General features: G+C 74.2%; 92 protein-coding genes (2 of these 92 cut by a window edge). 69 read left to right on the forward strand and 23 right to left on the reverse strand.

Going from position 1 to position 115,343, the window contains the following annotated elements; translation table 11 throughout:
- Window positions 1–765, forward strand: partial view of a xylulokinase gene (locus EDF32_RS07305; protein WP_123307865.1) — the 3' portion only. Its footprint begins 726 nt before the window's first position; 765 of the gene's 1,491 nt are visible here — the last part of the coding sequence; the start codon falls outside the window, past its left edge; the stop codon is at window positions 763–765.
- Window positions 766–941: 176 nt separating this feature from the next.
- Here EDF32_RS07305 and EDF32_RS07310 read toward each other — a convergent pair whose 3' ends face one another.
- From EDF32_RS07310 to EDF32_RS07320, 3 genes are all read right to left on the reverse strand, one after another.
- Window positions 942–1,430, reverse strand: a complete 489-nt coding sequence (locus EDF32_RS07310; protein WP_370449940.1) for a tRNA (cytidine(34)-2'-O)-methyltransferase — start codon at window positions 1,428–1,430, stop codon at window positions 942–944.
- 188 nt (window positions 1,431–1,618) lie between these two features.
- Window positions 1,619–2,986, reverse strand: a complete 1,368-nt coding sequence (locus EDF32_RS07315; RefSeq protein WP_123307867.1) for an 8-oxoguanine deaminase — start codon at window positions 2,984–2,986, stop codon at window positions 1,619–1,621.
- Between the two features lie 169 nt (window positions 2,987–3,155).
- On the reverse strand, window positions 3,156–5,108 hold the full coding sequence (locus tag EDF32_RS07320) for a phosphoenolpyruvate carboxykinase (GTP) (protein WP_123307868.1): 1,953 nt from the start codon (window positions 5,106–5,108) through the stop codon (window positions 3,156–3,158).
- Window positions 5,109–5,224: 116 nt separating this feature from the next.
- Here EDF32_RS07320 and EDF32_RS07325 point away from each other — a divergent pair, with 116 nt between their 5' ends.
- Window positions 5,225–6,724, forward strand: a complete 1,500-nt coding sequence (locus EDF32_RS07325) for a helix-turn-helix transcriptional regulator (protein WP_123307869.1) — start codon at window positions 5,225–5,227, stop codon at window positions 6,722–6,724.
- Window positions 6,721–7,320 carry a 4'-phosphopantetheinyl transferase superfamily protein gene (locus EDF32_RS07330; RefSeq protein ID WP_123307870.1) on the forward strand — a complete coding sequence of 200 codons (600 nt, stop codon included), beginning with the start codon at window positions 6,721–6,723 and terminating at the stop codon, window positions 7,318–7,320. Before EDF32_RS07325 ends, EDF32_RS07330 begins: the two co-directional genes overlap by 4 nt.
- Here the strand turns inward: EDF32_RS07330 and EDF32_RS07335 are convergent.
- The 5 genes from EDF32_RS07335 to EDF32_RS07355 all read right to left on the reverse strand — a co-directional run bounded on the left by EDF32_RS07335 (window position 7,292) and on the right by EDF32_RS07355 (window position 17,009).
- A complete protein-coding gene (locus tag EDF32_RS07335; protein ID WP_123307871.1) occupies window positions 7,292–8,659 on the reverse strand; it encodes a M1 family metallopeptidase in 1,368 nt (455 codons plus the stop codon). The genes EDF32_RS07330 and EDF32_RS07335 overlap by 29 nt on opposite strands.
- Window positions 8,660–8,670: 11 nt before the next feature.
- A complete protein-coding gene (locus EDF32_RS07340; protein ID WP_123307872.1) occupies window positions 8,671–12,741 on the reverse strand; it encodes a Pls/PosA family non-ribosomal peptide synthetase in 4,071 nt (1,356 codons plus the stop codon).
- A gap of 112 nt (window positions 12,742–12,853) precedes the next feature.
- Window positions 12,854–14,371: a glycerol kinase GlpK gene (gene glpK, locus EDF32_RS07345; RefSeq protein ID WP_123307873.1), complete on the reverse strand. Its 1,518-nt coding sequence runs from the start codon at window positions 14,369–14,371 to the stop codon at window positions 12,854–12,856.
- Window positions 14,372–14,422: 51 nt separating this feature from the next.
- Window positions 14,423–15,154, reverse strand: a complete 732-nt coding sequence (locus EDF32_RS07350) for an MIP/aquaporin family protein (protein WP_123307874.1) — start codon at window positions 15,152–15,154, stop codon at window positions 14,423–14,425.
- Window positions 15,155–15,260: 106 nt separating this feature from the next.
- On the reverse strand, window positions 15,261–17,009 hold the full coding sequence (locus tag EDF32_RS07355) for a glycerol-3-phosphate dehydrogenase/oxidase (protein ID WP_123307875.1): 1,749 nt from the start codon (window positions 17,007–17,009) through the stop codon (window positions 15,261–15,263).
- 112 nt (window positions 17,010–17,121) lie between these two features.
- On the opposite strand from EDF32_RS07355, the gene EDF32_RS07360 reads away from it, so the two are divergent.
- Together EDF32_RS07360 and EDF32_RS07365 are read left to right on the forward strand one after the other, a co-directional pair.
- On the forward strand, window positions 17,122–18,069 hold the full coding sequence (locus EDF32_RS07360) for a sugar-binding transcriptional regulator (RefSeq protein ID WP_123307876.1): 948 nt from the start codon (window positions 17,122–17,124) through the stop codon (window positions 18,067–18,069).
- Between the two features lie 68 nt (window positions 18,070–18,137).
- Entirely contained in the window at window positions 18,138–18,671 is a 534-nt protein-coding gene (locus EDF32_RS07365) for an amino-acid N-acetyltransferase (RefSeq protein ID WP_123307877.1), read from the forward strand.
- A 19-nt stretch (window positions 18,672–18,690) separates the two neighbouring features.
- On the opposite strand, the gene EDF32_RS07370 is transcribed toward EDF32_RS07365, so the two are convergent.
- Window positions 18,691–19,581, reverse strand: coding sequence for an A/G-specific adenine glycosylase (locus EDF32_RS07370; RefSeq protein WP_123307878.1), 891 nt, complete (start codon window positions 19,579–19,581; stop codon window positions 18,691–18,693).
- Between the two features lie 132 nt (window positions 19,582–19,713).
- Here EDF32_RS07370 and EDF32_RS07375 point away from each other — a divergent pair, with 132 nt between their 5' ends.
- A complete protein-coding gene (locus tag EDF32_RS07375; RefSeq protein ID WP_148061576.1) occupies window positions 19,714–20,412 on the forward strand; it encodes a hypothetical protein in 699 nt (232 codons plus the stop codon).
- 21 nt (window positions 20,413–20,433) lie between these two features.
- Here the strand turns inward: EDF32_RS07375 and disA are convergent, their stop codons facing one another.
- Window positions 20,434–21,519, reverse strand: coding sequence for a DNA integrity scanning diadenylate cyclase DisA (gene disA / locus EDF32_RS07380; protein ID WP_123307880.1), 1,086 nt, complete (start codon window positions 21,517–21,519; stop codon window positions 20,434–20,436).
- A 76-nt stretch (window positions 21,520–21,595) separates the two neighbouring features.
- Window positions 21,596–23,017 carry a DNA repair protein RadA gene (radA, locus tag EDF32_RS07385; RefSeq protein ID WP_123307881.1) on the reverse strand — a complete coding sequence of 474 codons (1,422 nt, stop codon included), beginning with the start codon at window positions 23,015–23,017 and terminating at the stop codon, window positions 21,596–21,598.
- Between the two features lie 118 nt (window positions 23,018–23,135).
- Between radA and EDF32_RS07390 the strand changes: the two genes are divergently transcribed.
- From EDF32_RS07390 to araA, 6 genes are all read left to right on the forward strand, one after another.
- On the forward strand, window positions 23,136–23,789 hold the full coding sequence (locus tag EDF32_RS07390; RefSeq protein ID WP_148061577.1) for a hypothetical protein: 654 nt from the start codon (window positions 23,136–23,138) through the stop codon (window positions 23,787–23,789).
- 22 nt (window positions 23,790–23,811) lie between these two features.
- Window positions 23,812–24,705, forward strand: coding sequence for a pyrroline-5-carboxylate reductase (gene proC, locus EDF32_RS07395; protein WP_123307883.1), 894 nt, complete (start codon window positions 23,812–23,814; stop codon window positions 24,703–24,705).
- Between the two features lie 5 nt (window positions 24,706–24,710).
- The gene (locus EDF32_RS07400; protein WP_370449941.1) at window positions 24,711–25,739 is read left to right on the forward strand and encodes a LacI family DNA-binding transcriptional regulator; all 1,029 of its coding nucleotides are present in this window, start codon (window positions 24,711–24,713) and stop codon (window positions 25,737–25,739) included.
- 111 nt (window positions 25,740–25,850) lie between these two features.
- Window positions 25,851–27,479, forward strand: coding sequence for a xylulokinase (locus EDF32_RS07405; protein ID WP_123308059.1), 1,629 nt, complete (start codon window positions 25,851–25,853; stop codon window positions 27,477–27,479).
- Entirely contained in the window at window positions 27,476–28,186 is a 711-nt protein-coding gene (locus EDF32_RS07410) for an L-ribulose-5-phosphate 4-epimerase (protein ID WP_123307885.1), read from the forward strand. The genes EDF32_RS07405 and EDF32_RS07410 overlap by 4 nt, the downstream gene beginning before the upstream one ends.
- Complete coding sequence (araA, locus tag EDF32_RS07415; RefSeq protein WP_123307886.1) at window positions 28,183–29,691, forward strand: L-arabinose isomerase; 1,509 nt, start codon at window positions 28,183–28,185, stop codon at window positions 29,689–29,691. The genes EDF32_RS07410 and araA overlap by 4 nt, the downstream gene beginning before the upstream one ends.
- 164 nt (window positions 29,692–29,855) lie before the next feature.
- On the opposite strand, the gene EDF32_RS07420 is transcribed toward araA, so the two are convergent.
- Window positions 29,856–31,604, reverse strand: a complete 1,749-nt coding sequence (locus EDF32_RS07420) for a CocE/NonD family hydrolase (protein WP_123307887.1) — start codon at window positions 31,602–31,604, stop codon at window positions 29,856–29,858.
- Between the two features lie 95 nt (window positions 31,605–31,699).
- On the opposite strand from EDF32_RS07420, the gene EDF32_RS07425 reads away from it, so the two are divergent.
- Window positions 31,700–32,287 (forward strand): TetR/AcrR family transcriptional regulator, encoded by a 588-nt coding sequence (locus EDF32_RS07425; protein ID WP_123307888.1) that lies wholly within the window; start codon window positions 31,700–31,702, stop codon window positions 32,285–32,287.
- 124 nt (window positions 32,288–32,411) lie between these two features.
- Here EDF32_RS07425 and EDF32_RS07430 read toward each other — a convergent pair whose 3' ends face one another.
- The 3 genes from EDF32_RS07430 to EDF32_RS07440 form a co-directional block, all read right to left on the reverse strand.
- Window positions 32,412–33,968: a Na+/H+ antiporter gene (locus EDF32_RS07430; RefSeq protein ID WP_123307889.1), complete on the reverse strand. Its 1,557-nt coding sequence runs from the start codon at window positions 33,966–33,968 to the stop codon at window positions 32,412–32,414.
- 105 nt (window positions 33,969–34,073) lie between these two features.
- Window positions 34,074–34,745 carry a TrkA family potassium uptake protein gene (locus tag EDF32_RS07435; protein WP_123307890.1) on the reverse strand — a complete coding sequence of 224 codons (672 nt, stop codon included), beginning with the start codon at window positions 34,743–34,745 and terminating at the stop codon, window positions 34,074–34,076.
- A 63-nt stretch (window positions 34,746–34,808) separates the two neighbouring features.
- On the reverse strand, window positions 34,809–36,185 hold the full coding sequence (locus EDF32_RS07440) for a TrkH family potassium uptake protein (protein ID WP_123307891.1): 1,377 nt from the start codon (window positions 36,183–36,185) through the stop codon (window positions 34,809–34,811).
- Window positions 36,186–36,280: 95 nt separating this feature from the next.
- Here EDF32_RS07440 and EDF32_RS07445 point away from each other — a divergent pair, with 95 nt between their 5' ends.
- Together EDF32_RS07445 and EDF32_RS07450 are read left to right on the forward strand one after the other, a co-directional pair.
- Entirely contained in the window at window positions 36,281–37,495 is a 1,215-nt protein-coding gene (locus EDF32_RS07445) for an acetoin utilization protein AcuC (RefSeq protein ID WP_123307892.1), read from the forward strand.
- Between the two features lie 132 nt (window positions 37,496–37,627).
- Window positions 37,628–37,726 carry a 30S ribosomal protein bS22 gene (locus tag EDF32_RS07450; protein ID WP_003792170.1) on the forward strand — a complete coding sequence of 33 codons (99 nt, stop codon included), beginning with the start codon at window positions 37,628–37,630 and terminating at the stop codon, window positions 37,724–37,726.
- Window positions 37,727–37,799: 73 nt separating this feature from the next.
- Here EDF32_RS07450 and EDF32_RS07455 read toward each other — a convergent pair whose 3' ends face one another.
- The gene (locus tag EDF32_RS07455; protein WP_123307893.1) at window positions 37,800–38,615 is read right to left on the reverse strand and encodes an HAD family phosphatase; all 816 of its coding nucleotides are present in this window, start codon (window positions 38,613–38,615) and stop codon (window positions 37,800–37,802) included.
- A 39-nt stretch (window positions 38,616–38,654) separates the two neighbouring features.
- Between EDF32_RS07455 and EDF32_RS07460 the strand changes: the two genes are divergently transcribed.
- Both EDF32_RS07460 and EDF32_RS07465 read left to right on the forward strand, forming a co-directional pair.
- Window positions 38,655–38,930: a glutaredoxin family protein gene (locus EDF32_RS07460; protein ID WP_233565783.1), complete on the forward strand. Its 276-nt coding sequence runs from the start codon at window positions 38,655–38,657 to the stop codon at window positions 38,928–38,930.
- A gap of 37 nt (window positions 38,931–38,967) precedes the next feature.
- A complete protein-coding gene (locus EDF32_RS07465) occupies window positions 38,968–39,651 on the forward strand; it encodes a redox-sensing transcriptional repressor Rex (protein WP_123307894.1) in 684 nt (227 codons plus the stop codon).
- An 89-nt stretch (window positions 39,652–39,740) separates the two neighbouring features.
- Here the strand turns inward: EDF32_RS07465 and EDF32_RS07470 are convergent, their stop codons facing one another.
- The gene (locus EDF32_RS07470; RefSeq protein ID WP_123307895.1) at window positions 39,741–40,292 is read right to left on the reverse strand and encodes a YceI family protein; all 552 of its coding nucleotides are present in this window, start codon (window positions 40,290–40,292) and stop codon (window positions 39,741–39,743) included.
- Between the two features lie 135 nt (window positions 40,293–40,427).
- On the opposite strand from EDF32_RS07470, the gene EDF32_RS07475 reads away from it, so the two are divergent.
- The 6 genes from EDF32_RS07475 to ccsB all read left to right on the forward strand — a co-directional run bounded on the left by EDF32_RS07475 (window position 40,428) and on the right by ccsB (window position 45,929).
- Window positions 40,428–40,892 (forward strand): MarR family winged helix-turn-helix transcriptional regulator, encoded by a 465-nt coding sequence (locus EDF32_RS07475; RefSeq protein WP_123307896.1) that lies wholly within the window; start codon window positions 40,428–40,430, stop codon window positions 40,890–40,892.
- 63 nt (window positions 40,893–40,955) lie between these two features.
- Entirely contained in the window at window positions 40,956–41,606 is a 651-nt protein-coding gene (locus EDF32_RS07480; protein WP_123307897.1) for a histidine phosphatase family protein, read from the forward strand.
- A 75-nt stretch (window positions 41,607–41,681) separates the two neighbouring features.
- Window positions 41,682–42,311, forward strand: a complete 630-nt coding sequence (locus EDF32_RS07485) for a TlpA disulfide reductase family protein (RefSeq protein WP_123307898.1) — start codon at window positions 41,682–41,684, stop codon at window positions 42,309–42,311.
- A gap of 2 nt (window positions 42,312–42,313) precedes the next feature.
- Window positions 42,314–43,105, forward strand: coding sequence for a cytochrome c biogenesis CcdA family protein (locus EDF32_RS07490; RefSeq protein WP_123307899.1), 792 nt, complete (start codon window positions 42,314–42,316; stop codon window positions 43,103–43,105).
- Complete coding sequence (locus tag EDF32_RS07495; protein WP_123307900.1) at window positions 43,105–44,853, forward strand: cytochrome c biogenesis protein ResB; 1,749 nt, start codon at window positions 43,105–43,107, stop codon at window positions 44,851–44,853. Before EDF32_RS07490 ends, EDF32_RS07495 begins: the two co-directional genes overlap by 1 nt.
- Window positions 44,850–45,929, forward strand: coding sequence for a c-type cytochrome biogenesis protein CcsB (gene ccsB, locus EDF32_RS07500; protein ID WP_123307901.1), 1,080 nt, complete (start codon window positions 44,850–44,852; stop codon window positions 45,927–45,929). Before EDF32_RS07495 ends, ccsB begins: the two co-directional genes overlap by 4 nt.
- Before the next feature lie 28 nt (window positions 45,930–45,957).
- Here ccsB and EDF32_RS07505 read toward each other — a convergent pair whose 3' ends face one another.
- Entirely contained in the window at window positions 45,958–46,386 is a 429-nt protein-coding gene (locus tag EDF32_RS07505) for a PLD nuclease N-terminal domain-containing protein (protein ID WP_123307902.1), read from the reverse strand.
- Between the two features lie 588 nt (window positions 46,387–46,974).
- On the opposite strand from EDF32_RS07505, the gene EDF32_RS07510 reads away from it, so the two are divergent.
- The 4 genes from EDF32_RS07510 (at window position 46,975) to EDF32_RS07520 (ending at window position 55,325) form a co-directional block, all read left to right on the forward strand.
- Window positions 46,975–53,487, forward strand: a complete 6,513-nt coding sequence (locus EDF32_RS07510) for a DNRLRE domain-containing protein (protein ID WP_148061578.1) — start codon at window positions 46,975–46,977, stop codon at window positions 53,485–53,487.
- 3 nt (window positions 53,488–53,490) lie between these two features.
- The gene (locus tag EDF32_RS14465; protein WP_148061579.1) at window positions 53,491–54,084 is read left to right on the forward strand and encodes a hypothetical protein; all 594 of its coding nucleotides are present in this window, start codon (window positions 53,491–53,493) and stop codon (window positions 54,082–54,084) included.
- A gap of 243 nt (window positions 54,085–54,327) precedes the next feature.
- The gene (locus tag EDF32_RS07515; protein ID WP_148061580.1) at window positions 54,328–54,783 is read left to right on the forward strand and encodes a hypothetical protein; all 456 of its coding nucleotides are present in this window, start codon (window positions 54,328–54,330) and stop codon (window positions 54,781–54,783) included.
- Window positions 54,784–55,028: 245 nt separating this feature from the next.
- Window positions 55,029–55,325, forward strand: coding sequence for a DUF4229 domain-containing protein (locus EDF32_RS07520; protein ID WP_123307905.1), 297 nt, complete (start codon window positions 55,029–55,031; stop codon window positions 55,323–55,325).
- 22 nt (window positions 55,326–55,347) lie between these two features.
- On the opposite strand, the gene EDF32_RS07525 is transcribed toward EDF32_RS07520, so the two are convergent.
- Both EDF32_RS07525 and EDF32_RS07530 read right to left on the reverse strand, forming a co-directional pair.
- Window positions 55,348–56,217, reverse strand: a complete 870-nt coding sequence (locus EDF32_RS07525) for a 1,4-dihydroxy-2-naphthoate polyprenyltransferase (RefSeq protein WP_123307906.1) — start codon at window positions 56,215–56,217, stop codon at window positions 55,348–55,350.
- On the reverse strand, window positions 56,214–57,593 hold the full coding sequence (locus tag EDF32_RS07530; protein WP_233565784.1) for an AMP-binding protein: 1,380 nt from the start codon (window positions 57,591–57,593) through the stop codon (window positions 56,214–56,216). Before EDF32_RS07530 ends, EDF32_RS07525 begins: the two co-directional genes overlap by 4 nt.
- Window positions 57,594–57,664: 71 nt before the next feature.
- Here EDF32_RS07530 and EDF32_RS07535 point away from each other — a divergent pair, with 71 nt between their 5' ends.
- Window positions 57,665–58,765, forward strand: coding sequence for a DUF3048 domain-containing protein (locus tag EDF32_RS07535; protein WP_123307907.1), 1,101 nt, complete (start codon window positions 57,665–57,667; stop codon window positions 58,763–58,765).
- Window positions 58,766–58,781: 16 nt separating this feature from the next.
- On the opposite strand, the gene EDF32_RS07540 is transcribed toward EDF32_RS07535, so the two are convergent.
- Window positions 58,782–59,750 carry a 1,4-dihydroxy-2-naphthoyl-CoA synthase gene (locus tag EDF32_RS07540; RefSeq protein WP_123307908.1) on the reverse strand — a complete coding sequence of 323 codons (969 nt, stop codon included), beginning with the start codon at window positions 59,748–59,750 and terminating at the stop codon, window positions 58,782–58,784.
- Between the two features lie 75 nt (window positions 59,751–59,825).
- Here EDF32_RS07540 and EDF32_RS07545 point away from each other — a divergent pair, with 75 nt between their 5' ends.
- The 6 genes from EDF32_RS07545 to EDF32_RS07570 all read left to right on the forward strand — a co-directional run bounded on the left by EDF32_RS07545 (window position 59,826) and on the right by EDF32_RS07570 (window position 65,941).
- Window positions 59,826–60,149, forward strand: coding sequence for a multidrug efflux SMR transporter (locus EDF32_RS07545; protein ID WP_123307909.1), 324 nt, complete (start codon window positions 59,826–59,828; stop codon window positions 60,147–60,149).
- A complete protein-coding gene (locus tag EDF32_RS07550; RefSeq protein ID WP_123307910.1) occupies window positions 60,149–60,790 on the forward strand; it encodes a TetR/AcrR family transcriptional regulator in 642 nt (213 codons plus the stop codon). The genes EDF32_RS07545 and EDF32_RS07550 overlap by 1 nt, the downstream gene beginning before the upstream one ends.
- Before the next feature lie 9 nt (window positions 60,791–60,799).
- A complete protein-coding gene (locus EDF32_RS07555; RefSeq protein WP_123307911.1) occupies window positions 60,800–61,384 on the forward strand; it encodes a maleylpyruvate isomerase family mycothiol-dependent enzyme in 585 nt (194 codons plus the stop codon).
- Window positions 61,385–61,421: 37 nt separating this feature from the next.
- Complete coding sequence (locus EDF32_RS07560; RefSeq protein WP_123307912.1) at window positions 61,422–62,417, forward strand: o-succinylbenzoate synthase; 996 nt, start codon at window positions 61,422–61,424, stop codon at window positions 62,415–62,417.
- Window positions 62,414–64,162, forward strand: coding sequence for a 2-succinyl-5-enolpyruvyl-6-hydroxy-3-cyclohexene-1-carboxylic-acid synthase (menD, locus tag EDF32_RS07565; protein ID WP_233565785.1), 1,749 nt, complete (start codon window positions 62,414–62,416; stop codon window positions 64,160–64,162). The genes EDF32_RS07560 and menD overlap by 4 nt, the downstream gene beginning before the upstream one ends.
- A 75-nt stretch (window positions 64,163–64,237) precedes the next feature.
- On the forward strand, window positions 64,238–65,941 hold the full coding sequence (locus tag EDF32_RS07570; RefSeq protein WP_123308063.1) for a S1C family serine protease: 1,704 nt from the start codon (window positions 64,238–64,240) through the stop codon (window positions 65,939–65,941).
- A 76-nt stretch (window positions 65,942–66,017) separates the two neighbouring features.
- Here the strand turns inward: EDF32_RS07570 and EDF32_RS07575 are convergent, their stop codons facing one another.
- On the reverse strand, window positions 66,018–66,473 hold the full coding sequence (locus EDF32_RS07575; protein WP_123307913.1) for a GNAT family N-acetyltransferase: 456 nt from the start codon (window positions 66,471–66,473) through the stop codon (window positions 66,018–66,020).
- Window positions 66,474–66,568: 95 nt separating this feature from the next.
- A complete protein-coding gene (locus EDF32_RS07580) occupies window positions 66,569–67,963 on the reverse strand; it encodes an isochorismate synthase MenF (RefSeq protein WP_123307914.1) in 1,395 nt (464 codons plus the stop codon).
- A gap of 70 nt (window positions 67,964–68,033) precedes the next feature.
- Here EDF32_RS07580 and EDF32_RS07585 point away from each other — a divergent pair, with 70 nt between their 5' ends.
- The 35 genes from EDF32_RS07585 to EDF32_RS07755 all read left to right on the forward strand — a co-directional run.
- Window positions 68,034–68,729 carry a demethylmenaquinone methyltransferase gene (locus EDF32_RS07585; RefSeq protein WP_123307915.1) on the forward strand — a complete coding sequence of 232 codons (696 nt, stop codon included), beginning with the start codon at window positions 68,034–68,036 and terminating at the stop codon, window positions 68,727–68,729.
- A 135-nt stretch (window positions 68,730–68,864) separates the two neighbouring features.
- Window positions 68,865–70,169: a geranylgeranyl reductase family protein gene (locus tag EDF32_RS07590; protein WP_123307916.1), complete on the forward strand. Its 1,305-nt coding sequence runs from the start codon at window positions 68,865–68,867 to the stop codon at window positions 70,167–70,169.
- A 34-nt stretch (window positions 70,170–70,203) separates the two neighbouring features.
- Window positions 70,204–70,566 (forward strand): NADH-quinone oxidoreductase subunit A, encoded by a 363-nt coding sequence (locus EDF32_RS07595; RefSeq protein WP_123307917.1) that lies wholly within the window; start codon window positions 70,204–70,206, stop codon window positions 70,564–70,566.
- A gap of 39 nt (window positions 70,567–70,605) precedes the next feature.
- Window positions 70,606–71,157, forward strand: coding sequence for an NADH-quinone oxidoreductase subunit B family protein (locus EDF32_RS07600; RefSeq protein ID WP_123307918.1), 552 nt, complete (start codon window positions 70,606–70,608; stop codon window positions 71,155–71,157).
- A complete protein-coding gene (locus tag EDF32_RS07605) occupies window positions 71,154–71,909 on the forward strand; it encodes an NADH-quinone oxidoreductase subunit C (protein WP_123307919.1) in 756 nt (251 codons plus the stop codon). Before EDF32_RS07600 ends, EDF32_RS07605 begins: the two co-directional genes overlap by 4 nt.
- A gap of 65 nt (window positions 71,910–71,974) precedes the next feature.
- Window positions 71,975–73,261 carry an NADH-quinone oxidoreductase subunit D gene (locus tag EDF32_RS07610; protein WP_123308064.1) on the forward strand — a complete coding sequence of 429 codons (1,287 nt, stop codon included), beginning with the start codon at window positions 71,975–71,977 and terminating at the stop codon, window positions 73,259–73,261.
- Window positions 73,258–74,196 carry an NADH-quinone oxidoreductase subunit NuoE gene (gene nuoE, locus EDF32_RS07615; RefSeq protein WP_123307920.1) on the forward strand — a complete coding sequence of 313 codons (939 nt, stop codon included), beginning with the start codon at window positions 73,258–73,260 and terminating at the stop codon, window positions 74,194–74,196. The genes EDF32_RS07610 and nuoE overlap by 4 nt, the downstream gene beginning before the upstream one ends.
- A complete protein-coding gene (gene nuoF, locus EDF32_RS07620; RefSeq protein WP_123307921.1) occupies window positions 74,193–75,533 on the forward strand; it encodes an NADH-quinone oxidoreductase subunit NuoF in 1,341 nt (446 codons plus the stop codon). The genes nuoE and nuoF overlap by 4 nt, the downstream gene beginning before the upstream one ends.
- Entirely contained in the window at window positions 75,530–78,172 is a 2,643-nt protein-coding gene (locus EDF32_RS07625) for an NADH-quinone oxidoreductase subunit G (RefSeq protein WP_123307922.1), read from the forward strand. The genes nuoF and EDF32_RS07625 overlap by 4 nt, the downstream gene beginning before the upstream one ends.
- Window positions 78,169–79,533: an NADH-quinone oxidoreductase subunit NuoH gene (gene nuoH / locus EDF32_RS07630; protein ID WP_123307923.1), complete on the forward strand. Its 1,365-nt coding sequence runs from the start codon at window positions 78,169–78,171 to the stop codon at window positions 79,531–79,533. The genes EDF32_RS07625 and nuoH overlap by 4 nt, the downstream gene beginning before the upstream one ends.
- Entirely contained in the window at window positions 79,526–80,218 is a 693-nt protein-coding gene (gene nuoI, locus EDF32_RS07635) for an NADH-quinone oxidoreductase subunit NuoI (protein WP_123307924.1), read from the forward strand. The genes nuoH and nuoI overlap by 8 nt, the downstream gene beginning before the upstream one ends.
- Window positions 80,215–81,069 (forward strand): NADH-quinone oxidoreductase subunit J, encoded by an 855-nt coding sequence (locus EDF32_RS07640; protein WP_123307925.1) that lies wholly within the window; start codon window positions 80,215–80,217, stop codon window positions 81,067–81,069. The genes nuoI and EDF32_RS07640 overlap by 4 nt, the downstream gene beginning before the upstream one ends.
- Before the next feature lies 1 nt (window position 81,070).
- Window positions 81,071–81,370 carry an NADH-quinone oxidoreductase subunit NuoK gene (nuoK, locus tag EDF32_RS07645; RefSeq protein WP_123307926.1) on the forward strand — a complete coding sequence of 100 codons (300 nt, stop codon included), beginning with the start codon at window positions 81,071–81,073 and terminating at the stop codon, window positions 81,368–81,370.
- A gap of 10 nt (window positions 81,371–81,380) precedes the next feature.
- The gene (gene nuoL / locus EDF32_RS07650) at window positions 81,381–83,405 is read left to right on the forward strand and encodes an NADH-quinone oxidoreductase subunit L (protein ID WP_233565786.1); all 2,025 of its coding nucleotides are present in this window, start codon (window positions 81,381–81,383) and stop codon (window positions 83,403–83,405) included.
- 13 nt (window positions 83,406–83,418) lie between these two features.
- Window positions 83,419–84,975 carry an NADH-quinone oxidoreductase subunit M gene (locus EDF32_RS07655; protein ID WP_233565787.1) on the forward strand — a complete coding sequence of 519 codons (1,557 nt, stop codon included), beginning with the start codon at window positions 83,419–83,421 and terminating at the stop codon, window positions 84,973–84,975.
- Complete coding sequence (nuoN, locus tag EDF32_RS07660) at window positions 84,972–86,675, forward strand: NADH-quinone oxidoreductase subunit NuoN (RefSeq protein WP_123307927.1); 1,704 nt, start codon at window positions 84,972–84,974, stop codon at window positions 86,673–86,675. The genes EDF32_RS07655 and nuoN overlap by 4 nt, the downstream gene beginning before the upstream one ends.
- A gap of 18 nt (window positions 86,676–86,693) precedes the next feature.
- Window positions 86,694–87,713 carry a polyprenyl synthetase family protein gene (locus EDF32_RS07665; RefSeq protein ID WP_123307928.1) on the forward strand — a complete coding sequence of 340 codons (1,020 nt, stop codon included), beginning with the start codon at window positions 86,694–86,696 and terminating at the stop codon, window positions 87,711–87,713.
- 174 nt (window positions 87,714–87,887) lie between these two features.
- Complete coding sequence (locus EDF32_RS07670) at window positions 87,888–93,938, forward strand: Ig-like domain-containing protein (protein WP_123307929.1); 6,051 nt, start codon at window positions 87,888–87,890, stop codon at window positions 93,936–93,938.
- 73 nt (window positions 93,939–94,011) lie between these two features.
- Entirely contained in the window at window positions 94,012–94,986 is a 975-nt protein-coding gene (locus tag EDF32_RS07675; RefSeq protein WP_123307930.1) for a MoxR family ATPase, read from the forward strand.
- A 1-nt stretch (window position 94,987) separates the two neighbouring features.
- Window positions 94,988–96,256, forward strand: coding sequence for a DUF58 domain-containing protein (locus EDF32_RS07680; RefSeq protein WP_123307931.1), 1,269 nt, complete (start codon window positions 94,988–94,990; stop codon window positions 96,254–96,256).
- A complete protein-coding gene (locus tag EDF32_RS07685) occupies window positions 96,256–98,754 on the forward strand; it encodes a transglutaminase-like domain-containing protein (RefSeq protein WP_123307932.1) in 2,499 nt (832 codons plus the stop codon). Before EDF32_RS07680 ends, EDF32_RS07685 begins: the two co-directional genes overlap by 1 nt.
- The gene (locus EDF32_RS07690; RefSeq protein WP_123307933.1) at window positions 98,751–99,971 is read left to right on the forward strand and encodes an RDD family protein; all 1,221 of its coding nucleotides are present in this window, start codon (window positions 98,751–98,753) and stop codon (window positions 99,969–99,971) included. Before EDF32_RS07685 ends, EDF32_RS07690 begins: the two co-directional genes overlap by 4 nt.
- Window positions 99,968–100,816, forward strand: coding sequence for a PP2C family serine/threonine-protein phosphatase (locus EDF32_RS07695; RefSeq protein WP_123307934.1), 849 nt, complete (start codon window positions 99,968–99,970; stop codon window positions 100,814–100,816). The genes EDF32_RS07690 and EDF32_RS07695 overlap by 4 nt, the downstream gene beginning before the upstream one ends.
- Entirely contained in the window at window positions 100,813–102,378 is a 1,566-nt protein-coding gene (locus EDF32_RS07700) for an FHA domain-containing protein (RefSeq protein WP_123307935.1), read from the forward strand. Before EDF32_RS07695 ends, EDF32_RS07700 begins: the two co-directional genes overlap by 4 nt.
- Window positions 102,375–103,940 (forward strand): serine/threonine-protein kinase, encoded by a 1,566-nt coding sequence (locus EDF32_RS07705; RefSeq protein WP_123307936.1) that lies wholly within the window; start codon window positions 102,375–102,377, stop codon window positions 103,938–103,940. Before EDF32_RS07700 ends, EDF32_RS07705 begins: the two co-directional genes overlap by 4 nt.
- Window positions 103,937–104,659, forward strand: a complete 723-nt coding sequence (locus EDF32_RS07710; protein ID WP_123307937.1) for a hypothetical protein — start codon at window positions 103,937–103,939, stop codon at window positions 104,657–104,659. Before EDF32_RS07705 ends, EDF32_RS07710 begins: the two co-directional genes overlap by 4 nt.
- Window positions 104,656–105,126: a hypothetical protein gene (locus tag EDF32_RS07715; protein ID WP_123307938.1), complete on the forward strand. Its 471-nt coding sequence runs from the start codon at window positions 104,656–104,658 to the stop codon at window positions 105,124–105,126. Before EDF32_RS07710 ends, EDF32_RS07715 begins: the two co-directional genes overlap by 4 nt.
- Entirely contained in the window at window positions 105,123–109,601 is a 4,479-nt protein-coding gene (locus tag EDF32_RS07720) for an FtsK/SpoIIIE domain-containing protein (protein ID WP_123307939.1), read from the forward strand. Before EDF32_RS07715 ends, EDF32_RS07720 begins: the two co-directional genes overlap by 4 nt.
- Before the next feature lie 118 nt (window positions 109,602–109,719).
- A complete protein-coding gene (locus EDF32_RS07725) occupies window positions 109,720–110,019 on the forward strand; it encodes a hypothetical protein (protein WP_233565788.1) in 300 nt (99 codons plus the stop codon).
- The gene (locus EDF32_RS07730) at window positions 110,016–111,467 is read left to right on the forward strand and encodes a hypothetical protein (RefSeq protein WP_123307940.1); all 1,452 of its coding nucleotides are present in this window, start codon (window positions 110,016–110,018) and stop codon (window positions 111,465–111,467) included. The genes EDF32_RS07725 and EDF32_RS07730 overlap by 4 nt, the downstream gene beginning before the upstream one ends.
- Window positions 111,464–112,192 carry a hypothetical protein gene (locus EDF32_RS07735; protein WP_123307941.1) on the forward strand — a complete coding sequence of 243 codons (729 nt, stop codon included), beginning with the start codon at window positions 111,464–111,466 and terminating at the stop codon, window positions 112,190–112,192. The genes EDF32_RS07730 and EDF32_RS07735 overlap by 4 nt, the downstream gene beginning before the upstream one ends.
- Window positions 112,189–112,878 carry a hypothetical protein gene (locus EDF32_RS07740; RefSeq protein ID WP_123307942.1) on the forward strand — a complete coding sequence of 230 codons (690 nt, stop codon included), beginning with the start codon at window positions 112,189–112,191 and terminating at the stop codon, window positions 112,876–112,878. Before EDF32_RS07735 ends, EDF32_RS07740 begins: the two co-directional genes overlap by 4 nt.
- Window positions 112,875–113,774 carry a hypothetical protein gene (locus tag EDF32_RS07745; RefSeq protein WP_123307943.1) on the forward strand — a complete coding sequence of 300 codons (900 nt, stop codon included), beginning with the start codon at window positions 112,875–112,877 and terminating at the stop codon, window positions 113,772–113,774. Before EDF32_RS07740 ends, EDF32_RS07745 begins: the two co-directional genes overlap by 4 nt.
- A 120-nt stretch (window positions 113,775–113,894) precedes the next feature.
- Window positions 113,895–114,191: a WXG100 family type VII secretion target gene (locus tag EDF32_RS07750; protein WP_123308068.1), complete on the forward strand. Its 297-nt coding sequence runs from the start codon at window positions 113,895–113,897 to the stop codon at window positions 114,189–114,191.
- Window positions 114,192–114,329: 138 nt separating this feature from the next.
- Window positions 114,330–115,343, forward strand: the 5' portion of a protein-coding gene (locus EDF32_RS07755; RefSeq protein WP_123307944.1) for an FAD-dependent oxidoreductase. 372 nt of this gene lie beyond the right edge of the window; the window shows 1,014 of its 1,386 coding nt (coding positions 1–1,014); the start codon lies at window positions 114,330–114,332; its stop codon lies beyond the right edge, outside the window.

Here is a 115,343-nt window from a genome sequence, read left to right on the forward strand (position 1 = left end):
TCCGTGGCGGGCGCGGACATCGACGGCGGGGCGCTGCTCGCGCCCGGGGCCGGCGACAACGCGGGCGCCGCGCTCGGTCTGGGGCTCGGGGAGGGCGACGTCGCCGTCTCGATCGGGACGTCCGGCGTCGTCTCCGCGGTCGCCGAGCAGCAGAGCGCCGACGAGTCCGGGATGGTCACGGGCTTCGCCGACGCGACCGGCGCCTACCTGCCGCTCGCGTGCACGCTCAACGCGAGCCGGGTGCTCGACGCGGCCCGTGCCATCCTCGGGGTCGACCACGCCGGCCTGTCCCGGCTCGCGCTGCGCGCGCCCGCCGGCGCGGGCGGGCTCGTGCTCGTGCCGTACCTCGAGGGCGAGCGCACGCCGGACCGGCCCGAGGCGACCGGGACGCTGCACGGGCTGACGCTCGCGACGGCGACGCCCGAGCACGTCGCCCGCGCGCACGTCGAGGGCATGCTCTGCGGGCTCGCCGACGGGCTCGACGCGCTGCGCGATCAGGGGGTCGCGGTCGAGCGGCTCGTCCTGATCGGCGGCGGCGCCCAGTCGGAGGCCGTGCGGCAGATCGCGCCGCAGGTGCTCGGGATGCCCGTGACCGTCCCGGAGCCGGGGGAGTACGTGGCCGACGGCGCGGCCCGCCAGGCCGGGTGGGTGCTGTCGGGCGAGGACCGGGCGCCGGGGTGGTCGACGTCGTCGGCCCGGGTCTACGAGGCGGACCCCGAGCCGGCGGTGCGCGAGCGCTACGCGGCGGTGCGCGACCTGGCCTGATCCTGGGCCGAGCCGCCGCTCCGGCGGGGCTCCACCGGTCGAGCTGCCACCGCCGGGCTGCCACCGGTCGAGCTGCCACCGCCGAGCGCGTCATGTGTGGGTCGGTTGGGCCGTCTCGGCCGACTGAGGACGCGCTCGGCGGTGGGGCAGCGGCCCGCCGCCGTCAGACGCTGCCGTCAGACCCCGCCCGCGAACCCCGACTGGCGCCACGCCTCGTACGCCACGATCGACGCGCTGGACGTGAGGTTGAGCGAGCGGCGGCCGGAGAGCATCGGGATGCGCACCTGGTCGGTGATGCGCGGGTGCGCGAGCACCTCGGCGGGCAGGCCGGTCGGCTCGGGGCCGAACAGCAGCACGTCGTCGGGCCGGTAGACGACGTCCGCGTAGGACGTCGTGGCGTACACCGTGAACGCCAGCACCCGCGAGTCCGGCAGCGCCGCGAGCAGGGCGTCGAGGTCCGGGTGGACGACGACGGAGGCCAGGTCGTGGTAGTCGAGGCCGGCCCGCTTCAGCTTGGGTTCCGAGAGGTCGAAGCCGAGCGGTTCGACCAGGTGCAGCGTGCTGCCCGTGACCGCGGAGAGGCGGATGGCGTTGCCCGTGTTGCCCGCGATGCGCGGCTCGAAGAACGCCAGGTGCGGCACGGGCGTGGAGGGGTCGGGGCTCACGGCCTCATCCTCGCACCTCGCCCGGGGCCGCCTGTGCCCCCGCATGCCGGCCCGTACCCCGCCGAGAAGTCGAATTCGGCCCCTGGATCCTTCGGATCAGGGGCCGAATTCGACTTCTCGGCGGGTGGGTGCCCGGCGGGTGGGTGCGCCGGCGGGTGGGTGCCCCGGCGGGTGGGTGCCCCGGCGGCTCAGTCCGCCAGCCGCTGCAGCCGGCGCGAGACCCGCCGGTGGTCGGTCAGCGCGTCCCCGAGGCCGGCCAGCCGCGGCTCCCCGCCGTCGACGAGCACCTTCCCCGCGACGACCGTGGTCAGCGCGCGGGCGGGGCCGGTGCGCAGCCACGCCTCGACCGGGTCGGTGTGCGCCCCCGCGAGCGAGACCTCGTGCGCGTCCCACACCACGACGTCCGCCGACGCGCCGGGCCGCAGGTGGCCGATGTCGTCGCGGCCCAGGCAGCGGGCGGAGCCGCGGGTCGCCACGTCGAGCACCTCGCGGGCGTTCAGCGCCGTCGGCGTGCCCGGGCCCTGGCGGTAGCGCGAGAGGAGCAGCGCGGTGCGCGCCTCGAGCCACAGGGACGCGGCGTCGTTCGACGACGAGCCGTCGCAGCCGAGCCCCACGGGCAGCCCGGCCGCGCGCATCTCGGCCACCTTCGCGGTCCCGCCGGCCAGCATCATGTTCGAGCTCGGGCAGTGCGCGACGCCGACCCCGGCCGCGCCGAGGCGGACGATCTCGGCGTCGTCCGGGTAGACGCAGTGCGCGACCCACGAGCGGTCCGTCAGCCAGCCGACCTCCTCGAAATAGTCGACCGGACGCATGCCGTAGGTCTCGAGGCAGTACGCGTCCTCGTCGTGGTCCTCGGCGAGGTGCGTGTGCAGGCGCACGTCGAGGCGCTCGGCGAGCTGCGCCGTCTCGATCATCACGTCCTTCTGCACGGAGAACGGCGAGCACGGGGCGAGCGCCACCTGGATCATCGCGCCGGCGCCGCGCTCGTGGTACGTCGTCACGAGCCGCTCGCTGTCGGCGAGCACGGCGTCCTTGTCCTGCACGACGCTCGCCGGCGGCAGCCCGCCGTCCTCGACGCTGCGCGTCATCGACCCGCGCGTGGCGTGGAACCGGAACCCGATCTCCCGGGCGGCGCGGATCTGCGCGTCGATCAGCCGTGGCCGCGGGTGCACGTAGTGGTGGTCCATCGACGTGGTGCAGCCGCCCATGAGCAGCTCGGTCATCGCCAGGTACGACGAGACGTAGGTGGACTCCTCGTCGAGCCCGGCCCACACGGGGTAGAGCGTGGTGAGCCACTCGAACAGCGACCCGTCGGCCGACGGCGCGAACGCGCGCGTGAGGTTCTGGTACATGTGGTGGTGGGTGTTGATCAGGCCCGCCGTGACCAGGCGCCCGGCGGCGTCGATCGTGCGGCCGCCCTCGGCGAGCGGGGGCTCGGAGCCTCCGGGGCCGACGGCGGTGACCGTCCCGTCCGCGATCGCGACCCAGCCGTCGGCGATCTCGTACCCCGTGTCGACGACGAGGTGCGCGTGGGTGATGAGCAGGTGGTCCGTCATTGCCGTTCCTCCGTGGGTGCGGTGGCGACCAGGGGCGGGCGGCGCTCCCCGCGGGTGCGCCGCCCGGTGCCCTGTCCCGGCCACCCTCGGTGGGTGGCCGGATCGTCACCGCCCGGAGGCGGACGGGCCCGGAACCTTCGATCGCCGATCGATGGTGGGTCCGGTGATGCTACCTCGCGCTCAGGTCGGCGCGCAGGTCGGCGCGCAGCCGCTGGAGGCGGTCGCGCAGGGCGTCGGGGACCCGGTCGCCGAACTGGTCGAAGAACTCCTCGGTGAGGTCGGCCTCGGCCAGCCACGGCCCGGGCGCCACGTCGAGCAGGGCGTCGAGGGCGCCGTCGGGCAGGTCGAGCCCGACGACGTCGAGCGCGCCCTCGGCGGGGACGAACCCGACGGGCGTGCGCACGGCCCCGCGGTCGGTGCGCAGGCGGCGCGAGCGGTCGACCTGGTCGGCGATCCACGCGACGACCCGCGCGTTCTCGCCGAACCCGGGCCACAGGAAGGAGCCGTCCTCGCCCTTGCGGAACCAGTTGACCTGGAAGATCTTCGGCCGGCGCGCGGGGTCGAGCGAGGCGCCGACGCGCAGCCAGTGCGCCCAGTGGTCGGCCATGTCGTAGCCGCAGAACGGCAGCATCGCGAAGGGGTCGCGGCGCAGCTCGCCGACGGCGCCCTCGGCCGCGGCCGTCCGCTCGGACGAGATCGTGGCGCCCATGAAGACCCCGTGCGCCCAGTCGAACGCCTGGGCGACGAGCGGGACGTTCGTCGCGCGACGGCCGCCGAAGACGATCGCGTCGATCGGCACGCCCGCCGGGTCCTCCCAGGTGTCGGCCATGGTCGGGCACTGCGCCGCGGCCACGGTGAAGCGGGAGTTCGGGTGGGCGGCGGGGCGCCCGGCGGCGCCGTCCGCCGGCGTCCAGTCCTGCCCGCGCCAGTCGGTCAGGTGCGCGGGCGCGGTGTCGGTCAGGCCCTCCCACCACACGTCGCCGTCGTCCGTCAGCGCGACGTTGGTGAAGATGGTGTCGCGGGCGAACGTCGCGACGGCGTTCGGGTTGGTCGTCTCGCCGGTGCCGGGCGCGACCCCGAAGAAGCCCGCCTCGGGGTTGATGGCGCGCAGGCTGCCGTCGGCGCCGGGGCGCATCCAGGCGATGTCGTCGCCGATGGTCTCCACCGTCCAGCCGGGCAGCGTCGGGCGCAGCATGGCGAGGTTCGTCTTGCCGCACGCGGACGGGAACGCCGCGGCGAGGTGGTAGGCGCGCCCGGCGGGGGACGTCGCCCGGACGATGAGCATGTGCTCGGCGAGCCAGCCCTCGTCGCGACCGATGACGGACGCGATCCGCAGGGCGAAGCACTTCTTGCCGAGCAGCGCGTTGCCGCCGTACCCGGAACCGTAGGACCAGATCTCACGGCTCTCGGGGAAGTGGACGACGTACTTGGTCGCGTTGCAGGGCCAGGCGACATCGTCCGCATCGTCCTCCAGCGGCGCGCCGACGGAGTGCACCGCGGGGACGTAGGGCGCCCCGGCGTCGACCAGGTCCATGACGTCGCTGCCGATGCGGGTCATGGTGCCCATGGAGACGACGACGTACGGCGAGTCCGTGATCTCGATGCCGATCTGCGACAGGGGGCCGCCGACCGGCCCCATCGAGAACGGCACGACGTACATGGTCCGGCCGCGCATCGAGCCGGCGAACACGTCACGGAGCTCGGCGCGCATCTCGCCCGGGTCGGCCCAGTTGTTCGTCGGGCCGGCGTCGGCCTGCTGCTCGGAGCAGATGAAGGTGCGCGACTCGACGCGGGCGACGTCGTCCGGGTCCGAGCGGGCGAGGTAGCTGCCGGGCCGCAGCTCCGGGTCCAGGGGCAGGAGGGTCCCGCTCTCGACCATGAGCTCCAGCAGCCCGCGGCGCTCCTCCTCGGAGCCGTCGCACCAGACGACGCGGTCGGGCTCGGTGAGGTCGGCGACGCTGCGCACCCACTCGGTCGCGCGGACGGCGCCGGACGCCCGGAACGCGCTCTCGGGGTCGAGGACGGGGTCGACGCCGCCGCGGGGCTCGCGGTAGTCCGACGGGGCGGGCTCCGTCGTCCCGTGGGGCAGTCGCGTGCGGCGGGGGTTCGCGCTGACGGTCATCGGGTCCTCCGGGGCTGAGCAGTGGTCGGCTGGTGTCTCGACTCTGCCCCGCAACCACCGCCACTTCACCGCTCTCGGGCTGTGAAGAATCGCTGATCTTCACGTATCGTGAAGCGATGCCCCGTGATCCGCGTCACGATCCTTCTGCCCCTGCGCCGCAGGGCACGGACCTCGTCACCCTCGGGCGCCGCGTGCGCCACTTCCGCACCGCCGCCGGGCTGACCCTCGACGCGCTCGGCGCCGCCGTCGGGGTCGCGCCGAGCCTGCTGTCGATGATCGAGAACGGCCGCCGCGAACCGCGCCTGTCCCTGCTCCAGCAGGTGGCCTCCGCGCTCGGCGTCACGGTCGCCGACCTCCTGGCCGACGCGGCCCCGTCGCGCCGCGCGGGGCTCGAGATCGAGCTCGACCGCGCGCAGCGGGGCCCGCTCTACGCGACCCTCGGGCTCCCGGCCGTGCGGGCGAGCGGCCGGCTCCCGCTGCCCGTGCTGGAGAACCTCGTCGGCCTGCACCGGGAGCTGACCCGCCGCGCGACGGAGGCGGTGGCCACGCCCGAGGAGGCGCGGCGCGCCAACACCGAGCTCCGCCTCGAGCGGCAGGCGCGCGACAACTACCTGCCCGAGATCGAGCGGCTCGCCGAGCGGATGACGCGCGCGGCCGGCTACGGGGTCGGCCCGCTCACCCACCGCACCGTCGCGCGGATGGCCGAGCAGCTCGGCTTCACGATCCTGCACGTCGACGACCTGCCCCACTCGACGCGCACCGTCACCGACCTCCACCACGGCCGCATCTACCTCCCGCCCGCCTCGATCCCGGGCGGTCACGGCCTGCGCTCGCTCGCCCTGCAGGCGATCGCGCACCGGGTGCTCGACCACCGGCGGCCCGCGTCGTACGCCGAGTTCCTGCGCCAGCGCGTCGAGATCACCTACTTCGCCGCCTGCTGCCTGATCCCCGAGCGGGCGGCGGTCGAGTTCCTCGGGCAGCGCAAGAAGGCGAAGGACCTCGCGGTCGAGGACCTGCGCGACGCGTTCGGCGTCACCCACGAGGCCGCGGCGCAGCGCTTCACGAACCTCGCGACGGCGCACCTCGGCATCCCCGTGCACTTCCTGCGCGTGGCCGACGACGGCGCGCTGTTCCGCGCCTACGCCAACGACGGCCTCGTGCTCCCCGCGGACGTGACGGGCGCCATCGAGGGCCAGCTCGTGTGCCGGCGGTGGGCGGCGCGGGAGGCCCTCGAGCGCCGCGACCGCGCGACGGAGTCCTACCAGTACACCGACACCCCCGCGGGCACCTTCTGGTGCTCGACGCAGACGGGGACGACGGCGGGGGGCGAGTTCTCCATCACCGTGGGCGTGCCGTTCTCGTCCGCCACGTGGTTCCGCGGCCGCGAGACCCGCGTGCGCAAGGTCTCCACGTGCCCGGACGAGGCGTGCTGCCGGCGCCCGGAGGAGGTCGCGTCGACGCGCTGGGAGGGCGCGGCGTGGCCGAGCGCCCGCATGCACCAGCAGGTCCTGGCGGCCCTGCCGCGCGGGGCGTTCCCGGGAGTCGACGACGCCGAGGTGTACGCGTTCCTGGAGCGGCACGCGCCGGAGCCCGGGGCGCCGGGTCGCGCCGGGTGAGCGTCCTGCTCGTGCGCACCGCGCCGCTGCCCGCCGGGCCGCGTGCCCCCGGCTACCCGGCTGCGCGGGACGCGCTGCTGCGCGAGGCGCTCGCGGCAGCGGGGCTCCGGCTCGGCGCCGGCGACGTCGCCCTGGCGCGCCGGTGCGCCACCTGCGGTGGCACCGACCACGGCAAGCCCGAGGTCGTCGCGGCCCTCGCCCGGGGCCGGCACGTGAGCGTCGCGCACACCGCCACCCGGCTGGCGGTCGCGGTGGCGGACGGCCCGTGCGGGGTGGACGTCGAGGACGTCGCCGCCGTCGGGCGGGCACCCGTCGCGCCGGTGCTGCTCGCTCCGCGGGAGCGGGTCGGCGGCGGGCCGCCGGACGCCGAGGACCTCGCGCGCACCTGGGTGCGCAAGGAGGCGCTGCTCAAGGCGACCGGTCACGGCCTCGCGGTGGAGCCTGCCGACCTGGTGCTCGGCCCGCCGGGCGCGCCGCCGCGCGTCGTGCGCTGGCGCGGGCCCGGGCGGACGCCGCGCCCGGCGGGGTGGTCCGAGCAGGTCCTGACGGGCCCGGTGCGCGCTGTGCTCACGGCCGTCGTCCTGCGCGCCCCCTGATCGAGCGGCGTGCTGCGTCCCGCGCCGGGAGACCGGGCAGCGCGGTCTCGTCCAGCCACCGGTCCAGCAGGTCGTCCGCCGCGCCCGCCGGGGACCCGGCGGCACCGGCGCTCTCCCGGACCAGGGCGCGCAGGTCGTCCGTGGTGGCGTGCCCGTGGCGGTGGCGCTCCGTCCACGTCCGCAGCAGGGCGAAGAACGCGTCGTCGCCGAGGGTCAGCCGCAGGGTGTGCAGGGTCAGGGCGCCGCGCTTGTAGACCCGGTCGTCGAACATCAGCTCCGGCCCGGGGTCGCTCAGCACGAGGTCCTGCGGCAGCTGGGCCAGGCGGGTGTGGTGCTCGTGCGCGAGGTCGTCGGCGTCGGGACCGCCCGAGGCCTCGGCCCACAGCCACTCGGCGTAGCACGCGAAGCCCTCGTTGAGCCAGATGTCGCGCCACGTGCGCACCGAGACGCTGTTGCCGAACCACTGGTGCGCCAGCTCGTGCGCCACGAGCCGGTCCGAGCCGCGGCTGCCGTCCAGGTGGTTGGCGCCGAAGACGGACGCGCCGTGGGCCTCGAGGGGGATCTCGAGGTCGTCCGGCGTGACGACGACGGTGTAGGAGGCGAAGGGGTACGGGCCGAACAGGTCCTCGAAGAGCCCGAACAGCTCGTCGTGCCGGTCGAGGTCGTGGGCGACGTCGTCGGCGGCGTCGGCGGTCCGCGCGACGTGCGCGTGCCGGCCGAGGCGCCCGGTGTCGTACGGGCCGACCTGCACGGTGGCCAGGTACGTGCACATCGGCTCGGTGCGCTCGAAGGTCCAGGTGCGGGTCGAGGCCCGGCGCGTCACGCGGTGCACCGGCGCGTTGGCGACCACCGTGTACGGGGAGTCGGTCGTGATCGTCAGGTCGTAGGTGGCCTTGTAGCCCGGGTGGTCGTTGCACGGGAACCAGGTCGGTGCGCCGGTGGGCTGCCCCGCGACCAGGACGCCCGCGCTGAGCTCCTCCCACCCGACGTCGCCCCACGGGCCGCCGGCGGGGGACGGGTTGCCCGCGTAGCTGACCTCCACCGTCGCGGTGCCCCCGGCCTCGAGCGGCCGCGGCGTGCGCACGCGCAGGCCGTGCCGCTTCTGGGCGTACCGGACGCGCTCGCCGTCCACCTCCACGCGCGAGACCCGGAGCCCGACGAGGTCCAGGTGCACGTCCTCGAGCCGCTCCAGCGCCCGGACGTCGAGCGTCGCGACGCCCTCGAGCCGGTTCGGCTCGACGCGGTAGCGCAGCCGGAGCCCGTAGTGGTCGACGACGAAGTCCCGCGCCCCGTGGTGCGGGACGTACGGGTCCGGGGCGGTGGCGCGGCTGGGCAGCATGACGCGTGAGCCTAGTCGACCGGTGCGGTGGTCGCCGGGGGCCATGGCGAGACGGGGTTGCCGTGCCAGCGCGAGCCGGCCGGGAGCACCTCGCCCCGCATGACGAGCGACGCGGGCCCGGCGACCGCCCCCGGCGCGAGCCGGGTCGCCGGCAGCACGACCGAGTGCGGGCCGACCGTCGCCCCGGGACCGACCTCCACGGCGTCGAGGCTCATCACCCGGTCGTGGAACAGGTGGGTCTGCAGGACCGTGCCCCGCCCGACGGCGGCGCCGTCCCCGAGCGTGACGAGGTCGCCCTCGGGCAGCCAGTACGTCTCGCACCACACGCCTCGGCCGATGTGCGCCCCCATGGTCCGCAGCCACCCCGTCAGCAGGGGCGTGCCGAGCACGTGGTCGGCGAACCACGGCGCGGCCACGACCTCGGTGAACGTGTCGGCGAGCTCGTTGCGCCACACGAAGCCGCTCCACAGCGGGTGGTCGCCGGCGCGGAAGCGGCCGACCAGCAGCCACTTCACGGCCGACGTCAGCAGCGCGGCGGCCAGCCCGGCCACGAGCAGCACCGGTCCGGCGAGGACGGCGGCCGCCGTCCACCCCCATGCGCGGGCGGCCTGCAGGACCGCGGTCACCACCAGGACGGAGAGCGCGGCGGAGGCGACGACGGCGAGCAGGCGCAGCACCTCGACGCCGCCGCGCGCCCACAGCAGGCGCCTGCTGGGGTCGAAGGTGAGGCCCTCGTCCGCGTCGTCGGCGGCCGGGCGGCGCAGCAGCACCGGCGGGCTGCCGATCCACGAGGACCCCTTGCGCGCCTTGTGCGGGGCGGCGGAGAGCACCGCCACCAGCCCGTTCTTCGGGACGGAGCGGCCGGGCGCCGTGATCCCGGAGTTGCCGAGGAACGCGCGCCGGCCCACCTTGGCGCGGGCGACGCGCATCCACCCGCCGCCGAGCTGGTACGGCGCCACCATCGTGTCGTCGGCGAGGAACGCGCCGTCGGAGGCCTCCATCATCGAGGGGATGCCCACCACCGTGGACGCCTCGACGTGCTTGCCCATGCGCGCCCCCAGCAGGCGGAGCCAGCCGGGCGTGACGACGCTGGAGTAGAGGGGGAACAGGGCGGTGCGGGCGGAGTCCATGACGCGCTCCGTGCACCAGGCCTGCCACCCGACGCGGCTGCGGACGGCGTGCCAGCCCTCCGTCATCCGCACGCTCAGCAGCCGGACGAGGACGAGGGTCCCGAGCGCGTACGCGGCGAACGCGCACAGCGCGGCGAGCGGTAGCCGTACGGCCGCGGCACCGAGCTCGGCGAACGGCGTCGAGGGCCCGGTCGGCCCCGGACCGCCGAGCAGGACCGCGACGCCGACGGCGAGCGCCGCCACGGGCAGCAGCGCCAGCACGACGCCGCCGACGCCGTAGAGCACCAGCCACCTCGTGCCCCGGGGCGGGCGCGCGTCGGGCCACGGGTGCCGGACCTGGCTGCGCCGGCGGGTGGCGGGGGAACCCTCCCAGTACTCGTCCTTCCCGGTGGACCCGACGACTGCGGAGCCGGCGGCCACGTCCGTGCCGCGCCGGACCCGTGCGCCGGGCAGCAGCACGCTGCGCGCCCCGACGGTCGCGCCGGGCCCGACGGTGACCCGGCCGACGTGCAGGACGTCGCCCTCGAGCCAGTGCCCGGACAGGTCCACCTCCGGCTCCACGGCCGCGCCGTCCCCGACGGAGAGCATGCCCGTCACCGGCGGCAGCGTGTGCAGGTCGACGCCGCGCCCCATCCGGGCGCCGAGCGCCCGCGCGTACAGGCCCACCAGCGGCGCCGCGGAGATCGTCAGGCCGCCGAGCGCGGTCACGAGCTGCTCGGCGAGCCAGAGCCGGCGGTGCACGGAGCCGCCGCGCGGGTGGTCGCCCGGGCGCACGCCCCGCAGCAGCAGGCGGGCGCCGAGCACGGCGAGACCGAGGCGCCCGACCGGCGTGACGAGCAGCAGCCAGACGAGCAGCACCGCCACCCACGGGACCGCGGGCACGGCCCCCGCGAGCCTGCCGGCGGCCGAGCCCGCCGCGAGCAGGCCCACGTCCGTCGCCCACCGGGCACCGGCCACGGCGAGCGCCGTCCAGGCCGCCCAGCGCAGACCGGAGACCACGCGGAGCAGCAGGAGCATCACCTGCTGGAACGCCTGCGTCCCGACGGGCGTGGTGGGCACGGGGCCGGCGGGCGCGCCCGACCCGGCCCGGGCGCCGTCGGCCGGCCCGTACGCACGCTCGAGATGGCCGGCGAGCTCGGCGACCGTCGGGTGGGCGTAGAGGTCGGCGACCGTGGCGGACGGGTAGCGCTCGCGGACGGCGGAGACGACCTGCGCCGCGGTGAGGCTTCCGCCGCCCAGGTCGAAGAAGTCCTCGTCGGAGGCGGCGGGGGCGACGCCCAGGACCGCGGCCCACCGCGCGGCGACCCAGGTGGCGGTCGGTCCGCCCAGCTCGGCGGGGTCGGCCGGCGCGCCGTCGCCCGTGCCGCCGGGCGTGCCCGCACCCGCCGGCGTGCCGGCCAGCGGCCACGGCAGCGCGTCGCGGTCCACCTTGCCGCTCGTGCGCGTCGGGATCTCACCGACGACGCCGATCAGCGGCACCAGCGCGGCGGGCAGCACCTCCCGCAGGTGGGCGGTCAGCGCCCGGCCGTCGAAGGTGCCGGGATCGGCCGGCACGACGTAGCCGACGATCATCTGGTTGCCGGCGTCGGTACGTCGGACGGCGGCCGCCGCGGCGGAGACCTGCGGGGCGTCGAGCAGCGCCGAGTCGATCTCGCCGAGCTCGATGCGCCGGCCGCCGACCTTCACCTGGTCGTCGGCGCGCCCCACGAACAGCAGGCCGTCGGGGTCGGCCACCACGAGGTCGCCCGAGCGGTAGGCCCGCGCCCAGCCGAGCGAGGGCAGCGGCGCGTACTTCTCGGCGTCCTTGCCGGCGTCGAGGTAGCGCCCGAGCCCGACGCCGCCGATGACGAGCTCGCCGGTCGCGCCCGCGGGGACGGGCTCCCCGGCCTCGTCGACGACGGCCAGGTCCCAGCCGTCCAGCGGCAGGCCGATCCGGACGGGCCCGACGCCGTCGAGCACCGCGGCGCAGGCGACCACCGTCGCCTCCGTCGGGCCGTAGGTGTTCCAGACCTCGCGCCCGGGCCCGACGAGCCGGGCGGCGAGCTCGGGCGGGACGGCCTCGCCGCCGAAGATCAGCAGGCGCACGCGCGCGAGGTCCGCCGCGGGCAGCAGGCCGGCCAGCGTGGGCACGGTCGAGATCACGGTGATCCCGCGCTCGGCGACCCAGGGGCCGAGGTCGAGCCCGGTGCGGACGAGGGCACGGTCGGCGGGGACGAGGCACGCGCCGTGGCCCCAGGCCAGCCACATCTCCTCGCAGCTCGCGTCGAACGCGACGGAGAGGCCGGCGAGCACGCGGTCGCCCGGACCCAGGGGTGCGTCCTGGAGGAACAGCCGCGCCTCGGCGTCGACGAACGCCGCCGCGCTGCGGTGGGTGACGGTCACGCCCTTGGGCGTCCCGGTGGAGCCGGAGGTGAAGATGATCCAGGCGTCGTCCGTGGCGCGCGGGGCGGCCGGGGCGGCGGGCGCGGCCGGGCCGGAGGCGCCGCCGGGGCGTCGGGGTGCCGCGACGCCGAGGCCGGGGGCGATCTCGCCGTCGTCGCCCACCACGGCGACGACGCCCGCCTCGCCGAAGACGAGCTCGGCGCGCTCCTCGGGGTCGTCCCGGTCGACGGGCACGTACGCGGCGCCCGCCCGCAGGACCGCGAGGATCGACAGGTAGAGGTCGGCCCGGCCGGAGGTCGCGCGGACCCCGACCCGGTCGCCGCGCCGGACGCCGTGCCGGGCCAGCGCCCGCGCCCGGGAGCCCACCTCGGCGGACAGCTCCGCGTAGGACCAGACGCGCGCGCCGTCGTCGACCGCCGGGGCGTCGGGGTGCCGGGAGGCCGTGGCGTCGAGGACGTCGACGAGGGTCCGTGCCGACGGTGCACGATCCCCTCGGAGCAGGGGGCCGGACGGGGACACGCGAGTCCTCTCGGTGGGAGGCGACGCCTCGGGGGACGCCTTCGCGAGCATCGTAGGGTCGCCCGTCCGGCCGCGCCGTCGGTGTCTCACCGAACGGGTCAGACCCCCGCCAGGCGGGAGCCGGGCGAGGGTCTGACAGGTCTGGCGGAGGCGTGCGGCGCGGCTACTTCTCCACGTCGTCGTCGACCCAGTCCATCGTCTTGGTGACGGCCTTCTTCCAGTTGCGGTAGAGGCGCTCGCGCTCGTCGTCGTCCATCGACGGCGTCCAGCGCTTGCCCTCGTTCCAGTTGTCGATGACGTCCTGCTCGCCGTCCCAGAAGCCGACGGCGATGCCGGCCGCGTACGCGGCACCGAGCGCCGTGGTCTCGGCGACCTGGGGCCGCACCACGTCCACGCCCATCTGGTCCGCCTGGAACTGCATGAGCAGCTCGTTCGCGACCATCCCGCCGTCCACGCGCAGCTCCTTCAGGTCCACGCCGGAGTCCGCGTTCATCGCGTCCATGACCTCGCGCGACTGGAACGCCGTGGCCTCCAGCGCCGCGCGGGCGACGTGGTTGCGGTTGACGTACCGCGTGAGACCGACGAGCGCGCCGCGCGCGTCCGAGCGCCAGTACGGCGCGAACAGCCCCGAGAACGCCGGCACGAAGTAGGCGCCGCCGTTGTCCTCGACCTTGCCGGCCAGCCACTCGACGTCGGGGGCGTCCTCGAACAGGCCCAGGTTGTCGCGCAGCCACTGGATCAGCGAGCCGGTCACCGCGATCGACCCCTCGAGCGCGTACACCGGGTCGTTGTCGCCGATCTTGTAGCAGACCGTCGTCAGCAGCCCGTTCTTGCTCATCACCTTCTCGGTGCCGGTGTTGATGAGCATGAAGTTGCCGGTGCCGTAGGTGTTCTTGGCCTGCCCGACCTCGAAGCACGCCTGCCCGAACGTCGCCGCCTGCTGGTCGCCGAGGATGCCGGCGATCGGCACGCCCGGCACGGAACCGCGCGGGCGGCCGTGGCCGTAGACCTCGGAGGACGAGCGGATCTCGGGGAGCATCGACATCGGGATGCCCATGTCCGCCGCGATGTCCTCGCGCCACGAGAGGGTGTCGAGGTCCATGAGCATCGTGCGCGAGGCGTTCGTGACGTCGGTGACGTGCACGCCGCCCTCGACGCCGCCCGTCATGTTCCACAGCACCCAGGTGTCGGTGTTGCCGAACAGCAGGTCGCCGGCCTCGGCCTTCTCGCGCGCACCCTCGACGTTGTCGAGGATCCACTTGACCTTGGGGCCGGAGAAGTAGGTCGCCAGCGGCAGCCCGACGACGGACTTGTACTTCTCGGGGCCGTCGTCGCCGCCGAGCTCGTCGACGATCTTCTGCGTGCGCGTGTCCTGCCAGACGATCGCGTTGTACACGGGCTTGCCCGTGGTCTTGTCCCACACCACCGCGGTCTCGCGCTGGTTGGTGATGCCGACGGCGGCGATGTCGTCGTGCGTGGCGTTCGCCCGGGTCATGGCGAGGGTGGTGACCTCCCGGACGTTGTTCCAGATCTGCTCGGGGTTGTGCTCGACCCACCCGGCCTTCGGGAAGATCTGGTCGTGCTCGAGCTGTCCCGTCGCGACGATCTCGCCGGAGTGGTTGAAGACGATCGCCCGGGAGCTGGTGGTTCCCTGGTCGATCGCGAGGACGTAGTCAGCCATGGTCAGTCAGTCCTTCTCTCGTGGTGGTGCTGGAGTTCGGCGGGGCGTCTGTCAGGCGACGGCGGCGGCCAGGAGGCCACCGAGCGCGCCACCCGCGAACGGGCCGATGACCGGGACCCACGAGTACGCCCAGTCGCTGGTGCCCTTGCCGCGGATCGGGAGCAGGGCGTGCGCGATGCGCGGGCCGAGGTCACGGGCCGGGTTGATGGCGTAGCCGGTCGGCCCGCCGATGCTCGCGCCGATCCCGACCACGAGGAGGGCGACCGCGAGCGGGCCGAGGTCCACGGGCGAGTTGCCGAAGCTGAGGATCACGAAGACGAGGACGAACGTCGCGATGACCTCGGTGACGAGGTTCCAGCCGTAGCTGCGCAGCTCGGGGCCGGTCGAGAACGTGCCCAGCTTGGTCGCCGGGTCGGCGTCCTCGTCGTAGTGCTTCTTGTACGCGAGGAAGACGAGCAGCGCACCGATCGCGGCGCCCGCCATCTCGGCGACGACGTAGTAGAACCCGTTGGCGGCGGTCACGGGGATGCCGGGGGCGAACTCGTCGGCGCCGCTCGCCCACGTGCCGAGGACCACGGCCGGGTTGATGTACGCACCCGACTTGAACGACACGTAGACACCGGCGAACACCGCGATGCCCCAGCCGAAGTTGATCATCAGCCATCCGCCGCCGAACCCCTTGTTCTTCGGCAGGATGTTGTTGGCGACGACGCCGCCACCCAGCAGCGTCAGTATCCCGGTGCCCAGAATCTCGGGGACCATCAGGTCGGACCAGACATCCATCGTCGGACTCACTTTCTCTCTCGGACCTCGTCGTCCCCCCGCCGGCAGCCGTGCCGGCGGGGGTGGGGCATCTCGTGCGGTGGTGCGGGTCGTGCGGTGGTGCGGTCTAGCTGGTGCGCAGCGGCAGCAGCGGTGCGACGTCGTCGGCCGCCAGGCGCGCGACCTCGGCCGCGGCGTCGTCGGTCTCCTGCTCGGCCGCGGCCTCGGCGCGGGCCCGCTCGGTGTACGAGGCGACCTCGGCCTGCTTCGTCGCCTCGTCCCACCCGAGGACCGGCGCGACGATGTCGGCGATCTCCGGGAGGGCCCCGAGGCCGCGGTTCTCGACCTCGTAGTTCAGGCGCGTGCGGTGCAGCATGACGTCCTCGAGGTGCAGCGCGCCCTCGTGGGTGGCGGCATAGGCGATCTCCGCGCGCAGGTACGCCGGGGCCTCGGCGAGCGGGGCGGCCAGCGAGCGGTCCGCGCGGCACGCGTCGACGATCTCGCTGAGGTTCGAGCCGTAGCGGTGCAGCAGGTGGTCGACCATCGCGTGGCTCCAGCCGAGCTCCTGCGCCCAGGTGCGGGCCTGGCGGCGGACGGCGGCGAGGCCCACCGCGCCGGTCAGCGGGATCTCGTCCGTGATCGACGGCAGGGCCGAGGCGCGCTGGCCGATCGCGAAGTCGACGGCGTCCTTGGCCATCACCCGGTACGTGGTCAGCTTGCCGCCCGCGATGACGGTCAGGCCCGGGGTCGGGCTCGCGACGGTGTGCTCGCGCGAGACCTTCGCCGATCCGGTGCCCTCCTTGGTCCCCGGCTGCAGCAGGGGGCGCAGGCCGGCCCAGGTACCGACGATGTCCTCCCGGGTCAGGGGCTGAGCGAGGACGGCGTTGGCGTGCTCGAGGACGTAGTCGATGTCCGCGGAGGTGGCCACGGGATGGGTGAGCTCCTGCTCCCAGGGCGTGTCCGTCGTCCCGATCACCCAGTAGCGCGACCAGGGGATGACGAACAGGACGCTCTTCTCGGTCTGCAGGATCAGCCCGACGCGGCCCTTGATGCGCTCGCGCGGGACCACGATGTGGACGCCCTTGGAGGCCAGCACCTTCAGGCCGCCCTCGTCGCCGGCGAGGGCCTCGGTGTCCTCGGTCCACACGCCCGTGGCGTTGATCACCGAGCGTGCGCGGACGGCGATCTCCTTGCCCGACTCGAGGTCGACGAGGACGGCCCCGTTCACCGTGCCCGTCGAGCCCTTGGTGAGCTCGACGACCTGCGTGCGGGACGCGGCGTGCGCGCCGTAGGACACGGCGGTGCGGACCAGCGTGCTGACGAGGCGGGCGTCGTCCACCGCGGCGTCCCAGTACTGCACGGCGCCGATCGCGGCGTCGTGCGCGAGGTCCGGGAACTTGCGGGACATCTGGGACCGCGTGAGGTGGCGGTGCAGGGGCAGGGCGCGCTTGCCCGGGGCGATGCTCGCGAGCGTGTCGTACAGCGCGATGCCGGCGCCGACGTATCCGCGCTCCCAGACCCGGTGCTCGAGCGGGTAGAGGAACGGCACGGGCTTGACGAGGTGCGGGGCGATCGTCTTCAGGAGCAGGTCGCGCTCCGTGAGGGCCTCGTGCACCAGGTGGAAGTCGAGCATCTGCAGGTAGCGCAGCCCGCCGTGCACGAGCTTGCTGGAGCGGCTCGAGGTTCCCGAGGCCCAGTCCTGGGCCTCGACGACGGCGGTGGACAGGCCGCGTGTCGCCGCGTCCAGCGCGATGCCCGCGCCGGTCACGCCGCCGCCGATGACGAGGACGTCGAGCTCGTGCTGCGGCTCGGAGGTGGCCTCGAGAGCGGCGAGCGACTGCGCTCGGGACTCGGGTGTGAGTCGGACGGAAGCCATGAGGATCCTCTCGGTCAGCGGTGCGTCTGTTCTAAGGTCACACTCGGAGCACGTTGTCGCAAACCCCGTGCACATATGTGCACGCGGTTGCGTGGAGCGGTCGGAGGGTGGCATGGAGAGCGAGGGCGACGTCCTGCAGGCGGCGTCGATGTACTACCTGCAGGACCTGACGATGGCGGCGATCGCCAAGCACCTGCACACGTCCCGCAGCACGGTCTCGCGCCTGCTCAAGCGGGCGCGGGAGACGGGCCTCGTGGAGATCACGGTGCGGCCGCCGCACGGGCCGGCCTCCGCCCTGGGCGAGCGCATCGCGAGCACCTACGGCATCGAGGCGTGGGTGGTCCCGGTCCCGGACCGCGCCTCGCAGCTGCAGCGGCTCGACCAGGTGGCGATCACGGCCGCGCGCCTGCTCGCCACGTGGTTCGACTCCGACACGGTGCTCGGGGTCGCGTGGGGCACCACGCTGTCGGCGATCGCCCACAACCTGACCAGCAAGCCGACCCGCGGCAGCGCCGTCGTCCAGCTCAACGGTGCGGCCAACACGCGCACGACCGGCGTGAGCTACGCGAGCGACCTCATCGCCGCGTTCGCCGGCGCGTTCCAGGCGACCGAGCACTACTTCCCGGTCCCGGCGTTCTTCGACTTCGCCGAGACCAAGCAGGCGATGTGGCGCGAGCGCTCGATCCGCCGGGTGCTCGACGTGCAGCGCCGCGCGGACATCGCCCTCTTCTCCGTCGGGGCGCTGTCCGGCGGGCTGCCCAGCCACGTGTACTCCTCCGGCTACCTCGAGCCCGACGACATCGCGACCCTCGACGCCGAGGGCGTGGTGGGGGACGTGTGCACCGTGTTCCTGCGCGCGGACGGCTCCTACAGCGACATCGCGCTGAACGAGCGCGCGACGGGCCCGACGCCGGTCGAGCTGCGGCGCGTCCCGCGCCGGGTCTGCGTCGTGGCGGGGGACAACAAGGTGGTCCCGCTGCGGGCCGCGCTCAACGCCCGGGCGGTCACCCACCTGGTCGTCGACGAGGTCACGGCGGGCCGGCTGGTCGCGCGCCGATGACCCGCCTGCTGCATCACTGTGTGGAGGACGGTATCTTTATTCAGAACCGACCCTTTCGGAGGTAGAACGTGCCCACCGACCCGCACGACGTGCTGACCGTCCGCCCCGCGCTGCCCGCCGACGTCCGCCGGATCGGGTCGCTCGTCACCCCGTACGCCGCGGACCGCATCCTCCTCGCCCGCGAGAGGGTCGGGTACTACGAGGCGGTGCAGGAGTTCGTCGTGGCGGAGCGGGCGGCGGGCGCGGTGGCGGGGAGCGAGGTCGTCGCCTGCGGCGCCCTGCACGTCATGTGGGAGGACCTCGCCGAGGTGCGCACGCTCGCCGTCGACCCCTCCTGCCGCCGCCGCGGCGTCGGGCACCTGGTGCTCGACGCGCTGCTCGAGCGGGCGCGCGCGCTCGGCATCGCGCACGTGTTCTGCCTGACCTTCGAGGTCGACTTCTTCGCCGCGCACGGGTTCCGCGAGATCGAGGGCACCCCCGTCTCCGCCGACGTGTACGCCGAGCTCCTGCGCTCGCGGGACGACGGCGTGGCCGAGTTCCTCGACCTGGCCCGGGTCAAGCCGAACACCCTGGGGAACACGCGGATGCTCGTCGACCTGTGACCGCTCGGGCCCTGACCGCTCAGCCCGGCAGCCGGTACGCGGCGCCCTCCTGCTCCACGAGCCCGTCCTCGACGAGGCCCGCGACGCACCGCGAGAGCTGGGCCGCGTCGGGCCAGAGGGCCGCGACGCTCGCGCGCGGCACCGGGCCGGGGGACCCGCGCAGCGCCGCCATCACCGTGCCCCGCACCTGACGGTCCGTGCCCGCCCAGGCCTGGGTGCGCCGTCGGCCCCGGTGCTCGTCGGCGGGAGCGCCGGCCGCCTGCCAGGCGCACAGGTGCAGCACCGGGCACGCGTCGCAGCGGGGGGCGCGCGCCGTGCAGACCACGGCCCCCAGCTCCATCGACGCGGCGGCCCAGCGGGCCGAGGCCGCCGGGTCCCGCGGGGCGACGGCGGCGGCGAGCGCGAGCTCGGCCGCGCGAGGCGACGGGGGCGGGAGCGCGGTGCCCGTGACGGCCCGGGCCAGCACGCGCCGCACGTTCGTGTCGACGACGACGCTGCGGTGGCCGAACGCGAACGCCAGGACCGCCGCGGCCGTGTAGGTCCCCACTCCCGGCAGGGCGAGCAGCGCCGCCTCGTCGTCGGGCACCCCGCCGCCGTGCCGCTTGACGACCGCCCGCGCGCACTCCTGCAGCCGCAGCGCGCGGCGGGGGTACCCGAGCCGGTCCCACGCCCGCAGGACGTCGGCCGTGGACGCCGCGGCCAGGTCGGCGGGCTCCGGCCAGCGGTCCATCCACGCCCGCCAGCGCGGCTCGACCCGCACGACCGGCGTCTGCTGCAGCATCACCTCGCTGACCAGCACGCCCCAGGGGGTCCGGTTGGCCGCGCGCCAGGGCAGGTCGCGCGCCGAGGCGGCGAACCAGTCGACGACGGCGGTGCGGAGCCCGGCGTGCGGGTCGGTGGCGTGCAGCATGGCGCGCCCATTCTGCCCCGGTCGGCCGGCTCTCGGCGAGGTTGCCCCGGACGGGCGCGCCCGCGACGTAGCGTGGGCAGCGGCCGCCGCCACCCCCGCAGACCGAGCCGTCACCAGCCCGAGGAGCACACCGTGAGCACGCCCCGACCGCCCCGCCCCGCCGCACGGGTGTTCTGGGTCCGGCGGCTCGTGGCGCTCGCGGTGGTGGTCGCGCTCCTCGTGGTCGTGGTCGCGGCGGTGCGGCTCGCGCTCCCCGCCGCGGGGGCCGACGACGCCGCGGGGGTGCAGCCGGTCAAGACGGCGCCCCCGACCCCGGCGCCGCCGGGCGCCCCCGAGGCCTGCACCGCGGACGACGTCGACCTCTCCGTCACCTCGGGCGCGACGAGCTACACGCCCTCGCAGAACCCGTCCTTCACCGTGCGGGTCACCCACGTCGGGCGCACCCCGTGCCTCGTCGAGGCGTCCGCGACCGGGCGCCCGCTCGTCATCAGCACCGGCGGGAAGGCCGTGTACTCGACCGCCGACTGCGGCAAGGGCGAGCGCACGCTGCTCCTGGGCCGCGGAGACACGGACACGCAGACCTACCGGTGGGACCGGCGGACGACGTCGGGCGGCTGCGCCGACGAGCATCGTGAGGCCGTCGGCGCGGGCCGGTACGACGTCGCCGCCAGCCTGGCCGGCGTCAAGGGTGCCGCGAGCCCGCCGCTCGAGATCGCGCTCGAGCCGAAGCCGAAGGCTGTGCCCACCGCCGACCCGACGGCCGACCCGAGCGCCGATCCGAGCGCCGACCCGACGGCAGACCCGAGCGCCGACCCGACGGCAGACGACTGACGCCAGGCCGGCCGGCGCGCGTCAGACGTAGCGCTCGAGGATGCTCGACTCGGCGAGCCGGGACAGGCCCTCGCGGACCCCTCGGGCGCGCTGCTCGCCCACGCCGTCGACGGCCATGAGGTCGTCGACGCCGGCGGCGAGCATCTTCTGCAGGCTGCCGAAGTGGTCGACGAGCCGGTCGAGGACGACGGTCGGCAGCCGCGGCACCTTCGACAGCAGGCGGTACCCGTGCGGTGCGACCGCGGCGTCGAGCGCCTCGCCCGCGCCCGGGAGATCGAGCACCCGCCCGATCTGGCTGAGGTCGAGGAGCTGGGTGGAGGTGAGCTCGCGCAGGCGGTCCTTGACGTCGTCGATGGTCCACCCGCTGCGCACGAGGTCGACGTAGTCGCGGATGACGAAGTCCCGGTCCGTGCCGATGCCGCCGATGAGCTCGTCGAGCTGGAGCTCGAGGAGCCGGCCGTCGGTGCCGAGCTCGACGACGTACCCGGCGATCTCGTCCGAGATGCGGCTGACCATCTCGAGGCGCTGGACCACCGCGCAGACGTCGCGCACCGTCACCAGGTCCTCGATCTCGAGGGCCGAGAGGGTGCCGCTGACCTCGTCGAGGCGTGCCCGGTAGCGCTCGAGCGTGGCGAGCGCCTGGTTCGCCCGGCCGAGGATGGTGTCGGAGTCCTCGAGGACGTAGCGCTGGTTGTCCAGGTAGACCGCCACGATCTTCATGGACTGGCTCACGGAGATGACCGGCAGGCCCGTCTGCTTGGCGACGCGCTCCGCGGTGCGGTGCCGGGTCCCGGACTCGGTGGTCGCGATGCGTGAGTCGGGCAGCAGCTGCACCGCGGCCCGCAGGATCTTGGTGACCCCGTCGTCGATGACGACGGCGCCGTCCATCTTGGACAGCTCGCGCAGCCGCGTCGCGGAGAACTCGACGTCGAGCACGAACCCGCCGGAGCACAGCGACTCCACGACGTCGTCGAGGCCCAGCACGATGAGCGCGCCGGTACGGCCGCGGAGGATGCGTTCGAGGCCGTCGCGGAGCTCGGTCCCCGGGGCGACGCGGGCGAGCGTCTCGCGGAGGCGGCCGTCGGGCGTGGCGGGAGTCTGGGGCACGGTCCGATACTACGGCCGCGCGGGCCGCGGCGACCGGCCTGCGGCGGCGCCGCGCGGGACCGTGACCCGGTCGAGATCAGCGCCGTGCGGGGGTGCCGGAGCGGGCGAGCTCGACCGCCTCGGCGAGGTGGTGTGCGTGCAGCACCTGGATCGACGCCGGCGCGCGGACCTCCGAGCGCGCCGGCACGACCGCGCGGGTGAACCCGAGGCGCGCCGCCTCGCTCAGCCGGCGCTCGAGGCCCGTGACCGGGCGGATGTCGCCGGCGAGCCCGACCTCGCCGACCGCCAGCGTCCCCGGGGGGAGCGGCTCGTCCTCCCGCGCGGAGATCGTCGCGACCGCCATCGCGAGGTCGGCGGCCGGCTCGGCGACGCGCGCCCCGCCGATCGTGGAGACGTAGACGTCGTGGTCGCCCAGGCGCACCCCGGCGTGGCGGTGCATCACGGCGAGGATCATCGCGAGCCGGCTCGACTCGACGCCGCTCGTGGTGCGGCGCGGGTTGGCGAGGGGGCTCGGCACGACCAGGGACTGGATCTCGAGCGCGAGCGGGCGCCGCCCGTCGAGCGTCACCGTCAGGCAGGTGCCCGGCGTCGGCGCCGCGCTGTGCGAGAGGAACAGCCCGCTCGGGTCGGGCAGGCCGACGATGCCGGACTCGGACAGGTCGAAGCAGCCGACCTCGTCGGTGGGGCCGTAGCGGTTCTTGCTGGCCCGCACGAACCGGAGGCGCGAGTGGCGGTCGCCCTCGAACTGGCACACGACGTCGACGAGGTGCTCGAGGGTGCGGGGGCCGGCGACCGCGCCGTCCTTGGTGACGTGCCCGACGAGGATGACCGGCAGGTCGCGCTCCTTGGCGGCGGCGATCAGGGCGCCCGCGACCTCCCGCACCTGCGAGACGCCGCCGGGCGCGCCGTCCACCTCGCCCGAGGCGATGGTCTGCACGGAGTCGACGACCAGCAGGTCCGGGTCCACGGCCTCGACGTGGCCGAGCAGCGTGGCGAGGTCCGTCTCCGCCGCGAGGAGCAGACCCGGCGCGAGCGCGCCGATCCGCTCGGCGCGCAGGCGCACCTGCCCCGCCGACTCCTCGCCGGTGACGTACAGGACGCGGCGGGCCGGACCGCCGTCGGGCCCCTCGGCGACGTTCTTCGCGGCGGCGAGCAGGAGCGTGGACTTGCCGACGCCCGGCTCGCCGGCGAGCAGCACGACGGCACCGGGCACCAGCCCGCCGCCGAGCACGCGGTCGAGCTCGCCCACCCCGGTGGGCGTGGCCCGCGAGGCCTCGACGTCGATCTCGCCGATGGGGCGGGCCGGGGAGCGCGTGGGCGCCACGGCCGTGGTGCGCGGAGCCGACGGCGCGGCACCCGCCTCGACGACCGAGCCCCACTCCTGGCACTCCCCGCAGCGGCCGACCCACTTGGAGGTGGTCCAGCCGCACTCCGAGCACCGGTACGCGGGGCGGGCCGGGCGGCCCGCGGCGCGGGCGGACGTCGTCGTGGTCTTCACGTCGTGGACGCTACCCCCGGCCCCCGACAGCCTCCCCGCGGCCCCGGTCGCCGCCCACTAGGCTGGCCGCGCCGCCGGCACCAGCACCCGGCACCCGCACCCCCCGCGAGGAGAACGCATGAGCGAGCCCGCACCGCCCCGGCCCGCACCGCCCCGGCCCGGACCGCCCGTGGCGCCGGAGGTCTACCGCCGGCGCCGGCTGGTCGTGCTGGGCGGGCTCGTCGTCGCGGTGCTGGTGGTCCTCGCGCTGCTCGCCCTCGTCTGGCCGGGCTTCGCGACGTCCGACGACGAGGCGGCGCCTGCGCCGGCCGTGACGGTCACGCCGTCGGCCGCCCCGACGCCGGCGATCTCCCCGGCGGCGCGGGCGGAGGACGACACGGCGCTGGCGCTCGCCCTCCCCGACCACGTGCTGCGGTTCGCGCTCGTCTCCGAGGGGGACTCGACCGCGTTCGACGAGCAGGACCCGCACGAGGCGTGGCGGGTCGTCTACGCGGACGGCGAGGGCTCCGGCGCCGCGAAGGTCACGGTCGACGTCGGGCAGTGGACGGACGAGGACGACGCGGCGGACGCCTACGAGGCGGCGACCGCGTCGCTCGGCGACCCGGTCGGAAGCGGCGACGTGCTGGTGGGGCAGGACGTCGCGGGGACGTACGTCCGCGTGGACGACGGCTCGGGTACGTCGACCGTCGTGTGGCGCAACGGTACGGTCGTGCTGCGGGCCTCCGGGCCGTCGGCCGACATGGCGGACGTCTACGCGGCGTACCCGCTGTAGCCGACACGAGCAGAGGACCTTGATGAGCGACGCCGACAGCGCGGAGCGCACGGACACGGAGCGCACGGACCGGAGCGAGCCGACCGTCGCGGTCCTCGGCACCGGGACGATGGGCGAGGCGGTGCTCGCCGGGATGCTCTCCTCGGGCTGGTCGCCCCGGGGCGTCGTCGCCACCGCGCGCCGCCCCGAGCGCGCCGCCGAGCTCGCGGACCGGTACGGCGTGCGGACGAGCGGGGACAACGCCGCGGCCACCGCGGAGGCCGACGTCGTGCTCGTGGCGGTCAAGCCGAAGGACGTCGCGGGGCTCCTGCGCGACGTCGCCGGGTCGCTGCGGCCGGGGGCGCTCGTGGCGAGCGTCGCCGTCGGCCTGCCGTGCTCGGTCTACGAGGCGCTGCTGCCGGACGGCACGCCGGTGGTGCGCGTCATGCCCAACACGCCCGCCTCGATCGGCGCCGGCGTGAGCGCGATCAGCGGCGGCCGCGCGGCGGGCGACGAGCACCTCGAGCTGGTCGAGCGCCTGCTCGCCGCGACGGGGCTCGTGCTCCGGGTCGAGGAGAAGGACCAGGACGCGGTGGCCGCGCTCTCGGGCTCCGGGCCCGCCTACGTCTTCTACGTCCTCGACGCGCTGGCGGAGGCCGGCACGCTGATGGGCCTGACCCGCGCGACGGCGCGCCGGCTCGCGACGGCGACGGTCCTCGGGGCCGCGCGCATGGCGGACGAGACCGGCGAGCACCCGGCGGTGCTGCGGGAGAACGTCTCCTCGCCCGGCGGGACCACGATCGCGGCGCTGCGCGAGCTCGACCGCGGCGGGGTCCGGGCCGCGTTCGTGGACGCGCTCACCGCGGCCCGCGCCCGGTCCGCCGAGATCTCCGCGGAGCTCGCCGCCGGGGTCTCCGGCACGGCCGGGGCAAAGTAGCCCGCGTGGTCGCCGCACGGCGCCGCGCGCCCGCGATGGCGGACGTGGCCCAGGTCGCGGGGGTCTCGCACCAGACCGTCTCCCGCGTGCTCAACGGGCACCCGAGCGTCCGTCCCCAGACGCGGGCCCGCGTGCTGGCGGCGATCGAGTCCCTCGGCTACCGGCGCAACAGCGCGGCGCGCGCGCTCGTGACGAGCCGGTCGGCGACGATCGGGGTCGTCACCACCGGTTCGCCGCTCTACGGCCCGACGAGCACGCTGTTCGCGATCGAGCGCGCGGCGCGGGACGCGGGGTACTTCGTCAGCGTCGCGGCCCTCGCGAGCTACGACGGCGAGGCCATGCGCACGGTCCTCGAGCACCTCATGTCGCAGGGTGTCGAGGGGATCGTCGTCATCGCGCCGCAGGACGACGTCGCCGCGGCCGTCGACTCGTTCAGCTCGCCGGTGCCGGTGGTGCTGGTCGCCGCCCGCGAGGGTGCCGGGACGGGCCTCGAGGTGGCGGTGGACCAGCGTGCCGGGGCGCGGCTCGCGACCGAGCACCTGGTCTCGCTCGGGCACGAGCGGATCATGCACCTGAGCGGTCCGGACGACTGGTTCGACGCCCGCGAGCGGGTGCTCGGGTGGCGCGACGCGATGGCGGACGCCGGCCTGGGGACCGCGGGACTGCTGGCCGCGGGGGACTGGAGCGCGGAGCGCGGCTACCGCTCCGGGCTGGGCCTGGCGGACAGGACGGGCGCCGCGCGCCCGACCGCCGTGTTCGCCGGGAACGACCAGCTCGCCCTCGGTCTGCTCCGGGCGTTCTGGGAGCGTGGCGTCCGCGTGCCCGACGACGTCTCGGTCGTCGGGTTCGACGACGTCGAGGGCGCCGCGTACCTCGTGCCCGCCCTGACGACCGTCCGCCAGCCGTTCGACGAGCTGGGGCGCGAGTGCCTGGACGTGCTGGTCGCGGCGCTGGGCGACGTCGCGGTCGCGCGCGACGTCGCGATCGCGCCCCGGCTCGTGGTCCGGTCCTCGACGGCGCCGCCGACGGGCTGAGCGACTTGCTCTCCAGGGCGGGAGACGGCACGATGTGAGCGTTAACACGAAGAAGTGCGATCCGGGCGGCGCAGCCCGGACGACGGTCGACCCAGGGTGGAGCACGCGGCGATGGGGCAGCAGGACGAGAGCAACGACGGCCGGGAGGCCGTCGCCGCCGGGCGGACCGCGCTCGGGATCGAGCTCGGCTCGACGAGGATCAAGGCGTGCCTCGTCGGCCAGGACGGGACCCCGCTCGCCACGGGGAGCCACGACTGGGAGAACCGGCTCGTCGACGGCACGTGGACGTACTCCCTCGACGCCGTCGAGGAGGGCCTGCGGGAGTGCTACGCGCGCCTCGTCGCGGACGCCGAGGAGCGCTACGGCGTCCGCCCGACGACGTTCGGGGCGCTCGGCGTCTCCGCGATGATGCACGGCTACCTGGCGTTCGACGCGCAGGACGCGCTGCTCGTGCCGTTCCGCACCTGGCGCAACACCACCACCGGCCGTGCGGCCGAGGAGCTCACCGAGGCGTTCGGCCACAACGTGCCGCGGCGCTGGTCGGTCGCCCATGCCTACCAGGCCGTGCTCGACGACGAGCCCCACGTCGCGCAGGTGGCGTCGCTGACGACCCTGGCCGGGTACGTGCACCGCCGGCTCACCGGGCGCTCGGTCCTCGGGGTGGGGGACGCCTCGGGGATGTTCCCGCTCGACCCGCGGACGGGGGGCTACGACCGGCGGATGCTCGACGCCTACGAGGCGCTGGCCGCCCGCCACGGCGTGCCGTGGCGGCTCGCCGACGTGCTGCCGGAGGTCAGGGCCGCCGGCGAGGAGGCGGGGCGGCTGACGCCCGTCGGCGCCGCGTGGCTCGACCCGACGGGGACCCTCCGCGCCGGGGTCCCGCTGTGCCCGCCCGAGGGAGACGCGGGCACCGGGATGGTCGCGACCTGCTCCGTGGCCCCGCGCACGGGCAACGTCAGCGCCGGCACCAGCATCTTCGCGATGGTCGTGCTCGAGAAGCCCCTCGACCGCGTCCACCCGGAGATCGACGTCGTCGCCACGCCCGCCGGGCACCCGGTCGCGATGGTGCACTGCAACAACGGCGCCGACGAGCTCGGCGCGTGGGCGCGGCTGTTCGGCGAGCTCGCCGCCGCGCTCGGCCGCCCCGCGGCGCCCGACGACGTCTTCCGCGCCCTGTTCCGCGCCGCCCTCGAGGGCGAGGCCGACGGCGGTGGCCTGCTCGCGTACAACTACCTGTCCGGCGAGCCGGTCACCGGGCTGGACGAGGGTCGTCCGCTCCTCGTGCGGACGCCGGAGAGCCGGCTGACGCTCGCCAACCTCGCGCGCGTGCAGGTCGACACCGCCTTCGCGACGCTCGCGCTCGGGATGCGGACGCTCGCGCAGGAGCGCGTGGCCGTGGACGCGCTGTACGCCCACGGCGGGATGTTCCGGACCGCGGGCGCCGCGCAACGACTGCTCGCCGCCGCGCTCGACGTCCCCGTGACGGTGGGCAGCGCCGCCGGCGAGGGCGGCGCGTGGGGGATCGCGGTGCTCGCCTCCTACCTGGGCGCGGGCGCCGGCGCCGATCTCGACACCTTCCTGCGCGAGCGGGTCTTCGCGTCCGCGCAGACCGTCACCGCCGAGCCGGACGCGGACGACGTCGCGGGGTTCGCCGTCTACCTGGACCGGTTCGAGGCCGGTCTCGACGCCGAGCGGGCCGCCGTCGCAGCGCTTCCCGCGGGAACCACGGAGGAGCGATGAACGAGGAGCTGCGCGCGGCGGTCGACGCCGCCCGGGTCCGGGTGGCCGCGCTGCACGCCGAGCTGCCGCGGTGGGGGCTCGTGGTGTGGACCGCGGGCAACGTCTCGGAGCGTGTGCGGGCGGGCGGCGACGGCACGGACGACCTGCTGGTGATCAAGCCCTCGGGCGTCACCTACGACGAGCTGACGCCCGAGGCGATGGTGGTGTGCGACCTCGACGGCGAGCTGGTCGAGGGAACCGGCGCACCGTCGTCGGACACCGCGGCCCACGCCTACGTCTACCGCCACCTGCCCGAGGTGGGCGGCGTCGTGCACACGCACTCCACCTACGCGACCGCCTGGGCGGTGCGGGGCGAGCCGGTGCCGTGCGTGCTGACGATGATGGCCGACGAGTTCGGCGGCGACATCCCCGTGGGGCCGTTCGCGCTGATCGGTGACGACTCGATCGGCCGGGGGATCGTCGAGACCCTGCGCGGCTCGCGCAGCCCCGCGGTGCTCATGCGGGGCCACGGGCCGTTCACGATCGGGCCCGACGCGCGGGCCGCGGTCAAGGCGGCGGTGATGTGCGAGGAGGTCGCCCGGACCGTGCACGTCGCCCGCCAGCTCGGCGAGACCGTGCCGATCGCGCAGGGCGACATCGACTCGCTGTACGCGAGGTACCAGGGCGTGTACGGACAGCAGGACCACACAGAGAGGCGCGACGCATGAACGACCCGTTCGAGGGCAAGGAGGTCTGGTTCCTCACCGGGAGCCAGGGGCTCTACGGCGAGGAGACGCTGCGGCAGGTCGCGGAGCAGTCGCAGGCGGTCGCGGCTCAGCTCGGCGCGGCCGGCGACGTCCCGGTGCGGGTCGTGTGGAAGCCGGTGCTCACCGACGCCGACGCCATCCTGCGCGCGATGCTCGACGCCGGGGCCGACGACGGGTGCCTGGGCGTCGTCGCCTGGATGCACACGTTCTCGCCCGCGAAGATGTGGATCCGCGGCCTCGATGCGCTGCGCAAGCCGCTGCTGCACCTGCACACGCAGGCGAACGTCGAGCTGCCGTGGGCCGATATCGACATGGACTTCATGAACCTCAACCAGGCCGCCCACGGCGACCGCGAGTTCGGGTACGTCCAGACGCGGCTCGGCGTGGCGCGCAAGACCGTCGTCGGGCACGTGAGCAGCCCGGACGTGCAGCGGCGCGTCGGGACGTGGGCGCGCGCCGCCGCGGGGTGGGACGCGGCCCAGCACATGCGCCTCGCCCGGTTCGGCGACAACATGCGGGGCGTCGCGGTGACCGAGGGGGACAAGACGGAGGCGGAGATCCGCTTCGGCGTCTCCGTGAACACCTGGGGCGTCAACGACCTGGTGGAGCGCGTCGAGTCCGTCGCGGACGCCGACGTCGACGCGCTCGTCGCGACGTACGAGGAGCTGTACGACGTCGTCCCGGAGCTGCGGGCGGGGGCAGCGCGGCACGAGTCGCTGCGCTACGGGGCTCGGCAGGAGATCGGCCTGCGCTCGTTCCTCGCCGAGGGCGGGCACACGGCGTTCACGACGACGTTCGAGGACCTGGGCGGCCTGCGCCAGCTCCCGGGCCTCGCCGTGCAGCGGCTGATGGCCGAGGGCTACGGGTTCGGCGCCGAGGGCGACTGGAAGACCGCGGTGCTGGTGCGGGTCGCGAAGGTGATGGGCCACGGGCTGCCCGGCGGCGCGAGCCTCATGGAGGACTACACGTACGACCTGGTGCCCGGCGCCGAGCGCATCCTCGGCGCGCACATGCTCGAGATCTGCCCGTCGCTGACGACGTCGCGCCCGCGGCTGGAGATCCACCCGCTGGGGATCGGGGACCGCGAGGACCCGGTGCGCCTCGTGTTCGACACCGACCCCGGGCCCGCGCTCGTGGTGGCGATGAGCGACCTGCGCGACCGGTTCCGGCTCACGGCGAACGTGGTCACGGTGGTCAACGCCGGCCACGACCTGCCCCATCTGCCCGTGGCGCGGGCGGTGTGGGAGCCGGAGCCGAGCCTCGCGACGTCGGCCGAGGCGTGGCTCATGGCGGGCGCGGCGCACCACACGGTGATGACGACGGCGCTCGGCCGGGAGGCGTTCGAGGACTTCGCGGAGATCGCGGGCGTCGAGCTCGCCCTGATCGACGAGACGACGACGCCGCGCGGGTTCCAGCGCGAGCTGCGCTGGAACCAGGTCTACCACCGCATGGCCCAGGGCCTGTAGCCGCCGACCCCCCCGCCCCGCCCGCCGGCCCCCGCCCGCCCGCCCGTCCGCCGAGATGTCGAATTCCGCCCCTGATTCTTCGAATCTAGGGGCGGAATTCGACATCTCGGCGGTGCGGTGGGCGACGGTGCGGTGCCCGGCGGGGCGGTGGGCGACGGTGCGGGTCAGCCCGCCTGGACGGGGAGCTGCAGGTAGGAGGCGTGCTCGCCACCGGTGTGGATGACGTGCTGTCCGTGGTTGACGGCGGACGTGTACTCGCGGATCGCGGGCATCATCGTGCCCAGGATCGGGCTGGCGCTGACGATCAGGCGCAGCTGCTCGCCCGGGTGGAACGCGAGCCCGACGGGGAGCAGGTCGATCTCGACGTCCACGACCTCGCCGGCGGAGAGCTTCTCGGGACGGTCGAACGTGTGCGCGGGGACGTCGTCGGTGGACAGCGCCTCGTCGAGGAGGCGCAGCGAGACGCGCAGGCGCCCGTCGGAGCCCTTGTACCGCAGGATCGAGCCGCCGCGGTCGGTGACGTCGTGGACGCGGGCGTTCTGGTTGGGCACGGTGAACTGCTGCAGCGGCGTGCCGAAGCGGTCGAGCTTCTGGACCAGGACGAACAGGTCCATGTCGTCGGACCCCTTCGCCTCGACCCACAGGCGCGCCTTCGGGTAGCCGACCAGGACGGTCTCCTCCTCGAACCGGGTGACGAACGAGACGTCGTCCGGGGTGGACCCGACGGCGTAGCCCGCGGTCGCCTCGGTCGTGGGAGCCGTGGTGGACAGTCCCCGGGTGTTCCCGTCGAGGTAGAACCGGGTCGGGGCGACGTCGGCCGGCGGGAACTGGCCGGCGGGCACGTCCACCCGGTCGGCTCCCTGGAGGTCGAGGACGGAGTAGCGCACGCGCGGCGTGCTCTCCCAGCCGTTGTCCTCGCCGCGGAGGTAGTGGTCGAAGAACCGGCGCAGGTCCTCGCGGTTGGTCTCGTCGTAGTAGTCGGGCCACTCCTGGCTGTTGTGGATGCGCAGCCACCTGTCCGGCGAGGCCATCCGCCGCCAGGCGCGGAACGTCCCCGCGGTGTGCAGGGTGTTGGAGTAGCTGGCCACCACGTAGGCGGGCACCGTGATCTTGTCGAACGCCGGGACCTTCTCGGCCCACAGCTCGTCCGCCAGGGGGTGCTCGTCGGCCTCCGCGATGATGTCCTCCTTGCGGCCCTTGCCCCAGAAGCTGAAGTCGCGCAGCTGGCGCGCGAAGCCGTGGTCGGGCATCCCACCGCGCAGCACGAGGTCGCGGTAGACGTCGCTGACGCCCTCCCAGGGGTTGATCGCCGCGAGGTGCGGCGGCTGCTCGGCGGCCGTGAACCACTGCGAGACGGCGAGGTAGGAGGTGCCGCTCATGGCGACCTTGCCGTTGCTCCAGTCCTGGACGCCCAGCCACTCGATCAGGTCGTAGGCGTCGCGGCCCTCCTGGCGGTCCCACAGGACGCTGTCGCCCTCGGAGTCGACCACGCCGCGGATGTCGGGGTTGCAGATCGCGTAGCCGCGCGCGCACCAGTAGGCGGGGTCGGGGCCCTCGAACTTCTCCAGCCCGGACACGATCGAGTTGTCCAGCCCGACGAGGCCGAACACGCCCATCACGCTGGGCGAGGTGCCCTGGCCCTTGCCGTAGGGGCTCCAGGCCATGATGACGGGCACCGGCTCGGAGCCGACGGGACGGAAGACGTCGACGTGGATCGTCACGCCGTCGCGCAGGGTCACGGGGACGTCCTTGTCGAGCACGACGTCGGTGGTCAGCGGCGCGAACTGCGGGGCGATCCGGAAGCCCGCCTCGAGCGTCCGGGTCCCGGGGTCGAACCCGGTGAGGATGCCGTACCGGCCGGTCTCCGGCGTCATCGGCGTCGACGGCATGTAGATCTTCTGGTTCGCGCTCATCGTGATCTCCTTCTTCTCTCGTCGATCCGGTGCCTTCACTATACAGAACACACATTCTGTTTGTCGAGAGGTCGGGCGATGGATACGCTCGTGCCATGCCCCGACTGACGGATGCCTCGCGCCAGCGACGACGGGACGACATCGCGGCCGCCGCGATGCGCTGCTTCGCCCGCGAAGGCTTCGGCGGCACATCGATGGCGCACATCATCAGCGAGGCAGGCTCCTCCGCCGGCTCCGTCTACTCGAACTTCGCGAACAAGGCCGAGCTCGTCCGGTTCGCCGCCTCGCGCGCGCTGGACGACCTGGTCGAGGCCGTCGGCGAGGAGCTGCCCGCCGAGCGCACCCCCGCGAGCGTCCTCGCGCACCTGCTCCGGCCGAGCCGCGACGAGGCCCGCGCCCAGCCGCTGCTGCAGATCTGGGCCGAGGTGCCGCGTGACCCGGAGCTCGAGGACATCGCGCGGACCAGCCTCCTCGCCCTGCGCGCGCTGGTGCGGACGGCGGTGCTGCCCTGGTGCGAGGCGCCCGCGCGCGCAGAGGTCACGCCGCCGGACGCCGCCGCGGACGCGATCGCCGACGCGGCGGTGACCGCCGTCCAGGGCTACCTGGTGCGGATCACCATCGACCGCGACGTCGACGTCCGGCTGCTCGCGTGCCGCATCGTCGCGCCGTTCGAGCGCCTCTGAGCGCACCGCCCCGCCGGGGGGGCCGCCCGCCGAGACGTCGAACTCGGCCCCTGATCCGTCGAATCTAGGGGCCGAGTTCGACGTCTCGGCGGTGCGGTGCCCGGCGGTGCGGGGCGGGTGGCGGTCAGTCGAGGTCCCGCACCGCCCGCGCCTCGACGTCCTGCAGCACCTCGTCCGCCACCTCGGGGCTGACCTGCCCGTGGTTGCGCTCGCGGATGACGAGGGTGCGCTCGACCTCGTTCGCGAGGCGCAGCAGCTCGTCGACCTTGACGCCCAGGTCCTCGTCACCGCCGGCGGAGCGTGCGTCGGCGAGCGCCTGCTGCGCCGAGAGGTAGCCCTCGTACTGGTGGGCGACGGCGTCGCGCACCGCCTGCGGGTAGGTGCTGTCCGCACGGACCGAGTCCAGCGCGGCGCGCGACGCCCGCTCGCGCAGCGCGGCGATCTCGTGCGCCTCGTCGACGGTGCTGCCCACGTGCAGCCGCTGCACCAGCGGGGCGAGCGTGAGCCCCTGGAGCACGAGGGTCGCGAGCACCGTCACGAGCGCGACGAACACGACCTTGTCCCGGTCGGCGACCAGGCCGCCGTCGTCGGTCACGAGGGGCAGCGCGAGCGCCGCGGCCACGCTGACGACGCCCCGCATGCCGGCCCAGGAGACGACGGCGGTCTCGCGGTTCGTGAACGTGTCGGGCAGGTCGCGGCGTGCGGTGACGCGCCGCACCACCAGCACCGAGACCCAGACCCACACGAGGCGCAGCACGATCAGCGCGCCGACGACCCCGAGGGCGAGCGGCAGCGCCGACCCGGCGACGGGGCTGTGCTCGATGACGTAGGTGAGCTCGAACCCGATGAGGACGAACACGATGCCGGTGATGACGTAGTCGAGGAACTCCCACACCGACCGGCCGAGCAGCCACCCCCCGGAGGTGACCGACGTGTGGCTGACGGACCGCAGCAGCAGCCCGAGGGTCAGGACCGCGAGCACGCCGGAGCCGTGCAGCTCCTCGGCGATCAGGTAGGCCGCGAACGGCAGGGCCAGGGTCACGAGCGTCTCGGGGAACGGGTCGTGCAGGTGCCCCAGCGCGCGGTGGCCCAGCCATCCCGCCACGAGTCCGACGACGACGCCGCCCACCACGCCCAGCAGGAGGTCCAGGCCGACGCGCCCCGCGGAAATCTCGCCGGTGACGACGGCGGCCACGGCCACGTTGTAGAGCACCAGCGCCGTGGCGTCGTTGAACATGCCCTCGCCCTCGAGGACCGTGACGACCCGGCCGGGCAGGCGCAGGCGCCGGGCGACGGCGGTCGCCGCCACCGGGTCCGGCGGGGCGACGATGGCGCCGAGCACGAACGCCATGCCCCACGGCAGGCCCGCCGCGTGCGCGAGCACGGCGACGAGCCCCGCCGAGGCGAGGGTGAGGAAGACGGCGAGCAGGAGGATCGGGCGCGCGTTCGAGCGGAACTCGTGGGCGGTGGAGCGCTGGGTCGCGGCGAAGAGCAGGGGCGGGAGGACGACCGGCAGGATCAGGTCGGGGTCGATGCGCAGGTTCGGGACGAACGGGAGCAGCGGCAGCGCGAGGCCGAAGATCGTCAGCAGCACCGGCAGCGGCACGCGCAGCCGGTCCGCGAGCGGGGTCAGCACGACGACGCCCGCCAGCAGCGCCGCCCACAGCAGCACGCTCTCCATCGGTCCCGTCCACCTCCGGCCCGTCGACCCGCTCCGTTCGCCGTCCGTGCCCGGGAGGGCGCGGCGACCCCGCGGTCAGTCTGCCGTGCGGCCCGCCGGAGCGCGCTACGGCCGCGCCGCGAACCGTTCCAGGAGGTCGGCGTGGCCGGAGACGACCAGCAGGTCGTTCGCCATGATCCGCGTCTCCGGCACGGCGTAGACGAAGTCCTCGCCCGGCGACTTCACGCCCATGATCGTCACGCCGTAGCGCTCGCGGATCTTGGACTGGGCGAGCGTGAACCCCTCGAGCTCGCGCGGCGGGCGCATCTTGACGATGGTGAACCCGTCCTCGACCTCGATGTAGTCGAGCAGCTTGCCGGAGACGAGGTGCGCCACCCGGTTCCCGGCGTCGGCCTCCGGGAAGACGACGTGGTGGGCGCCGATGCGCTGCAGGATGCGCCCGTGCTCGGCGGAGACGGCCTTGGCCCAGATCTGGGGGGTGCCGAGGTCGACGAGGTTGCCGGTGATCAGGACGGAGGCCTCGAGCGACGTCCCGACGCCGACGACGGCGACGGGGAAGTCGTTCGCGCCGAGCTGCTCGAGCGCCGTCGGGTTGGTCGCGTCCGCCTCGACGAGCGGGAACTGTCCCGAGTGCTGCGCCACCAGGTCGGGGTCGCGCTCGACGGCGAGCACGTCCTGGCCGAGGCGCTCGAGCGTGGAGGTCAGGGCGGTGCCGAACCGGCCGAGGCCGATCACGAGCACGCCGGAGCTCTTGGCCGGAGCCTTCTTGTCGGGCACGGGGAGGGCCTTTCGTGGGCGGGACGTCGGTGGTCTGGGCGGGGGCGGGGCGCGGTGTGGCCGTCAGCCGATGATCGGGCGTTCCTCGGGCATGCGCACGATGCGGCGGCGGTCGCGCAGCGCGAGGGCCGCGGCGAACGTCATCGTGCCGGTGCGTCCGACGAACATGAGCGCGACCAGCACGTACTTGCCCGCGATCGGCAGGGTCCCGGTCACGCCGGTGGACAGCCCGACCGTCCCGAACGCGGAGATCACCTCGAAGAGGACGACGTCGAGCGTCCACCCGGTGATCTCGAGCAGCAGGATCGAGGCGATCAGCACGGCCGACGCCCCGATGAACGTCACCGCGATCGCGAGCCGCAGGGTGTCGCGGGGGATGCGCCGCCCGAAGGCGTCCATGTCGCGGTCGCCGCGGGCCTCGGCGACGATCGCGATCAGCATGACGGCCAGGGTCGTCACCTTGATGCCGCCCGCGGTCGAGGCCGAGCCGCCGCCGACGAACATCAGGGCGTCGGTGATCAGCCAGCTCGACTCGTTCATGTTGCCGACGTCGACGGTGGAGAACCCGCCCGAGCGCGGCATCACCCCGGCGAACAGGGAGGTCAGCAGCTTGGTCGGCCAGTCGAGCGGGCCGAGCGTCCCGGGGTTGGTCCACTCGAAGGCGGCGAACAGGACGGTGGCGACGACGACGAGGGCGGCGCTCGTGGTGAGCGTCAGCCGCGTGTGCAGGCTCCAGCGGTGCCGCCCGCGGCGGGAGCGCAGGACGTTGAGGATCACCGGGAACCCGAGCGAGCCGATGAACACCCCGACCAGGATGGGCACCAGCAGGAGCCAGTCGCTCGTGTGCGGGGCGAGCCCCTCCGCCGTCGGGATGAATCCGGCGTTGTTGAAGGCGGAGACGCCGTAGAACAGGGCGTGCCAGGCCGCCCGCCCGGGGCTGTCCTCGAGGACGAGGAACCGCGGGAAGAGCAGGACGGCGATCGACAGCTCGAGGGCCGTCGAGGTGACGATGACGACCCGCACGAGCGAGCCGACCTCGCCGAGGCGGGTCGTCTTCGTCTCCGCGGCGGTGAGCAGCCGCTGCGTGAGGCCGATGCGGCGGGAGACCGCCATCCCGAGGATCGAGGCGAGCGTCATCACGCCGAGGCCACCGATCTTGATGCCGAGCAGGATGACGACCTGCCCGAACTCCGACCAGTAGGTGCCGGTCGGGACGGTGACGAGCCCGGTCACGCACACCGCGGACGTGGCGGTGAACAGGGCGTCGACGAAGGGCGCGTGCCGCCCCGACGCCGTCGCCCACGGCGTCGCGAGGAGCAGCGTGAACACGACGATGACCCCGGCGAAGACCGTCACGGCGAGCCGCGCCGGCGCCTGCCGCGCGAGGCGGTCGATGAGCTCGCGACCCGCGAAGACGCGGGTCGTGACGCTGTGGGCCATCGGTCCTCCGGGTCGCGGTGCACGGGCGGTCGCTCGCTCGCCGCAACTCTGCCACGATCACCGGTCCCGGGCACGGATCGGCGGTACCGTGAACCATGCCCGACGCCGCCCCGTCCGTGCCGGACGTGCCTCCGCCGCCGGAGACGGTCCGCCTCCTGTGGACCTACGACTTCCTGGACTACGACTTCGGCATCGAGCACCCGATGTCCCCCGTGCGGCTCGACCTGACGATCGCCCTGGTCCGCGAGCTGGGCCTCGCGCCGTCCGAGGGGGTGACGGTGGTCGAGCCCGTCATCGCCTCGGACGAGACGATCGCGCGGATCCACGAGCCCGCCTACATCGCGGCGGTGCGCGCGGTCTCCGCGGGCGCGGTCCCCGACGAGAGCCTCGGCCTCGGGACGCAGGACGACCCGGTGTTCCCCGCGATGCACGAGGCCTCGGCGCGGATCTACGGCGCGTCCTGCGACGCGGCCGCGGCGGTCTGGTCGGGCGCGGCGACCCACGCCATCAACGTCGCCGGGGGGATGCACCACGCGATGCCCGGTGCCGCGGCCGGGTTCTGCGTCTACAACGACGCGGCGGGGGCGGTGCGCCGGCTGCTGGACGACGGCGCGCAGCGGGTCGCCTACGTCGACCTCGACGCGCACCACGGCGACGGCGTCGAGCTCGCGTTCCGCGACGACCCGCGGGTGCTGACCTTCTCGGTGCACCAGAACCCGATGACGCTCTTCCCCGGCACGGGCTTCGCGACGGACACGGGCGGCCCCGGCGCGCCCGGCTCGGCGGTCAACCTCGCCCTGCCGCCGCGGACGGACGCCGCCGGGTGGCTGCGCGCGATCGACGCCGTGCTGCCGCACGCCCTGCGCGCGTTCGCCCCGGAGGTGATCGTCAGCCAGCACGGCTGCGACTCGCACCGCTTCGACCCGTTGTCCGACCTGCGCACGTCGGTCGCGGCGCAGCGCACCGCGGCGGTCTGGGTGCACGAGCTCGCCCACGAGCTCTGCGGCGGGCGGTGGGTCGCGCTCGGCGGCGGGGGCTACGCCGTCGTGCGGGTGGTGCCGTTCGCCTGGACGGGCGTCCTGGCGGAGGCCGCCCACCGGCCGTTCGCCCCGGGCACCCCGGTCCCGCCCGCGTGGCGGGCGCGGGCGCAGGAGATGACCGAGGACGTCCTGCCGACGACGATGGACTGGCCCGACGTCGAGTTCGCGCCGTGGTCGGCCGGGTACGACCCGGGCGTCGAGCTCGACCGGGCCGTCCAGGCGACCCGGAGCGCGGCGTTCCCGCTGCTGGGGCTGGACCCCCACCACTAGCGGTTTCACCGCCCGGCGGTGCAGCGGGTAGGATGTCGACGGACTTCTCACGGTCGGGTCCCCGACCGGGATCCATGACCCGGTCATCACGACTCGAGTCGACCGACTCCCGACGAGTATTGCGAGGAACCCATGGGCTCCGTCATCAAGAAGCGCCGCAAGCGCATGGCGAAGAAGAAGCACCGCAAGCTGCTCCGCAAGACGCGCCACCAGCGCCGCAACAAGAAGTAGCGGCACCTGCGGAACGAGCCCGGCCCCCCTGGGGACCGGGCTCGACGCATGTGCGGGCCACGCGCGTGAGGGCTCAGGCTCGCCGGCCGCGCAGCGAGCGCCGCACGGAGCGCAGCACCATGCCCGCCGCCCACGCGGCGCCGGCCCAGCTCAGGGTCGTCGCGCCCCGGCGGGCGGCCCGGTTGCGGCGCCCGCGGAACTCCCGCACGGGCCAGCCGATCCGCGCGGCGTGCCGGCGCAGGCGGGCGTCGGGGTTGATCACGCAGGGGTTGCCGACCGCCTGCATCATCGTCACGTCGTTGAGCGAGTCGCCGTACGCGTAGGAGCCGGCGAGGTCGATGCCGCGCTCCTGCGCCAGCCGGGCGACGCCCTCGGCCTTCGCCCGGCCGTGCATCATGGGGCCGACGAGGCGCCCGGTGTAGACGCCGTGGTCGTGCTCGGCGACGGTGCCCAGCGCCCCCGTCGCCCCGAGCCGCCGGGCGAGGAGCTCGCCGATCTCCAGCGGCGTGGCCGAGACCAGCCAGACCTCGTGCCCGGCCGCGAGGTGCTCGTCGAGCAGCCGCTTGGTGCCGGGGAAGATGCGCAGCTCGAGGACCTGGTCGTAGACCTCCTCGCCGACCGCCACGACCTCGGCCACGGTGTGCCCGGCGACGATGGACAGGGCGCGCTCGCGCACGCGGGCGATCTGCGTGGCGCGTTCCCCCACGGCGAGGTAGCGGGCCTGGTGCACGGCCATCACGGCGAGCTGGCGCAGCCCGAAGAACTCGCGGCGGTAGAGCGCCTTGGCGAGGTGGAAGGCCGAGGCGCCGCGGATGATCGTGTTGTCGACGTCGAAGAAGGCCGCGGTCACCGGGCCCGGGGCGGCGGCGGGCCCGGGGACGTCGGTCATGGGACCCAGCGTAGGGGGTCGCGGGCTACGCTGGTCCGCGTGCCCGACGCCGTCCCTCGCGTGATCCTCTACACCCGCCCGGGGTGCCACCTGTGCGAGGACGCGCGCACCGTCGTCGGGCGCGTGTGCGCCGACGCGGGGGAGCGGTGGGCCGAGGTGGACGTCGACGCGGCCGCCGACCCGGCGCTGCGCGCCGAGCACGGGGAGCACCTGCCGGTCGCGGTGGTCGACGGCGTGCAGCACGCCTTCTGGACGGTCGACCAGGGGCGGCTCGCCCGCGCGCTGGCGCGGCCGCGAGGAGCAGCGACGCGCTAGCATGTGAACTTCCGCACGAGCGAGGCAGGAGCACGACGTGGACCGCGACGACGCGACGACCGGGCCGGACGTCCCGCCCGCCACGGTGGGCCGCCTGCCGCGGTACCTGCGGGCGCTGCACGGCCTCCTCGAGCGCGGGGTCCCGACGACGTCGTCGGCCGAGCTCGCCGGGCTCGCCGGCGTGGGGTCCGCCCAGCTGCGCAAGGACCTGTCGTTCCTCGGGTCGTTCGGCACGCGCGGGGTCGGGTACGACGTCGAGGCGCTCATCGGGTTCATCACGGCGACGCTGGGGATCGAGAGCGTGCACCGCGTCGTCATCGTCGGGATCGGCGACCTCGGCCACGCGCTCGCGAACTACACCGGGTACACGCGGCGGGGCTTCGAGGTGGTCGGCCTGTTCGACACCTCGCCCACGGTGATCGGGACGACGGTCGCGGGCGACGTCGTGCGCGACGTCGCGGAGCTGGCCGGCGTCGTCGCGGGCGAGTCCGTGTCGATGGCGATCCTGGCCGTGCCGCGGGACGCGGCGCAGGCGGCCGCGGACGCCGTGGTCGCCGCCGGGGTCACGGGGATCCTCAGCTTCGCCCCGCTCACGCTGCAGGTCCCCGAGCACGTGGACGTGCGCGGCATCGACGTCGCGAGCGAGCTGCAGATCCTCGCCTTCCACGCCCAGGCGCGCGCGGGGCTGCCGGCGGCCGGGACGGTCGCGCCGGCGATCTGACGTCGCGCCGCCGCCCCGGGCACGACGGACGCCGGCGACCAGGGGGTGTCGCCGGCGTCCGGTTCGTGGGCCCCTGACGGGGCGGGGCGTCAGGCCTGCTTGATGGCCGACAGGTCGAGCGCGATGGTGATCTTGTCGCCCACCAGGACGCCGCCGGCCTCGAGGGCCGCGTTCCAGGTGAGGTCGAAGTCCTTGCGCGAGATGGTGGTGCTGGCCTCGAACCCGGCGCGGGGGTTGCCGAAGGGGTCCGTCGCGGTGCCGGTGAACTCGGTCGCGAGGGTCACGGGGCGGGTGACGCCGTTGACGGTGAGGTCGCCCGCGATCGCGAAGTCGGCGCCGTCGGCCGTCACGGCGGTGGAGGTGAAGGTCCAGGTCGGCTTGTTGGCCGCGTCCCAGAAGTCGGCGCCGCGCAGGTGCTCGTCGCGGTTGGTGTCGCCGGTGTTCACCGAGGCGGCGTCGAGCTCGGCGGTGACGGTCGAGGTCTCGACGGTCTCGCCGACGGCGATGGTGCCCGAGGTGATCGCCAGCGTGCCGCGGACCTTGGAGATGCCCGCGTGGCGGACGCTGAAGGTCGCGAGGGAGTGGGTGGGGTCGATCGTGTAGGTGCCGGCCGTCAGGTCGCCGGGGAGCGTCGTGGTCATGGTGGTCTCCTCTGAGTCGTTGAAGGTTCAACTATGGACGCCGGGGCAACGCGACGCAACCCCGATCTGTTCCCGGGCGGGGCCCGCGGGCGCCTGGTAGAACGGAGCGCACGGCAGCGACGGGCGGAGGCACCCATGAGCACGGTCTGGCTCGACGCCGACCAGCAGCTCGCGTGGCGGCGCTACCTGGAGGGCCGGGCCCGGCTGCACGACGCGATCGGCCGCGAGCACGACGCGCACCTGAGCGTCTCCCTGGAGGAGTACGAGGTGCTCGTCCGCCTCTCCGAGTCGCCCACGGAGTCGGTGCGCATGTCCTCGCTCGCGGACGGGCTGGCGCACTCGCGCAGCCGCACCACCCACACGGTGCGGCGCATGGAGGACCGCGGGCTCGTGCGGCGCGGGCCGGTCCCCGGCGACCGGCGCGGTGTCCTGTGCACGCTGACGGAGGAGGGCCGGCGCACGCTGGTCGCCGAGGCGCCGGCCCACGTCGCCGCCGTGCGCCGCTACCTCGTCGACGTGCTCACCCCGGACCAGCTGCGGACGCTGGGCGAGGCCATGGACGCGGTCACCGCCCGGTGCCGCGAGGACGGGGTCTGCTGAGCGGTCTGCGCAGGCGTCCGTCGAACGTCCCCGGCCGCCCCGAGTGTTTGGGACACTGGTGGCATGGTCACCACGACGGTCCACCTCATGCGCCACGGCGAGGTGCACAACCCGGACGGCATCCTCTACGGGCGCATCCCCGGCTACCACCTCTCCGAGCGCGGTCGCGCCATGGCGCAGCGCGTCGCCGAGCACGTCGCCGACCCGGCGAACGGGTTCGACGTCGCCGCGGTGGTCGCCTCGCCCCTGCAGCGCGCGCAGGAGACCGCGACGCCGGTCGCGGAGGCGCTCGGGGCCGAGCTCGGCACGGACGAGCGGCTGATCGAGGCGGGCAACCACTTCGAGGGCATGACCTTCGGCGTCGGCGACGGCTCCCTGCGCCACCCCGAGCACTGGCGCTACCTGTGGAACCCGCTGCGCCCGTCGTGGGGTGAGCCGTACACCGCGCAGGTCGCGCGCATGGCCGCCGCCGTCAAGGACGCGCGGCGCGCCCACGAGGGGCGCGAGGTCCTGCTCGTCAGCCACCAGCTCCCGGTGTGGGTCACGCGCCTGAGCATCGAGGGCCGGCGCCTGTGGCACGACCCGCGCAGGCGCCAGTGCTCGCTCGCCTCGCTGACCTCGCTGCGCTTCGAGGACGGCCGGTTCGTCGGCCTCAGCTACACCGAGCCGGCTGCCGACCTGCTGCCCGGCGCGGCCCGGACCGCGGGAGCCTGAGGGGTGCGTCACACGCACCCCCGCGGGGCCCGGGTTTCTCAGCACGCGCCCAGGAACGTCGGAGAGCCTGCACGCATGACCCGAGCCGCCGGCACCCCTGCGCGCCGCGGTGCCTCGCGTGCCCGTGGTGCGGCCGTGCTCGGCCTCCTCGGCGCCGGGCTGCTGCTCGCCGGGTGCACCCAGGACTCGGGCGTGACCGGCGGGGGCGGCAGCGACGTCGTCGGGCAGGGCTACGTCTCCGGTGACGGCTCGGTGCGCACCTGGGAGCCCGACGACCGCTCGGACCCGGTCGAGCTCTCCGGCACGGACTTCGACGGCGACCCGGTCGACGTCGCGGACCACCGCGGGCAGGTCGTGGTCCTCAACACCTGGTACGCGAGCTGCGCACCCTGCCGCGCCGAGGCGCCGACGCTCGTCGCGCTCGCGAAGGACCGCGGCGACGACGTCCAGGTCATCGGCATCAACGGGGTGGACGACGCCGGGGCGGCCCAGGCCTTCGAGCGCACCTTCGCCGTGCCCTACCCCTCGATCGCGGACACCGACGGCAGCGCCGTCGCGACCCTGCAGGGCACCGTCCCGCTGCAGGCCGTGCCGACGAGCGTCGTCCTCGACCAGGACGGTCGCGTCGCCGCGCGCGTGATCGGTGAGGCCGAGGCGTCCACGCTCGACTCGCTGGTCGACGACGTCCTCGCCGAGGACTCCTGATCGTGGGCGGCGACCTCGCGGCGACCGCGTACTCCGGCAGCCTCCTCCTCGCGGTGCCCGTGGCGCTGCTCGCCGGCCTCGTCTCCTTCGCCTCGCCGTGCGTGCTGCCGCTGGTGCCCGGCTACCTCGGGTACGTCGGCGGCATGGCGGGCGCCAGCGCGGTCCCCGCGACCGCCGGCGCCCCCGGCGCGGGCGCACCAGCCCCCTCGCGCGCGTCGCGGCGGCGCGTCGTGGGCGGCGTCGCGCTGTTCGTCGCCGGGTTCGCCGTCGTCTTCGTCGCGCTGACCGTGGTGGCGGGCGCTGCCGGCTCCCGGCTCCTCGCCCACCAGGATGCGATCCTGCGGGTGCTCGGCGTCGTCGTGCTGGTCATGGGACTGGTGTTCATGGGCGCCTTCGGGTTCCTGCAGCGTGAGCGCCGGTTCCACGTCGCGCCGCGCGCGGGCCTGTGGGGCGCGCCCGTGCTGGGCTTCGTCTTCGGCCTCGGCTGGGCGCCGTGCATCGGCCCGACGCTCGCGGCCGTCATGGCCCTCTCGCTCGACGGCGGGTCGGTGGGCCGGGGGGCGGTCCTCGGGCTCGCGTACAGCCTCGGCCTCGGGCTGCCCTTCCTCGCCATCGCGCTCGGGCTCGAGTCCTCGCAGCGGATGGTCGCGTTCATGCGCCGGCACCGGGTCGCGATCATGCGCACCGGCGGCGCCCTCCTCGTGGTGCTCGGCCTGCTGCTCGTCACCGGCGTGTGGCAGTCCTGGAGCGCCCAGATGGCCGGCTGGGTCGGCGGATTCGAGCCGGTGATCTGATGGCCAGGACCGACGACACGACGGAGTCCAGGGGCTATCGCCCCGAGGGCGTCGACGACGTCTTCACCGAGGGTCGCGGCGCGGGCGCGAGCGACACCCCGCCCGCCGCGCCGAAGAGCGGCCCGGCGCTGCCCGCGCTCGGCGTGCGCGGCACCCTGCGCTGGACGTGGCGCCAGCTGACGAGCATGCGCGTCGCGCTCATGCTGCTCATGCTCCTCGCGGCGGCCGCCGTGCCGGGCTCGGTGCTGCCGCAGCGGCGGCTCGACGCGGGCGCCGTGCAGCGCTACCTCGACGACCACGCGACCCTCGGGCCGTGGCTCGACCGGCTCGGGTTCTTTGAGGTGTACTCCTCGGTCTGGTTCTCGGCGATCTACATCCTGCTGTTCGTCTCGCTCGTCGGGTGCATCCTGCCGCGCACCGGCGCGCACCTGAAGCAGCTGCGGGCCCGGCCGCCGCGCACCCCGCGGCGGTTCGACCGCTTCCCCGCGCGGGCCGAGGCCACGACCGACGCGGGCGTCGACGAGGTGGTGGGCGCCGCCGTCGGGCACCTGCGCGGGCGGCTGCGCTGGCTGCCGAGGTTCCGGGTGGTCGCCGAGGCGCCGTCGGGCACGCCCGAAGCGCCAGTGCGCACGGTCGCCGCCGAGCGCGGCTACCTGCGCGAGACGGGCAACCTCGTCTTCCACCTCGCCCTGGTGGGCCTGCTCGTGTCCGTGGCGACCGGGCAGCTCCTGCACTACCGCGGTCAGGCGATCCTCACGGAGGGGCGCGGTTTCGCGAACGCCGTCGTCGACTACGACTCGTTCGAGAACGGCAAGCTCTTCCGCCCCAGCACGCTCGTGCCGTTCACCATGCGCCTGGACTCCTTCGACGCGAAGTTCACCGCGGAGGCCCAGCCGCGCGACTTCACGGCGCACGTGACCGTCACCGAGCCCGGCGAGGACCCGGTGAAGGAGCAGATCAAGGTCAACCACCCCCTCACCGAGGGCGGGGCGAAGGTGTACCTGCAGGGCAACGGCTTCGCGCCGTCGGTCACGGTGCGCGACGCCGACGGCCAGGTCGCGTTCTCCGGACCGGTGCCGTTCGTGCCGCAGGACAACGTCTACACCTCCCGCGGGGTGATCAAGGTCCCGGACGTCTCGCCGGGGCTCGACCAGCTCGGGTTCGTGGGGTTCCTCCTGCCGACGGCGGAGATCAGCGACGCCGGCGCGCTCTCGCTCTACCCGCAGCCGTACAACCCGCGGCTCGTGCTCGACGTGTACTCCGGGGACCTGGGCCTGGACGACGGCGTCCCGCAGAACGTCTACCGGCTCGACACCGACAAGATGACCGCGGCGACGGACAAGGACGGCAAGCGCGTCTCGCTGATCCTCCAGCCGGGCCAGACCGTCAAGCTCCCCGACGGGAAGGGGACGATGACGTTCGACTCCCTCCCGCGGTACGTGGGCCTGGACCTGCGCTACGACCCGTCGCTGGTGTGGGTGCTGACCTTCGCGCTCACGGCACTCGGCGGGCTCATCCTGTCGCTGTTCGTCCCGCGCCGCCGCGTCTGGCTGCGCGTGACGGGCGGGGCCGGACCCGACGGGCGTACCGTGATCACGGTCGCCGGGCTCGCGCGGCACGACGACGCCGGCCTGCAGAACGAGGTCGACTCGCTCGTCGCGGCGCTCCCCGGAGCGTCCGACCCGCCGGGTGCCCCCGAGGAGCCCGCACCACCCGCAGAGCAGGAACGAGGAGAGAGCGACCGATGACGTCTGACCTGAGCACGATGCTCGTCTGGGGTGCCGCGACAGCGCTCGCTATCGCGCTCGTCTCGTTCGCGTGGGATCTCGCGGCCCTCTCGGGTCGCGTGGTCGAGGCGCGCGACGCCGCCCGGGCCGCCACCCTTGATGCCACGCAGAAGGGCGCACCCGTGCCCGCCGGTGCGAAGACCTCCGACGCCGCGCTCGCCGCGGGGGCCGGCGGGGGTTCCGTGGCCGTGCGCGCGAAGGCGCCCGCCGCGCCGGCCAGGTCGGACGGGCCGGGGCTGCCCGCGGCGCCCGACGGCGGGCGCCGGCGCTCACGCGCCGCCGGCATCGCGATGGCCACGACCACGCTCGCGTGGGCCTTCCTGCTGGTGGCGATCGTCGTGCGCGGCATCGAGGCCGGGCGCGCGCCATGGGCGAACATGTACGAGTTCACGCTCGTCGGCTCGTTCGTCGCGCTCAGCGTCTTCCTCGGCGTGAACCTGCGGCGCGACGTCCGGTTCCTCGGCGTCTTCGTCACCGGGCTCGCGACGCTGTTCCTCGTCTTCGCCCAGGTGCGCCTCTACGTCGTGGCCGAGGGCGTGCAGCCGGCGCTGCAGTCGTACTGGCTCGTGATCCACGTCGGTGTCGCCCTCACCGCGACCGGCATCTTCACGGTCGCCTTCGTCACGTCCGTGCTCCAGCTCCTGCGCGACTCGCGGGACAACGGCTCGGCCGTGCTGAACCGGCGCGGGTGGGCGTGGCTCGACACGACGCCGGGGGCGACGCAGCTCGAGGTGCTCAGCTTCCGGCTCAACGCCGTCGCGTTCGTGCTCTGGACGTTCACGGTGATCGGCGGCGCCATCTGGGCCGAGCACGCGTGGGGCCGCTACTGGGGCTGGGACCCCAAGGAGGTCTGGAGCTTCGTCGTCTGGGTCGTCTTCGCCGCCTACCTGCACGCGCGCACGACGCGCGGCTGGTCCGGCCGCCGGGCCGCCTACTTCGTGATCGTCGGGTACGCGTGCGTGCTGTTCAACTTCACGGGCGTCAACCTGATCTTCAACGGTCTGCACTCGTACGCGGGGCTCCCGCAGGACAACTGAGCGGGCCCTTCGCCCGGGCGCCGGCCCGTCAGCGGGGCTCGGCGCCGGGGTCCTGCGGGGCGTCGTCGTCGCCCGGGTCGGCCGGTCCCTCGGGGCCGGGCGTGCCCGACGCCTCGTCGCCGCCCTGCGCGCGGCGCCGGCGCTCCTGGTCCAGCTTCCAGAGGAAGTCCGGGTCGTCGTCCGGCGCGACCGGGCGCCCGCCGCGTCGGGGCCGACGGCCGCCGGGACGCGTGCCCGGGGTGCCCGACGCCGGGTATCCGGGCCCGGCGACGCGGGCCGACCGGCTGCGCCGGGAGACGATCCACGCGAGCGGGCCGAACAGCGGCAGCACGACGATGAGCACGTACCACAACCCCTTGGGGATCCCGCCGCGCTGCTGCTCGTCGCTGTCGGCGCAGTCTGCGAGGGCGTAGACGGCGAGGCCGACCAGGACGAGGACGAACAGCACGCGGAGCATCCTTCCAGGATATGCGCCCGGGGGCTCGGTGGTTCCTCCGCCGGTTGGCGGACGGCTGACGGGGATGTGACGGGACGGGACGCGGGACCGTCGTGGTCCGCTGGTTGTCAATGTCTGCCTGGGGCGCGTACCTTTTGCTCACCATCGCGATCCGAGGCCTCTCGTGTGAGCGCTCTGGGGCCCGCCTTGTGGTGTGGGTTCTGGTTGTGCGTGTCACCCGCCGGGGGTGCCGTAGGGATTGTGAAGGGGTGCGCCCGATGGGTGTGGTCTCTGCTGTGTTTGGTGTGCCCGGCTCCGGATGCGGTGACCGCGTCGGTCAATGCCCGGTTGGCGGGGGAGCGGGTGGAGAACCTCGCTGCGCGGACGACGGATTCATCGACGTTCGCGTTGCCGGACGGGACATGGCAGACGTCGTCGGCGACGGGTCCGGTGTGGGTGCGTGCGGGTGGGGACGGTACGTCGTTGGACGACTGGGCTGCGCAGGACTCGACGCTGGTCCAAGGGACGGACGGGTCGTATGCGCCGGTCGCTCAGGCGGGTGCGATCAGGGTCTCGGGTGCCACGACGGCTGTTGGTGGGGCGTCGGTGGTGGCCTCGTTCACGGACCCGGGCACGGGCGTGATGTCGCAGCTGACGTATCCGGGTGACCTTCCTGCGCCGACGGTCGAGGGTCCTCGGGCGACGTTCGCGGACGTGCAGCCGGGCGTGGACATGGTCGTGGATGTGACCGGGACCGGGGTCGAGCAGTTCTTCGTGATCGCCGACCGGCCGGTAGATCCTGCGGCCGTGGAGCTGTCGACGACCGTCAAGGCGACGGGCAAGGCTGCGGCGTCGTCGAAGGTCGTCGCGAAGGAGTCCGACCCGTCCGACGGTGATGTGGCCCGGCTCGTCACCAGCGATGGTGAGCGGGTTGCGGGCGTCACGCAGCCGATGATGTGGGATGCGAGGTACGACCAGACCTTGGCGAACCCGGTGACGGTGGCGTTCGACTCGGCGGCGCAGCCGGGTCTGTGGACCGGCACGGCGCAGGGCCGGGCCCAGACCCGGGCGGCGGAGTCGGCCGCGGCACCGGTATCCGCCGGAGTGGACGTGGCGGACGCGATGGGTGCGGAGGTGCCGGTCGCGACGGAGGTGAGCGCGAAGGGCGCGGCGGCGCGGATCGATCTGACGTCGGCCGGCGCCGGCGAGCACGGTGGCCAGGGCGCGGCGAGTGTCGCGGACTACTTGGCCGATCCGGGCACTGTGTTCCCGGTGGTGGTCGACCCGTCGGTCTCGCTCGCGGTGTCGTTCGACACCTATGTGCAGTCGAGCGCGTCGACGCCGAAGTATTCAGATGGTGAGCTTCGGTTGGGGACCTATGACGGGGGTACGACGAAGGCACGGTCGTTCATCCATGTGCATGTCGACCCGATCGTGGGTACGAAGGTCTCTTCTGCGACGTTGAAGCTGTGGCAGAACCACTCTTACTCGTGCAGCGCACGGCAGTGGGACGTGTGGTCCTCGGCGATCGCGTCGACCTCGACGGTGTGGTCGAACCAGCCGGCGTTGGTGAACAAGTGGGCGTCGTCGTCGTCGACGATGGGGTACTCGTCCTCGTGTGCTGCTGGGTGGTCGAGCGTGTCGATCACGTCCCTGGCGCAGGCGTGGGCGGACAACGGGGGCAGCTCTCACGCGATGGCGCTGCGGGCCACGGACGAGACCGACTCCTACGGGTGGAAGATCTTCAACTCCGCGGACGCCTCGTCCGGCAAGCCGACGGTGACCGTCACGTACAACTCATACCCGAAGACGCCGAGCACGACGCGTCACGCGTCGGGGCAGTACGTGTGGTACCCGAACTCCTCGGATCCTGACCGGGTGCTGTACGTCAAGACGACCAAGCCATCGTTCTATGCGACGGTCTCGGACGCTGACGGGGGCAACGTGCGTGGGCTGTTCGACGTCCTGGACGGCACGAGCCTGGTCTGGAACAAGGTCGCGGGTGCGTCGGTGGCCTCTGGTGGCGTCTCGACGGTCGGTACGGGCGGCGCGGCGCTGACCAACGGCCGGTCCTACACGGCGCGGGTGTGGGCCAGTGACGGGTCGCTGACGTCGAAGTCGTCGGCGGCGATCAGCCCGTTCACGGTCGATACGTCCAGGCCGTCGGCGCCGGGTGTGGCCTCGAGCGCCTTCGCGAACGGTGCTTGGACGGATCCGGCTCCGGCGTCGAACACGTTCACCCTGACCGGGGGGAACCCAGACGTAGTCGGGTTCCAGGAGCTCGTCGACGACGACACCGACTGGCGTGACCTCGCGGTGTCCTCGGGATTGGGGACCTCGACGCCGAAGGCGACGTGGAAGTGGACCCCGACCGGATCGCACAAGGTGCAGTTCCGCACCGTGGACAGGGCGGGGTGGACCTCGGCGGCGACGGCGTTCACGTTCGGGTCGGGTGGGGCGGGTCTGTCGTCCCCGGTGGACGGGACCAAGACCACCGACAAGCTCACCGTGAAGGCTGCGGGGCCTGCGGACGCGAACGGGACCGCGACCGCGACCGCGTACTACCGGGTGGCGGGCGGCGCGGCAGGTGCCGGCGACGGCTCCGTGAACGGATCGACCGCCGGGTGGAGCGCGATCGACGGTTCGGCGGTGACGTTTGCCAAGGACACGGCGGTCTCCTACTCCAAGGCGGTCTCTGCGGGGCAGATCGCGGCGGCCGCGAGCAACGACCGGCGCACCCTGCAGCTGCAGGTCCAGGTCTGTATCACCTACTCCTCGGGGACGACGAAGTGCACGTGGAACGCGGCGGCGGACGCGAAGAACAAGCCGACCGTCACCCGGATCCCATCGGCGTTCGGCGAGGACTACCCGGTCGCGGACGCGGGGCCGGGACAGGTGGCACTGTGGACCGGTGAGTTCCAGACGAGCGAGACCGACGCGGACGTGCCCGGGTACTCGGGAAACCTGTCGATCTCGCGCACGTACTCCTCCCTGGCCGGGGCCGACGCGGACTCGGTGTTCGGGCCGGGCTGGACGGCGTCGTTCGACGGGGCAGACGTAGGAATGGGCGGCTGGGACGTGGTGGACAACACCACGGTCGACGGCACCGTCGCCCTGATCTCCGATGCGGGGGACCTGCTGATCTACAAGCAGAACAGCACCTCGCGCGGGGCCCAGTGGGTGGGTACCTACCTGCCCGCGGACCAGGACACCAAGACCGCGGGCGGTGTGCTGAAGGTGGCTGCCGGGTCGCCGAAGACGATGACGTTCACCGATTCGGACGGGGTCGTGACGAACTTCGCGTTCACCGGTGGTGACTGGCAGGTGACGTCGGTCAAGGACCCGGCGGATCCGGCCTCGACCCAGTATGTGCGGATCCCTTCCGGGCAGGTCGGCGCCGGCCAGATCGGGCGCATCCTCGCTCCGGCGCCGGCCGGGGTGACGTGCAGCGCCGCGTTCCAGGCGGCCCTGGCCGCGGGCTGCCACGCCTTGGACATCACGTACCAGAACCTCACCGTCGGCTCGGGCACCAAGTCCGTCGTTGCGAAGATCTCCTACGTCGCCTACGACCCGGACAAGAGCGGTGGCGCGGGCATGAGCACCGTCGATGTTGCGACGTATGCGTACAACGCGGCGGGACAGCTGGCCACGGTCACCGACCCGCGCACCCACCTGATCACCGGCTACGCCTACGCGGGCACCTCGGAGACGGGACAGCCCTTGCTGACCCGTCTGACGCCGGCCGGGCAGGCTCCCTCGACAATGACCTACGGGCCGGTGAGCGCCGCGTCCCCGAGCGGATCGGCGTCGACGGCCGCCACGACGAGCACCGGCCTGCTGTCCGTCTCGCGCGCCAAGGCGGACGGCTCGGCCGGGACCGAGCAGATCGCCCGGTTCGTGTACTCGATCGACCCCACCGGGCGAGTCAGCGGCCTGCCAGACATGCGGCCGACCGACACCGACGACCCGAGCGTGGGTGTGGGACGGTGGGGCCAGGTCCAGGCACCGACCTACGGTGCGGCGGTGTTCGGCCCCGACCGCAGCGGTGTGGGCGGCTCGAGCCCGGCAGCGGTGAACGCCGCGGACTGGCCGTACGCGGACCTGCAGTACACGAACGCGGATGGGCGCGTGATCAACACCGCGGGCTCCGGTGCCGGGGGCTGGGCGTACACCGAGACGGTCTACGACGAGCACGAGAACGTGTGGAAGTCGTGGGACCAGCGCGCTATCGCAGGCATCCTGGCCGCAGGGCAGGGCGGCGCCCTGGACAGCGACGACCTGGACTCCTACGCGAGCGTGAGCACATACAACACGACGGACATCACCCTGCAGTCCGTGACGGGCAGCAGCACCACGAAGGCCGACGGACCGGACGGCAAGGGGACCGTGGCGCCGACCGCGGTGCTGGTTCCCGCCGGGACGCAGGCCGTGGACGTGTGGTCGCCGGCAACCGACGACGACCAGCGCACCCATGCCCACACCGACTACGACCAGGGCGCGCCGAACTTCGGCGTCAACCCGACCACCGGTCAGGCCTGGGGCCTGGCGACCACGCTCACCACGACGACCGTCGATGCCACCGACACCGTCCCGGGGTCGGGGGAGGCGGTGATCGCCAAGTCCGTGACGAAGTACGACCCGGTCGACGGCGCGTCGGTCACGGGCGCCACCTCGGGGTGGGTGCTGGGTTCAGCGACCCGCTCGACCACGGTCACCGATTTCGCGACCGGTGCGGGGATCACCGCCACGACACTCTTCGACACCGAGGGGCGCGTGGTCAAGAGCGTCGGGGCGAACGACGTCGCAAGCTCGACCACGACCGCCGGCACCCAGCTGAGCACCTACTACACGGCGGGCGGCAGCGGAACGTGCGGGGCACGCCCGCAGTGGGCCGGTCTGGCGTGCCAGACCACCACCGGCGAACCTGTCGCGAGCGTCCCGGTGGACACGACCGCGAAGTACTCGCTGTGGGGCGCCGCGCAGGTCGAGACCGAGGTCAAGGGCGCGGTGACGCGCACGACGACCACCAGCTTCGACGCGGCCGGTCGCACGACCGGTGTGCACACCGGTGTGGTGGGCCTATCGTCCTCGACGCCGGTCGAGGACACCGTCACCCACTACGACCCGGCGACGGGCCTGGTCGACTACACCGCCACGCAGGACCCGGCCACGCACGCCGAGACCGGTCGTACCTCGACGAGCTATGACGCGTGGGGGCGGACCGTCACCTACACCGACGCTGCCGGCGCACGCACAGCCACGACGTACCGGGCCTCCGGGTCTGATGGTGCCGGGTCGCCGGCGAGCGTCGCGGACAGCCAGTCCTCGACGGTCTTCGCCTATGACGCGGCGGGCAACACCACAGGGCAGGTGACCACGGCCGGGACGCGGACGGTCGCCTACGGGGCGACGTATGACGTGGTCGGGGACGTGGTGAGTCAGTCCTTGCCGGGCGGGGTGAACCAGACCAGCACGTACTCGCGTGACGGGCAGCTGTCGGAGTTGGCGTACGACGGTCGTGCGGTGGACGGCTCGAGCGCGGCGATGCTGACCTGGACGGTCGCCTCGGACGTCCAGGGCCGCACCACGGGGGTGGAGACCAACGCGGGTATCGGTGCTGCGGGTTCGGAGCAGTATCAGAGCGTGGGGCGGGCCCTGGGCTATGGGTATGACAACGCGGGGCGGCTGACGTCGGTGACCGATGACCGTGAGGGCGTGTGCCAGGAACGCACGTACGCCTTCGACGCGGACGGCAACCGTACGGGCCAGGGCGCACGGACCGTGGGTGGTGGGTGCCAGGACGCGGGTGCGCCGGTGCGGTCCACGGTGACCAAGGCCTGGTCCTACGACGGTGCGGACCGGGTCGTGAGGTCCGCTGCGGTGCACACGGTCGTGAGTTCGACCGATGAGGACGGGGCGCAGACGAGCGTGGCGGGCGACACGGCCGCGGTCGGGTACGGCTATGACGAGCTGGGCCGGGTCACGACCCTGCCTGCGGGGGACACCCCGGCCGCGCTGGGCGCCGAGGCGTCCGGGCAGGTGCTCGCGGCCGGTGCGGTGAGCATCGGGTATGACGACAGCGACGCGGCGCGCACCATCACTCAGGACGGGACGCGCACGGCGTACGCCCTGGACCCGGCCGGTCGGCGTTCGACGTCGACGACGACCGCGCCGGGGGCTGAGGCGGTGAGCACGGTGCGTGACTACGGCGATGAGGGGGACAGCCCCTCGTTCGCGACCCAGAGCACCGGGTCGGGGGCCGGCGTGGTCAGCGTGTACGGGTCCTCGATCGGTGGCGACCTCGGCTTCGACATCACCGGTGGAAACGTGAGCCTGGACCTTGCCGACCCGCACGGGGACACGATCACCACGGTCACGGTCCCCACCGGCGGGGACGTGGCGCTGTTGTCCTCCCCGGTCCTGGTCTTCGACGAGTACGGCGCCCAGTGCACCGACCTGACCGGGACCGCGCCGGGCGACGGGACCCTGACCGGCGGTGCAAGTGCTACAGCTGGCGTGACCGGGGCCCTGAACTACGGGTACCTCGGCGCGAAGCAGCGGGCCACCGATGCCAGCGGCCTGCTCCTGATGGGTGCACGCCTGTACAACCCGGCCACGGGACAGTTCACCTCGACCGATCCCGTCGCGGGAGGCAACACCACCGCCTACGCCTACCCCCAAGACCCCATCAACAGCTATGACCTCAACGGAGCTTTCAGACTCTTCGGTCACCGAAGCTATACTTCCAGACATTGGCGCGGAATGTTGCAGGTTGCAGCGTTTGCTGGTTGCTTGGTGTTAAGCGCCGGGGCGTGCCTCGTTGCAAGCGTTGCGACGGCGGGAATCACCGCAATACACCATTCGAGGCGGCGAGGTTGGTCTTGGGATCGGCACGCTGCGATCCGCGACAGCGCCTATGCTTTGGCGGGTGGAGTGGTGGGCCGGTCAATTTCTGGAAGTTGGCGTGGTGGTGCCATCGTTCGAAGGGCGCTCGGGCGGCACTCGCGTGTACGGACGGGATATCGGCATACGGCACGGAACGTGGCTCTTAACGGTGTTGTGGGAGGCTCCTTTACGTACGCGAGCTACCGCTTTGGCAGGCTCTCGCGCGGTAGGTGGTGAATCATGGCTAGGAAGGTGCCGCTAGCGGGTCCACGCGTCTCGCTGTTCGTAGGTTCTGTACTCGCAACGCTAATCTTCGCGTTTATAGCGACGGTGGTGCCGATGTCGGAAGCTGGAGCAAGCCGTTCATTTGATCCCTACATCGGATACGCAATCCTCTTCGGGGCGGTCGCTTGGCTCATGGGCGCGCTAGCAACCTCCCGTATTCAGGCGGACGGAGGAACTCTTGAATTGCTAAGCCTTCTTGTGGTGACACGGATACCAGCTGATTTAATTGACGAGGTGGCCGGTTCCAACGGCGTGATTGTTAGCACGCCCAAGGGGGACTACGGAACTATCGCGTACGGAGCGTCGGTTCTACAGATCTTCGCGTCAAGCAAGTCTTTCATGCGGGCCAGCCGCAGGATCAATGCTTGGAAAATCGGGGCGACGGCTGAAGGAATGGTAATCCCGAAGGAGGATCTCTGCATTCGCCGTGCTGTCCGGATGTCATGGGTGTGCACCCTACCGCTATTTATGGCGGCAGCGGTTGCCTATGCGGCACTTGTTCGTGAAATGGCGCCATTTCTGGGGCCTTATCTCGGCGTGCCGAACTAATGGGTCGTTGGAAGGGAATTGGTAGGGGTGGCGACGGATGCCCCATGAAGTACCATGGAAACGCGGCGCGGTCGGCACCGGCGGTTCGCAACGCACGCGGTGTGACACGTTCGAGCCGGCAAGCCCTCACTTTAGGGTCCAGGAGGTACAGAGGGCGTTCCCGTCCTGGAATCGTCGATCTCACTGGTCGCGCCACTCTGATCGCCTTCAGTATGGAGCGTCTTCTGCCCGCGAAGCAGGTGGGTGGAAGTGTTCACGTCTGGCGTTCTGAATCTCTGTAGAGGGCAAGGGCTCGCAGGGCGGTGGATCGCTTCAAAAGTGTTTCGAATCGACCTACCCGCGACCCCGGACGCGATGGCGCCTGCTGAGTTTATCGAGATGACCACGGAATTCTTCTGGTTCGGATCGCTCTTGGTGGGCATTCCCTCATGTATTGCTGGCGGATTCATAGGTTGGCTGCCTGTCCCGATGGCAATCGTGTACTTTCTCATCTTCGCCCCCTGGATCGTGGGCGCGTGTGGGCACCTGTATTGTGTTCGGCAGCGAAAGCTTCTCAAGGCCTCGCCGAAGGCGGCACTGCACAGAATTGATCTCATCGGGAACTCGAAATCGTTTCAGGCTGCGACCAACGCGGCGATAGCTCTAATTGTCATTGTGGTCGCGATATTCGCGATATGGAACCCAATGGATAGCGTGTGACGTGCTCCGCCAGGGGGCGTCGGGCGGGTTCATGATCGAGGATATTAGGGTGTTTGAGTGCGCGGCGGGTGGCCGCGTGCGTCGAGCATGGCTACCGCCAGCCGGGGGTGAATCCCCACATCTCTCCACGCCGTATGCCTTGCCCGTGACCCGTGACCCGTGACCCGTGACCCGTGACCCGTGACCCGTGACCGGTGACCGGTGACCGGTGACCGGTGACCGGTGACCCGAGCTAGGCTGAACTCGTGCCCCTCATCATCTACTCCGTGCTGCGCATCGCGCTGTTCGTCGTCGCGCTCGTCGGGCTCTGGCTTGCGGGGATGGGCGGCTGGCTCGTCGTCCTCGTAGCCGCCGCGATCGCCCTGATGCTCTCCTATCTGCTCCTCGGGCGCCCGCGCGACGCCGCCTCCCGATACATGGCCGAGCGGGTCGAGCGGCGCAAGGAGCGCCGCTCCCGGTTCAGCGAGAAGCTGGACGAGGACGCCGCGGCCGAGGACGCCGCAGCCGACGCCCTGAGCGAGGACGCGCCGACCGAGCGCTGAACGGCTGACGGCCCGCCTCAGGTCAGAGGGCGAGCCCGAGCCCCAGCAGCACCCCGTAGCCCAGCTCGAAGAACCCCGTCCCCGCCAGCACGGGAACCAGCGCGCGCCCGCGGGCTCCCGCGAGGACGGTGACGGACAGCAGCGCGGCCGGCGCGAGCAGGAGCAGCGTGAGCAGCGACCACGGCGCCTCCGCGGCGCACACGGCGGCCAGCACGATCGGCAGCCCGAGCATCGAGGTGTATGCGCGGCGCGCCTGGGCGTCCCCGAGCCGGACGGCGAGCGTCCGCTTGCCGGCGACGACGTCGGTCGGGATGTCGCGGATGTTGTTGACCATGAGGATCGCGCAGGCGATCAGGCCGATCCCGACGGCGCCGACCCAGGCGGTCCACGGGACCTCGTCCGCCTGCACGTACGTGGTCCCGACGGTCGCGACGAGCCCGAAGAAGACGAAGACCCCGACCTCGCCCAGCCCGCTGTACCCGTACGGCCGGCGCCCGCCGGTGTAGTACCAGGCGGCCAGGATGCACACGACGCCGACGGCGAGCAGCCACCAGTGCCCGGTGATCAGCACGATCCCGAGTCCGAGCAGCGCGGCGACGCCGAACGCCCCGAAGGCCGCGCCCTTGACCTGCCGAGCCGGCGCGGTGCCCGAGGCCGTCAGCCGCAGCGGCCCGACCCGGTCGAGGTCCGTGCCCCGCACGCCGTCGGAGTAGTCGTTGGCGTAGTTCACGCCGATCTGCAGCGCGAGCGCGACGCCCAGCGCGAGCAGCGCCGGGACGAGCGCGAAGCCGTCGACCTGCAGGGCGGCGCCGGTCCCGACGAGCACCGGCGACGCGGCAGCAGGCAGGGTCCGGGGGCGGGCGCCCTGGATCCACTCGGCGGTGGTGGTCATGCGCGGTTCTCGTCTCTCTCGGCTGCCGGTGTGGCGCGGGCAAGGGCTGCACGGGCAAGAGCAGCGCAGGCGGCGCGGTCGACCTTGCCGGGCCCGCGGCTGGGCAGCTCGTCGACGACGACCACGCGCCGCGGTGCTCCGGGCGCCCCCAGGGTATCGGTGACGCGGGCACGGACCCGCTCGAGCAGCGCCGCACCCCCGTCCGCCGAGATGGCGAGCTCCGCCCCAGAGTTCGAAGAATTCGGGGCGGAGCTCGCCATCTCGGCGGTGACGGCGGGCGGTGCGGCGGTCGACGGGGCAGACCGGGTGACGACCGCGACGATGCTCGTGCCCCACTCCGGGTGCGGGACGCCGACGACGCAGACCTCGCCGATCTCGTCCAGCCCCGCGAGCGCGGCCTCGACCGCGGCCGGGGCGACGTTGACGCCGCCGGTGATGAGGACGTCGTCGGCCCGCCCGAGCACCGTGACGCGCGTCGTGGCGCCCGCCGGCTCGACGGTGCCGAGGTCGCTCGTGCGGAACCAGCGCCGGCCCGTCGCGGGGTCGGCGTGGAACGAGCTCGAGCCGGTCGCGTCGGGCTCGAGGTAGCCCGCGGCCAGGACCGGCCCCGCGATCTCCAGGACCCCGCCCGCCCCGGTGCGCACCTCGACGCCGTCGAGCGGGACGCCGTCGTACACGCAGCCGCCGCACGTCTCGGTCATGCCGTAGGTGGTCACGACGCGCACGCCCGCCTCGCGGGCGCGGCGCACGAGCGGCGCGGGCGGCGCGGCGCCGCCGAGCAGGACGGCGTCGACGGTGCGCAGCCCGGCCAGCGCCCGGCGGCCGTCGGTGCCGCCCGGGCCGGCGGACGCCGCGGCCTCGACGACGCGGTGCAGCTGGGTGGGCACGAGCGAGGCGTAGCGACGCCCGCCGCTCCCCGCGCCGTCGGGCGGGGTCCCCGCGCCGAGGTCGTCGAGGAGGTCCGCGAGCAGCCCGGGGGTGAACGCCGCGCCCGCGGGCGCGGCGACCGGCGTCGTCCCGGCGACGACGGAGCGCACCACCACCTGCAGCCCGGCGACGTGCGAGGCGGGCAGGGCGAGCAGCCACCGGCCCGGTCCGCCGAGGCGCGCGTGCGTCGCCGCCGCCCCCGCGCGCAGCGCCCCGGCTCCGAGGGTCACGGTGCGCGGAGCTCCGGTGGACCCGGAGGTGCGGATGAGCAGGGCGGTGTCCCCGGGAAGGCCCCTGCGGGCAGCGGCCGCCTGCCCGGCGCGCACCGCGTCGGGGCCGCCGGCGACGACCGGGCCGCCGTCGAGGGCCGCGGCGACCGCGGCCGTCAGGTCGTGGGGGTCGCCGGGGGCGTCGACGACGGGGCGCGGCGCGCGGGGCGGACGAGGCACGGCCCCAGCGTAGGACGGCCCCTACGATGGTCGCGCACACGCCCCGTCGACCGGCGGGCGGAAGGAGACCCATGCACCGCCGCACCGGATCCCCGTCCCGGGTCGCGCGGGGCCGCGCCGTGCCGCGCGGCGCGGTCCTCGCCGCCCTCGCCGCCCTCGTGCTCCCGCTCGCCGCGTGCTCCGGCGAGGACCCGGCACCCGCGCCGACGGTGACGGCGTCGCCGGACACCTCGGTGGACAAGGTGGCGGCGCCGACCCCGAGCCCGCGGACGGTCTGGCCGCTCACGGGTGTCGCGACCGAGAGGGTCGCGGACCGGCCGGCGCTCGCCGTGAAGGTGGAGAACTCGCCGCAGGCCCGCCCGCAGAGCGGGCTCGACGCCGCGGACGTCGTCTGGGAAGAGGTCGTGGAGGGCGGAATCACCCGGTTCGCGGTCGTCTACCAGTCCCGGGTGCCGGGCAGCGTGGGCCCGATCCGTTCGGTGCGACCGATGGACCCGAACATCGTCGAGCCGCTGCGCGGGCCGCTCGTCTACACCGGCGGCCAGCCCGTCTTCCTGCGCGCGGTCGACCGCGCCGGGATCCAGTCGATCGTCATGGACAAGGGCGACCCGGGCTTCCACCGCGACCGCAGCCGCTCGGCGCCGCACAACGTGTACGCCGACCCGCACGACTTCTACGCCCAGGCGGACTCCCGCCACGACTCCCCGCCGCCGGCCCAGCTCGCCTTCGCGGAGAGCGCCGGACAGTCCGACGTGGTCACCGAGGGCACGCCGGCGACGCGGGTCACCGCGCGCTTCTCGCCGGCGCAGACCTCGGCCTGGGCGTGGGACGCGAAGTCGAAGCGCTACCTGCGCTCGGACGGCTCGGAGCCGGCGATCACGCCGGGCGGTGACCGGCTCGGTGCCACGAACGTCGTCACTCTCGGGGTGAAGGTCGTGGACACGAAGTACAAGGACCCCGCCGGCGCGCCCGTCCCGGACACCGTGGTCGTGGGTAGCGGCAAGGGCGTCGTCGCCGCGGGGGGCCGGTCGCTCAGGATCGCCTGGTCCAAGAAGAGCGCCGCCGCGCCGCTCGTGCTCAAGGACTCCGCGGGCGACCCGGTCGAGCTCGCGCCGGGGACCGTGTGGATCGAGCTGGTCCCGACGGGCAGCGGCGCCTACTCCGTCGGCTGAGGCTCAGAAGGCGGCCTCAGAAGGCGTACGGGAAGCCCGACCAGTCGGGCTCGCGGCGCTGCAGGAACGCGTCGCGCCCCTCGACCGCCTCGTCCGTCATATAGGCCAGCCGCGTGGCCTCGCCGGCGAAGACCTGCTGGCCCATGAGGCCGTCGTCGGGCAGGTTGAACGCGAACTTGAGCATCCGCACCGCCTGGGGCGACTTGCCCGCGATGGTCCGGGCGTAGTCGATCGCGAGGTCCTCGAGGTCGGCGTGCTCGGCGACCTCGTTGAGGGCGCCCCACCGCTCGGCGTCGTCGGCGGAGTACTCGCGGGCGAGGAAGAAGATCTCCCGTGCGCGCTTCTGTCCCACCTGGCGGGCGAGGTAGGCGGAGCCGTAGCCGCCGTCGAACGAGCCGACGTCGGCGTCGGTCTGCTTGAACCGGGCGTGCTCGCGGCAGCCGATGGACAGGTCGGCGACGACGTGCAGCGAGTGGCCCCCGCCCGCAGCCCAGCCGTCCACGACGGCGACCACGACCTTGGGCATGGTGCGGATCAGGCGCTGGACCTCGAGGATGTGCAGGCGCCCGGCACGCGCCGGGTCGACGTGGTCGGCGCTCTCGGCCGCGCCGCCGCCGTCGGGCGCCGTCGTGTACTGGTAGCCGGAGCGTCCGCGGATGCGCTGGTCCCCGCCGGAGCAGAACGCCCAGCCGCCGTCCTTGGGGGAGGGGCCGTTGCCGGTGAGCAGGACGGTCCCGACGTCGGAGGTCATGCGCGCGTGGTCGAGCGCACGGTAGAGCTCGTCGACCGTGTGCGGGCGGAACGCGTTGCGCACCAGCGGTCGGTCGAACGCGATGCGGACGACCGGCAGGTCGCGCTCCCCGTCGGGGCCCGTGCGGTCGACGCCGCGGTGGTAGGTGAGGTCCGTCAGGTCCTCGAAGCCGGTGACCTCGCGCCAGCGGGTCGGGTCGAAGGTCTCGGACACGGTGCGGGGGAGGTCGCTCACCCGGCCAGCGTATCGGCCGGCGTCCGCGACTATAGTGGTACGCTCGTACCACTATTGATTCGGAGGTGGGCCCTCGTGGCGTGGATCGTCCTGGTGGTGTCCGGCGCGCTCGAGGCGGGCTGGGCCCTGAGCCTCAAGGCGTCGGAGGGGTTCTCCCGGCTGTGGCCGAGCGTCGGGTTCGTCGTCCTCCTGGCGGCGAGCATGCTCGGCCTGTCCTACGCCCTGCGCACGCTGCCGGTCGGCACCGCCTACGCCGTGTGGGTCGGGATCGGCGCCACGCTCACGGCGGTCCTCGGGGTCGTGCTCCTGGGCGAGAGCCTCTCGGTCCTCAAGGTCGTCTCCCTCGTGCTGATCGTCGCGGGCGTCGTCGGGCTCAACCTGGCCGGGGGAGGGCACTGATGACCGACGACGGCCCCGCTGCGCCGCACCGGCCGCGGCGCCAGGCGCGCGGGGAGAGGCGGCGCGCGGAGCTCGTGCGGGCGGCGGCCGACATCATCCTGCGCGACGGGCCCGCGGCTCTCAGCCACCGCGCCGTCGCCGCGGAGGCCGGGGTGCCGCTGGCGTCGACCACCTACTACTTCGATGGCCTCGACGAGATCGTCGCCGACGCCGGCGCGCTGCTCTCCGCGGACTGGGCCGCCGGCGCCACGCGCCAGCTCGGCGTCGCCCGGGAGGCGGTGGGGCGCGGCGAGGTCGGCGACACCTCCGCGGGCCGGCGGCGCAGCGCCGAGATCCTCGTGGACGCCACCCTGCCCGTCGGCGACCGGACCGCCGTGCGCGGCTTCTACGAACAGCTCGTCGGCGCGGGCCGCAGCGTCGCGCTCGAGTCCGCCTACGCCCGCGGCCGCGTCGCGCTCGACGCGGCGCTCGTCGAGCTGACCGCCGTGCTGGGCGTCGCCCCGGCCGCGCCGCTCCTGGTCGCGGTGATCGACGGCGCCGCGGTCACCGCGCTCGCCGAGGGTCGCGACGTGCGTGCCTTCGCGATCGAGCTCGTCGAGCAGGTGCTCGCGTCCGGTGGCGGCGCCGCCGCCGCGACCTAGGCTCGGACGATGACGACCGACGACGGTTCCTCTCACGGCCAGGCCCCCGACGACCAGACCCCCGACGGGCAGGCCTCCGACGGGCAGACCCCCGACGAACGGGCCCTGACGCACGGCCTGGACCAGCTCGCCGCCCTGCTCGACGCCGTCGGCCCGGACGTGCGCGACGACCCGACGCCGTGCGAGCGGTGGACCGTCGCCGACCTCGTCGACCACGTCCTGACCTCGAGCGCGGGGATGGCGCGCATGCTGCGGGGCGAGAGCGTCGACTGGTCGGCGCCCGCCCCCGCCGCGGGGGGCGACCCCGCGGGCGCCTTCCGCGCGCAGGCGCACGACGTGCTGGACGCGGCGCGCGGCCAGGAGGGCACGGACTGGGTGTGCGCCGAGCTGGCCGTGCACACCTGGGACCTCGCCACCGCCCTCGGCCGCCCCACCGGCGACCTCGACCCGGAGGTCGCGGACCGCGGGCTGGCGTTCATGCGCGCGAACCTGACGCCCGAGACGCGCGGGGAGGCCTTCGGCCCCGAGCGGCCCGCGCCCGACGGCGCGAACGCCTACCAGCGCGTCGCCGCCTTCGCGGGGCGCGAGGCCTGAGACGCGACGCCCGGACGGCGCGCACTACCCTGGACGGGTGCCCGTCACCGTCTACCGCACCCCCCTGCGCCTGCGCTTCCGCGGGCTCGACGCCCGCGACGGGGTCCTCCTGCAGGGCCCGGCGGGGTGGGGAGAGTTCTCCCCGTTCCACGAGTACGACGACGCCGAGGCGCTCGCCTGGTGGCGCGCCGCCCGGGAGGCCGCGGACGTCGGCTGGCCCGCGCCGGTGCGTGACCGCGTCCCCGTCAACGTCACCGTCCCGGCCGTCGGCCCGGAGCGCGCGCACGCCGTCGTGACGGGGTCCGCCGGCTGCCGCACCGCGAAGGTCAAGGTCGCCCAGCGCCTCGCGGACGGCTCCCTCGAGCCGCTCGCCGCGGAGGTCGCCCGCCTCGAGGCGGTGCGCGACGCGATCGGGCCCGGCGGGCGCGTGCGGATCGACGCGAACGGTGCCTGGGACCGTGACGAGGCGCGCGCCCGCGTCGCGCGGCTCGACCGGGCCGCCGGCGGGCTCGAGTACGTCGAGCAACCCTGCGCGGGCGTCGAGGACCTCGCCGCCGTGCGCCGCGCCGTGGACGTCCCGGTCGCCGCCGACGAGTCGATCCGCCGCGCCGAGGACCCGTTCGCCGTGGTCCGCGCCGAGGCCGCCGACGTCGTCGTGCTCAAGGTCCAGCCGCTCGGCGGGGTCCGGGCGTGCCTCGAGCTCGCGGAGCGGGTCGGGCTGCCCGTGGTCGTCTCCTCGGCGATCGAGACGTCCGTCGGCATCGCCGCCGGCCTCGCCCTCGCGGCGGCGCTGCCCGAGCTGCCGTACGCCTGCGGGCTGGCCACCACGCAGCTCCTCGAGCACGACGCGGTGGCCGAGCGCCTCGAGCCCGTCGACGGGGCGATCGCCGTCCGCCGCGCCGTGCCGGACGCGGCGTCGCTCGCGGCCGTGGCGCTCGACCCGGACGACCCGACGGCGCGGTGGTGGGCGCAGCGGGTCGAGCGCGTCGAGGCGCTCGCCGCACGCGCGGCGCCCAGCGCGGTGCCCCGGTGAGCGGCGTGCCGGAGGCCGGCGCGGTGCGGCAGCCGCCCGCGGTGCTCGCGGGGCGCGTCCTGGTGGCCGAGCTCCTCGCGCACGGGGTCCGCGACGTGGTCCTGTGCCCGGGCTCGCGCAGCGCACCGCTCGCCTACGCCCTCGCCGACGCCGAGGTGCGCGGCGAGGTGCGCCTGCACGTGCGCGTCGACGAGCGCTCGGCCGGGTTCCTCGCGCTCGGGCTCGCCAAGGGCGCGGCGCTGGCCGGCGAGCCGGCCGCCGTCGCGGTCGTGACGACGTCGGGCACCGCGACCGCGAACCTGCACCCGGCCGTGCTCGAGGCCCACCACGGCGGGGTGCCGCTCGTCGTCGTGACCGCGGACCGCCCGCACGAGCTGCGGGGGACCGGCGCGAACCAGACCACCGACCAGGTGGGCCTGTACGGCTCCGCGGTGCGCCACGCCGTCGACGTCCCGGCCCCCGACGGGCGCCCCGGCGAGGAGCGCGACCTGCGCGCCGTGCTCGCGCGGGCGCTCACGGCCGCGCTCGGGACGCGCACGGGCGACCCCGGCCCGGTGCACCTGGACGTGGCCTACCGCGACCCGCTCGTCCCGGTGCCGCAGGACGCCGCGAGCGGCGAGGCGCCGGTGAGTCCCGCCGGGCGCCCCGTCGTCGTCCCCGCCCGTCCGGTCGTCGAGGTGCCCGACGACGTCGCCCACCTCGTGCGCACGGGTGCGGACGAGCCGGCGACCGTCCTCGTCGCGGGCGACGGCGCCGGCCCGTGGGTGCGCGAGCTCTCTGCGGCGCGCGGCTGGCCCCTGCTCGCGGAGCCGTCGTCGGGCGCCGCCGGGGGGCCGGACCACGTCGCCGCGTACCGGTTGCTCCTCGGCACCGCCCTCGGCGGGCGGGTGGCGCGCGCGGTCGTCGTCGGGCGCCCGACGCTCTCGCGGCCGGTCCAGACGCTGCTCGGCCGGCCGGACGTCACGGTCGTCGTCGTCGCGCCGGGCGGCGCCCCGTGGCCGGACGCGGCGCGGGGCGCGGACCTCGTGCTCCCGGGCCCGCCGGACGTCTGGCTCGCCGGCGCGCGCGGCCCGGAGGCGTGGCTGCGGGAGTGGCGCGACGCCGGGGCCCGGGCCGCCGAGGCCGTGCGGCGCGAGGCGGCGCGGGCGCTCGGCGGGCCGGCCGTGGCCGAGGACGTGCTGGCCGCCTGCGGCGCGGACCAGGTGCTGGTGGTGGGCTCGTCCACCCCGGTGCGCGACCTCGACCTCGCCGTCGGCACCGGACCCGTGCCGCCCGTCGTCGCGAACCGCGGCCTCGCCGGGATCGACGGCACGGTCTCGACCGCGAGCGGTGTCGCGCTCGGCGCGGGCCGTCCCGTCCTCGCGCTGATGGGCGACCTGACCTTCCTGCACGACGTCGGCGGGCTGCTGCGCGGACCGGACGAGCCCGTGCCCGACCTGCGGGTCGTGGTGGTCGACGACGACGGCGGGTCGATCTTCGCGACCCTCGAGCAGGGCGGGGTCGCGCAGGGGTCGCAGGGCGCCGCGCGCACCTTCGAGCGGGTGTTCGCCACCCCGCACGGCGCCGACCTCGCCGCGCTGTGCGCGGGCTACGGCGTCGCGCACCTGCGGGTCGGGGACCGCGAGGAGCTGCGCCGCGCGCTGGCGCGGCCGGTGCGCGGGGTCGACGTCGTCTCGGTCCCGGTGCGGCGCGACGACCGCCGCGCGCTGGGGGAGCGGCTGCGCGCCGCCGTCGGCGATTCCTAGACAACTCCCAGGAATGCTCAAGCCGCGCTCCAGGCACGGGGTGTTGAGTGGGTCACGAATCAAGGAGGCCATGTGATGAGCGACGACCGCACGCCGGACCAGCCGGCTCAGGGCAGCACCCCGGACGACCAGCACCGCGACGTGCGTGCCGACGGCGCGGACCAGCACCCCCAGATCGCCGAGACGCAGCCGATCGAGGCCGCGCAGCCGCAGGGCCCCGCGCAGCCGCAGGGCCCGCAGCAGCCGCGCTACGGCGCGTACGCCCAGGACCACCCGCAGCAGCAGCAGACCCAGCAGCAGCCGCAGCACGACCCGTACGCGCACCGGCCGCAGGGCCAGCCGACCCAGCACCAGCAGGGCGGCTACGGCTACGGCCAGCCGGGCCAGTACGGCCAGCAGGGCCAGCAGGGCCAGTACCCCTACGCGCAGCAGGGCCAGCAGCAGGGCCAGCAGCAGGGCTGGCAGGGCCAGGGCGGTGCGGGCACCACCACGACGAAGTCTCCCCGCGAGCGCAGCATCTGGCTGCCGGTGACGGTCGCGGCCGTCGGCGGCGCGCTGCTGGCGAGCATCGGCACCGCGGCCATCGGCAGCGCGTTCGACGACGACGCGTCGTCGGCCTCGCTGCAGGACGTCGGCTCGTCGTCGGCCTCGAAGTCGGACACGAGCCTCAAGGGCTCGACGGCCGACAACCCGGACTGGGAGGCCGTCACCACCACCGTGTCGCCGTCGGTCGTCGCGATCCAGGTGACCACGCAGCAGGGCGGTGCCGAGGGCTCGGGCGTCATCATCGACGACAAGGGCCACGTGCTGACGAACAACCACGTCGTCTCCGGCGCCCAGAGCGTCGGCGTGACCCTGAGCGACGGGCGCCTCTACGAGGCGACGATCGTCGGCACGGACCCGACGACGGACCTCGCGGTCGTGCAGATCAAGGACGCCCCGAAGGACCTCAAGCCGGCCACGGTCGGCGAGTCCGACGACGTGCAGGTCGGCGAGCCCGTCCTCGCGGTGGGCAACCCGCTCGGCCTCGCGAACACGGCGACGACCGGCATCGTCTCGGCGGTGGACCGCCCCGTCTCGGCGTCCGGCGAGGACGGCAGCGACCAGGTGGTCACGAACGCCATCCAGATCGACGCGGCGATCAACCCGGGCAACTCCGGCGGGCCGCTGTTCAACGCGCAGGGCCAGGTCATCGGCATCACCTCGTCCATCGCGTCGCTCTCGAGCGGCTCGACCAGCGGCCAGTCCGGGTCGATCGGGCTCGGCTTCGCCATCCCGGCCGACCTCGCGAAGAACGTCAGCTCGCAGCTCATCGACGACGGGACCGCGGAGCACGCGTTCCTCGGCGTGAGCCTGCAGGACACCTCGGCGACCGCGGACGGCGTCACCCGCCGCGGCGCCCAGGTCGTCAGCGTCACCGACGGCTCGCCGGCGTCGGACGCGAAGATCAAGACCGGGGACGTCATCGTCGCGATCGACGGCGACGCGGTCAGCGGCGCCGAGTCGCTCACGGGGTACGTGCGCGAGCGGTCCGCGGGCGACAAGGCGACGCTCACGCTGGTGCGCGACGGCAAGACCGAGAAGGTCGACGTCACCTTCGCGACCAGCGCCGACCAGCAGGACGCCCAGCAGGGCCAGGAGGGCGAGGACGGCCAGCAGGGCGACCAGGGTCAGGACGGCCAGCAGGGCCAGGACGGCCAGCAGGGCGACCAGGGCACCGACCCGACCAACCCGAACAACGTGCCGGACTGGCTGCAGAAGCTGTTCGAGGGTCAGTGACCCGACCGCTCCCGCGAGAGGCCCGTGGCGCCCGAGGGACGCCGCGGGCCTCTCGGGCTCCGGGGAGCCGGGCGCGTCAGGGCAGGGCGCGGCCGAAGTGCGTCGTGTCCTCGGTGTAGCCGAGCGCCCGGTAGAAGCCGGTGGCGCCGGACGTGGCGAGGCAGACGCGCGCGGCGCCGCCGGTGCGGCCCCACTCCTCCGCCGCGTGCACGAGCGCGCGGCCCAGACCACGGCCGCGCACGGCCGGCAGCACCGCGACCTCCGAGACCCACACGACGGGGCCGCCCGTCGCGAGCGTGTGGCGGTGGTCGGCCAGGAGGTAGCCGGCGAGCCCGTCGTCGGGGGTCTCCGCGACGACGAGGCAGGTGTCCAGCAGGTTCGTCAGGGTCCCGAACGCACGGTCGTAGGCCTCGCGCGGGGGAGCGCCCCCCGGGACGTGACGCACGAGGGGCCACACGGCCTCGCGGTCGCCGGTCGTCGCGCGCCGCACCACGAGACCGTCGGCAGGCGGGAGGCGCGGGGGCGAGGGCACGGGACGAAACTATCAGCGGGCGACGCCCGCGCGGCGGGGTCCTGGCGATCTCACCCGCTCGGGCCCGGACCGCCCGCTCCGCGGGGTCGCGGCGCCTACCGGCCGTCCGCCCCCAGCGCGTAGCGCACCGGCTCCAGCTTGGCCTCGGACTCGGCGAGCTCGGCGGCCGGGTCGGACGCGGCGACGATGCCGCAGCCGGCGAACAGCCGCACCGTCCGGGGGTCGTTCCGCGAGATCTCGCACGAGCGCAGCGCGATGCCCCACTCGCCGTCGCCGTCCGCGCCCAGCCAGCCGACGGGCGCGGCGTACCGTCCGCGGTCCAGGCCCTCGACCTCGTGGATCAGGTCGCGTGCGGCGGTCGTCGGCGTCCCGCACACGGCCGCGGAGGGGTGCAGGGCCGCGGCGAGCGCGAGGCTCGTCGGTGCGGCGCCCTGCGCCCCGTGGGTGTCGAGGACGCCCGTGACGTCGGACGCGAGGTGCAGCACGTTGGGCAGGTGCAGCACGAACGGCGCTTCCGGGACGTTCATGGAGGAGCAGAACGGCGCGAGGGCGTCGGCGACCGAGCGGACGGCGTACTCGTGCTCCTCGAGGTCCTTCGACGAGCGGGCGAGGAACAGCGCGGGGTCCGGACCGTCGCGGTCGACGTCGTCGGAGCGGCGGATCGTGCCCGCGAGCACGCGCGAGGTGACCAGGCCCTTCTCCGAGCGCACCAGCAGCTCGGGCGTCGCGCCGACGAGCCCGTCGACGGAGAAGGTCCAGCAGGCCTCGTACGCCGTCGCGAGCCGCCCGAGCAGGTGGCGCGCGTCGACCGGGCGCTCGGTGCGGGCGACCACGTCGCGCGCGAGCACGACCTTGTCGAGCCGCCCGGCGCGGATGCGGGCGGTCGCCTCCTCGACGGCGGCCTTCCAGTCGTCGGGCGCCTGCGCGCCGGCCGTGGTCCGCACCGCGCCCGGCGTCCCGACGGGCGCCCGCCCGGTGGCGTCGAGCAGGTGCCCGCCCGGCGCGCTGGTGAGGGACCCGTCGGCGTCGATCGTGGTGAGCCACGTCGTGCCTCCGCGGCGCCCGACCACGACGCGGGGCACGACGAGCACCCCGGCCGGGACCGCGTCGTCGGCCACCGGGTCGTCGAGGGCGTCGGGGTCGGTGGGCGAGTCGTCGAAGGCGAAGGAGCCGAACGCGACCGCCCCCGAGCCGGGCAGGCGCACCTCGTCGCGCACGACGGCGTGGGCGAGGACCTCCTGCCAGGCGGCCTCGGCGTCGGCGAACCGTCCGGGACCCCAGGACTCGAGGCGCAGCGCCTCGCCCCACCCGACGATGCCGTCGCCGCGCCGCACCCAGGCGAGCGGCGCGTCGTCGGGCAGGAGGTCGACGAGGGCGCCCGTCCCGTCCGGGAGGTCGTCGACGGCCACGGTGCGGACCACCAGCTGCTGGGGCGTCGGGCGTGCCGCGGGCGCGGTGCCGCGCGCGGGTCCGGGGTGCTCGGCTGTCATCAGGGTTCAGGGTAAGCCGCGCCGCGAGGGCCGGGCGCCCACGGCACCGCCCGCGTGGAACGATGGGCGCATGTCGCGCGCCAGCCTGGACAAGCAGCCCTCCGAGGTCGCCTCGATGTTCGACGGGATCGCCCGTCGCTACGACCTCACCAACGACGTCCTCTCGCTCTGGCAGGACCGCCGCTGGCGGCGCCTGACGGTCGACGCGGTCGCCGCGATGCCGGGGGAGCGGGTGCTCGACCTCGCCGCCGGGACGGGCACCTCGAGCGAGCCGTTCGCGGCCGACGCGGTCGAGGTCGTGCCCTGCGACTTCTCCGTCGGCATGCTCGCCGAGGGCAAGGCGCGCCGCCCCGACCTGCCGTTCGTCGCGGGGGACGCGACGGCGCTGCCGTTCGCCGACGCCAGCTTCGACGCCGTGACGATCTCCTTCGGGCTGCGCAACGTCGTCGACACGGACGCGGCGCTGCGCGAGATGCTGCGCGTCGTGCGCCCCGGCGGCCGCGTCGTGATCTGCGAGTTCTCGGACCCGACGTGGGCGCCGTTCCGGACGGTGTACACCGAGTACCTCGTGCGCGCGCTGCCCGTCGTGGCGGGCCTGATCACCAAGGACGCCGGCTCCTACGAGTACCTCGCCGAGTCGATCCGCGCCTGGCCGGACCAGGACGGCCTGGCCCACGCCATGCTCGACGCGGGCTGGGAGCGGGTCGCCTACCGCAACCTGACGGGCGGCGTGGTGGCGCTGCACCGGGGTGCCCGCCCGGCCTGAGCGGCAGGGAAGGGTGCCCTTGGTACACATCTGGAGACGTCGTGGCTATGGTGTGAACGATCGTTGTGCGCCACTTCACAAAGTCGGCGCCGAGGCCGGGTCCGGGACGCCCTCCCGGGGTAGCGAGGAGCACAGGTGCAGGCGACCAGCAGGGACGACGCCGACGTCATCGTCGTCGGCGCCGGACCGGGAGGCTCCGCGACCGCGCACTACTGCGCCGCCGCCGGGCTGTCGGTGCTGCTGCTCGAGAAGGCCGCCTTTCCGCGCGACAAGATCTGCGGCGACGGGCTGACACCGCGCGCGGTGGCGGAGCTCGTACGGATGGGCGTGCCCACCGGCGTGGACGCCGGCTGGATCCGCAACGAGGGCCTGCGGGTCGTCGCCGGCGGGCGCCGCTGGGAGCTGCCGTGGCCGGACCTGGCGTCCTACCCGTCGTACGGGCTCGCGCGCTCGCGGCAGAACCTGGACCACACGCTCGCCGAGCACGCCGTGCGCACCGGCGCAGAGCTGCGCCAGCGCACCGCGGTGACCGGGCCGCTGCTCGAGGAGCGCACCGGCCGCGTCGTCGGCGTGCGTGCCCGGGCGGTCGACGACGCGGGCCGCCGCACGGGCGAGGAGACCACCTACCGCGCGCCCGTCGTCGTCGCGGCCGACGGCGTCTCGTCCCGCTTCGCGACCGCGCTCGGCCTCGAGAAGCGCGAGGACCGCCCCGTCGGCGTCGCGGTCCGCACCTACTTCACGACTCCTCGCCACGACGACGCGTGGATGGAGAGCCACCTCGAGCTGTGGGACGGGGAGCCCGGCCGGTCGAACCTCCTGCCCGGGTACGGCTGGATCTTCGCGCTCGGCGACGGCACCGCGAACGTGGGCCTGGGCTCGGTCAGCTCGAGCCCCGCGCGCCAGTCCCGGGCGGGCGTCGACTACAAGGACCTCTTCGCCCGGTGGATGGCGAACACCCCGGCGGAGTGGGGCTTCACCCCGGAGAACCAGATCGCGCCGGTGCGGGGCGCCGCGCTGCCGATGGGTTTCAACCGCAGCCCGCTGTACACCCGCGGCATGCTCCTGGTCGGCGACTCCGGCGGCATGGTCAGCCCGTTCAACGGCGAGGGCATCGCCTACGCGCTCCAGGCGGGGCGGGTCGCGGCCGACGTGATCGCCCAGGCCCGGACCCGCTCGACGCCCGCCGCGCGGGAGCGTGCGCTCGCCCGCTACCCGCGGACCATGCGCGAGGACCTGGGCGGGTACTACACGCTCGGGCGGTACTTCGTGCGACTGATCGAGCACCCGGAGATCATGCGGCTGTGCACGCGCTACGGGCTCCCGCGGCCGGTGGTCATGAAGTTCGTGCTCAAGCTGCTGTCCGACTGCTACGAGCCCCGCGGCGGTGACTGGGTCGACCGGGTCATCGCGGGGCTGACGCGGGTGGTCCCCGCCTCATGACCCGCGCCGACGCCACCCCACGAGGAGATCATCGATGACAAATCCCTACGTGCCGCTCCTGTTCATCATCGGGATCGGAGCCGTGCTCGCGCTCGGTGGCGTCACGGCCAGCGCGGTCATCGGGCCCAAGCGCTACAACCGCGCCAAGCTCGAGGCGTACGAGTGCGGCATCCAGCCGACGCCGCACGCCGTCGGCGGCGGGCGCTTCCCGATCAAGTACTACCTGGTGGCGATGACGTTCATCGTCTTCGACATCGAGGTCGTCTTCCTCTACCCGTGGGCCCTGGACTTCGCGGAGCTCGCCACGTTCGGGCTCGTCGCCATGATGTCGTTCCTCGTGCTCATCACGGTCCCGTTCGTCTACGAGTGGCGGCGGGGTGGGCTCGAGTGGGACTGACGGCGGCACGGGCCGGACGGACGAGGCGGAGGTAGCGGCATGGGTATCGAAGAGGCACCGTCGGGGTTCCTGCTCACGACGGTCGAGGACCTCGCGGGGTACTTCCGCAAGGCGTCGCTGTGGCCCGTGACGTTCGGGCTCGCGTGCTGCGCGATCGAGATGATGGCGGCCGGCGCCTCGCGCTTCGACCTGTCGCGCTACGGCATGGAGGTCTTCCGCGCCTCGCCGCGCCAGGCCGACCTGATGATCGTGGCCGGCCGGGTGAGCCAGAAGATGGCGCCCGTCGTGCGCCAGGTCTACGACCAGATGGCCGCCCCCAAGTGGGTGCTGTCCATGGGCGTGTGCGCGAGCAGCGGCGGGATGTTCAACAACTACGCCATCGTCCAGGGCGTCGACCACATCGTCCCCGTGGACGTGTACCTGCCCGGCTGCCCGCCGCGCCCGGAGATGCTCGTCCACGCGATCCTCGCGCTGCACGAGCAGATCGGCTCCACGCCGCTCGGTGCCAACCGCGTCGAGGCGGCCCGGGCCGCGGAGGCCGCCGCGCTCGAGGCCACCCCGACCCACCAGATGAAGGGGCTCCTGCGATGACGGAGAACGCCCCGCACACCGACGACGTCTCCGGCCCTCGCGCCGGGCTGCCGGTCTCCGGCGGCGAGGGCCCGGGCCCGCTCGAGGTCGTCGAGGTGCGCCACGGGCTGTTCGGCGCGCACGGCACGGGGGACACCAGCGGCTACGGCGGCCTGGTGCGCCCCGTCGCGATGCCCGGCCCCGCGGCGCGTCCCTACGGCGGCTGGTTCGACGACGTCGTCGACCTCCTCGGCGAGGTGCTCGCCGAGTCGGGGTCCTCGCTCGGCGCGGCGGTCGAGAAGGTCGTCGTCGACCCGCCCGGGCCTCACGCCGAGCTCACGCTGCACGTGCGCCGCGAGCACCTCGTCGCCGTCTGCCAGGCCCTGCGCGACGAGCAGGACCTGCGCTTCGAGCTCAGCCTCGGCGTCAGCGGGGTGCACTACCCGCACGAGGCGGGCCGCGAGCTGCACGCCGTCTACCACCTGACGTCGGTGACGCACGGGCGCTCGCTGCGGCTCGAGGTCTCGGCCCCGGACGCCGACCCGCACGTCCCCTCGACCGTGGGCGTCTACCCGGCCAACGACTGGCACGAGCGCGAGACCTGGGACTTCTTCGGTCTCGTCTTCGACGGCCACCCCGCGCTCGCGCGGATCGAGATGCCCGACGACTGGCCCGGGCACCCGCAGCGCAAGGACTACCCGCTGGGCGGGATCCCCGTGGAGTACAAGGGCGCGACGGTGCCCCCGGCAGACCAGAGGAGGTCGTACTCGTGAGCACCTCGACCGGGGCGCAGGCCCCGCACGCGACCGGACCGGACGCGGGCTTCGACGACGCCCCGATGTTCGAGGCGTCCGGCGGCGACTGGGCCGACATCGCGGCCGAGGCCGCCGACCTCGGCGAGGAGCGCATCGTCGTCAACATGGGCCCGCAGCACCCCTCCACGCACGGCGTGCTGCGCCTCATGCTGGAGATCGACGGCGAGACGGTCCGCGAGGCGCGGTGCGGCATCGGCTACCTGCACACCGGCATCGAGAAGAACATGGAGTTCCGCACCTGGACGCAGGGCGTGACGTTCTGCACCCGGATGGACTACCTCGCGCCGCTCTTCCAGGAGACCGGGTTCTGCCTCGCCACGGAGAAGCTGCTCGGGATCACCGACGACGTCCCGGAGCGGGCGAGCATCATCCGCGTGCTCGTCATGGAGCTCAACCGCGTCTCCTCCCACCTCGTGTGCCTCGGCACCGGGGGGAACGAGATGGGCGCGACGACCATCATGACCCTCGGCTTCACGGCGCGCGAGGAGATCCTCCGGCTCCTGGAGGCCATCACCGGGCTGCGGATGAACCACGCGTACGTCCGGCCGGGGGGCGTCGTCCAGGACACGCCGGTCGGCCTCGCCGACCAGGTCCGGTCGGTCCTGCCGAAGCTCCGCTCCTACCTCGTCCAGCTCGGCGACCTCATGCTCGCCAACCCGATCTTCAAGGCGCGCCTCGTCGGCACCGGGCACCTGTCGCTGACGGGCTGCATGGCGCTCGGGATGACCGGGCCCGTGCTGCGCTCGGCGGGCCTGCCCTACGACGTGCGCAAGACGGCGCCGTACTGCGGGTACGAGACCTACGACTTCGACGTGCCGACGTCGTCCGACGCGGACTGCTACGGCCGCGCGGTCGTGCGCATCGAGGAGTGCTACCAGTCGCTGCGGATCGTCGAGCAGTGCCTCGAGCGGCTCGACGCCACGGACGGCCAGCCCGTGATGGTCGCGGACAGGAAGATCGCGCTGCCCTCGCAGCTCGCGATCGGCACCGACGGCCAGGGCAACTCGCTCGAGCACATCCGCGAGATCATGGGCTACTCGATGGAGGCCCTGATCCACCACTTCAAGCTGGTGACGGAGGGCTTCCGGGTCCCGGCGGGACAGGCGTGGCAGACCGTCGAGGCGCCGCGCGGCGAGCTGGGCGTGCACGTCGTCTCCGACGGCGGGACGCGCCCGTACCGGGCCCACTTCCGGGACCCGTCCTTCAACAACCTGCAGGCTGTCGCCGCGGTGTGCGAGGGGGGCCAGGTCGCCGACGTCGTCGTCGCCGTCGCCTCGCTCGACCCGGTGCTCGGAGGAGTCGACCGATGACCGCTCAGACCCAGGGCGCCCCCGGCCCCGTCGAGCCCGGGACCGTGCGCGCGGCGGGCTGCACCTACGACGCCGCGACGTACGAGCGGCTCGCCGCCGACGCCGCGGCGATCGTCGCCCGCTACCCGCGGGCGCGCTCCGCGCTGCTGCCGATGCTGCACCTCGTGCAGTCCGAGGAGAGCTACGTCTCGCGCGACGGCATCGCGTTCTGCGCCGAGCAGCTCGGGCTGACGGCGGCGCAGGTCTCGGCCGTGGCGACCTTCTACACCCAGTACAAGCGCCACCCGAACGGGAAGTACACCGTCGGCGTGTGCACCAACACCCTGTGCGCGGTGATGGGGGGAGACGAGATCTTCGACTCCCTCAGCGAGCACCTCGACGTCGGGCACGACGAGACGACCGAGGACGGCAAGATCACGCTCGAGCGGGTCGAGTGCAACGCCGCCTGCGACTACGCGCCGGTCGTGATGGTCAACTGGGAGTTCTTCGACAACCAGACCGCGGACTCCGCGCGGGAGCTCGCGGACCGGCTGACGGCCGACGACGCCCCCGTGGTCCCCACGCGCGGCGCGGCGAGCGTGTGCTCGTTCCGCCAGATGAGCAGGGTCCTGGCCGGGTTCCCGGACGGGCGCGCCGACGAGGGCGTCGGCGCGGGCGACGCGACGCTCGTGGGGCTGCGCCTCGCCCGCGAGAACGGCTGGGCGGCGCCCGGGCCCGAGACGGACGAGGGCGGCGCAGGCTCGGGCGAGGACGGCGCCGCCGCGCCCGAGGCCGTCGAGAGCGAGTCCGCGCCGCACGCGCCCGGGCAGGCGACCCCCGCGGTCGGCGAGCAGGGCTCGAGCGCCGAGCGCGAGCCCGAGACGTCGGACGACGTCTCGCCCGGCGGACCCCCGCCGTCCGACGAGGTGGACGAGTCGAAGGAGACAGACCAGTGACCTCTCCGCTCACCCCCGTCCTGAGCGACGGCTGGGACGCCGACCGCTCGTGGACGCTCGACGCCTACCGCGACGGCGGCGGGTACGCCGGCCTCGAGCAGGCGCTGCGGCGCGAGCCGGCCGACCTGGTCGCGCTCGTCAAGGACTCCGGCCTGCGCGGCCGCGGCGGGGCCGGGTTCCCCACCGGCCTCAAGTGGAGCTTCCTGCCGCCCGACGACGGCGGGCCGCGGTACCTCGTCGTCAACGCCGACGAGTCCGAGCCCGGGACCTGCAAGGACATCCCGTTGATGCTCGCCTCGCCCCACCTGCTGGTCGAGGGTGTCGCGATCACGTCCTTCGCGATCGGGTGCCACCACGCGTTCGTCTATGTCCGCGGGGAGGTGCTGCACGTCTACCGGCGCCTGCTGCGCGCCGTCGAGGAGGCGTACGCCGCCGGGCTGCTCGGCAAGGACGTGCTCGGCAGCGGCTACGACCTCGACGTCACGGTGCACGCCGGTGCCGGCGCGTACATCTGCGGGGAGGAGACGGCGCTGCTCGACTCGCTGGAGGGCCTGCGCGGCCAGCCGCGCCTCAAGCCGCCGTTCCCCGCCGTCGCCGGCCTGTACGCGCGGCCGACCGTGGTCAACAACGTCGAGTCGATCGCCAGCGTGCCCGGGATCGTCACGCGGGGCGCCGACTGGTTCAAGGGGCTCGGCACGGAGCGGTCCACGGGGCACGGGCTCTTCTCCCTGTCGGGCCACGTGCGCCGGCCCGGGCAGTACGAGGCCCCGCTCGGGATCACGCTGCGGGAGCTGCTGGACATGGCCGGCGGGGTGCGCGAGGGGCACGAGCTGAAGTTCTGGACGCCCGGCGGCTCGTCCACGCCGCTGTTCACGGCCGAGCACCTCGACGTGCCCCTGGACTACGAGTCCGTCGGGGCCGCGGGATCGATGCTCGGCACGCGCGCCCTGCAGATCTTCGACGAGACGACGTGCGTCGTGCGGGCCGTGGCGCGCTGGACGGAGTTCTACGCGCACGAGTCGTGCGGCAAGTGCACGCCCTGCCGCGAGGGCACCTACTGGCTGCGGGCCGTGCTGCTGCGGGTCGAGGCCGGGCAGGGGACGCAGGAGGACCTCGACGTGCTGCTCGACGTCTGCGACAACATCCTCGGCCGGGCGTTCTGCGCCCTGGGCGACGGCGCGACCTCGCCCATCACGTCGAGCATCCAGCACTTCCGCGAGGAGTACGAGGCGCACATCACCGGCGGGGCGTGCCCCTTCGACCGGTCGAGGTCCGCGCTCTTCGAGCACGCGCCGCGGGAGCAGCGCGCGCTGACCGGGGCGGGGGCGCACCGATGACCGCCACGACGACCACCGGCCCTGCCGCGGCGGGCGGGGAGAAGCGACCCGCGCCGTCGGACGAGGTCACCTTCACGATCGACGGGATCGAGACGACCGTGGCCAAGGGCACGCTCGTGATCCGCGCCGCGGAGGAGCTCGGGATCCAGATACCGCGGTTCTGCGACCACCCCCTGCTCGAGCCGGCGGGGGCGTGCCGCCAGTGCCTCGTCGAGGTCTCGGCGCCGGACCGCGAGGGCACCCTCCGGCCGATGCCGAAGCCCCAGGCCTCGTGCACGCTGACCGCGTCCCCCGGCATGGTCGTCAGCACGCAGGCGACGTCGCCGGTGGCGGACAAGGCGCAGCACGGGGTCATGGAGCTGCTCCTGATCAACCACCCGCTCGACTGCCCGGTGTGCGACAAGGGCGGCGAGTGCCCGCTGCAGAACCAGGCGATGAGCAACGGGCGGCCGACGTCGCGGCTCGTGGACCCCAAGCGCACGTTCCCCAAGCCGCTCGCCGTCTCCACCCAGATCCTCCTGGACCGCGAGCGCTGCATCCTGTGCCAGCGGTGCACGCGGTTCTCGGCGGAGATCGCCGGCGACCCGTTCATCGACCTGCAGAAGCGGGGTGCCGCCCAGCAGATCGGCCGGTTCGACGAGGACGTCCTCGGGTTCGCGGAGCCCCCGGGGGACGCGCCCGGGGCCGACGTGCCCGTCGGGGCGGCGATCGCGGACGAGTCCGGGGCGACCTTCTCGTCCTACTTCAGCGGGAACACCATCCAGATCTGCCCGGTCGGGGCGCTCACCAGCGCCGCCTACCGGTTCCGCTCGCGCCCGTTCGACCTGGTCTCGACGCCGTCGGTCGCCGAGCACGACTCGAGCGCGTCCGCGGTCCGCGTCGACCACCGGCGCGGCGTCGTGCTGCGCCGCCTGGCGGGCGACGACCCCGCGGTCAACGAGGAGTGGATCACCGACAAGGACCGCTTCGCGTTCCACTGGCAGTCGGCGCCCGACCGCCTCACGACGCCGCTGGTGCGCGACCTCGCCGAGGACGGCACCCGCGGAGCGCTGCGGCCCGCGAGCTGGGTCGAGGCGCTCGAGCTCGCCGGCGAGGGCCTCGCCGCGGCCCGGGAGGCGGGCGGGGTCGCGGTCCTGCCCGGCGGCCGGCTCACGGTGGAGGACGCGTACGCGTACGCGAAGCTCGCCCGCGTCGCGCTCGGCACCAACGACGTCGACCACCGGGCGCGCGTGCACAGCGACGAGGAGGCCGAGTTCCTGGCCGCCACCGTCGCGGGCTCCGGCATCGGCGTGACGTTCGCCGACCTCGAGCACGCGCCCACGGTGCTGCTCGTGGGGCTCGAGGCGGAGGAGGAGGCCGGCGTGCCGTTCCTGCGCCTGCGCAAGGGAGCGCAGCGCCACGGCGTGCGGGTCTTCTCCGTCGCGCCGTTCACGACGCGGGGGCTCGAGCGGATGGACGGCACGCTGCTCCCGGCCGCCCCCGGGACCGAGGCCGAGTGGCTCGACGGGATCGCGGACGGCGCCGCGGACGGCAGCGCGGACGGCACCGAGGCCGTGGCGCAGGCGTCGCAGGCGCTCGCGGCCGAGGGCTCGCTGATCCTCGTGGGGGAGCGGCTCGCCTCCGTGGCCGGCGGGTACAGCGCGGTGCTGCGGCTCGCGGGGCGCACCGGGGCTCGCGTCGCGTGGATCCCGCGCCGCGTCGGGGAGCGCGCGGGTGTCGAGACCGGCACGCTGCCGAACCTCCTGCCGGGCGGGCGGCCCGCCGCGGACGCCGCGGCGCGCGCCGAGGTGGCCGGCGCCTGGGGCGTGGGGGCGCTGCCGGCGGAGCCGGGGCGCTCGACCGCGGAGATCCTCGACGCGCTCGCCGTCGGGCAGCTCGCTGGCGTCGTCGTCGGCGGCGTGGAGGTCTCCGACCTCCCCGACCCGGCGCACGCCCGGCGCGCGCTCGCCCAGGCGTCGTTCGTCGTCTCGCTGGAGGTCCGCGCGTCGGAGGTGACGCAGGCGGCCGACGTCGTCCTGCCGGTCGCCGCGCCGACGGAGCGTGCCGGCACGTACCTGGGCTGGGAGGGTCGCCCGCGACCGTTCCGGCAGGTGCTCGAGTCGACCGCCATGGCCGACCACCGGGTCCTCGACGCCCTCGCGGCGGCGCTCGGCGCGGAGCTCGGCCTGCCGACGCGCGAGGCGGTGCAGGCCGACCTCGCGCGCCTGGGTGCGTGGACGGGCGCGCGCGTCGCGGCCCCGGACCTCGACGCGCTGGAGCCGCCGGCGGTCGAGCCCGGCACCGCGGTGCTGGCGTCCTGGCGCATGCTGCTGGACGCGGGGCGCGGCCAGGACGGCGAGGCGTTCCTCGCAGGCACCGCCAAGCGCCCGGTGGCCCGCCTGTCCGCCGCGACGGCCGCGTCGGCGGGCCTCGCCGACGGCGACCTCGTCACGGTGGCCAGCGACCGCGGAGCCCTCACGCTGCCCGTCGCGGTGACGGAGATGGTCGACCACGTCGTCTGGGTGCCGATGCGCTCGCCGGGCAGCGCGGTGCACGAGTCGCTGGGCGCCGCGCCCGGCGACACGGTCAGGATCGGGTCCGCCGGCGCCGCCGCCCCCCGCGGGGACGGCCGCACCGCGAACGAGGGGGAGCAGCGATGACCGTGCCCACGCAGACGCCCGGCATCGCCGGGGTCGCCGCGGACTTCTCGCAGGACAACGGCTGGACCTACCTGGTCAAGGCGGTGCTGATCGTCGCGTTCCTGCTGACGAGCGTGCTCGTCGCCATCTGGTTCGAGCGCAAGGTCGTGGCGCGCATGCAGCTGCGCCCGGGCCCGAACGTGCACGGGCCGTTCGGCCTCCTGCAGTCCCTGGCGGACGCGATGAAGCTCCTGCTCAAGGAGGACATCACGGTCCGCGCGGCCGACAAGTTCGTCTACCTGCTCGCGCCGATGATCTCGGTGTTCTGCTCGGTGCTGGTCTTCGCCGTGATCCCGTTCGGGCCCGCGGTGCGCATCCCGTGGACGGACTACGTCACCCCGGCGCAGCTGACGGACTTCCCCGTCGCGGTGCTCTACATCCTGGCCTGCGCCTCGCTGGGCGTGTACGGGATCGTGCTCGGCGGCTGGTCGTCCGCGTCGACGTACCCGCTCCTGGGCTCGGTGCGCTCGACCGCCCAGGTGATCAGCTACGAGCTCGCGATGGGCCTGTCGCTGGTGACGGTCTTCGTCATGTCGGGCTCGATGTCGACGTCCGAGATCGTCGACTCGCAGCGCCAGCTGTGGTGGTTCCTGCCGCTGCTGCCGGCCTTCGTCATCTACGTCATCTCGATGATCGGCGAGACGAACCGCCTCCCGTTCGACCTCCCCGAGGCCGAGGGAGAGCTCGTCGGCGGCTACATGACCGAGTACTCGTCGATGAAGTTCGCCTGGTTCTTCCTGGCGGAGTACATCAACATGCTCAACGTCTCCGCCATCGCGACGACCCTCTTCATGGGCGGCTGGCGCGCGCCGTGGCCGCTGTCCGCGGTCAACGACGGCATGTTCAACCAGGACTGGTGGCCGATCCTCTGGTTCCTCGTGAAGATGTGGGCCTTCATGTTCGTCTTCGTCTGGGTGCGCGGCACCCTGCTGCGCCTGCGCTACGACCAGTTCATGAAGTTCGGCTGGAAGATCCTCATCCCGTTCGCGCTCGGCTGGGTCGTGCTGCTCTCCGTCGCCCAGGGCGTGCGCGAGTTCGGCGACGTCGACACCCGGGGGTTCCTCATCGGCGCGGGTGCCGTGGCCGTCGTCCTGCTCGTCGTGCTGTGGTTCTGGCCGGAGAAGGAGAAGACGCCGGACGGGGCGGGCGCCGCGGGTGCGGCGCCGCCGGAGCTCGACGCCTTCGCGGGCGGGTTCCCCGTGCCGCCGCTGCCCGGCCAGAGCCTCCCGCCGTCCCCTCGACGCCGGCCCGCCGACGTCGTCAACGTCCCCGACACGACGACCGTCCCCGACACGACGACCGAGGAGGCACCCCGTGGCTGACGACGCCCCCACCCCGTACGAGTCGCTGATCCCGAAGCCGTCGGGCATCAAGGAGCTGTTCGCGCCCGTCGCCGGCTTCGGCGTGACGTTCTCCTCGATGTTCAGACCGGTGGTCACCGAGCAGTACCCCCGCGAGAAGGTGCCGCCCCAGCCGCGCTACCACGGGCGCCACCAGCTCAACCGGTACGCGGACGGGCTGGAGAAGTGCATCGGCTGCGAGCTGTGCGCCTGGGCGTGCCCGGCCGACGCGATCTACGTCGAGGGAGCGGACAACGCCGACCTGCCCGACGGCGGCCACATGGCGCCGGGAGAGCGGTACGGCCGCGTCTACCAGATCAACTACCTGCGCTGCATCTTCTGCGCGCTGTGCATCGAGGCGTGCCCGACCCGCGCGCTGACCATGACCAACGACTACGAGCTCACGAGCCACACGCGCGAGCAGATGATCTTCGAGAAGCAGGACCTGCTCGCGCCGCTGCAGGAGGGCATGCTCCCCGCGCCGCACCCGATGGTCGAGGGCACCACGGACACCGAGTACTACCGCGGCGAGGTCACCGGGCCGACTCCGGCGCAGGAGGAGTGGGTGCGCGAGCACGCCCCCGCGCCGGACGCCGCGGCCCCCGCCCCGGACGGGACGCCCGCCGGTGGCCCCGCGCCGAGCGCCGCCGAGGGGGTGGCCCGATGAGCACGGGGGAGGACGTCCTGTTCTGGGTCCTCGCGCCGCTGATGGTGCTGGCCTCGCTCGGGCTGCTCTTCGCGCGCAAGGCCGTGCACGCCGCCGTCGCGGTCGTGTTCGTGATGATCTGCCTCGCGGTGCTGTACGTCGCGCAGGAGGCGCCGTTCCTCGGCGCGGTGCAGATCGTGGTCTACACCGGCGCCGTGATGATGCTCTTCCTCTTCGTGCTGATGCTCGTCGGCGTCGACTCGTCCGACTCGCTGGTCGAGACGATCAAGGGCCAGCGGCTGGTGGGCGTCGTCCTGGCCCTCGGGCTCGCCGCGGTGCTCGTGGGCGTCGTCGCGCAGGTCGCGTTCCCGCCGGCGCAGGGGCTGCCCGCCGACGAGGTCACCAACCCGGTCGCGCTCGCCCGGATCCTCTTCGCGGACTACGTGTTCGCGTTCGAGGTCGTCGGGGTCCTGCTCGTGACGGCCGCGCTCGCGGCGCTCGTGCTCACGCACCGGCGCCGGCTGGAGCGCCACCGCGGGCAGCGGGAGGTCGCCGAGGAGAAGTTCGCCCGGCTGCCCCAGGGCGGGCGGGTCACGCCGCTCCCGGCCCCCGGCGTCTACGCCCAGCACAACGCGATGGACGTCCCGGCGCTCGACGCCCAGGGCCGGCCCATCCCGGACTCGGTCTCGCGGATCCTGCGGGTGCGCGGCCAGGAGCGGTCGGCCGGCTCGATCCTCGAGGCCGAGCGCGAGGTCATGGTCGAGCACGCGCCGGACCACACGCTGCTGAGCCTGCGCGACGGGCCGCCGGAGGCGCAGCCGCCCGGCGCGGCACCCGCCGGGCCCGCCGACCGCGAGAGCGAGGACCGCTGACATGGAGCTGACCCACTACGTGGTGCTCTCGTGCATCCTCTTCTCGATCGGTGCGGCCACGGTGCTGCTGCGCCGCAACGCGATCATCGTCTTCATGGGCGTCGAGCTGATGCTCAACGCGACGAACCTCGCGTTCGTGACGTTCGCGCGCATGCACGGCGACGTGCAGGGCCAGGTGATCGCGTTCTTCGTCATGGTCGTGGCCGCCGCGGAGGTGGTCGTGGGGCTCGCGATCATCGTCGCGATCTTCCGTTCCCGCCGGTCTGCCTCGGTGGACGACGTCAACCTCCTGAAGAACTGAAGGGGCACCGATGTTCCTGGCCCAGTCGCCGTCCGTCATGCCCTTCGGGCCCCTCGCCTCGCTGCCCGCGCAGGCCTCGGCGGTCTCCACGGACGTCCCGTCGTCGTTGCAGCTCGCCCCCCTGGTGATCCTCCTGCCGCTCGTGGGCGCGGCGGTGCTCCTGCTCGTCGGGCGCCGCGGCGACCGCTGGGGCCACTGGCTCGGCGTGCTCACGACCGCCGGGGCGTTCGTCGTCGGCCTCGTCCTGCTGGTCGGGCTCACCGGCCTCGACGCCGCCGAGCGCGTCTACGACCAGCACCTGTACCGCTGGATCCCGGCGGGCACGCTCGACGTCAGCGCGGGGCTGCGGATCGACCCGCTGTCGGTGACCTTCGTCCTGCTGGTGACCTTCGTGGGCGCGCTGATCCACGTCTACTCGGTCGCGTACATGGAGCACGACCCGAACCGCCGGCGCTTCTTCGGCTACCTCAACCTGTTCGTCGCGGCGATGCTCGTCCTGGTGCTCGCGGACTCCTACCTGCTGCTCTTCGTCGGCTGGGAGGGCGTGGGCCTCGCGTCCTACCTGCTCATCGGCTTCTGGTACCACGAGCGCCCCAACGCGGTGGCCGCGAAGAAGGCGTTCGTGATGAACCGCGTCGGGGACATCGGGCTGATCGTGGCGATGATGCTCATGCTCTCGACGTTCGGCTCGGTCGACTTCGCCACCGTCTTCGACCAGGCGCCGACGGCGGGCACCGGGATCCTCACCGCCATGGGCCTCGTGCTGCTGCTGGCGGCCTGCGGCAAGTCGGCGCAGGTGCCGCTGCAGGCGTGGCTCGGTGACGCGATGGCCGGCCCGACGCCCGTCTCCGCCCTGATCCACGCGGCGACGATGGTCACCGCCGGCGTCTACCTCGTGGTGCGCTCGGCCCCGGTCTTCGACGGCGCGCCCGACGCGCGGCTCGTCGTCGTCGTCGTCGGGGCGCTCACCCTGCTCTTCGGGGCGGTCGTCGGCTCGGCCAAGGACGACCTGAAGAAGGCCCTCGCGGCGTCGACCATGTCGCAGATCGGGTACATGGTCCTCGCCGCCGGGCTCGGACCGATCGGCTACGCCTTCGCGATCTTCCACCTCGTGACGCACGGCTTCTTCAAGGCCGGCCTCTTCCTCGGCGCCGGGTCCGTCATGCACGGGATGGACGACGGCGTGGACATGCGCCGGTTCGGCGGGCTGTCGCGCTTCATGAAGGTCACGTTCGTGACGTTCGGCCTCGGGTGGCTCGCCATCCTCGGCGTCCCGCCCTTCTCCGGCTTCTGGTCCAAGGACAAGATCATCGAGGCGGCGTTCGTCCCGGTCGACGGCCAGGAGTGGCGGGCCTGGGTCTTCGGCCTCGTCGCCCTGCTCGGAGCGGGGATCACGGCGTTCTACATGTCGCGGCTGTTCTTCATGACGTTCACCGGCCGGCGCCGCTGGAACGACGGCTCGGGCTCGGTCGGCGGCGCGGGCCCGCAGGACGGCCCGGTGCGCCACCCGCACGAGTCGCCGCGGCTGATGACGGTGCCGATGGTCGTCCTCGCGGTCGGCTCGGTGGCCCTCGGCGGCCTGCTCGCCTGGGGCGACACGTTCGTCACCTGGCTCGAGCCGGTGACCGGGCACGCCGAGCACGGCGAGCCCGTCCTGCCGGTCTGGCTCCTCGTCGTCCTGACCCTCCTGCTCGTGCTCGCCGGGATCGCGCTGGCCTGGCGCCAGTACACCGTGGCGGACGTCCCGGTGACCCCGCCGCACGGCTCGGTGCTGACCCGCGCGGCGCGCCGCGACCTGTACCAGGACGCCGTCAACGAGGACGTCGTGATGCGTCCGGGGCAGTACCTGACGCGCACGCTCGTGTACGCGGACCGCGAGCTCGTGGACGGCTCGTTCCTCGGGATCGGCAGCGCGCTGACCTGGGCGAGCGGGGCGTGGCGCAAGGCGCAGAACGGGTACGTCCGCTCGTACGCGGCCATCATGCTCGGTGGCCTCATCGTGATCGTCGTCGTCGCGCTGGCGCTGGCGAGCTGAGGAAGGGACCGCAGTGATCGACTTCCCCTGGCTGACGACGCTCGTCGTCGTGCCGCTCGTGGGTGCCCTCGTGGTGCTCGGTCTGGGTGCCACGGCGGCACGGACCCGCGTGCGAGGGGTGACCCTCGGGTTCTCCCTCGTGGAGGTGGCCGTGCTCGTCGGGGCGTTCACCCAGTTCGACACGTCGAACGCGCAGACGTACCAGCTCGCCGAGACGCACTCGTGGATCCCGCAGCTCGGGGTGAGCTATGCGGTGGGGGTCGACGGCGTCTCGCTCCTGCTAGTGGCCCTCGCCGTCGGCCTGGTGCCCCTGGTGGTCGGCGCGGCGTGGCGGGAGAACCTCGCCCCCGACGGCGGCATCGGGCGCACGGGCGGCTACCTCGCGCTGGTCCTGGTGCTCGAGGCCTTCATGGTCGCGGTGTTCGCGGCGCGGGACGTCTTCTTCTTCTACGTCCTGTTCGAGGCGATGCTGATCCCGGTCTACTTCATGATCGGGGCGTTCGGGCGCGGCGCCCAGCGCCGGTACGCGGCGATCAAGTTCCTGATCTTCTCCCTCGCCGGCGGGCTCGTCATGCTCGTGGCGGTCATCGCCCTGTACCAGCAGGGTCCGGGCGGCGAGCAGGGCTTCCTCACGGACAACCTCGTCGGCCTCGACATGGGGCGCAGCACCGAGCGGCTGCTGTTCCTCGGGTTCTTCCTCGCCTTCGCGATCAAGGCCCCGCTGTTCCCGGTGCACACCTGGCTGGCCGACGCCGCCCAGTCGGCCCCGGCGGGCACGTCCGCCCTGCTCGTGGGCGTGCTCGACAAGGTCGGCACGTTCGGCATGCTCACCCTGTGCCTGCCGCTGTTCCCGGAGGCGAGCCGGTGGGCGGCGCCGGTGGTGATCGTGCTCGCCGTCGTCTCGATCCTCTACGGCGCGATCCTCGCGATCGGCCAGAAGGACCTGATGCGGCTCGTGGCGTACACCTCGGTGTCGCACTTCGGCTTCATCGTCCTGGGGATCTTCGCGTTCACCCGGCTGAGCGTGTCCGGTTCCTCGCTCTACATGCTCAACCACGGCATCTCCACCGGCGCGCTCTTCCTGGTCGCCGGGTTCCTCGTCGCGCGCCACCCGGAACGCTCGCAGCGGATCGCCGACTACGGCGGCCTGCAGAAGGTGGTGCCCGTGCTCGCGGGCACGTTCCTCGTCGCCGGCCTGTCGGCGCTCTCGCTGCCGGGCCTGTCCACGTTCGTCTCCGAGATCATGGTGTTCCTCGGCACGTACGCGTCGAACGGCCCGGCGGCCGTCGTGGCGACGATCGGCGTCGTGCTCGCGGCGCTGTACGTGCTGCTGACCTACCAGCGCGTCTTCACCGGGCCGGTGCGGGACGGGCTGGAGACGATGCCGGACCTCGTCGCCCGCGAACGCTGGGTCGTCGGGCCGCTGCTCGCGGCCCTGCTCGTGCTCGGGCTGTACCCCGCCCCGGCGCTCGACCTGGTGCGCGCGCCGGCCGAGCAGACGATGGCGACGATCGGCGTGACCGAACCTGCGGCGGCCTCGGCCGGCACCACCGACGGGAGTGACTCGTGAGCAGCTTCTTCGCACCCACGGTCGACTGGGCGGCGCTGGCGCCGGTCCTGGTCGTCCTCGGCGCCGGCGTGGTCGGCGTCCTCGTCGAGGCGTTCGTGCCGGCCCGGGCCCGGCGGGCGACCCAGCTGACGCTGGCGCTCGCCGCCCTCGTCGGGGCCTTCGTGGCGATCGCCGTGCTGTGGCACACGGTGCGCACCGAGGGCGGGCGGTCCGTGCTCGGCGGCGCCTACCAGCTCGACGGCTTCGGCGCCTCGGTGCAGGCCGTCGTCGTGGTGCTCGCCGCGGTCGCGGTCCTCGTGATCGCCGACCGCAGCGCGGCCGGCCAGGACGCGTTCGCGCCGTCGGCCGCCGCGGTGCCGGGCACGCCGTACGAGGACCTCGCCCAGCGCCGCGGCCTGGAGCAGACGGAGGTCTTCCCCCTGACGCTGTTCGCGACCGGCGGCATGATGATCTTCCCCGCCGCGGGGGACCTGCTGACGATGTTCGTGGCGCTCGAGGTGCTCTCGCTCCCGCTGTACGTGCTCACCGCGACCGCCCGCCGGCGCCGGCTGCTGAGCCAGGAGGCCTCGTTCAAGTACTTCCTGCTCGGCGCGTTCGCCTCGGCGCTGTTCCTCTTCGGCACCGCGCTGCTCTACGGCGCCGCCGGCTCGGTGAAGATCACGGACCTGGGCCAGGCGCTCGGGCAGGCGGCGAGCGGGCCGGACGGCGTCGGCGCGATGGCCCTCGTCGGGGCGCTCTTCGTGCTCGCCGGTCTGCTGTTCAAGGTCGGTGCCGCCCCGTTCCACCTGTGGACGCCGGACGTCTACCAGGGCGCGCCCACCCCGGTCACGGGCTTCATGGCGGCCTGCACCAAGGCCGCCGCGTTCGGCGCGATGATCCGCGTCCTGGTCGTGGTGGGCGCCGGGATGCGCGCGGGCCTGCCCGACGCGTACGACGGCCTCGTCGTCGCGCTCTGGGCCGCCGCGATCGCCTCGATGGTGGTCGGCACGGTCGTGTCCCTGCTGCAGGTCGACATGAAGCGCATCCTCGGCTACTCGGCGGTCGCCCACACCGGCTTCATCCTCGTCGGCGTGGTGGGGATGCTCGCGGCCGCCGACGGCGACGCGCTGGGCTCGGCCCTCTCGTCGCTCGTCTTCTACCTGCTCGCCTACGGGCTGGCGGTGGTCGGGGCGTTCGCGGTGGTCACGCTGGTGCGCGAGACGTCGTCGTCCACGGCCCGCGCCGAGCAGCTCGTCGGGGCGTCCGGTGCGACCGCGCCCGAGCCGGGCGCCTCGCCCGCGGCGCCGACGGCGGACGAGGCACCCGTGGTGCTGGGCGAGGCGACCCACCTGTCCCAGTGGGTCGGCCTCGGGCGGCGCAGCCCGTGGCTCGCGGCGCTCTTCTCCCTCTTCCTGCTGTCGATGGCGGGCATCCCGCTGACGGCGGGCTTCGTCGCGAAGTTCGGGGTCTTCTCCTCCGCGGTCGCCGGCGGCTCCTGGGTCCTCGCGCTGGTCGGCGTCCTCGCCTCGGCCGTGGCGGTGTTCTTCTACGTGCGGATCATCGTGCTCATGTACTTCACGTCGCCCGAGGAGGGGGAGGGGGCCGACGCCGTCACGGCGCTGCGCCCCCGCGCGCCGGTGCTCGTCGCGCTGGTCCTGTGCGCGGCCGGTGTCCTGGGCCTGGGCGTCTTCCCGTCCTCGGTTCTCGGACTGCTCGGCTAGAGCGGTAGATTCTGATCCGTGACGCCTGCTCCCCGTGCCGCCGCGGCAACCTTCTCGCTCGTCGACCCCGAGCTCTCGGCGCGGGTGGCGGACCGCCTGGAGGAGGTCGAGGCGCGCCTGCGCGAGACCGTGACCCAGGCGGACGAGCTGGCGGACGCGGCGTCGCGCCACCTGGTCGTCGCGGGCGGCAAGCGGCTGCGCCCGTCGCTGACGCTGCTCGCCTCCGAGCTCGGGACCCCCGGCCCCGACGTCGTCGAGGCCGCGGTCGGCGTGGAGCTCACCCACCTCGCGACGCTCTACCACGACGACGTGATGGACTCGGCGCCGGCCCGGCGCGGCGTGCCGAGCGCGCACGAGGTCTGGGGCAACAGCGTCGCGATCCTCGTGGGAGACCTGCTGTTCGCGCGGGCGTCGCGCACCATCGCGACGCTCGGCCCCGAGGCCGTGGTCATCCAGGCGGACACCTTCGAGCGGCTGTGCCTCGGTCAGCTCCACGAGACGGTCGGACCGCCCCCGGGTGCCGACCCGGTCGCCCACTACCTGCAGGTCCTCGCCGACAAGACGGCCTCGCTCCTGGCGACCTCGGCGCGCCTGGGGGCGATGTTCGCCGGCTGCCCGCGGGACGTGGTGGAGACGGTCGCCGCCTACGGCGAGAAGCTCGGCGTCGCGTTCCAGCTCGCGGACGACGTGCTCGACCTGACGTCGTCGGCGCAGGAGTCCGGCAAGACGCCGGGGACGGACCTGCGCGAGCGCGTCCCCACGATGCCCGTGCTGCTGCTGCGCCGGCGCGTCGCGGCGGGCGGGTCCGACGCCGCCGACCGCGCGCTCGTCGGGGCGCTCGACGGCGACCTGTCCGACGACGCCGCGCTGGACGACGTCGTGCAGCGGCTGCGCGCGCACGAGGTCCTGGTCGAGACCCGGTCGCAGGCGGTCGCGTGGTCCGCCGCGGCGGTCGACGAGCTCGCGGCGCTGCCGCCCGGAGCCGTCAAGGACTCGATGGTCACGTTTGCGGAGGCGCTCGCGGACCGCGCGTCCTGATATCTCCCGGTACGTCCGTATACGACCCCGTGTAGGGGCACCAGGGCGCCGACGGGTGATTTTTCTCATGCGGTGCCCTCCGGCTACTGTTGCCCCGCGATCGGCCGGGGCACCGTCCGTACGGAGACCCGCACAGGGGGTCGGTCGCGTCGCGTGACGATCGTCGGAGCACCAGTGGTCAGCCTTCACCGCCTCAGGAACCGGGGCCGCACCGTCGCCTCGGTCACCACCGTCGCCGTCTTCTCCGGGGTCCTGGTGACGCTCGCGGTGACGTCGCAGGGCGAGGCGACCGCCGACGTCGACCTCAACGACTCCGGCGTGTGGGTGACGCGGTCCTCGGACGGTGAGCTGGGCCGGTTCAACACGGCGTCGCAGGCGATGGACGGCACGCTCCTCGCGCCGAGCCCGCAGTTCGACGTGCTCCAGCAGGCGAACGAGGTCGTCATGGCCGCGAGCGGTACGGGCGGCGCCTCGCAGGTGGACGTCGCGCGGCTCTCGCTCGGCCCCGCCGCGAAGCTGCCCGCCGGCGCGCAGGTCGCGATGCGGGACCACACCCTGGCCGTCCTCGACGACGAGTCGCACAGGCTGTGGGTCATGCCGCTGGCCGCGCTCGCGGGCTTCGACCCCACCAAGGGCCACCCCACGACCAGGCTCGAGGGCGACGGCGGCGCGATCACCGTCGACGCGTCGGGCACGGTGCACGCCGTCGACCCGAAGGCCGGCGAGTCGGTGACGATCACCACGAACGACGGGCGGCCGGACGACCCGGAGCGCGACGCGCTGGACGTCTCGGCGGGCGACGAGGTCGCGGCGACGTCGGTGGGCGACGACGTCGTCGTCCTGGACCGGACGTCCTCGACGCTGCTCCTGCCGGGCGGCGACGGCGTCCCGGTCGACGACGCGGCGAGCGCCCGGCTGCAGCAGCCGGGCGCCGGGTCGGACGTCGTCCTCGTCGCGACGCAGAACGCGCTGGTCACCCAGCCCCTGGACGGCGGCGACGCCACGGTGCGGCCCGCGTCCGGGCGTCCCGCGGCCCCCGTGCACCTCGGCGACTGCGTCTACGGGGCGTGGGCGCAGACGGGCCAGGTCGTGCGCGACTGCCCGGGCACCGACGCCGACGTCGAGCGGACGATCGAGGGGCTGGACCCGCAGGGCGACCTCGAGTACCGGGTCAACCGCGACGCGATCGTGCTCAACGACCTCGCCTCCGGAAAGCTCTGGCTGCCGGCGGACAAGTTCAAGATCGTCGACGACTGGGACCAGAAGACGCCCGAGCAGACCGAGGAGGGCGACCAGAAGGACGCCGAGGACTCGACGCCCGAGGTCGTGGACCAGTTCCAGCTGAACCGGGACCAGAAGAACCGCGCGCCGAGGCCGACGAACGACTCGTTCGGCGTCCGGCCAGGGCGCACGACGCTCCTGCCGGTGCTGGCGAACGACGTCGACCCGGACGGTGACGTGATGACGGCGGCGGTCGGCGGCGAGCAGCCGGCGACCGGCAGGGTCGAGCGCGTGCTCGACGGCGCGGCGCTGCAGGTCGTCGTCCCGGACGACGCCCGCGGCAGCTCGTCGTTCGAGTACGTGGTCTCGGACGGCCGCGGCGGCAAGGCGACGGCGTCCGTGAAGCTCAAGGTCTCGCCCGACGGGGAGAACGGCCCGCCCGAGCAGACCGGCAAGCCCGTGCTGACGGTCTCGCGCGGGGGGACGGGGGACATCGACGTCCTGCCGTTCTTCAAGGACCCGGACGGTGACGACCTCTACCTCGCCGGCGCGGCGGCGACGACGGACGGCGACCAGGTCACCGCGACCCCCGACGGCAAGGTCGAGTTCCGGGCCACCGGCGGCTCGACCGGGCGGCACGGGGTGAAGCTGAGCGTCGCGGACGGCGTCGGCCCGGTGGTCGAGGGCACGCTGTGGGTCGACGTGACCGGTGACACCAACAACGCGCCGATCGCGGTCGCCGACCACGTCGTCGTGGCCAAGGGCGAGCCGGTGACGGTCAAGCCCCTGCGCAACGACCGCGACCCCGACGGGGACGCCCTGCGCCTGGCGAACGTCAGCGAGGCGCTCCCGGCGCAGGTCACGCCCGCGCCGGACGCGGGCACCTTCCGGTTCGTCGCCGACGAGGCACGCTCGTACGACGTCACGTACCAGGTCACCGACGGGCCGGCGACGACGACGGGACTGGTCCGGGTCGACGTCGTCGACCCGGACGACCAGGACGCCGAGCCGGTGGTGGTCTCCGACCGGGCGCTGCTGCCCGCCGGCGGCTCGACGCTCGTCGACGTGCTCGCGAACGACTCCGACCCCGCGGGCGGGGTCCTCGTGGTGCAGTCCGTCTCGGTGCCCGACGACGCGGGGGTCACGGTCGCGGTGCTCGCCCACCAGGTGCTGCGCGTGACCGAGACGCGCCGTCTGGACGAGCCCGTGAAGATCGGCTACGTCGCGTCCAACGGCTCGCAGACCGCGAACGGCCAGGTGTCGGTGATCCCGGTGCCGGAGCCGAGCGCGCTGCGCCCGCCGGACGCCGCGGAGGACGAGGTCACGGTGCACACCGGCGACGTCGTGACGATCCCGGTGCTCAAGAACGACACGCACCCGGACGCCCTGAGGCTGGAGCTCGAGCCGGAGCTCGCCGAGGGCGTCGACCCCGTGTACGGGGACGCGTTCGTCTCGGGCGACGTGGTCCGCTTCCGGGCCGGCGCGAAGGCCGGCGACGTGTACCCGGTGTACAAGGTGCGCGACCCGAACGGGCAGGAGGACTCCGCCCAGATCACGATCCACATCCGGGACGAGAAGAAGAACCAGGCCCCGCAGCCGGCGGACGTGCAGGCGCGGGTGCTCGCCGGCGACGTCGTGCCCGTGGACCTGAAGCTGGACGGCGCGGACCCCGACGGCGACTCCGTCGCGCTGACCGGGCTGGGCTCGGCCCCGTCGCAGGGCATCGCCCGCATCAAGGACGGACGCATCGAGTACGAGGCGAGCAAGGACGCCGCGGGCACCGACTCCTTCACGTACACGGTCGCGGACAGCCGCGGCGCGACCGCCACGGCCACGGTGCGGGTGGGCATCGCCCAGCCGCCGCGGACCAACCAGCCGCCGGTCGCGGTCGACGACCTGGTCACGCTCCGGCCGGGCCGCACGGTCTCGATCCCCGCCACGCGCAACGACACGGACCCCGACGGGGACCTGCCGGCGCTGGTGCCCGGCACCCTCGAGGGCGGGGAGGCGCTGCACGCGAAGGTCGTCGGCGGCCGCGTCGTGGTCACGACCCCGGAGGAGGAGGGCACCACCAGCTTCTACTACTCGGTCGAGGACACCTTCGGCGCGCGCGCCTCCGCGGCGATCACCGTGACCACCTCGACGAAGGCACCGCTCGAGCGTCCGGTCGCGAAGGACGACGTCGTCGCGGTCGAGGACACCCTCGGCAAGACGTCCGTGAAGGTCCCGGTCCTGGACAACGACGAGGACCCGGACGGCACGGCCACGGAGCTGAAGGTCACCACCGGCGACGCCGCGGTGAAGGCCTCGGCGAAGGGCGTGCTCGACGTCCCGCTGACGACGCACCGGCAGGTCATCACCTACACCGTCACGGACGTCGACGGGCTCACCGGGCAGGCGTTCGTGACCGTGCCCGCGGTCCTGAGCGCGGACGAGGATGCCGCGGTGAAGGACCGCCAGCCGCCGGTGCTTCGGCCCGGCGTGCCCAAGCCCCAGGTGGCCGCGGGCGAGGACCTGAAGATCGACCTGAGCCGGTACGTCGTGGCGGCCGAGGGCCGCTCCGTGCGCCTGACCTCGGAGAAGAAGGTCAAGGGCCTCGGCGGGTCCGTCACCGTCGACGGCCCGACGACGCTCACCTACCACGCCGCCGAGGGGACGCCCGGGCTCGGCGCGGTGAGCTTCGAGGTCACGGACGGCACGAGCGCCGACGACCCGGACGGGGCCGTCGCCGCCCTGACGCTCCCGGTCACGGTCCTGCCGGCGAAGAACCTGCCGCCGACGCCGGGGAGCCCCACGGTCGAGGCCGCGGCGGGCGACGAGTCCTCCGTGGACCTCGCCCGGTTCGCGGACGACCCCGACGGCGACGGGCTCACCTTCCGCATCACGGGCGCCGCGCCGAAGGGCGTCTCCCTGACCCTCGAGGGCTCCCGGGTGCACGTCCAGGCGACGCCCGAGACCCCGAAGGGGTCCTCCGGCGAGGTCGCGTACACCGTCTCCGACGGGAAGAACCCGCCGGTCGACGGTTCGCTCGGCGTGACGGTGGTCGCGTCGACGCGTCAGCTCGCCGTGGCGAACGACGACGTGGTCGCCGAGGCGCACCAGGGCGAGAAGACGGTCGTGCCGGTCCTGGCGAACGACGCGAACCCGTTCCCGGACAAGGACCTCGAGATCGTCACCGCCTCGACGGAGACCGGCTCCGGGGGAGCGGTCGTCGACGGCGACAAGGTCGCCGTCACGCCCGACGCGGACTTCGTCGGCGTGATGGTCGTGCGGTACCAGGTCAAGGACGCCACCGGCGACCCGGACCGGTTCGTCGACGGGCGCGTCCGCCTCACCGTCCAGGGACGCCCGGCGACGCCCGCCACCCCGCAGGTGCTGGAGGTGCGCAGCCGGACCGTGGTGCTGCAGTGGACGCCGCCGAACAACAACGGCGCCGACATCACCGGGTACACGGTGCGCTCGAGCCTCGGCGACACCTTCGACTGCGAGACCACGACGTGCACCCTCGACGGTCTGACGAACGACAAGGAGTACACGTTCACGGTCGTCGCGACCAACGCCGTGGGCGACTCGGAGGCCTCGCCGGCCTCCGCGGTCGCGCGTCCCGACCAGAAGCCGGACACCCCGTCGGCGCCGACGCTGACGTTCGGCGACAAGCAGGTCACGGTGGAGTGGCAGAACGCCGCCTACGCCGACCGGTCGCCCATCACCTCGGTGAACCTGCAGATCTCCCCCGCACCGCCGAGCGGGGCGGCGCAGAAGACCGGCGTGACCGGGGAGAAGATCGTCTGGTCCGGGCTCGCGAACGGCACCGCCTACACGGTGCGGGTGCAGGCGGTCAACCGCGCGCCCGACCCGTCGGAGTGGAGCGCCGCGTCGGCCTCGCAGACCCCGGCCGGGCCGCCCGGCAAGGCGACCGGCGTGGCGGCGGCGCGGGTGGACTCGGCCGTCGACGGCGGCGTCGTGGACGTGACGTGGGCGGGCGCCCCGGCCAACGGCGACGCCGTGAAGCAGTACACGGTGACCTCCGCCGGCGGCTCCGCGAAGTCGGTCACCGTCGACGGGAGCACCCACACCGCCCGGTTCACCGGACTGGCGGTCGACAAGAAGTACACCTTCACCGTCGTGGCCCAGAACAAGGCGGGCAAGGGTGCGGCATCGGGCGCCTCCAACGCCGTGACGCCGTTCGGCAAGCCCGGGAAGCCCGGCACGCCGACGGCGAGGCTGTCCGACGGCGTCCGGGACGTCGCGGTCTCGTGGGGTGCCGCGAAGGCCAACGGGAACGCCGTGACCTACACGGTCAAGGCCAGCAACGGGACCACGAAGACCACGACCGGCACGTCGGCGACGTTCGGGAACATGCCGCTCGGCAAGAGCCTCACGTTCACCGTGACGGCCGCGAACCAGGCCGGGTCCGCGTCGTCGGGCACGTCGAAGGCGATCGCGACGAAGGACGTGCCGAGCGCACCGACCGGTCTGAAGGCCTCCGGCAGCGGCACGACCCGCACGTTCTCCTGGGGCGCTCCCAGCGACAAGGGCGGGCTGTCGATCGACAAGTACGAGTGGTCCGGCAGCGCCGGGAACGGCTCGGGCGACCGGAAGTCCGTCGAGTCGCCGTCCAAGTACTCCACGACGTTCTCGCTCAAGGTGCGTGCGCACAACGCCGCGGGCTGGAGCGGGTGGACGTCGACGGTGAGCGCGTCGCAGACGCCGGGGGAGCCCAGCGCGCACGTGGTGCACGGCAGCCTGGCGCAGGGGTACTCGGACAGCTACCACTTCCGGGTCGAGTACCGGAACTGGCCGGAGGGCGACTACAGCTTCGTGTGCCAGGACAAGCACGGCAGCTCGTGGACCGACGTCGGCGGCGGCTACCAGAACCCGTTCCACATCGGCGGGGACGGGACGACCGGAGACCTCATGTGCTGGTACGGGTTCAAGGGAAATCCCGTGCGCGTGCTGGTCAACGGCAAGGTCGACTCCCGCGTCCAGGAGGTGCCGTGGTGACCGCCGGCCCGCCTGCAGTCCCGCAGACCCCTGTCCCCGCGCAGCCCGCGCAGACCCCCGAAGGAACCCTTTGATGAGCACCATGACCCCCGAGCAGGCGACCTGGTTCGCGCAGACGTTCGACCGGATCGTCGACAACGTGGGCCAGGCCGTGCTCGGCAAGCGCGCCGTGGTGCGCCTGGCGATGACCTGCATGCTGGCCGAGGGCCACCTGCTCCTCGAGGACGCGCCCGGCACGGGCAAGACGTCGCTCGCGCGGTCGATCGCGGCCAGCGTCCAGGGCACGCACAACCGCATCCAGTTCACGCCGGACCTGCTGCCCTCGGACGTCACGGGCGTGACCATCTACGACCAGAAGTCCGGGCGGTTCGAGTTCCACCAGGGCCCGATCTTCGCGTCGATCGTGCTGGCGGACGAGATCAACCGCGCCTCGCCCAAGACGCAGTCCGCGCTCCTGGAGGTCATGGAGGAGGGGCACATCACCGTCGACGGCGTGCGGCACTCCGCGGGGCGCCCGTTCATGGTGATCGCCACGCAGAACCCCATCGAGCAGGCCGGCACCTACCGGCTCCCCGAGGCGCAGCTCGACCGGTTCCTGGTCAAGACCTCGCTCGGCTATCCCGACCACGCCGCGACCGTCGAGATCCTCGCCGGGGCGTCGGTGCGGGACCGCAGCGCGACGCTCGAGCCCATCGTCACCACCCAGGCGGTCGGCGAGATGGCGGAGCTCGCGGCGTCCGTGCACGTCGACGCCGCGCTGCTCGACTACGTCTCCCGGCTCGCCGAGGCGACCCGCGAGGCCTCCACGGTGCGCGTCGGCGTGAGCGTCCGCGGCGCGATCGCCATCGTGCGCTGCGCGAAGGTGCTCGCCGCCGGTCACGGGCGCCACTACGTGCTGCCCGACGACATCAAGGAGCTCGCGCGCCCGGTGTGGGCGCACCGCCTCGTCCTCGACCCCGAGGCCGAGTTCGCGGGCGCCACCGACGTGCAGGCGATCGACGAGGTCCTCGCGCTCGTCGCGCCGCCGCAGCAGAGGGCGTCGGTCTGACATGTCCGCACGCAGCGTCCTGGAGGTCACGCGCGCCCGCACGGCGGACGCCGCGGCGGGTGCGGCCGCGCTCGCCGCGCGGCTCGCGGGGCAGGCGCGACGACTCGCCGCCGCCACCCGCGTCGGCGAGGTCGTCTCCGGCCTCGGCACCGGGGTCGTCCTGACGGCCGTCCTCGCCTGGGTCGCCGGGCTGTGGTGGGGCTGGGGAGAGGTGCTCACCGTCGCCGTGCTCGCGACGCTCGTGCTGCTCAGCGCGGTCCTGTTCGTGCTCGGCAGGCTCCAGTACGTGGTCACCGTCGAGCTCGCGCAGCACCGCGTCACCGTGGGTGACCGGGCCGTCGGCACGCTGCGGGTGCGCAACGCGTCGGCGCGCCCCGTGCTGCCGTCGGTCATGGAGCTCACGGTCGGCCGGGGCGTCGCGAGCTTCCCCGTGCCGCGCCTGCGCGCGGGCGACGAGCACGAGGACGTCTTCCGGGTACCGACCAGCCGGCGTGCGGTGATCGACGTCGGCCCGGTCCGGTCGGTGCGCTCCGACCCCTTCGGGCTGCTGCGGCGCGAGGTCGTGTGGAACGAGCCCCGCCAGCTGGTGGTGCACCCGCGCGTCGTCGGGCTCGCGGGATCCTCGGTCGGGCACATGCACGACCTCGAGGGCCGGGTCACGAGCGACCTGTCGGACTCGGACATGTCCTTCCACGCCCTGCGGGACTACGTCCCGGGCGACGACCGCCGGCACATCCACTGGAAGACGACGGCCCGCACCGGCCAGCTCGTGGTGCGGCAGTTCGAGGAGACGCGGCGCTCGCAGCTTGCCGTGGTCCTGTCCACGCGCGCCGACGAGTACGCGAGCCCGGACGAGTTCGAGCTCGCGGTCAGCGCGTCGGGCTCGTTCGGCCTCCAGGCCATCCGCGAGGACCGCCGGGTGACGTTCCTGACGCCGCGGCGCCGCCTGCGCGGCGACGCGCGCACGCCGCTGCTCGACGACCTCGCGGGCATCGACGCCCAGGACGGCGACCACCGGCTCGCGGACTTCGTCCGCACCGAGCGCGTCGCGCTCGCCGACGCGTCCATGGTGGTCCTCGTGGCCGGGTCGCGGGTGGCGGCGGCAGACCTGCGCGCCGCGTCGGTACGTCTGCCCGGCGGCGCCCGGGCCGTCTCGGTCCAGTGCGTGCCGGGCGAGCCGGTGCGCCGCCACCGGATCGGCGACCTCACGGTCCTGACGCTCGGGTCGCTCGACGACCTCCCCTTCGCGATGCGGCGGGTGAACGACTGATGGCGCCGGAGCACGGCACCGCGGAGGATCGGCTCGCCCACGAGACCCGTGCCGCGCGCCCGCGCAGGTCGCGCGGGGCGGGGGCGGGCGACGGCCCCGGGTCCGCCTCCGCGTGGGGTGGCGCCCCGCCGCCCGCCCGCCGGCGTGCCGAGCCGGAGGCGCTGCAGCGCCCGCGCGCGCTGCGCGCCGTCGGTGCGATCGACGGCCTGGCCGTCGCGGTCCTGCTCGCCTGTGCGGTCGTCGGGCTCGGGCCCGCCTGGGGCGACGCGTCCTACCTGCTGCCGGCCGTCGTCGGCGGCGTGCTCGGCCTCGCCCTCGCGTGGCTCGGCGCGGTGCGGCGCTGGCCCGCGGTCACGGTCGCGGCGGCGACGGTGGTGGCCTACCTCCTCGTGGGCGGGCCGCTCGTCTTCCCCGGCACGACGGTCGCGGGCGTCGTGCCGACCCTCGACACGCTGCACCAGCTCACCACCGGTGCGGTCGACGTCTGGAAGTCGACGCTGACGAACGTCCCGCCGCTCGGCTCGTTCCCCGACCTGCTGCTGCTGCCGTTCGTGCTCACCCTGCTGGCCGGCGTGCTCGGCGCCACCGTCGCGTGGCGGGCGCGGCACGCCGCGTGGGCGCTCGTGCCCCTCGCCGCGGCGATGACCGTGGTGATCCTGCTCGGCACGATCGAGGCGGCCTACCCCGTCGCCCAGGGCCTGGTCTTCGGCGTCGTCGGGCTCCTCTGGGCGTCCTGGCGCGCGACCGAGGCCCGGCTGCTCTCCCGCGCCGAGGTCAGCGACGCGGCTCGCGCCGCCTCCCGGCGCCTCGGCCGCCACCGCCTGCGCTCCGGCGTCGCGCTCCTGGCGGTCGCCTCGGCCCTGACCGTGCTCGTGGTCCCTCTCGTGCTGCCCGCCCAGCGCAGCGCGCTGCGCGAGGTGGTCGTCCCCCCGCCGGACCTGCACCAGTACGTCAGCCCGCTCGTGGCGTTCCGCCACTACGTCAAGGACCTCAAGGACGACGACCTCTTCACGGTGGACGGCCTGCCCGCGGGCGCCCGCGTCCGGCTCGCCACCCTCGACACCTACAACGGCGTCGTCTACGACGTCTCGGACGGCGAGCCCGGCTCCGGCGTCTACTCCCGGGCGGGGGACCGGATCGCGTCCGACGCGGCCGGCAGGGCGGCGACCGTCGACGTCACGGTGGACGACTACTCCGGGGTGTGGGTGCCCGACGTCGGCGCCGTGACCGGCGTGAGCTACGGCGGCGCCGACGCCGAGGCGCTGCAGGGCTCGACCTACTACAACTCGACGACGGGCACGACGCTCGCCACGAGCGGCCTGCGGGGCGGTGACTCGTACGCGATGCACGTCCTGGTCCCCCCGGCCCCGAGCGACGACCAGCTCGCGGACGCGACGATCGAGGAGCGCGACCTCCCGCGCCCGACGAACGTCCCCGACTCCGTGGGCGGCAAGACCGAGCAGTTCGTCGCCGACGAGACGGACCCCGTCAAGGAGGCGCTGAACATCCGCGACGCGCTCGTCTCCGGCGGCATCTACTCCCACGGCCTCGAGGGCCAGGCGGCGTCCCGCCCGGGGCACTCCGCCGAGCGCATCGACGAGCTGCTGGCCGACGACGAGATGGTGGGCGACGACGAGCAGTTCGCGGTCGCGTTCTCGCTCATGGCACAGTCCGCCGGCATCCCCGCGCGCGTCGTCATGGGGTTCGTGCCCGGCGACGACGACTGGCAGGAGGGCGAGCCGTTCGTCGCGCAGGGCGGCGACGTGCGGGCCTGGGCCGAGATCCCGGTGAAGGGCTACGGCTGGGTGCCGATCGACGTCGTCCCCGACGAGGACAACAAGGTCCAGCCCGAGCCCAAGAGCGAGCAGGTCCCGAAGCCGCCGGTGCTCGAGAACCCCGAGCCGCCGGAGGAGCCGGAGTCCGAGGAGGCCGGTGCCACGAACAAGGACACCGACGACGACGACGCCGACTCCGACGCCTTCGCCTGGGGGACCGCGGCGGCCGTGGCCGCGGCGGTCGTCGTGCCGCTCGCCGTCCTCGTGGGGCCGGCCGCCGCGATCGTGCTGCTCAAGTCCCGGCGCCGGACCCGGCGGCGGGAGGCGGCCAGCGCCGTCGACCGGTTCAGCGGCGGGTGGAGCGAGGTGCTCGACGTCGCGACGGACCTGGGCGGACCGGTGCCGCGCGGCGCGACGCGGCGCGAGGGCGCGACCGTGCTGGGCGAGACGTTCTCCCAGGTGCCGCACGGCGCGACGGCGACGCTCGCGGCCGGCGCCGACGCGTCAGTGTTCGGCGGGGGCGCGGTCGCCGCGGAGGAGGCCGCGGCGTACTGGGGCCAGGTCGACGCGGTGGTCGAGGGCATGTACGGGAGCGTCCGACGGCGCGACCGCTGGCGCGCGGCGCTCTCGCTGCGGTCGCTGCGGCGCGGGCCGGCGGAGGGCCGTGAGGGTCGGCCCGGCGGGCGCCGGGACCGCGCCGACCGGGAGGCGGGGGAGCGATGAGCGAGCTGACCTGCGCGGCCTGCGGCGCCGCGTGCGAGCCCGCGGAGACCTTCTGCGGGGTCTGCGGCACGCCGCGGACCCCGGCCGGCCGGCGGGCGCCCGAGCCGCGCCTCGCGACCACGACCGAGCCCCTGCCCGCGCGGGCGCCGAGCGTTCCCGTCGACCTGCCCGTCGATCTGTCCCTGGATCTGCCCGGTACCGGCGACCTGCCGGCCGGGACGGGGCGGCGGGTGGTCGCCCTCGTGCTCGACCTGCTCGCGGTGGGCGTGCTCGGTGGCCTCGTCGTCGCCGTGCTGGCCCTGTCCGGCGCGGTGGAGACGCAGGTCTCCGCGACGCTCCCGGCGCCGGTCCTCGTGGCGGGTGCGCTGACCGAGGTCCTCGGGCTCCTGGCGCTGGGCGTGTGGGAGGGGACGACGGGCCGCACCCTCGGCAACCTGGCGCTGGGTCTGCGCACGCTCGACGCCGCGACCGCGTCGCCGATCGGGGCGGGGCGCGGCGTCCTGCGCTGGGCGATCCTCTGGGTCGCGCAGGTCGTGCCGGTCGCCGGGCAGCTGCTCGTGCTGCTGAGCCCCCTGTTCGACCGCGGGCCCGCGCGGCAGGGCTGGCAGGACAAGGCCGCGCGCTCGGTCGTCCTGCACCTCGGTCCGCGCCCGACGCGCCCGTCCTCCGCGGCGCCGTCCGGCGTGACGCGGCCCGAGCCGGCCGTGCCCGCCGGTCCCCACGGTCCCACCGTGCCCGACGCCGGGACGTGGGCCGCCCCGCCCGCGTCGCCGCCCGCGGCGGGACCGTGGGCTGCCCCGGGCGCGGGACTGATCACCGGGGTGCCGGGCGCACCGGCCGAGGAGCCCGACGAGATCGACGACCGGACCCAGCTCGGCGGCGCCCACCGCCGCACGGTCGAGTTCGAGCTGGAGCTCGAGGACGGCAGCCGCGCGCGCATCGCCGGCCCCACCCTCCTGGGCCGCAGCCCGGCACCGGACGCCGAGCACCCCGACGTCGTCACCCTGCGCGACCGCACGGTCTCGCGCACGCACCTCGAGCTGGGGATCGACGGCGGCCCGTGGCTCGTGGACCGGGGCTCGACGAGCGGGACGTTCGTCGTCCGCCCCGGGAGCGAGCCCGCCGCGGCCCTGCCCGGCGTGCGCGTCCCGCTCTCCGAGGGGAGCGCCGTCCAGGTCGGCGACCGCCGCCTCGTCGTCCGGCAGGTGGTCCGGTGAGCACGGCGACCGGCACGTCCACCTACCTCGTCTGGGGCGCGGCGACGCACCGGGGGCTGCGCCGCACCCTGAACGAGGACTCGTTCCTCGCCGACCGCTCGGCGTTCTTCGTCGCCGACGGCATGGGCGGCCACGACGCCGGCGAGGTGGCGAGCGCCACCGCCGTGGAGTCGCTGCGCGCCCTCGCGCGCGGCGCGGCGGTCGACGTCGACGTGGTGCGCGCCCGCCTGGACGAGGCGCAGGCGCGCGTCCGCGCGATCGAGTCGGCGCCCGGGCGCGGCGCCGGGACCACCCTCAGCGGCGTCGTCGTCGTCGAGCACGACGACGTCCCGTACTGGCTCGTCGTGAACGTCGGGGACTCACGGACCTACCAGCTCTCCGGGGGGACCCTCCAGCAGCTGAGCGTCGACCACTCCGAGGTCCAGGAGCTCGTCGAGGCCGGCCTGATCACGGCCGCGGCCGCGGCCGCCCACCCGCGCCGGCACGTCGTCACACGCGCGCTCGGTTCGTGGCCGCCACCGGAGCCGGACTGCTGGTACGTGCCGGTCGTCATGAACGACCGCATCCTCGTGTGCTCCGACGGGCTGACCGGGGAGGTGGACGACGCGCGGATCGTGGAGCTGCTCCTGGAGCACCCCGCGCCGCAGGCCGCGGCGGACGCGCTGGTCGGCGCCGCGCTCGAGTCGGGCGGCCGTGACAACATCACGGTGGTCGTGGTCGATGTCGCACGCGGCCAGGACGACGACGCGGGCGCCGTCACGGCGCCGCGGAACCACGAGCGGTCCGGTGCCGGGGACGACACGCTGCCGCGCACCGGCCGGCGGACCGAGGAGGGACCAGGATGACCGCGACGTACCTGCCGGGGGACGGTCTCGCCCTGGTGAGCGGCCCGACGCTCGTGCTGCTGACCGCGCGCCGCGACGGCGTCGACGTCGGCGCGCTGTGGGGCGAGGTGTCCCGCGCCGCGGGGGCGACCGACCTGCTGCGCGCGCTCGCAGGGACGGCCAGCCTGACGCGGATCCCCGCGTTCGGCCTCGCGGTGCGGGCAGGGGACGGCGTGCACGTCGCCGTCCGCGGCCCGGTCGTCGCCGTCGTCACCACCGGGGACGGCCCGGAGGTCGTCGCGGGAGACGGCGCGCTGACCTGGGTGGAGCGCCGGTTCGAGGACGCGGTCGAGGTCACGGTGCGTCTCGCGGGCCCGGGCGCGGGCGCGGGCCCGGACGTCGGGGTTGCCGGAGGTGCCGGGACGCTGGAGCTGCCGCTGGTCGCGGGCGTGGTGCGGGCGCGCGAGGTCTGCGCCTCCGTGACCGAGCCCGCCGAGACGTCGAACTCCGCCCCTGAATTCGAAGAATTCGGGGCGGAATTCGACGTCTCGGCGGACGCCGGTCCGCCGACCATCGTCGCGCCCGTGGTCCCTGTCGAGCCGGTGGTCCCTGTCGAGCCGGCAGTCGCCGTCGCGCCGGTCGAGCCCGCTGCGCCCGCGGCGGCCGACGCCGCGGACGACGACCTCGACGGGTACACCCACCTGTGGGGCGAGACCGTGCACAGCGCCGTCGAGCGCGCCGCCGTCCGCCCCCCGGAGGAGGTCGACGACGAGCCGTACGAGCCGGCGCACGAGCCGTCGCACGACGACGAGACGATCATCCCCGAGGAGACGATCGACCCCGTCGGCGTCGCTCCGGCCGCGCCGACGCCCACGCCGGCGGCGCCTCCCGCGGCCGCAGCGTCTCCCGCGCCCGCCGCGACCGGGCTGATCGCCGGCGTCCCGCGGGAGTGGTCCGGCCCCGCACCCGCGGGACCGGCGGCACCGGCGGCACCGGCGGGACCGGCACTGCCGGCCGACGACGACCTCGAGGGGAGCACCGTGCACTCCTCGGTCATCGCCCGCATGCGCGCCGCGGCCGGGGACCACGGGCGCGCGTCGTCACCCGTGCCGGCGCCCGCCGACGGCCCGACGATCCTGGCCCGCACCTGCGCGTCCGGCCACGCCAACCCGCCCACGCGGACGTCGTGCAGCGTGTGCGCCCGCCCGCTGGACGCGGAGTCGACCACGGTCCCGCGCCCGGCGCTGGGCGTGGTGCGGCTCTCCGACGGGCGCACGGTCGACCTCGACCGGCCGGTCGTGCTCGGCCGCCGGCCGCGCTCGACGCGCTCCGGCACCGCCGACCTGCCGCGGCTCGTCACGGTGGACAGCCCCCAGCAGGACATCTCGCGCTCCCACGTGGAGGTGCGCCTGGAGGGGTGGCACGTGCTCGTCGACGACCTCGACACGACCAACGGGACCGTGCTGCACCGTGCGGGCCAGCCGCCGCGGCGCCTGCACCCGGGCGTCCCGGAGATGGTGTCCTCGGGCGACGTCGTCGACCTCGGGGACGGGGTCACGCTGACCTTCGAGGGTCTCGCATGAGCAGCCGACGCGCCCCCGCGCCCCCGCCCGACATCGAGGGCTACGCCTATGTCTCGGTGATCGGCTCGGGCGGGTTCTCCGACGTGTACTGCTATCAGCAGAACCGCCCGCGGCGCCGGGTCGCCGTGAAGGTGCTGCTGCAGGAGTGGTCGAGCCAGACGCAGCGCGAGGCGTTCGACGCCGAGGCGGACCTGCTCGCGACGCTCTCCACGCACCCGTCCATCGTCACGATGTACGAGGCGGACGTCGCCGACGACGGCCGGCCGTACATGGCGATGGAGTACTGCTCGCGGCCGAGCCTCGGGGCGCGGTACCGCACGGAGCGGCTGGGCGTGCCCGAGGCGTTGCGGACCGCGGTCCTGATCGCGGGGGCGGTCGAGACGGCGCACCGCGCGGGGATCCTGCACCGCGACATCAAGCCCGCGAACCTCCTCGTCACGGACTACGGGCACCCCGTCCTCACCGACTTCGGCATCTCCGCGACCGTCGACCAGGCGGGCCTCGCGGAGGGGATGTCGATCCCGTGGTCGCCGCCCGAGTCGTTCGCGGAGCAGCCCACGAGCGGGGTCGCCACCGACGTCTGGGCGCTCGCGGCCACGACCTACTCCCTGCTCGCGGGCCGTTCGCCGTTCGAGGTCCCGGGCGGGCGCAACACGAGCGCGGACCTCGTCGGCCGCATCGAGGGCACGCCGCTGCCGCCGCTGGGCCGCTCCGACGTCCCGCCGTCGCTCGAGCGGGTGCTCGCGACCGCGATGGCGAAGTCGCCGCAGGCGCGGTACCCGTCGGCCCTCGCGCTCGCCCGCGCGCTGCAGGCCGTGCAGACGGAGCTGTCGCTGGCGGTGACGCCGATCGACCTGCTCGACGACTCCGGCGTCGTCCAGGAGCCCGACGACGACGAGGACGAGGCGGGCACGCGGCTGCGGCAGGTCGTGACGATCGACCCGCACGCGCCGTCGCCGTCGTTCGCGCCCGGCGCCCCTGCGGCGCCGGCGCCGGCCCGGGCCGCCGCGCCCGAGCCCGCGTACGACGCGGTGGCTGACGAGCACCTCGAGAGCACGGTCCACCGCCCGGCGGACGCACCCGCGGTGCCGGGCGAGGGTCCCGGGCACGGCTCGCGCGTCGCGCTCCTCGTCGGCGCGGCCGTCGTCGTGGCGGCCGCGGTCGTCGCGCTGGTCGTGCTTCCGGGCTCCTCGCAGGCGCCCGACGACGCGGGGACCGGCTCGTCCGCCGCGGCGGACGACGGCTCCGGCACGGACGGCGACGCCCAGGCCCCGGCGGACAACCTCGGCGACCTCGTCCCGTCGGTCTCCGCCCTGAGCGGCAAGGCCGCCGGCGACGGCACGGTCCGGTTCACCTGGAAGAACCCGGATCCTCAGAAGGGCGACGAGTACGCGGTCACGGTGCTCGAGAAGGTGGACCAGAAGGCGCCCGAGCTCGTCGACGACACGGCGACGACCGTGCCCGCCGACCCCTCGGGCTCGACCTGCGTCGCGGTCTCCGTGGTCCGCGACGGGCGGATGTCCGCCGAGCAGGAGCAGGCGTGCGTGGAGGAGAAGGCATGAGCGACCTCTCGGTCGAGTTCTGCGGCGAGTGGTTCCGGCCCGACCCGGACGGGACCTTCGAGATCGGGCGCGAGGGCGACCTCGAGATCGACGACAACCCGTACCTGCACCGTCAGCTCCTGCGCCTCGTGCGCGAGTCCGAGATCTGGTGGCTCGTGAACGTGGGCTCGCGGACCTCGGTCACCGTCACGGACACCATCGGCGGGGTGCAGTCCTGGCTCGCGCCCGGCACGCGCCTGCCGATCGTCTTCCCGACGACGACTGTCGTGTTCACCGCGGGCCCGACGACGTACGAGCTGGGCCTGCGGCTCGAGGGCTCGCCGTACGAGGAGGTCCACCGCGACGACCCGGAGGGCGGCGCGACCACCATCGGGATGGTCGGATTCTCCCGCGGCCAGAAAAAGGTGATCGTGGCGCTCGCCGAGGCGATCCTGCGCCGGGAGGGCACGGGGCTCTCCGAGATCCCGTCGTCCGCGGCGGCTGCCGCGCGCCTCGGCCAGCCCGTCACCGCCTTCAACCGCAAGCTCGACACCGTGTGCGACAAGCTCGACCGGATCGGGGTCAAGGGCCTGCGCGGCGGCCCCGGCTCGCACGCCACGAACCGGCGCGCCCGGCTCGTCGAGTACGCGGTCGCCTCCCGGCTGGTGACCGCCGCGGACCTCGCCCTGCTGGACGACGACGACGCCGCGACGTCGGACGGCCGCGAGGAGGGCCGGTGAGCGGCGGGACCGGGACGCGCAGCGCCCGGGTGCGGCTCGGCGTGGCCGCGGCCCTCTGTGTCGCGGGCTTCGCGCTCGTGGAGCTCGGTGCGTGGGCGCTCCTCGGGCTCGACCCGGCGGCGGTCGCCGGCCCGGACGCGTCGCGCGGCGCGGCGGTCGCGGGCGTCGGCGCGGGGATCCTCGCGTGCGCGCTGTTCCTCGGCGCCTTCGCCGGCAGCGTCCCGCCGGGGCGCTACCGCCCCGGGATCGCCACGGGCGTCGTGGTCGCCGTGGGCACGGCGCTGTTCCAGGTCGTCGTCGCCGCGACGTTCGTCGGCGCGGGCGGCGGCACCGGTGAGCTCTTCGGGGTCCTCCCGGCGCTGGGCGACGCGCTGGTGGCGCCCCTGTCCGGGGTGGCGCTCGTCGCCGCCCTCGGGGCGGAGCGCTGCTACTCGCTCGCGGCGAGGCGTGGGAGGGACGACCGGTGAAGGTCAACGTCACCCTCGCGCGGCCCGACGGCACGCGCGACGACATCGTGGTCACGGCGGACGCCGGGGCCACCATCTCGGAGGTCGCCCGGACGATCGCCCGGCTCGACCCCCGGGGGACGGCGCCGTCCGGAGCGCCGACGCTCCGGGCGCAGCTGCCCGGCCAGGACGAGCCGACGGTCCTGCCGCCCGACGCCGCCCTGGGGGAGGCCTGGATCGGCTCCGGGGCCGTGGTCTCGCTGGTCGAGCCGGACGCGGTGCGCCGCGAGCACCGCGCGGCGCCGGTGCGCGGCTCGCTGGAGGTCGAGCAGGGCCCGGACGCGGGGCTGCGGTTCGAGCTGCGCGAGGGGACCGTCGGCATCGGCCGGGCACCCGGCAACGAGATCGTCCTCGAGGACCCTCAGGTCTCGAAGCGGCACGCCCGGATCGAGGTGGGCGAGTCGATCGAGGTCGTCGACCTCGGCGCGGCGAACGGGATCGTGGTCGACGGCGGCCTGGTCCCGCGCGTCCGCATCACCTCGGCCCAGCGCCTCGTGCTCGGGGACAGCGTCGTCGTCGTGCGGCGCACGGCGCCGCCGGGCGGCGTGACCGGCGTGCGGGCCCGCCCGGGCCCGGTGCCGTTCAACCGGTCGCCACGGGTCGAGGAGCGCTACACCGGCGCGACCTACGAGGCGCCGGAGGTGCCCGCCGAGCAGGACCCGCGCGACTTCCCGCTCTTCGCCCTGCTCGCGCCGATCCTCATGGGCGGCGGCATGTTCGCCATCACGAGCAACCCGATGTCGCTGCTGTTCGTGGTGCTCACCCCGCTGATGCTCGTCGGCAACTTCCTCATGCAGGGAAAGAGCAAGAAGCGCCGCCTCGAGCGTGACGTGCGCGTCTTCGACGAGCGCCTCGAGGCGCTGCACGCGAAGCTCGGCGCGGAGCGCGAGCGGGAGCGCTCGGTCCGCCTGCGCGAGGCTCCCGCGATGCCGCTCGTCTACGCCGAGGCCATGCGGCGCGGCGCGCTGCTGTGGACGCGCCGCCCGGAGCACTGGTCGTTCCTGAACGTCCGGCTCGGCACCGGTCGCATGCCGTCGCGCAACACCATCGCGGTGCGCGACGAGCGCGCCCACCTGCCCGACTTCCAGGCCCGCATCGACGCGCTCGAGGTGCGCTACTCGACGATCGGGTCCGTGCCGGTGGTGGAGAACCTGACCGACGCCGGGGCCATCGGCTTCGCGGGTCCGCCCGCGCACACGGTCGGGAGCCTCGACGCGGCGCTCGTCCAGCTCACCGCGCTGCACTCGCCCGCGGAGCTGGTCGTCGCCGGGCTGGTCAGCCCCGCCTGGACGGGTCCGCTCCAGTGGCTCAAGTGGCTGCCCCACACCTCGTCGGTGCACAGCCCGCTCGGCGGGCCGCACCTGGCGGACAGCACCGCGAGCGCGGCGGCGCTCGTGGCCGAGCTCGAGGAGCTCATCGCGCGCCGCAGCGGGTCCGGCGCGGCGGCGCGCCGGGGTGCCGTCCGCGCCCAGGACGCCGCCGTCGAGCGGGGTGCCGACGTCGGCGGGTCGGGGACCGCCGAGGGGACCGGGTCCCCGCTCCCCGCCGTCGTCGTGGTGGTCACGGACGACATCGACGTCGAGCGGGCGCGGCTCGTCCAGCTCATGGAGCTCGGCCCGGAGGCCGGGGTCTTCGTGCTGTGGGTCGCCCGCGACGTGCGCGAGCTGCCCGCGGCGTGCCGCACGTTCGTCGGCTTCGAGGACGACGGCCGGGCGTACGGGGGCCTCGTGCGGCTCGGGCGCACCGTGGACGACCTGGTGCCCGAGACGGTCGAGCCGAGCGCCGCGACCGACTACGGCCGCCGCATGGCGCCGGTGTTCGACGCGGGCGCGCGCAACGAGGACGCGACGGACCTTCCCCGGTCGATCTCCGTCGCCAGCCTGCTCGGGCACGACGTCTTCGAGTCGGCCGACGCCGTCGTCGACCGCTGGCGCCAGAACGGGTCGGTCTACGACCGGACGCCGGGGCGTGCGCCCGCGCGGGGCAAGGCGGGCAGCCTGCGCGCGACCGTCGGCTCCGCGGGCATCGACCCGATGCACCTCGACCTGCGGTCCCAGGGCCCGCACGCCCTGGTCGGCGGGACCACGGGTGCCGGGAAGAGCGAGTTCCTCCAGTCGTGGGTGCTCGGCATGGCCGCGGAGTACAGCTCCGACCGCGTGACGTTCCTGTTCGTCGACTACAAGGGCGGCTCGGCGTTCGCGGACTGCGTGCGCCTGCCGCACTGCGTCGGTCTCGTCACGGACCTCTCGCCCCACCTCGTGACGCGCGCGCTGACCAGCCTGCGCGCGGAGCTGCACCATCGCGAGCACCTGTTCAACCGCAAGAAGGCGAAGGACCTGCTCGAGCTCGAGAAGCGCGGGGACCCGGAGACCCCGCCGGCGCTCGTCATCGTCGTCGACGAGTTCGCCGCGCTCGTCGGGGACGTGCCCGAGTTCGTCGACGGGATGATCGACGTCGCCCAGCGCGGCCGCTCGCTCGGCATCCACCTCATCCTCGCGACGCAGCGTCCCGCCGGGGTCATCAAGGACAACCTGCGCGCCAACACCCCCCTGCGGGTCGCGCTCCGCATGGCCGACGAGTCGGACTCGGTCGACGTCGTGGACGTGAAGGACGCCGCGCACTTCGATCCCGCGGTCCCGGGGCGAGGGGTCGTCAAGACGGGGCCCGGACGGCTCCAGGCGTTCCAGAGCGGGTACGCGGGCGGCTGGACCTCGCGCGAGCCCGCCCGCACGGCGATCGAGGTCGCGTGGCTCCGGTTCGGTGCCGAGGTGCGCTGGGAGGAGCCCGTGCGGGACGTGCGGGTCCCGGGCGACGAGTCCGAGCTCGGCCCGAACGACCAGCAGCGGCTGGTCGCCCGGATCGGCGAGGCGCACCGCGCGGCCGGTCTGAGCGACCCGCGCCGCCCGTGGCTCGACGAGCTGGCCGACGCCTACGACGTCACGCGGCTCCCGCAGCGTCGGGACTCGGAGCTCCTGCTCGGCGTCGCGGACCTGCCGGACCGCCAGGCGCAGGTGCCCGTGTACTTCACGCCCGACACCGACGGGCACCTCGCCGTGTTCGGCACGGGGGGCGCCGGCAAGAGCACGGCGCTGCGCTCGCTGGCGACGGCGGCGGGGATCACCCCGCGGGGCGGCCCGGTCCGGGTCTACGCGCTCGACTTCGCCGCCGGCTCGCTGCGCATGCTCGAGTCCCTGCCCCACGTGGGCGCAGTCGTGCGCGGCGAGGACACCGAGCGGGTCGTGGGCCTGTGGCGCATGGTGCGCACGGAGCTCGAACGGCGCGCACCCCGGTTCGCGGACGTCTCGGCGTCGAGCGTCACGGAGTACCGGCAGATCACCGGCGCCCACGACGAGCCGCGGATCCTCGTGCTGATCGACGGCTTCCCGGCGTTCCGGGACGACTTCGAGACGGGTGCCGGCCGGGCGGAGTGGTTCGAGGTCTTCCGCGACGTCCTCACGGACGGTCGCCAGCTCGGCATCCACGTGGCGTTCACGGCCGACCGTGCGGGCGCCGTGCCCACGTACGTCCGGTCCCTCGTGCAGCGCACGGTGATCCTGCGGCTGGCGGACGACGGCTACGTCTCCTTCAACGCCCCGCGCGACATCCTGGGGCCGACGTCGCCGCCCGGCCGCGCGATCGTGGACGGCGGGGAGGCGCAGGTCGCCGTGATCGGGGGGACGTCGTCGGTCTCCGAGCAGGCGCTCCTGACGCAGCGGTTCGCGCGCTCGATGCGCCGGGCCGGGATCCCGGAGGCGCCCCCCGTGCGGGCCCTGCCCACCGAGTACCCGGTCGAGGACCTGCCGGCGTCCGTGGCCGGCCGCCCCGTGCTCGGGCTCGACGGCGTCGACCTGGAACCGCTCGCGTTCGACCCGAGCGGTGTCGCGCTCGTCGCGGGGCCCCCGGCCTCGGGGCGCAGCAACGCGCTCGCGGCGATGGTCCTCGGCGTCGTCCGCGCCGACCCGGGCACGCGGTGCTACCTGGTGGGCCCGGCGCGCAGCGGCCTGCGCCGCGCGCTCGGCTGGGCGGGCGTCGCTGCCGAGGCGGACGACGTCGCGCGCCTGGCCAAGGACCTGCTGGCCGCGGTCGAGGACGAGGACACCGAGGGACGGATCGTCGTCGCCGTGGAGGGGATCAACGAGTACCTCCAGTCGCCCGCCGACAAGCCGCTCGTGGACCTGATCAAGGCGGTCCGGCGCAGCGACCACCTGCTGCTGGCGGAGGGCGAGACGTCCACCTGGACGTCCACCTGGCCGCTGCTGGCCGAGGTCAAGAACGTGCGGCGGGGCCTGATCCTCGCCCCCGACCCGATGGACGGGGACACGATCTTGCGGACCAGCCTGCCCCGCGCGCAGAGGGCGGAGTTCCCCCCGGGCCGCGGCGTATGGGTGGCGCGCGGGAAGTTCGTCCGGGTGCAGACGCCGTGGGTGCTCGGGTGACCGCGGCGACGCCCGGCGGCCCGGAGGGGAGTTCTCCCCATGGCCGACCTGCGGACCGTCTCGGTAGCCTCCGTACGGCTACGAGAACACGACCGGCACGACCTCTGGGGGAACACGCGTGAGCGGGTACGACATCCAGCTCGACATGACGGAGCTGACGCAGCTCCGGGACGACCTCGTCGCGGTCGTCGGCGAGCTCAAGGGCGCGAACGACAACGCCGACGCCACCGCGGACGCCACGGGTCACGACGAGCTGCGCGACCGCGTCCACGACTTCAGCCACAAGTGGAAGATCAAGCGCGAGGAGATGCTCGAGAACGCGGAGAACCTCCAGCAGATCCTGTCGCAGATCGTCGACGCGTTCACGAAGGTCGACGCCGACCTGGCCCGGTCCCTCGAGGAGGCCGCCGCATCATGAGCGACACCCGCTACCAGCCGCTCGACGGCGACCCTGCCCTGCTCAGTGCCAAGGCGCGGCGCTACGAGGAGATCGCCGACGCCATCGGCCGCTCGACCCGGACGCTCGACGCGATCTCCCAGCAGATCGACCAGCGCTCGCTCGCGATGGACGCCACGCGCTCGCTGGCCGACTCGGTCTCCGGGGACATCGCCAAGGCCGAGCGCCGCTACCGCGAGACCGGTGTCGCGCTCGCGGACTACGCGAGCGCGCTCGAGCGGCAGAAGGCGCTCTCGGAGACCGCCGTGACGGAGATCTCGCGCCTCGAGGGCGAGCTGCAGACCGCGAAGGACCGGGAGGCCTCGGCGCGCTGGGACCACCAGCTCCAGGAGCTGTCGGTCACCGCGACCCCGGAGGACGTCACGGCGTCGAAGACCGCCCTGACCTCGGCGACGGGCGACGTGGGGGACGCCGAGTCGGCCCTGACCGCCGCCCAGGGGCGCTGGGAGGAGGCCCACGAGGCGAAGGACACCGCCGCGGGCACGGCGATCACGAGGATCAGCGACGTCGTCGACGGCGAGCACGTTAACGGGCTCGAGGACAGCCGCTGGGACAAGATCAAGGCGGTCGCCGGCTACCTCTACGAGGGGTTCAAGATCCTGTGCGACGTCGCCGGGGTCCTCGCGATCTTCCTCGCGTGGGTGCCCGGGCTGGGTGAGGCGCTGCTCGTCCTCGCCGCCATCGGGACCCTCCTGTCCGTGGTGGAGTCCGCGGTCAAGCTCGCGCGGGGCGACATCGGCTGGGGGTCGTTCCTCACCACCGTCGCGCTCGGCGCGGTCTCGCTCTTCGGCGGCAAGCTCATCGCCGTGGGCGCGAAGTCGATCAAGGCGCGCGGCGTCGTGCGGGTGGCCCAGCGGGTGGGGCCCACCGCCGCGCGCTCGCGGTTCGGTGACGAGCTGACCACGGCCTACCGCACGCTGAGCCCCGGCACGAAGGGGCGCGCGGCCTCGATCCTCAGGTCGCCGTTCGTCCGCAGCTCGGCGCAGAAGGAGGCGATGGAGACCTTCCAGCGCTCGGCGTCGAAGGGCGCGGCGGCCCGCAGCGCCCTGGGCTCCGCCACCAAGGAAGCCTTCCCCAACCCGTACAAGGCCGTCTCGGACCGCCTGGCGGGCAAGGGCGACGTCGCCTCGGCGCTCAAGTTCGCCGCGCAGAACGGCGACGCGATGACGCGCGGGTCGTACGTGCAGCTCGGCGCCGTGACCGTGGGCGCGGTGGCCAAGGACGCGAACGACCTGCACCGCGTCGTCGATTCGGTCGACCGTGCGGTGGCGCACGGGGACCAGCTCGGTGCGGCGACGGAGGGCTCCAAGCCGGTGCTGAAGGAGTGGGGCGGGAGCTACGACGCCGTCCCCGGCGGCGTGAACATCGTCCGCGACGCCATCGACCTCGGCGTCCGGGTCACGCGATGACGGCGGGGCACGAGGTGGGCGGCGCACGCGGGCCCGGCCGGATCGCCGGCTCGACGCTCCGGCTCCCCGAGGACTGGTACGGGGTCCCGGCCGACGACGTCCCGGGATGGGCCGCCGAGCTCGCGGGGCTGCTGGTGGCATCGGACGACGACGGCCCGGCCGGCGTCGCGGCGGACGGAGCCCCGGACGGGGGCCCGGACGGCGCCCGCGACCCGTCGGACCGCTCCGCCCCGGCCGACGTCGTGCGCGCGGCGCTCGTCGACGAGCTCTGCGCGGTGGGGAGCTCGCTGGCGGGGCTCGGCGACCCGGCGGCCCGGGCGGCGGTCTGGGTGCCGCGCCCGGGGTCGGGGGGCGCCGCCGCGATGCTCGTGCTCGCGCCGGTGCAGGACGCGGCGCTCGCGGGGGCGCAGGCCTACGAGGACGAGCTCGTCGCCCGGCTGACCGCAGACCCCCGGGTGCTGGCGCGCTCGCTGCGCGCGGTCGAGGGCGACACGCCGGCGGGCGCGGTGCGCGGCGTGCACGCCGTCGTGGAGGTCGCGCGCGAGGACGGGTCGCCGGACGCGGTCCTCGAGGAACGGGCGGTGCTCGGTGTGCTCGCGCCGGGCTGCTCGGACGTCCTGGAGGCTACGGTGCTGAGCTCGAGCCTCGTCGAGTTCGACGACCTTCCCGCCCAGGCGCTGGCCGTGCTGGACGGGCTGAGCCTCGTGGTCGAGGACCGGCGATGACGCGCGAGACGACGTCCGGCGCCGGAGCGTTCCGGCTCGTCCTGCCGGGGACGTGGGTCTCGGTCCCGCTGGACGACCCCGCGACGACGCGGGAGAGCGTCAAGCGGCTCGTGCGGACGCAGGTCGGGCGGGCGGACCGGCTGGCGCGGCTGCGCCGGGACGCGATCGGGCAGATCGTGGGCTCGGCGAGCGACGCGGCGGCGATGGGCGCGCACTCCTACCTCTTCTCGCTCGAGCTGCTCCCGGGCGTGCCCTTCCCGGTCGCGCTCCTCGGGATCGACGCGCGGTGGCCGGAGGCGGCGGCCGGGCTCCTCGCCGAGGGCGACCTGACCGGGGCGCTGCAGGAGGCCTTCCCCGACGCCGAGGTCGAGACCCAGACGATCGGCCCGGTGGCGCGCGTCGCCCGCACGGTCCGCGGCGAGCACGACGGCGACGACCACCTGACCCTGAGGATCGAGTACCGCATCCCGTACCCCGCGGGGGACCGGCTGCTCCTGCTACGGTTCGACGCCCCGGACCTGCCGTCGGCGGAGCCGTTCGCCACGCTTTTCGACGAGATCACGGACTCGCTGCGGTGGACCGAGGCCGGCCTCGAGCCCCGCGGTGCGGCTGCACCGCTCGGTCTCCGCGGCGGGCGGACGGAGCGCGCGGCGGGGCCGCAGACCACGAACGGAGCCCGAGAGTGAACGACGAACCATCCACCCTGCCGCGCGACGTCGAGGTCCCGGTCGGGGGCGCGGCCTGGCGGCGGCTGCGCGGGGGCCCGGTGTGGGCGTTCGGGCTCGTCCTCGTCACCGTGATCGCCCTCGTGGTGGTCGGCGGCGGAGCGGTGTACTTCGCCCGGCTGGCGAGCACCGGCGACGCTCCCGAGGGCGGCGCGTGGCAGGTGCTCGGCACGGCGGCCTGGTGGCTGACGATCGTCGGGCTGCTGGTCGGAGCCGCGGCGCTCTGGATCGGCGACATCGACCGCCGTGGCTCGATGGCACGGTCGGGCGAGCCGCGGGGGCGGGTGCTGCCGAGCGCGACGAACGTCTCCCAGGTCGTCCCGATCGGGTACGGCTGGCACGTCGGGTGGCTGGCGCTCGAGGCCGTGCTCGCCGTCGGCATGCTGGCGGTCTCCTCGTGGGCCGTCGGCGCGGTCGACTCCGACGACCTGCAGGGCTATCCGACGGCCTGGGCCTTCTGGGGCCTCGGTGCGGCGGCGCTCTTCGGGGCGACCGCCGGGTCGCTGGTCAAGAAGGTCGCCTTCCGCCGCTGGGCCGCCGCGCACGCGGCGAGCATGCGGGGCGGTGCCCCGACGGGACGGGTCTCCCCGTTCTGGCGCTGGGTGACGTTCCGGTTCCGGCTGGACCTGTGGGTGTGCGCGGCGGGGGCGCTGCTCCTGGCGGCGGCGGCCGTCGTCGGCAGCCTGCTGGAGAGCCTGGGCGACGACTTCGGGTCGGCGGACGACGTGGCGGAGGCGACGGGAGCCGTCCAGGCGCTGGGCGTCGTCGGCGCCCTGCTGCTGGTCGTGGGCCTCGCGGCGGCGACGCAGTACCGGCGCGCCGGCAAGCCGCTGGGGGCGGCCGAGTCGCTGGCGTGAGCCGCGGCAGCCGGGCCGACCGGGGAGTTCTCCCCATGTCGCCGATCGGGACCGACAGCTAGTTTTGTCCGTGTGAACAAGCAGGCCAAGGGGGCTTGCGACGACGAAGTGGAGAAGCAGATGGCCAACGTGAACGTGACCTTCGACGAGATGAACAGCGCCGCCGACCGGCTCACCGCCGGGCAGCAGCAGGTCACCGACCTGCTCCACGACCTCAAGGCGCAGGTCGACAACCTCGTCAACGGCGGGTTCGTCACCGACCAGGCGTCGGGCGCCTTCCAGACCTCGTACGAGCAGTTCACGCACGGCACGGTGCAGGCGGTGAACGGCATCGAGGGGATGGCGACGTTCCTCAAGCAGGCCGCGCAGACCCTCGGCGACGTGGACTCCCAGCTCGCGCAGGGCATCCGCGGCTGACGACGCCCCGTTACATTCGACCGTCCGGCGGACGGCACCTACCCGGTGCCGTCCGCCGTCGGCATAGTGAGGGTCGGCTTAGTCAGTCGTAGACTCGATGCCGGAACGAGCCACCCCGATCGGAAGGCGCACGTCTCTGTGAGCAGCAACCGTCCCCTGCGCGTCGCGGTCGTCGGAGCGGGTCCCGCCGGGATCTACGCCTCGGACATCCTGTCGAAGACCGACCTCGACGTGAGCATCGACCTCTTCGAGCGGCTCCCCGCCCCCTTCGGGCTGGTGCGCTACGGCGTCGCCCCCGACCACCCGCGGATCAAGCAGATCATCACCGCGCTGCACCGGGTCCTGGACCGCGGCGACGTCCGGCTCATCGCCAACGTCGACTACGGCGTGGACGTCAAGCTCGACGACATGCGCCAGTTCTACGACGCGGTGATCTTCTCGACCGGCTCGATCCGGGACGCGGCCCTGCCCATCCCGGGCATCGACCTCGAGGGCTCGCACGGCGCCGCCGACTTCGTCTCCTGGTACGACGGCCACCCCGACGTCCCGCGGACCTGGCCGCTGCAGGGCAAGGAGATCGCCGTGCTCGGGGCCGGCAACGTCGCGCTCGACGTCGCCCGCGTCCTGGCCAAGCACGCCGACGACCTGCTCCCGACGGAGATCCCGCAGAACGTCTACGAGACGCTGAAGGCGTCCGAGGTCACGGACGTGCACGTCTTCGCCCGCCGCGGGCCCGCGCAGGTGAAGTTCTCGCCGCTGGAGCTGCGGGAGCTGGGCCACGTGCCCGACGTCGACGTGGTCGTCTACCCGGAGGACTTCGACTTCGACGAGGGGTCGATGGCCGCCATCGGCTCCTCGAACCAGACGAAGCAGGTCGTCAAGACCCTCACGGACTGGACCCTCAAGGACCCGGCCGACATGAAGGCCTCGCGCCGCCTGCACCTGCACTTCCTGCACGCCCCCGTCGAGGTGCTCGGCGAGGACGGCAGGGTCGTGGGCCTGCGCACCGAGCGGACGCGCCTGAACGGGGACGCGACGGTCTCCGGGACCGGCGAGACGCACGACTGGCCGGTGCAGGCCGTCTACCGCGCGGTGGGCTACTTCGGGTCCCCGCTGCCGGAGATCCCGTTCGACGACCTCAAGGGCGTCATC

Origin of the sequence: Cellulomonas sp. PhB143, assembly GCF_003752595.1 — a bacterium.
Taxonomy (GTDB): Bacteria; Actinomycetota; Actinomycetes; order Actinomycetales; family Cellulomonadaceae; genus Paraoerskovia.

Bases quoted from the DNA above. Each gene is read 5' to 3' on its own strand.
- EDF32_RS07740 (WP_123307942.1), top strand. From the start codon at position 112,189: ATGACGCGCGAGACGACGTCCGGCGCCGGAGCGTTCCGGCTCGTCCTG.
- ccsB (WP_123307901.1), top strand. From the start codon at position 44,850: ATGACGTCTGACCTGAGCACGATGCTCGTCTGGGGTGCCGCGACAGCG.
- EDF32_RS07315 (WP_123307867.1), bottom strand. From the start codon at position 2,986: ATGACGGACCACCTGCTCATCACCCACGCGCACCTCGTCGTCGACACG.
- EDF32_RS07505 (WP_123307902.1), bottom strand. From the start codon at position 46,386: ATGCTCCGCGTGCTGTTCGTCCTCGTCCTGGTCGGCCTCGCCGTCTAC.
- EDF32_RS07735 (WP_123307941.1), top strand. From the start codon at position 111,464: ATGACGGCGGGGCACGAGGTGGGCGGCGCACGCGGGCCCGGCCGGATC.
- EDF32_RS07370 (WP_123307878.1), bottom strand. From the start codon at position 19,581: ATGCTGCACGCCACCGACCCGCACGCCGGGCTCCGCACCGCCGTCGTC.
- EDF32_RS07550 (WP_123307910.1), top strand. From the start codon at position 60,149: ATGACCGACGACGGCCCCGCTGCGCCGCACCGGCCGCGGCGCCAGGCG.
- EDF32_RS07700 (WP_123307935.1), top strand. From the start codon at position 100,813: ATGACCGCGACGTACCTGCCGGGGGACGGTCTCGCCCTGGTGAGCGGC.
- EDF32_RS07480 (WP_123307897.1), top strand. From the start codon at position 40,956: ATGGTCACCACGACGGTCCACCTCATGCGCCACGGCGAGGTGCACAAC.
- nuoH (WP_123307923.1), top strand. From the start codon at position 78,169: ATGACCGTGCCCACGCAGACGCCCGGCATCGCCGGGGTCGCCGCGGAC.
- nuoL (WP_233565786.1), top strand. From the start codon at position 81,381: ATGTTCCTGGCCCAGTCGCCGTCCGTCATGCCCTTCGGGCCCCTCGCC.
- EDF32_RS07685 (WP_123307932.1), top strand. From the start codon at position 96,256: ATGGCGCCGGAGCACGGCACCGCGGAGGATCGGCTCGCCCACGAGACC.
- EDF32_RS07325 (WP_123307869.1), top strand. From the start codon at position 5,225: ATGCCCCGTGATCCGCGTCACGATCCTTCTGCCCCTGCGCCGCAGGGC.
- EDF32_RS07450 (WP_003792170.1), top strand. From the start codon at position 37,628: ATGGGCTCCGTCATCAAGAAGCGCCGCAAGCGCATGGCGAAGAAGAAG.
- EDF32_RS07610 (WP_123308064.1), top strand. From the start codon at position 71,975: ATGTTCGAGGCGTCCGGCGGCGACTGGGCCGACATCGCGGCCGAGGCC.
- EDF32_RS07710 (WP_123307937.1), top strand. From the start codon at position 103,937: ATGAGCGACCTCTCGGTCGAGTTCTGCGGCGAGTGGTTCCGGCCCGAC.
- nuoE (WP_123307920.1), top strand. From the start codon at position 73,258: ATGACCGCTCAGACCCAGGGCGCCCCCGGCCCCGTCGAGCCCGGGACC.
- EDF32_RS07495 (WP_123307900.1), top strand. From the start codon at position 43,105: ATGGCCAGGACCGACGACACGACGGAGTCCAGGGGCTATCGCCCCGAG.
- EDF32_RS14465 (WP_148061579.1), top strand. From the start codon at position 53,491: ATGGCTAGGAAGGTGCCGCTAGCGGGTCCACGCGTCTCGCTGTTCGTA.
- EDF32_RS07535 (WP_123307907.1), top strand. From the start codon at position 57,665: ATGCACCGCCGCACCGGATCCCCGTCCCGGGTCGCGCGGGGCCGCGCC.
- proC (WP_123307883.1), top strand. From the start codon at position 23,812: ATGAGCGACGCCGACAGCGCGGAGCGCACGGACACGGAGCGCACGGAC.
- EDF32_RS07690 (WP_123307933.1), top strand. From the start codon at position 98,751: ATGAGCGAGCTGACCTGCGCGGCCTGCGGCGCCGCGTGCGAGCCCGCG.
- EDF32_RS07600 (WP_123307918.1), top strand. From the start codon at position 70,606: ATGGGTATCGAAGAGGCACCGTCGGGGTTCCTGCTCACGACGGTCGAG.
- EDF32_RS07420 (WP_123307887.1), bottom strand. From the start codon at position 31,604: ATGAGCGCGAACCAGAAGATCTACATGCCGTCGACGCCGATGACGCCG.
- EDF32_RS07525 (WP_123307906.1), bottom strand. From the start codon at position 56,217: ATGACCACCACCGCCGAGTGGATCCAGGGCGCCCGCCCCCGGACCCTG.
- EDF32_RS07485 (WP_123307898.1), top strand. From the start codon at position 41,682: ATGACCCGAGCCGCCGGCACCCCTGCGCGCCGCGGTGCCTCGCGTGCC.
- EDF32_RS07455 (WP_123307893.1), bottom strand. From the start codon at position 38,615: ATGACCGACGTCCCCGGGCCCGCCGCCGCCCCGGGCCCGGTGACCGCG.
- EDF32_RS07355 (WP_123307875.1), bottom strand. From the start codon at position 17,009: ATGGCTTCCGTCCGACTCACACCCGAGTCCCGAGCGCAGTCGCTCGCC.
- EDF32_RS07430 (WP_123307889.1), bottom strand. From the start codon at position 33,968: ATGGAGAGCGTGCTGCTGTGGGCGGCGCTGCTGGCGGGCGTCGTCGTG.
- EDF32_RS07440 (WP_123307891.1), bottom strand. From the start codon at position 36,185: ATGGCCCACAGCGTCACGACCCGCGTCTTCGCGGGTCGCGAGCTCATC.
- nuoK (WP_123307926.1), top strand. From the start codon at position 81,071: ATGGAGCTGACCCACTACGTGGTGCTCTCGTGCATCCTCTTCTCGATC.
- EDF32_RS07595 (WP_123307917.1), top strand. From the start codon at position 70,204: ATGACAAATCCCTACGTGCCGCTCCTGTTCATCATCGGGATCGGAGCC.
- EDF32_RS07340 (WP_123307872.1), bottom strand. From the start codon at position 12,741: ATGCTCGCGAAGGCGTCCCCCGAGGCGTCGCCTCCCACCGAGAGGACT.
- EDF32_RS07475 (WP_123307896.1), top strand. From the start codon at position 40,428: ATGAGCACGGTCTGGCTCGACGCCGACCAGCAGCTCGCGTGGCGGCGC.
- EDF32_RS07445 (WP_123307892.1), top strand. From the start codon at position 36,281: ATGCCCGACGCCGCCCCGTCCGTGCCGGACGTGCCTCCGCCGCCGGAG.
- EDF32_RS07625 (WP_123307922.1), top strand. From the start codon at position 75,530: ATGACCGCCACGACGACCACCGGCCCTGCCGCGGCGGGCGGGGAGAAG.
- EDF32_RS07335 (WP_123307871.1), bottom strand. From the start codon at position 8,659: ATGCTGCCCAGCCGCGCCACCGCCCCGGACCCGTACGTCCCGCACCAC.
- EDF32_RS07585 (WP_123307915.1), top strand. From the start codon at position 68,034: ATGTCGCGCGCCAGCCTGGACAAGCAGCCCTCCGAGGTCGCCTCGATG.
- EDF32_RS07405 (WP_123308059.1), top strand. From the start codon at position 25,851: ATGGGGCAGCAGGACGAGAGCAACGACGGCCGGGAGGCCGTCGCCGCC.
- EDF32_RS07390 (WP_148061577.1), top strand. From the start codon at position 23,136: ATGAGCGAGCCCGCACCGCCCCGGCCCGCACCGCCCCGGCCCGGACCG.
- EDF32_RS07675 (WP_123307930.1), top strand. From the start codon at position 94,012: ATGAGCACCATGACCCCCGAGCAGGCGACCTGGTTCGCGCAGACGTTC.
- EDF32_RS07410 (WP_123307885.1), top strand. From the start codon at position 27,476: ATGAACGAGGAGCTGCGCGCGGCGGTCGACGCCGCCCGGGTCCGGGTG.
- EDF32_RS07470 (WP_123307895.1), bottom strand. From the start codon at position 40,292: ATGACCACGACGCTCCCCGGCGACCTGACGGCCGGCACCTACACGATC.
- EDF32_RS07320 (WP_123307868.1), bottom strand. From the start codon at position 5,108: ATGACCGTCAGCGCGAACCCCCGCCGCACGCGACTGCCCCACGGGACG.
- EDF32_RS07680 (WP_123307931.1), top strand. From the start codon at position 94,988: ATGTCCGCACGCAGCGTCCTGGAGGTCACGCGCGCCCGCACGGCGGAC.
- EDF32_RS07750 (WP_123308068.1), top strand. From the start codon at position 113,895: ATGGCCAACGTGAACGTGACCTTCGACGAGATGAACAGCGCCGCCGAC.
- EDF32_RS07605 (WP_123307919.1), top strand. From the start codon at position 71,154: ATGACGGAGAACGCCCCGCACACCGACGACGTCTCCGGCCCTCGCGCC.
- EDF32_RS07360 (WP_123307876.1), top strand. From the start codon at position 17,122: ATGGAGAGCGAGGGCGACGTCCTGCAGGCGGCGTCGATGTACTACCTG.
- EDF32_RS07580 (WP_123307914.1), bottom strand. From the start codon at position 67,963: ATGACAGCCGAGCACCCCGGACCCGCGCGCGGCACCGCGCCCGCGGCA.
- EDF32_RS07350 (WP_123307874.1), bottom strand. From the start codon at position 15,154: ATGGATGTCTGGTCCGACCTGATGGTCCCCGAGATTCTGGGCACCGGG.
- EDF32_RS07555 (WP_123307911.1), top strand. From the start codon at position 60,800: ATGACGACCGACGACGGTTCCTCTCACGGCCAGGCCCCCGACGACCAG.
- EDF32_RS07730 (WP_123307940.1), top strand. From the start codon at position 110,016: ATGAGCGACACCCGCTACCAGCCGCTCGACGGCGACCCTGCCCTGCTC.
- EDF32_RS07640 (WP_123307925.1), top strand. From the start codon at position 80,215: ATGAGCACGGGGGAGGACGTCCTGTTCTGGGTCCTCGCGCCGCTGATG.
- glpK (WP_123307873.1), bottom strand. From the start codon at position 14,371: ATGGCTGACTACGTCCTCGCGATCGACCAGGGAACCACCAGCTCCCGG.
- araA (WP_123307886.1), top strand. From the start codon at position 28,183: ATGAACGACCCGTTCGAGGGCAAGGAGGTCTGGTTCCTCACCGGGAGC.
- EDF32_RS07425 (WP_123307888.1), top strand. From the start codon at position 31,700: ATGCCCCGACTGACGGATGCCTCGCGCCAGCGACGACGGGACGACATC.
- EDF32_RS07705 (WP_123307936.1), top strand. From the start codon at position 102,375: ATGAGCAGCCGACGCGCCCCCGCGCCCCCGCCCGACATCGAGGGCTAC.
- EDF32_RS07570 (WP_123308063.1), top strand. From the start codon at position 64,238: ATGAGCGACGACCGCACGCCGGACCAGCCGGCTCAGGGCAGCACCCCG.